Annotated in this window: 81 protein-coding genes and 1 pseudogene (1 of these 82 running past the window's edge); 52 read left to right on the top strand and 30 right to left on the bottom strand. The window is 43.8% G+C overall.

Going from position 1 to position 115,343, the window contains the following annotated elements; translation table 11 throughout:
• Both AAE250_RS00005 and AAE250_RS00010 read right to left on the bottom strand, forming a co-directional pair.
• Nucleotides 1–108: PD-(D/E)XK nuclease family transposase (locus AAE250_RS00005; protein ID WP_342288708.1), on the bottom strand; the 108-nt coding region annotated here is incomplete at its 3' end.
• A gap of 91 nt (nucleotides 109–199) precedes the next feature.
• Nucleotides 200–2,122, bottom strand: a complete 1,923-nt coding sequence (locus tag AAE250_RS00010; RefSeq protein WP_342288573.1) for a tetratricopeptide repeat protein — start codon at nucleotides 2,120–2,122, stop codon at nucleotides 200–202.
• A gap of 298 nt (nucleotides 2,123–2,420) precedes the next feature.
• Here AAE250_RS00010 and AAE250_RS00015 point away from each other — a divergent pair, with 298 nt between their 5' ends.
• The 10 genes from AAE250_RS00015 to AAE250_RS00060 all read left to right on the top strand — a co-directional run bounded on the left by AAE250_RS00015 (nucleotide 2,421) and on the right by AAE250_RS00060 (nucleotide 20,204).
• Nucleotides 2,421–2,993, top strand: coding sequence for a DUF3575 domain-containing protein (locus AAE250_RS00015; protein ID WP_342288574.1), 573 nt, complete (start codon nucleotides 2,421–2,423; stop codon nucleotides 2,991–2,993).
• Nucleotides 2,994–3,005: 12 nt separating this feature from the next.
• Complete coding sequence (locus AAE250_RS00020) at nucleotides 3,006–4,055, top strand: DUF3868 domain-containing protein (protein WP_342288575.1); 1,050 nt, start codon at nucleotides 3,006–3,008, stop codon at nucleotides 4,053–4,055.
• 17 nt (nucleotides 4,056–4,072) lie between these two features.
• Nucleotides 4,073–4,954 (top strand): FimB/Mfa2 family fimbrial subunit, encoded by an 882-nt coding sequence (locus AAE250_RS00025; RefSeq protein ID WP_342288576.1) that lies wholly within the window; start codon nucleotides 4,073–4,075, stop codon nucleotides 4,952–4,954.
• A gap of 43 nt (nucleotides 4,955–4,997) precedes the next feature.
• Nucleotides 4,998–8,099 carry a fimbrillin family protein gene (locus AAE250_RS00030; protein WP_342288577.1) on the top strand — a complete coding sequence of 1,034 codons (3,102 nt, stop codon included), beginning with the start codon at nucleotides 4,998–5,000 and terminating at the stop codon, nucleotides 8,097–8,099.
• A 21-nt stretch (nucleotides 8,100–8,120) separates the two neighbouring features.
• The gene (locus AAE250_RS00035; protein ID WP_342288578.1) at nucleotides 8,121–9,179 is read left to right on the top strand and encodes a fimbrillin family protein; all 1,059 of its coding nucleotides are present in this window, start codon (nucleotides 8,121–8,123) and stop codon (nucleotides 9,177–9,179) included.
• A gap of 18 nt (nucleotides 9,180–9,197) precedes the next feature.
• A complete protein-coding gene (locus AAE250_RS00040) occupies nucleotides 9,198–11,324 on the top strand; it encodes a fimbrillin family protein (RefSeq protein ID WP_342288579.1) in 2,127 nt (708 codons plus the stop codon).
• Nucleotides 11,325–11,355: 31 nt separating this feature from the next.
• Complete coding sequence (locus AAE250_RS00045) at nucleotides 11,356–13,440, top strand: fimbrillin family protein (protein ID WP_342288580.1); 2,085 nt, start codon at nucleotides 11,356–11,358, stop codon at nucleotides 13,438–13,440.
• Between the two features lie 16 nt (nucleotides 13,441–13,456).
• Nucleotides 13,457–14,386, top strand: coding sequence for a hypothetical protein (locus AAE250_RS00050; protein ID WP_342288581.1), 930 nt, complete (start codon nucleotides 13,457–13,459; stop codon nucleotides 14,384–14,386).
• Nucleotides 14,387–14,398: 12 nt separating this feature from the next.
• Complete coding sequence (locus AAE250_RS00055; RefSeq protein WP_342288582.1) at nucleotides 14,399–15,643, top strand: hypothetical protein; 1,245 nt, start codon at nucleotides 14,399–14,401, stop codon at nucleotides 15,641–15,643.
• 1,531 nt (nucleotides 15,644–17,174) lie between these two features.
• Nucleotides 17,175–20,204 (top strand): response regulator, encoded by a 3,030-nt coding sequence (locus tag AAE250_RS00060; RefSeq protein WP_342288709.1) that lies wholly within the window; start codon nucleotides 17,175–17,177, stop codon nucleotides 20,202–20,204.
• Between the two features lie 107 nt (nucleotides 20,205–20,311).
• Here the strand turns inward: AAE250_RS00060 and rbr are convergent, their stop codons facing one another.
• Entirely contained in the window at nucleotides 20,312–20,890 is a 579-nt protein-coding gene (rbr, locus tag AAE250_RS00065; RefSeq protein ID WP_342288583.1) for a rubrerythrin, read from the bottom strand.
• 263 nt (nucleotides 20,891–21,153) lie between these two features.
• Between rbr and AAE250_RS00070 the strand changes: the two genes are divergently transcribed.
• The 3 genes from AAE250_RS00070 (at nucleotide 21,154) to AAE250_RS00080 (ending at nucleotide 24,091) form a co-directional block, all read left to right on the top strand.
• Entirely contained in the window at nucleotides 21,154–21,453 is a 300-nt protein-coding gene (locus AAE250_RS00070) for a DUF4884 domain-containing protein (protein WP_342288584.1), read from the top strand.
• Between the two features lie 92 nt (nucleotides 21,454–21,545).
• Nucleotides 21,546–23,231, top strand: coding sequence for a SulP family inorganic anion transporter (locus tag AAE250_RS00075; RefSeq protein ID WP_342288585.1), 1,686 nt, complete (start codon nucleotides 21,546–21,548; stop codon nucleotides 23,229–23,231).
• Between the two features lie 11 nt (nucleotides 23,232–23,242).
• A complete protein-coding gene (locus AAE250_RS00080) occupies nucleotides 23,243–24,091 on the top strand; it encodes a DNA/RNA non-specific endonuclease (protein ID WP_342288586.1) in 849 nt (282 codons plus the stop codon).
• 4 nt (nucleotides 24,092–24,095) lie between these two features.
• Here AAE250_RS00080 and AAE250_RS00085 read toward each other — a convergent pair whose 3' ends face one another.
• The gene (locus tag AAE250_RS00085) at nucleotides 24,096–24,608 is read right to left on the bottom strand and encodes a flavin reductase family protein (RefSeq protein ID WP_342288710.1); all 513 of its coding nucleotides are present in this window, start codon (nucleotides 24,606–24,608) and stop codon (nucleotides 24,096–24,098) included.
• A gap of 42 nt (nucleotides 24,609–24,650) precedes the next feature.
• Nucleotides 24,651–25,424, bottom strand: coding sequence for a radical SAM protein (locus AAE250_RS00090; protein WP_342288587.1), 774 nt, complete (start codon nucleotides 25,422–25,424; stop codon nucleotides 24,651–24,653).
• 223 nt (nucleotides 25,425–25,647) lie between these two features.
• On the opposite strand from AAE250_RS00090, the gene AAE250_RS00095 reads away from it, so the two are divergent.
• Complete coding sequence (locus AAE250_RS00095; RefSeq protein WP_342288588.1) at nucleotides 25,648–26,091, top strand: hypothetical protein; 444 nt, start codon at nucleotides 25,648–25,650, stop codon at nucleotides 26,089–26,091.
• Complete coding sequence (locus AAE250_RS00100) at nucleotides 26,084–26,296, top strand: helix-turn-helix transcriptional regulator (protein WP_342288589.1); 213 nt, start codon at nucleotides 26,084–26,086, stop codon at nucleotides 26,294–26,296. Before AAE250_RS00095 ends, AAE250_RS00100 begins: the two co-directional genes overlap by 8 nt.
• Here the strand turns inward: AAE250_RS00100 and AAE250_RS00105 are convergent.
• Nucleotides 26,286–28,334 (bottom strand): helix-hairpin-helix domain-containing protein, encoded by a 2,049-nt coding sequence (locus AAE250_RS00105; protein ID WP_342288590.1) that lies wholly within the window; start codon nucleotides 28,332–28,334, stop codon nucleotides 26,286–26,288. The genes AAE250_RS00100 and AAE250_RS00105 overlap by 11 nt on opposite strands.
• A gap of 431 nt (nucleotides 28,335–28,765) precedes the next feature.
• Here AAE250_RS00105 and AAE250_RS00110 point away from each other — a divergent pair, with 431 nt between their 5' ends.
• Entirely contained in the window at nucleotides 28,766–29,401 is a 636-nt protein-coding gene (locus AAE250_RS00110; RefSeq protein WP_342288591.1) for a DUF4294 domain-containing protein, read from the top strand.
• Here the strand turns inward: AAE250_RS00110 and AAE250_RS00115 are convergent.
• From AAE250_RS00115 to AAE250_RS00125, 3 genes are all read right to left on the bottom strand, one after another.
• Nucleotides 29,398–30,567 carry an ATP-binding protein gene (locus AAE250_RS00115; protein WP_342288592.1) on the bottom strand — a complete coding sequence of 390 codons (1,170 nt, stop codon included), beginning with the start codon at nucleotides 30,565–30,567 and terminating at the stop codon, nucleotides 29,398–29,400. The genes AAE250_RS00110 and AAE250_RS00115 overlap by 4 nt on opposite strands.
• Before the next feature lie 96 nt (nucleotides 30,568–30,663).
• Nucleotides 30,664–31,401 carry a DUF5131 family protein gene (locus AAE250_RS00120; protein WP_342288593.1) on the bottom strand — a complete coding sequence of 246 codons (738 nt, stop codon included), beginning with the start codon at nucleotides 31,399–31,401 and terminating at the stop codon, nucleotides 30,664–30,666.
• Between the two features lie 123 nt (nucleotides 31,402–31,524).
• Nucleotides 31,525–32,058: an RNA methyltransferase gene (locus AAE250_RS00125; protein ID WP_342288594.1), complete on the bottom strand. Its 534-nt coding sequence runs from the start codon at nucleotides 32,056–32,058 to the stop codon at nucleotides 31,525–31,527.
• Between the two features lie 519 nt (nucleotides 32,059–32,577).
• Here AAE250_RS00125 and nadA point away from each other — a divergent pair.
• Nucleotides 32,578–33,615 carry a quinolinate synthase NadA gene (gene nadA, locus AAE250_RS00130; protein ID WP_342288711.1) on the top strand — a complete coding sequence of 346 codons (1,038 nt, stop codon included), beginning with the start codon at nucleotides 32,578–32,580 and terminating at the stop codon, nucleotides 33,613–33,615.
• 54 nt (nucleotides 33,616–33,669) lie between these two features.
• On the opposite strand, the gene AAE250_RS00135 is transcribed toward nadA, so the two are convergent.
• The 4 genes from AAE250_RS00135 to leuS all read right to left on the bottom strand — a co-directional run bounded on the left by AAE250_RS00135 (nucleotide 33,670) and on the right by leuS (nucleotide 38,592).
• The gene (locus tag AAE250_RS00135; protein WP_342288595.1) at nucleotides 33,670–34,107 is read right to left on the bottom strand and encodes an endonuclease domain-containing protein; all 438 of its coding nucleotides are present in this window, start codon (nucleotides 34,105–34,107) and stop codon (nucleotides 33,670–33,672) included.
• 114 nt (nucleotides 34,108–34,221) lie between these two features.
• Nucleotides 34,222–34,800, bottom strand: coding sequence for a non-canonical purine NTP diphosphatase (locus AAE250_RS00140; protein WP_342288596.1), 579 nt, complete (start codon nucleotides 34,798–34,800; stop codon nucleotides 34,222–34,224).
• A gap of 46 nt (nucleotides 34,801–34,846) precedes the next feature.
• Entirely contained in the window at nucleotides 34,847–35,749 is a 903-nt protein-coding gene (locus AAE250_RS00145; RefSeq protein WP_342288597.1) for a YitT family protein, read from the bottom strand.
• A 5-nt stretch (nucleotides 35,750–35,754) separates the two neighbouring features.
• Nucleotides 35,755–38,592, bottom strand: coding sequence for a leucine--tRNA ligase (gene leuS, locus AAE250_RS00150; RefSeq protein ID WP_342288598.1), 2,838 nt, complete (start codon nucleotides 38,590–38,592; stop codon nucleotides 35,755–35,757).
• 523 nt (nucleotides 38,593–39,115) lie between these two features.
• Here leuS and AAE250_RS00155 point away from each other — a divergent pair.
• Nucleotides 39,116–39,994, top strand: a complete 879-nt coding sequence (locus AAE250_RS00155) for a DMT family transporter (RefSeq protein ID WP_342288599.1) — start codon at nucleotides 39,116–39,118, stop codon at nucleotides 39,992–39,994.
• Nucleotides 39,995–40,000: 6 nt separating this feature from the next.
• On the opposite strand, the gene AAE250_RS00160 is transcribed toward AAE250_RS00155, so the two are convergent.
• The 11 genes from AAE250_RS00160 to AAE250_RS00210 form a co-directional block, all read right to left on the bottom strand.
• The gene (locus tag AAE250_RS00160) at nucleotides 40,001–41,506 is read right to left on the bottom strand and encodes a DUF2961 domain-containing protein (protein ID WP_342288600.1); all 1,506 of its coding nucleotides are present in this window, start codon (nucleotides 41,504–41,506) and stop codon (nucleotides 40,001–40,003) included.
• A 58-nt stretch (nucleotides 41,507–41,564) separates the two neighbouring features.
• Nucleotides 41,565–42,719, bottom strand: coding sequence for a glycoside hydrolase family 172 protein (locus AAE250_RS00165; RefSeq protein ID WP_342288601.1), 1,155 nt, complete (start codon nucleotides 42,717–42,719; stop codon nucleotides 41,565–41,567).
• Nucleotides 42,720–42,795: 76 nt separating this feature from the next.
• Nucleotides 42,796–44,514, bottom strand: coding sequence for a RagB/SusD family nutrient uptake outer membrane protein (locus AAE250_RS00170; protein WP_342288602.1), 1,719 nt, complete (start codon nucleotides 44,512–44,514; stop codon nucleotides 42,796–42,798).
• 14 nt (nucleotides 44,515–44,528) lie between these two features.
• Nucleotides 44,529–47,690 (bottom strand): SusC/RagA family TonB-linked outer membrane protein, encoded by a 3,162-nt coding sequence (locus AAE250_RS00175; protein WP_342288603.1) that lies wholly within the window; start codon nucleotides 47,688–47,690, stop codon nucleotides 44,529–44,531.
• A gap of 109 nt (nucleotides 47,691–47,799) precedes the next feature.
• Entirely contained in the window at nucleotides 47,800–50,901 is a 3,102-nt protein-coding gene (locus AAE250_RS00180; protein WP_342288604.1) for a GH116 family glycosyl hydrolase, read from the bottom strand.
• 76 nt (nucleotides 50,902–50,977) lie between these two features.
• The gene (locus tag AAE250_RS00185) at nucleotides 50,978–53,530 is read right to left on the bottom strand and encodes a GH116 family glycosyl hydrolase (protein ID WP_342288605.1); all 2,553 of its coding nucleotides are present in this window, start codon (nucleotides 53,528–53,530) and stop codon (nucleotides 50,978–50,980) included.
• Nucleotides 53,531–53,565: 35 nt separating this feature from the next.
• The gene (locus tag AAE250_RS00190; RefSeq protein ID WP_342288606.1) at nucleotides 53,566–55,197 is read right to left on the bottom strand and encodes a ribulokinase; all 1,632 of its coding nucleotides are present in this window, start codon (nucleotides 55,195–55,197) and stop codon (nucleotides 53,566–53,568) included.
• An 11-nt stretch (nucleotides 55,198–55,208) separates the two neighbouring features.
• Nucleotides 55,209–56,639 (bottom strand): L-fucose:H+ symporter permease, encoded by a 1,431-nt coding sequence (gene fucP, locus AAE250_RS00195; RefSeq protein ID WP_342288608.1) that lies wholly within the window; start codon nucleotides 56,637–56,639, stop codon nucleotides 55,209–55,211.
• Nucleotides 56,640–56,666: 27 nt separating this feature from the next.
• Nucleotides 56,667–57,890, bottom strand: a complete 1,224-nt coding sequence (locus AAE250_RS00200) for a DUF6786 family protein (RefSeq protein ID WP_342288609.1) — start codon at nucleotides 57,888–57,890, stop codon at nucleotides 56,667–56,669.
• A 14-nt stretch (nucleotides 57,891–57,904) separates the two neighbouring features.
• Entirely contained in the window at nucleotides 57,905–59,692 is a 1,788-nt protein-coding gene (locus AAE250_RS00205; RefSeq protein WP_342288610.1) for an L-fucose isomerase, read from the bottom strand.
• Nucleotides 59,693–59,770: 78 nt separating this feature from the next.
• Nucleotides 59,771–60,775: a LacI family DNA-binding transcriptional regulator gene (locus AAE250_RS00210; protein ID WP_342288611.1), complete on the bottom strand. Its 1,005-nt coding sequence runs from the start codon at nucleotides 60,773–60,775 to the stop codon at nucleotides 59,771–59,773.
• A 230-nt stretch (nucleotides 60,776–61,005) separates the two neighbouring features.
• Here AAE250_RS00210 and AAE250_RS00215 point away from each other — a divergent pair, with 230 nt between their 5' ends.
• From AAE250_RS00215 to AAE250_RS00300, 18 genes are all read left to right on the top strand, one after another.
• On the top strand, nucleotides 61,006–62,070 hold the full coding sequence (locus AAE250_RS00215) for a hypothetical protein (protein WP_342288612.1): 1,065 nt from the start codon (nucleotides 61,006–61,008) through the stop codon (nucleotides 62,068–62,070).
• A 411-nt stretch (nucleotides 62,071–62,481) separates the two neighbouring features.
• Nucleotides 62,482–63,432, top strand: coding sequence for an FGGY-family carbohydrate kinase (locus AAE250_RS00220; protein WP_342288613.1), 951 nt, complete (start codon nucleotides 62,482–62,484; stop codon nucleotides 63,430–63,432).
• Nucleotides 63,433–63,444: 12 nt separating this feature from the next.
• Nucleotides 63,445–64,626 (top strand): glycoside hydrolase family 172 protein, encoded by a 1,182-nt coding sequence (locus tag AAE250_RS00225; RefSeq protein ID WP_294599612.1) that lies wholly within the window; start codon nucleotides 63,445–63,447, stop codon nucleotides 64,624–64,626.
• Nucleotides 64,627–64,688: 62 nt separating this feature from the next.
• The gene (locus AAE250_RS00230) at nucleotides 64,689–67,871 is read left to right on the top strand and encodes a SusC/RagA family TonB-linked outer membrane protein (RefSeq protein ID WP_342288614.1); all 3,183 of its coding nucleotides are present in this window, start codon (nucleotides 64,689–64,691) and stop codon (nucleotides 67,869–67,871) included.
• 13 nt (nucleotides 67,872–67,884) lie between these two features.
• The gene (locus AAE250_RS00235; RefSeq protein ID WP_294599607.1) at nucleotides 67,885–69,693 is read left to right on the top strand and encodes a RagB/SusD family nutrient uptake outer membrane protein; all 1,809 of its coding nucleotides are present in this window, start codon (nucleotides 67,885–67,887) and stop codon (nucleotides 69,691–69,693) included.
• Between the two features lie 24 nt (nucleotides 69,694–69,717).
• Entirely contained in the window at nucleotides 69,718–70,131 is a 414-nt protein-coding gene (locus tag AAE250_RS00240; RefSeq protein ID WP_294599604.1) for a DUF4945 domain-containing protein, read from the top strand.
• Between the two features lie 113 nt (nucleotides 70,132–70,244).
• On the top strand, nucleotides 70,245–71,657 hold the full coding sequence (locus AAE250_RS00245) for a DUF4185 domain-containing protein (RefSeq protein WP_294599601.1): 1,413 nt from the start codon (nucleotides 70,245–70,247) through the stop codon (nucleotides 71,655–71,657).
• 23 nt (nucleotides 71,658–71,680) lie between these two features.
• Nucleotides 71,681–74,668, top strand: coding sequence for a GH116 family glycosyl hydrolase (locus AAE250_RS00250; protein WP_294599600.1), 2,988 nt, complete (start codon nucleotides 71,681–71,683; stop codon nucleotides 74,666–74,668).
• 3 nt (nucleotides 74,669–74,671) lie between these two features.
• Nucleotides 74,672–76,651 (top strand): glycoside hydrolase family 97 protein, encoded by a 1,980-nt coding sequence (locus tag AAE250_RS00255; RefSeq protein ID WP_294599598.1) that lies wholly within the window; start codon nucleotides 74,672–74,674, stop codon nucleotides 76,649–76,651.
• 64 nt (nucleotides 76,652–76,715) lie between these two features.
• Nucleotides 76,716–77,909: a glycoside hydrolase family 172 protein gene (locus AAE250_RS00260; protein WP_294599595.1), complete on the top strand. Its 1,194-nt coding sequence runs from the start codon at nucleotides 76,716–76,718 to the stop codon at nucleotides 77,907–77,909.
• 325 nt (nucleotides 77,910–78,234) lie between these two features.
• Nucleotides 78,235–81,327 carry a SusC/RagA family TonB-linked outer membrane protein gene (locus tag AAE250_RS00265; protein ID WP_294599593.1) on the top strand — a complete coding sequence of 1,031 codons (3,093 nt, stop codon included), beginning with the start codon at nucleotides 78,235–78,237 and terminating at the stop codon, nucleotides 81,325–81,327.
• 13 nt (nucleotides 81,328–81,340) lie between these two features.
• Nucleotides 81,341–83,266, top strand: coding sequence for a RagB/SusD family nutrient uptake outer membrane protein (locus AAE250_RS00270; protein ID WP_294599590.1), 1,926 nt, complete (start codon nucleotides 81,341–81,343; stop codon nucleotides 83,264–83,266).
• A gap of 16 nt (nucleotides 83,267–83,282) precedes the next feature.
• Entirely contained in the window at nucleotides 83,283–84,947 is a 1,665-nt protein-coding gene (locus tag AAE250_RS00275; protein ID WP_294599587.1) for a DUF4886 domain-containing protein, read from the top strand.
• A 132-nt stretch (nucleotides 84,948–85,079) separates the two neighbouring features.
• Nucleotides 85,080–87,023: a glycoside hydrolase family 172 protein gene (locus tag AAE250_RS00280; RefSeq protein ID WP_446715711.1), complete on the top strand. Its 1,944-nt coding sequence runs from the start codon at nucleotides 85,080–85,082 to the stop codon at nucleotides 87,021–87,023.
• A gap of 26 nt (nucleotides 87,024–87,049) precedes the next feature.
• A complete protein-coding gene (locus tag AAE250_RS00285) occupies nucleotides 87,050–88,180 on the top strand; it encodes a DUF4185 domain-containing protein (RefSeq protein ID WP_294599581.1) in 1,131 nt (376 codons plus the stop codon).
• A gap of 58 nt (nucleotides 88,181–88,238) precedes the next feature.
• Nucleotides 88,239–91,850 (top strand): glycoside hydrolase family 38 N-terminal domain-containing protein, encoded by a 3,612-nt coding sequence (locus tag AAE250_RS00290; protein WP_294599578.1) that lies wholly within the window; start codon nucleotides 88,239–88,241, stop codon nucleotides 91,848–91,850.
• Nucleotides 91,851–91,879: 29 nt separating this feature from the next.
• Nucleotides 91,880–93,961 (top strand): glycoside hydrolase family 172 protein, encoded by a 2,082-nt coding sequence (locus AAE250_RS00295; RefSeq protein WP_294599576.1) that lies wholly within the window; start codon nucleotides 91,880–91,882, stop codon nucleotides 93,959–93,961.
• A gap of 140 nt (nucleotides 93,962–94,101) precedes the next feature.
• The gene (locus AAE250_RS00300; protein WP_294599573.1) at nucleotides 94,102–96,351 is read left to right on the top strand and encodes a sensor histidine kinase; all 2,250 of its coding nucleotides are present in this window, start codon (nucleotides 94,102–94,104) and stop codon (nucleotides 96,349–96,351) included.
• A 3-nt stretch (nucleotides 96,352–96,354) separates the two neighbouring features.
• Here the strand turns inward: AAE250_RS00300 and AAE250_RS00305 are convergent, their stop codons facing one another.
• Both AAE250_RS00305 and AAE250_RS00310 read right to left on the bottom strand, forming a co-directional pair.
• Nucleotides 96,355–96,897, bottom strand: coding sequence for a metalloprotease family protein (locus AAE250_RS00305; protein ID WP_294599570.1), 543 nt, complete (start codon nucleotides 96,895–96,897; stop codon nucleotides 96,355–96,357).
• A gap of 116 nt (nucleotides 96,898–97,013) precedes the next feature.
• A complete protein-coding gene (locus AAE250_RS00310) occupies nucleotides 97,014–97,496 on the bottom strand; it encodes a DUF3836 domain-containing protein (RefSeq protein WP_294599567.1) in 483 nt (160 codons plus the stop codon).
• A 231-nt stretch (nucleotides 97,497–97,727) separates the two neighbouring features.
• On the opposite strand from AAE250_RS00310, the gene AAE250_RS00315 reads away from it, so the two are divergent.
• Together AAE250_RS00315 and AAE250_RS00320 are read left to right on the top strand one after the other, a co-directional pair.
• Nucleotides 97,728–98,426, top strand: coding sequence for a response regulator transcription factor (locus AAE250_RS00315; RefSeq protein ID WP_294599564.1), 699 nt, complete (start codon nucleotides 97,728–97,730; stop codon nucleotides 98,424–98,426).
• Between the two features lie 14 nt (nucleotides 98,427–98,440).
• A complete protein-coding gene (locus AAE250_RS00320; protein WP_294599561.1) occupies nucleotides 98,441–99,304 on the top strand; it encodes a hypothetical protein in 864 nt (287 codons plus the stop codon).
• A gap of 157 nt (nucleotides 99,305–99,461) precedes the next feature.
• Here AAE250_RS00320 and AAE250_RS00325 read toward each other — a convergent pair.
• A pseudogene (locus tag AAE250_RS00325) lies at nucleotides 99,462–100,607 on the bottom strand (ATP-binding protein); the annotation flags it as partial.
• 288 nt (nucleotides 100,608–100,895) lie between these two features.
• On the opposite strand from AAE250_RS00325, the gene AAE250_RS00330 reads away from it, so the two are divergent.
• The 10 genes from AAE250_RS00330 to AAE250_RS00375 all read left to right on the top strand — a co-directional run bounded on the left by AAE250_RS00330 (nucleotide 100,896) and on the right by AAE250_RS00375 (nucleotide 108,398).
• The gene (locus AAE250_RS00330; RefSeq protein WP_294599560.1) at nucleotides 100,896–101,321 is read left to right on the top strand and encodes a DUF3836 domain-containing protein; all 426 of its coding nucleotides are present in this window, start codon (nucleotides 100,896–100,898) and stop codon (nucleotides 101,319–101,321) included.
• Between the two features lie 148 nt (nucleotides 101,322–101,469).
• Nucleotides 101,470–102,009, top strand: a complete 540-nt coding sequence (locus tag AAE250_RS00335; protein ID WP_294599557.1) for a flavodoxin — start codon at nucleotides 101,470–101,472, stop codon at nucleotides 102,007–102,009.
• Between the two features lie 244 nt (nucleotides 102,010–102,253).
• A complete protein-coding gene (locus tag AAE250_RS00340; protein ID WP_294599554.1) occupies nucleotides 102,254–102,682 on the top strand; it encodes a DUF3836 domain-containing protein in 429 nt (142 codons plus the stop codon).
• A gap of 384 nt (nucleotides 102,683–103,066) precedes the next feature.
• Nucleotides 103,067–103,480 (top strand): hypothetical protein, encoded by a 414-nt coding sequence (locus AAE250_RS00345; RefSeq protein ID WP_342288615.1) that lies wholly within the window; start codon nucleotides 103,067–103,069, stop codon nucleotides 103,478–103,480.
• Between the two features lie 228 nt (nucleotides 103,481–103,708).
• Nucleotides 103,709–104,134, top strand: a complete 426-nt coding sequence (locus tag AAE250_RS00350; protein WP_342288616.1) for a DUF3836 domain-containing protein — start codon at nucleotides 103,709–103,711, stop codon at nucleotides 104,132–104,134.
• Between the two features lie 680 nt (nucleotides 104,135–104,814).
• Complete coding sequence (locus tag AAE250_RS00355; protein ID WP_294599546.1) at nucleotides 104,815–105,321, top strand: HU family DNA-binding protein; 507 nt, start codon at nucleotides 104,815–104,817, stop codon at nucleotides 105,319–105,321.
• 258 nt (nucleotides 105,322–105,579) lie between these two features.
• Nucleotides 105,580–106,005, top strand: a complete 426-nt coding sequence (locus tag AAE250_RS00360; protein WP_294599542.1) for a DUF3836 domain-containing protein — start codon at nucleotides 105,580–105,582, stop codon at nucleotides 106,003–106,005.
• 193 nt (nucleotides 106,006–106,198) lie between these two features.
• Nucleotides 106,199–107,041: an AraC family transcriptional regulator gene (locus AAE250_RS00365; RefSeq protein ID WP_294599540.1), complete on the top strand. Its 843-nt coding sequence runs from the start codon at nucleotides 106,199–106,201 to the stop codon at nucleotides 107,039–107,041.
• A 7-nt stretch (nucleotides 107,042–107,048) separates the two neighbouring features.
• Nucleotides 107,049–107,813, top strand: coding sequence for an N-acetyltransferase (locus AAE250_RS00370; RefSeq protein ID WP_294599537.1), 765 nt, complete (start codon nucleotides 107,049–107,051; stop codon nucleotides 107,811–107,813).
• Between the two features lie 45 nt (nucleotides 107,814–107,858).
• The gene (locus tag AAE250_RS00375) at nucleotides 107,859–108,398 is read left to right on the top strand and encodes a methylated-DNA--[protein]-cysteine S-methyltransferase (protein WP_294599534.1); all 540 of its coding nucleotides are present in this window, start codon (nucleotides 107,859–107,861) and stop codon (nucleotides 108,396–108,398) included.
• On the opposite strand, the gene AAE250_RS00380 is transcribed toward AAE250_RS00375, so the two are convergent.
• Nucleotides 108,368–109,042: a YczE/YyaS/YitT family protein gene (locus AAE250_RS00380; RefSeq protein WP_294599531.1), complete on the bottom strand. Its 675-nt coding sequence runs from the start codon at nucleotides 109,040–109,042 to the stop codon at nucleotides 108,368–108,370. The two genes, AAE250_RS00375 and AAE250_RS00380, sit on opposite strands and share 31 nt — an antisense overlap.
• A gap of 149 nt (nucleotides 109,043–109,191) precedes the next feature.
• Between AAE250_RS00380 and AAE250_RS00385 the strand changes: the two genes are divergently transcribed.
• The gene (locus AAE250_RS00385; RefSeq protein ID WP_294599528.1) at nucleotides 109,192–110,085 is read left to right on the top strand and encodes an AraC family transcriptional regulator; all 894 of its coding nucleotides are present in this window, start codon (nucleotides 109,192–109,194) and stop codon (nucleotides 110,083–110,085) included.
• 11 nt (nucleotides 110,086–110,096) lie between these two features.
• Here AAE250_RS00385 and AAE250_RS00390 read toward each other — a convergent pair whose 3' ends face one another.
• The gene (locus AAE250_RS00390; RefSeq protein ID WP_294599616.1) at nucleotides 110,097–110,480 is read right to left on the bottom strand and encodes a VOC family protein; all 384 of its coding nucleotides are present in this window, start codon (nucleotides 110,478–110,480) and stop codon (nucleotides 110,097–110,099) included.
• A gap of 14 nt (nucleotides 110,481–110,494) precedes the next feature.
• Complete coding sequence (locus AAE250_RS00395) at nucleotides 110,495–111,664, bottom strand: acyltransferase family protein (RefSeq protein ID WP_294599525.1); 1,170 nt, start codon at nucleotides 111,662–111,664, stop codon at nucleotides 110,495–110,497.
• Nucleotides 111,665–111,816: 152 nt separating this feature from the next.
• On the opposite strand from AAE250_RS00395, the gene AAE250_RS00400 reads away from it, so the two are divergent.
• The 3 genes from AAE250_RS00400 to mutS form a co-directional block, all read left to right on the top strand.
• On the top strand, nucleotides 111,817–112,647 hold the full coding sequence (locus AAE250_RS00400) for an AraC family transcriptional regulator (protein ID WP_294599523.1): 831 nt from the start codon (nucleotides 111,817–111,819) through the stop codon (nucleotides 112,645–112,647).
• Nucleotides 112,648–112,834: 187 nt separating this feature from the next.
• On the top strand, nucleotides 112,835–113,260 hold the full coding sequence (locus tag AAE250_RS00405; RefSeq protein ID WP_294599521.1) for a DUF3836 domain-containing protein: 426 nt from the start codon (nucleotides 112,835–112,837) through the stop codon (nucleotides 113,258–113,260).
• Between the two features lie 825 nt (nucleotides 113,261–114,085).
• Nucleotides 114,086–115,343 carry the beginning of a DNA mismatch repair protein MutS gene (gene mutS / locus AAE250_RS00410; RefSeq protein WP_294599518.1) on the top strand. It continues 1,358 nt past the right edge of the window, so only the first 1,258 of its 2,616 coding nucleotides appear in the window; the start codon lies at nucleotides 114,086–114,088; the stop codon falls past the right edge of the window.

The raw sequence follows: 115,343 nt of genomic DNA on the forward strand, positions 1-115,343 counted from the left end.
CCCTTCCAACAGGTCGTTCAGAAAATCAATCAGCAGGTTCTTTGTGATAGACTGCCCGAATATTTTTTTAAATCCTATATCGGTAAAGGGATTGATAAATTTACTCATGCCTTTGTCGGCTTTATTTGTTACCTGGCACAAATATAGAGCTTTATTTTGTATTATAGACTTTGCCTCTTTGATTTTTAGACAACGAACTTCAGCTTCGGCACAACCCCTTCAATATATCATCCAAAGAATCTTCTTTCGACAGCTTCATTTTCTTCCTCATCCGCGAACGGACCACATTGACACTACTCCGGTTGATGCCCATAATCAGAGCAATCTCGTCCGTGCTCTGATTCATGCAGATAAGCATGGCAAGCAGTTCTTCGTTACGCGTCAGGTTGGGATAATCCGCCCTCAGATTGGGGAGATAGGAAGGATGCAGCGCGGCAAACGACTTTCTGAACATGTTTTCATCGTCCTTACTAAGCAAACTCTGACCGGTAAGTCGGCGTATAGTCGTCAGATTATGGTCGATCTCGACTTGCTCTATCTGCTCGGCCAACAGTGCATTGCGCCGGTCCAGTTCCTGCCTACTGGTCATAAGCCGGCGGACTTCTCTTTCACTGTGTTCTACAAGCAATCGGATCGTCTTTCTCTTATATATAAGGTAACCGATGGAACCGGCAAGCAGTATCAGCAGACTCAAGGAGATGCAAATGTTATGGAATAACTGCTGCTGCTGTATCTTTATCCGGGTAGAAAGCAATTCATTTTCCTTTTCTTTCTTTCCGGTATTAAAACGAATATTGGCTGCTGCAATGGCACGAAGTTTCTTATCGGCACGGAGCGAATCGACAAACACCTGGTTACGGTTATAGTAATGCATGAAAGCATCGTTCATATTCATCTGCTGAAAATACTTCATCAATATCCGGTTGGCAGCCTCCTCGTTTTCTACCATATTCATGGAAGCAAAACCGGCAGCGGCCTTTTCTATCAAAGCAATGCCACGTTGTGTCTGTCCGGTTCGCTGCATCACCTGCCCCAAATAGAATTCCAACTGATATTGAGCCCATTTAGGCATGTGCACGGTATCGGGACAAATGCTCAATCCAAGTTGCAACGCCTTTTGCAGCGAATCCGGGTAATCCAGATAGGCCTTGACCATTTCAACCTTGTTCACAAGGACTCCTCTGAAACTTCCTATATGTGCAGATACCTGCCCGCCCAGACTCAAGTAATGAAAGACCGAATCTCCTTTCTTCATCAAACTGAATATTTCCGAACGATACCGATAGAGGTCACCCAGTCCGAAACTGTCTTTCAACAACGAGTAATGCAGGGCTGTCGAATTCTGCTCCAAAGCCTGTTCATATAGTCCTAACTCTGTATATAGATTGGCCTGTTCTCCATAAGCCATCACAACATCCTGAGGTGGAATGCTGTCATTATAGCTATCGATAACCTCTTGGTTGGCAGCTATTGCCTTATCATATTCTCCCATCATATGATAATAAATGCCCAGACGGGATATAATACGGAGAATATGGGGGTACTTACCCCCGTTCCGATAAACCTCTACTGCCTTTTCAAGTATCCGAACCGCTTTGTCCACATCATTGCTGCAATAAACATAGACCCCGCTTATCGCTTCGGAACATGAAATAAAGCGCTCCGCATCCGTACATTCGGGAAGTGCCAGATATGTATCGGCCCATTGAATTGCCTCCTGATTATTTCCTGTCCACTGGCAGAGCTTTGCTTTATTCACCGGGAGCTCATACCGGCAGCTCTCTTGCCAGAAAGGAATCCTCTCAAGACTATCCAGACAAGCAAGTGCGATGGTAAACTGCCTGCTGTTTGAGTAAGCGTCAAAAAGAAGTCCGAATAATCGGCGGGCATATTCAGCCTGTGTTTCATCAATAGATATCTGTGCAGCGCTCTCCTGCAAATTATACATCTTCTGCAATACTTTACCGATTACCTCGTGCTCTTTCCGTTCTTTTAACAAAATCTCTATCTGATCAAGATTCTCCCGGCTCTCCGTACTTTTTCCATTATCCTGCGAATTCGTGCTTCCTGTACACGCCACCAATAGTGGGAAAAACAATACTATAAAGAGTTTATAATTCATGTTCTAATTGCTATTCTGTTATTTTAGGCAAAAATACAATTAGCATTTAAAAGTGTAATGCAATGAAGCAAGTTTTTCTACCCCCTTTAATTACTGATTATCAGTAACATAATCTTTTGTATATCATATTGTATATTACAGAAAAGCAACTATCATTGGTATTTTATACAATTTTGCAAGTAGAAAAACCAAAATGCAAAAGCACAAAGGGACTTCTATTTTAAAGAAAAAAGCAGAGAATTAAATTCATCATCAGCTAATAAAGAGCTTTAATAAAAGCAAACAAACATCTAAAGTTATGATCAGAAGAAAAGGAATTATTGCCTTGATGGGCGTATTATGTTCCTTCAGCTTGTACGGACAAAACGTAGCCTTGAAAACCAATGTGGTTGCAGATGCTACTTCGACCATCAATCTTGCTGCGGAAATAGGTATCAAGCCCAAAACTACATTAGACATCTACGCTAACTACAATCCCTGGTCTCTGGGAGGTAACAAACAATTCAAGCATCTGCTTCTGCAACCGGAATACCGGTTCTGGTTCTGCGAACGTTTCAACGGGTCTTTCTGGGGCATTCACGCGCATGCGGGAATCTTTAATGTGGGAGGCGTAAGTATGCCTTTCGGCATGTGGTCTAAACTGAAAGACTACCGCTACGAAGGAGAATTCATCGGCGCCGGTCTCTCTTACGGCTACCAATGGGTAGTAAACCGCCACTGGAACGTGGAAGCCAACATCGGAGCCGGCTATGCTTATATCCACTACGACAAGTACAAATGCAAGAATTGCGGCAAATTGCTGGAAAAGGACAAGCATAAGCATTACGTAGGTCCCACCAAGGCGGCAATCAGCCTCATCTATTTATTCTAAAACCACATCGACATGAAGAAATTGCTCATCATAAGTGCCATACTCCTCAGCGGAATGCTGAAGGGGCAGGAACTCTCTGCACAAGCAGTACGCACAGAAAATGTAGGGGTAGAAGTCCGGTCGGACAACAACCTGCACATTGATATGAACATCATCCTCCCGGCGGACCTGAAGGTAGGGTCCAACCGCATGATGATTTTTACTCCGGTAGTACGCAACGCCGATAAGGAAACTGCCTTAACCCCCGTCTACGTATACGGCCGCAAGCGCAAGATTGTAAACGAGCGCAAGAATATCCGTCCGCTGGAAGGCAGCCAGACGGTGCTGCGCAAAAACCGTGAGGAACAAGTGATATCGTATAATGTCACCATTCCTTATTCATCCTGGATGAAAGGTGCCGACATCGTACTGGAAGAAGACCTCTGCGGCTGTAGCAACGAGGTGACAGACAACAACAAGTTGCAACTGGCACAAGTCATCTTGCCCGAACCGCCCGTGAAGAGCGAACCGGTAGTTGTTGTACCGCCGCCGGTAAAGAGAGAGCCCCAGTTCCTGATGCTGGAAGGCAAGGCATTCATTGACTTCCCGGTCAATAAAGCAACGATCAACCCGCAATACCGGAAAAATCCGACGGAACTGGCAAGCATAGACAATGCAATCCAGAGCATCGGCATACAGAACATCCGCCGCATCTACCTCCACGGATATGCTTCGCCCGAAAGCGCGTACGCCCATAACGCCAGTCTGGCACAAGAACGTACGCAGGCATTGAAGAAATACATCCTCGACAAGTATCACCTGGACGACTCCATTTTCGTCACAGACTATACTCCCGAAGACTGGGAAGGCCTCATCCGACTGGCCGAAGTATGCGACTGGAAAGAGAAAGCACGTATCCTCGAAATAGCCCGCAGCAGTGCAGACCCGGATGAGAAAGAGAGACAACTGAAAAGCCTCACCGGAGCTTATCCGCGAATGGTTCAGCAGTGGTTCCCGGCATTGCGCCACACCGACTACCGGATAGAATACGTCGTGAAGAAAGACACCCCGAATCAACAATAAACGGAAACTCAAAAGAAATGATGAAGAATAGCTATAAAATAGTGCTGCTGGCCTTGCTCTCACTCGCTGCAACGGCCTGCATCAAAGACGGATTCGACTCCGACAACTGTCCCGGCGAGTTTGTTATCACCGTTGATTATCCCGATGGAACAGAACCCGGTACTAATGTAAATACCGTCATCACCTACCCCGACGGCACCCAAAAGCCTGTTGAAATCGGAAAAGACAACCCGCTGGACCTGGACGAAGGAAGCTATACCGTAACCTCCACCACAGGAACCACCGGTAATGCCATTGTAGAAGGAAGCAAAGTAACCGTGGAAACCAACCCGGACGGCACTGCCAAAGACCCCGATGACTTCTTCGGCGGTTCTACAGAGATCACCGTAGGCCCGAATGCCGACGACGGCGACAAGTCCTACAAAATCCCCGTCATTCAGCAGACGCGCCCGCTCATCATCAAGGTGAAGTTCGTCGGAAACAACGTCTCATTGGTAGAAGCAGTAAGCGGAACGGTAGACGGCATCGCCCTTTCACGCGACCTGAGCAACGGTTTCCCCCCTGCCGACGGCAAGCCGAGACACTCCGTCTACCAATCGGGCAGCATAGCCTACAGTTTCAGCAAGACCGGTACCGGACAAGAGTTCCTGTCCGAGACACACCGTCTGCTGGGTATTGACGGAGACGCCGAACAGCATCTCAAACTGAGCATCCTCTTCAGCGGCCAGGCCAGTAAGGAGTACGATTTCAACATCGCCCGTGCCATGGATGAATTCCACATCACAGAAGTCACCAAACCATGGACCATCGAAATCACCATCTACCTGGGAGCCGACTTCAGCGCCACCATCGAAGACTGGAAGGCAGGTCCCGACATCTGGATGGACGCCCAACATTAATACCGATTCAAGTAACAGAAATAAATAATACACATATTGAGATATGAAAACAATTTTCAATAGAAACGTTCTTTATGGGGCATTGATAGCCCTCGCCGCCGCTTCGTGCTCGGACGACAAGACAGATTCCAACGACAACAGAGTAGCCATCCGCGTCTCTGCCGTAGCGCAGACACAGACCAAAGCTGTGAACAACGTATGGAATGAAGGTGACGTGATCGGCATCAGCATGATTGACCCGCAAAACGGAGCAATCATCTCGCCGTATGCCAATTACGACTATGTGACCAATGGCGACGGAAACTTCTCTCCCGCCCAAGCCTCCAAAATCATCTATTTCCCCGTAGACGGCAAAGGCGTTTCCTTCAAAGCCTACTATCCTTATAAAGCCACTACCCCCGAAAGCCAGGTATTGCCGGTATCGGTGAAAGACCAAACCTCGCAAGCCGACATCGACCTTATGACGGCCGAGCACCTGTCGGGTACTTCCATCGACGATCCTAACGTGAAGCTTCACTTCTACCATCGCCTTGCCAAAGTCTTCGTCGACCTCACCACAGACGAAACCGGCTTGATAGACCTGAAAGGCTGCAAGCTCACCGTCAACGGACTGAAGACAACCGCCTCCTACGACCTGCTGAACGAAAAGCTCATTGCCGACGAGGCTTCTACAGCCGCCGTCAACATACCGATACACGACGGCCAGGGCGAAGCCATCTGGTTGCCCCGTGCAGCCGGCGAAGGCGTCACCTTCGAAGTGACCACCGCCGACGGCGGAACGTACACCGCCCGCATGGATGCCGACCTGGAACTGAAAGCCGGCTACAAGCATACCTTCCATATCCGCCTCAAGAGCACCCCGATCACGGTAAGCGCCACCATCGAAGAATGGGTGGAAGGCCCGGAACGCAAGACGGACGTCATCCGCCTCGTAACCGGACTGAATGACAGCAAAGGCTTCGAACCCAACGACACCCTGCGCCTCTATCTGAAAGACGGCAGCCAGAGCGACTTCGGTTACACCTCTACCTACACTTACGGTGCAGACGGCAGTTGGAGCACCCCCGTCCCGACATACTGGGAAAGCATCGTTTCCGACCCCGCCCCCTTCCGCGGAGCTACCGTCATGGCCAAGAAGCTGAACGAGACACAGATGGACGATATCCTGGTTTCCAAAGATGTGGACGTAGCACAATACACCGGCATCAACCTCGAAATGCAGCATGCCGGCTCCAGAGTCATCATCGAACTGCAATCTACCGACGGTACTTTCAGTGCCGACGACCTCAAGAATGCCACCGTTGTACTGCCCGATTATCTGAACACCGCCTCTCTGAACCTTGAGAACGGTGCATTTGTTCCCGGCAGCACCAAAGCAGACATCACACCCGAAGGCGGCATCGCCATCTTCCCCCCGCAAACCATTGCCAACGGCGGCTTGATAGCCCAAATCACCATCAACGGACGTACCTACGACGTGAAGGCCGACGAACCCGACGGATTTGAGTTCAAGGCAGGCGTATCCAACAAACTGACCATGGATATGCACAAATCGGAAATAAAGATGAGTGCCGTCATCACCGACTGGAGCGAAGAAACACACGAATTCCAAGACGTACGTATCGACACCGCCATCCTTAAAGATAACGGCGGAGACCTGAAGGATGGCGATGAACTCATCATCTTCTCCGGCAATGAAACCAGCCGCACACAGAAGGGCGACCACTTCACCTACAATGCAGGTACCAACCAATGGACATACAGCGACGCCCAGCACCCGCTTTACTGGGAAGACATCCCCGTGACCGATGATATTTATGGATTCATCGAGCGTCCGGCTGTTTCCAATACTCCGGGCAGCAACCAGTCCGCCGACTACATCATCACTCCCAATCCCGTAGAAAACGGTGGCGGAGTAACCAATACCGCCTTGCACCTTGAAATGCAACATGCAGTGGCAAAAGTGATAGTCATCCTCAAGTCAAAGACTTACTCATTGAGCGACCTGAAAGGAGCTTCCGTTGTACTGCCCCAATACATCACCGGCGGTAGCATGGACAAGGGAGTGTATGTGCCGGGCAACACGAAGGCCGACATCACGCTGGACAAACTGGCAGAAGTAGTTGCAAAAGGCTATGTAGTAGACTCTACCTATCTGCAAGCACAAGACATCGCAGCAAACAGCACCGTAGTCAAGCTCGACATCAACGGCAGAGTTTATGAAGCCAAGAAAAACGAAGTGATAAAGTATGAAGCCGGAAAAGCTACAACGCTGATTCTGAATATAGAAAAGACAGGCATTGCAGTAAGTGCATCGGTTAATCCCTGGGATGTGAAACCGGCCGTTGAGTGGAATGATGCATTGTTCTTTACCGTAAAAGATCCTACATCAAGCGGATTCGAAGATGGAGACGACCTCAAGGTCTATAAGGTAAACAGCTCTTCCAACGTAACAGAAGGCAACACCTATTCTTACGAAAGTGGAAAAATCACATCTACCACTCCATGGTACAGAGACGACTTCTCTAACGGCGATAAGATAAGCGCCGTATTCCCGAATGCTCCGGAGGTTGCAAATGGCAGTAACACCATGCCTTGGACTACCGCAGGCAACAACGACCACAGCCAGGACGTATTGGTTGCAACCGATGGAATCATCAAGGACAATGATACCGAAGTAGCGCTGACCTTCAAGCATGTATTGAGTAAAGTAACGGTGAATATCATTGCCGGAGAAGGATTCTCTACAACCGAACTGGAAGGGTGCACAGTTTCATTGAATGACCTCATCATAAACGGTACCATCAATGTAGCTACCGGTCTGGCTGCCGCAACCGCAGGAGGAACCAAGGGCAACGTCAGCACAACAAAACTGGCTACTCCCAATACAGTTGCCGGTAAAGACGTAGCCGCCAGTTACGAAACCTTTATCCTGCCTCAGACCGTAGAAGTAGTTGGTAAGAAGACTTTGATTACCGTGGAACTGAACGGGAAGACCTACGAAGCAGAGATAGAGACAACGCAGGAATTCGAAGGCGGACAGCATTATGTCTACCACATCACCCTCTCCAAGACCGGATTAGAGCTCCACGCAACCGTAGCCGGTTGGGGCAACGGCGATGAAGGTGAGATTACCATTGAATAACCTATAAACCATCTTAGAACAATGATGAAAAAGTATAGTATATACATAATGGGTATAGGAGCGCTTCTCCTTTCCGGTTGCAGCAACGACACGCTGCAACCGGAAACGGACGGAGAACGTTCCCCTATCACTTTCAAAGCCTCGGGCGTCAACGTTTCTATAGAAGAACAGACGCAGACGAGAACAATAGGTGACAATTTTCCTTATAGCGGAGAAATTGCGATTGTAGCTGCAAATGCCACTGCTGCAACCGCTGATTGGAGCAACTTATATATGGACCATAAGCATGCTACTGCCGCCGCAGAAGATGCAAATGGGAAACACACCGTTGTCACTGAAGGCAGCGATGTCTATTATTGGCCTTTCAACCCAGAAGAATACCTTAGCTTCACGGCATATAGCCCGCGCGAAGGAGGAACGTTGGCCATCGAAAGCAGTAGCAGAACCCAATTAAGGGTTTCCCCAAATTCAAACACCACTTCTTCCGATCCTTATATCGACCTGCTCTGCACACCGGTGTTAGGGAGATTCAATAAAACACAGAAAAGTGTAGAACTGCCTTTCAGCCATGCCATGGCTCAGGTAGAAATTAATGTGATAGCCATCGATAAGGAAGGTCACGAAGTAAATGTTCCTAATCCTCCAATAGCTGTTGAGAAGCTTACATTAAGTACCAAAATAGAGGAAGGTGTTTTCGACCTTGCAGTTAATGAATGGAAATTCGATGCTCCACTTGCCGCCCCCAATGAAATCTGCACACTTATCGAGAATAAAAGCATTCCACTGGCAAATAAAGTTTCTTGCCTGCTGTTTCCAAGTACCAATGATACAGATATGACCGAAAACGTACAAGTCAATATCACACTGAAAGATGCTTCGGGATCTGTTAGTTACTCCTACCCTATCAGTGCTTTCCAAACAACGGGCAATGTTCCTGTAACCCTCAAAAGAGGCAAGAAAACAGCTCTTACCATCAAGGTGAGACTGAAAGACATTTCTACCGGAAACAATACCATCACTCTGCAAGGAAATTTGGAGCCGTGGGATTACAAAGGAGAAAGTAAAGTAACCATCGAATAAAACAAAAAGAAAATGGATATGCTGAAACATATATATAAAGGAGTATTCGGTGTCTTGCTGATAGGCTTTGCCGCCTGCACCACCGAACAACTGGAAGATGACCTCACTCCGGGCACTACTCCCATTCAATTAAGGGGAGCAGTGACACGAGCCGGCGGACCAAATGGCAACTTGAATGGATATTCAAACCTTTATCTATCTGCCACAACGGGCAGTGGAGGAACTACGGACTTCTTCAATAACATTGCAATTACAGGAATCACAACCAATACTACAGACAATACAAAGTCTGATTTGGAAACCGGCGTGTATTATCCTTTAAATGAAGATACGGAGATTAATCTCTATGGCCACACCGGAGCAGTTACGGGTGGGAAGATGAACTTAACATCTGGAACAGACATTACAACCAATGATGTACTTATCAGTAATGGTGCGGATGGAAAGGGAACATCAGGTTCGGCCAAAGATCCGGTTGAGTTGCTTACTTTTCGGCATGTGATGACGAAGCTGGAGATAGCGATAGATGTCACTGATGACGATCTGCAAGAGGCTAAACCTACCGGTATTAAAATCCAATTCGGAACCAAAGTAGCCTCGAAAGGTAAGTACGCCCTGACGACCAAAGCCGGAGATGCAAATGATAAATCGACCGACAACAGCGGAACGTATGAATTGAGTACAGGCATCCATTATTTAGTTCCTACCGGAGCGAACTTGACGGGACAAAACATCATCACATCCCTCCAGATTGACGATTATGAAGCCACTCCTGAAGATTGTGCTGCAATAACAGTCCCACAAGCCGATAACGGCGGTGTACAATCCGACCTCATCCTAAGCCCCGGCTTATCCTACAAACTTACATTTGTAATCAAACGACTGAAAGTAGTAGGCATCAAAGTAACCATGAATCCTTGGAACATAACAACCTCCGGAGACAAAGAGTGGGGATATGAACCACAGATGGTCAAAATGGACGTGACCGAAGGTTATGAGAACAAGGGTGCCAAACTGATTAACAAGATTGTACTCCATTATAAACCTGGCAACGGCAGCACTTACCAATATATCGGCAGTTGCGAAACAGTAGACGATGTTGTAAAAGCCAAGTTCCTGACATTGCCGGCAGATCTTACAAGCGGAACAATGACGGCAGACTTATATACCGAGAACGGACTGCTGATAGAGGGGCACACTATTACTTATGATAATAGTGACGACGCCTTCAAGATCGCATTGAACGCCAACGGAATGACAAAGGCCTCGGACGACTATTACGAAGTCGCCACCCCATTGCAGTTCTACAACCTGATGTCTGCTCCGGGAACAGACAATGCCGGTGATAAGTACAGACTGACCAAGAACATCGATATCAGCAGTTTGTCACTCGACATTCCAACGGACAACGACTTCCCTACCGGTGGAATCTTTGATGGAGACGGATTCAGCATCCTGCACCTCTACCTGAAAGGGAATGGACTGTTCAAGGAGAATAGAGGAACACTGAAAGGCATTCATCTCGCTTTCAGTACCATTAATACCACTAGTGGTGATTATGTAGGCAGTCTCTGCTCCATCAACAACGGAACCATTGAAGGTTGCATCAATGAAGCGGATATCACAGCTACAGGCACACAAGTAGTAGGCGGCATCTGCGGACAGAATAACGGAACCATCCTCGCCTGTCTCAACACCGGAAACATTCCTGCAGGGAAAGAAATCGGCGGTATCTGTGGAGAGAATGCAAACGGCACAGCCGATGCAATCAAAGCCTGTATCAGTGTAGGTATGCTGCACGAAAGCAGTAACCACGGCACAGATACAGAGAATGTAGGAGGTATATGCGGACTGCAAACTACTACAAAGAACAGTAGCGCAGTTATCACTTACTGTCACTGGCTGACCGGTTCGGCAAGGCCTGTGCAGGGAAGCAGTGAAGAAAAAGCGATTGGAGGTTTTGCATCAACGATAACAAATAGAGACAATTATTGCACCGAAACCTGCAACATGACGGAGACATTGCTGCGCAACGAAGCTCCGGACAAGTTGAATACTGTACTTACCGAATGGAAGTTTGAATGGACAAATAATGGCGGTGGTACTTACAATACCGTATGGCCCATCCCTGTAAAACAGCCTTAACCATTAATAAAACAATAATATGAACGGAACAATGAAATATATAATGTATATCGGGGTGACGATACTACTCACCCTCTGCTTCTGCGGATGTTCGGACGACGCCATAGTCGATACTCCGAAAGGAGACGGTGCACTGCTGAATATGTACGTCAGTATGAAGCCAACTACGCGACTGGCGGAATTGGGAAGCATCGACGATATGTTTAAAGACGATTATAACAAAGGGAAACAGGATGTCGGCCTCTACATCTATTACGAAGATGATTACAACGGTAACCCCGATGATACTAAAGGCGACTTGAGCAAACCTTATATCCGCAATCTGAGATGCACGTACACGAACGGTAAGCTCACTCCTGTAAACGGAGAACCCATTTACATCTACGACCGCATGACCATCGTAGCTTTCTACCCATACAACGAAGAGATGAGTAAAGAAGAGAACTACTTTGCGAAACCGATTGATGAGAAAGCCTACCCCATCACCGAAAGCGATTACTCAAAGCAGCACTATATCCCCTATCGTGCCACCACCACCGTGAACCCTACCAACGCTTATATGATAGAACTTGACTTCAAGCCTCAACAGACTTGCAAGATAGAAGTGGTGCTGGTATCGGATGATCCGGCTAAGTTCCCTCAAAGCAAAAATAATACTAACGGAGACATAAAGCTGGTGCCGGAGATAGACAGATACGAAGGCCCTTATGATAGCTCTGACCCCGCCAAAGGCGACCTCCGCGAAAACTGGCTGGATGCCATCACGGACTTCCCCGAATCGGGTACACCCGTCGGTGGAAAGTACGCCCGCCGCTACACTGCCTACGTATGGAAAAGTAGTGAAACCAATCCACATCACGACGGCTATACACACCACAATAACATCATCGAGAAAAGAGACGTCATCTTTGAAAGTGACAAGCTGATACTGAGAGCCTCCAACCGAGTAGACCTCAGCGAAGAAACCGTATACCGCTATGGCTATAACCTGGAGACGGGTGAAGTATTTATCCCCACTTCGGACAGGCTGGTATACGACGCCCCAAGCCTGCAAGCCGTGAATTTCGACGAATACCGCGCCTACCAGGTGTGCGATGTTGACCTTAGTAAATTAGCCACAACTTGGACACCCAAAACAGCCTTTAAAGGCACGTATGATGGAGGAGGACATAAAATAGAGAACCTGAGCATCACTGCCACTACCACGGAAGAATCCCCCTCAGTCGGTCTTTTTAGCAATATCGCTAGTACATCTACGCTGATGAACATCGACTTGGTGAACCCGACAATCACAGTGACCTGCAGCAACGATACAAAAGTCGTCAGTTACATCGGCGCATTGTGCGGCATCGTCAATCCGGAACTGACCGAAGAACAGAAACGGAAGATGATTGAGGATAGCCTGCCCAAAGAACTGTCCGGTCCTGTTAAAGAGGCACTGGTACAAGAAAGGCTGAAAGATTTCGGCAATACCACTTGCTACGTACGCGGATGCAAAGTAACCGATCCTGTTATCACCGTGAAAGGCGAGAACGCACGCGTAGGAGGTCTTTGCGGTGGCGCAGGAGGCACGGAACAGAAGGTGCAAATCAAGGACTCGTATGTATGGCAAAGCAGGACAGATGAGCTTTATACCGGCATTGCCGTCAATGCGGCAACAGAAGAGGATAAGGAGAAGTACACCGCCGCCTATGTTGCCGGATTCTGCGGCACACTGGCCCATGGAGAAATCAAGAACTGCTACAGTACGATGGAGGAAGTACATGCCTATATAAAAGGAACCGGTACGGACGATGGAGACCCCGCTTCGGAAGACGTTGCACAAGGTTTCTACAACCCGGCTCCTGCCAAAGAAGCAGGCAGCACGCTTTCCGTAGTCGGATGTTACACCCGAAAAGAAGATACCAATGCAAGTGTAGAGAACTTTGCAACCGGATGGCCCACCAACTGGCCGCTCTTCAAGGATGATGGAGACAGGACAAACCATGGAGACACCGGGTATAACTCGGAAGCATACCCTGTCTATAAATGGACAGACTCCTGGTATGACATGGGTGTCCAAGGTAGCACCTATCCTACCTTAGTGTGGGAACATCCGCTTACTATAGAACTCTAACAGACAACAGACTGATATGAAAAGACATAATATTACCACCTATCTGATGGCAGCGATACTGGGCAGCATGATCTGCACCGCCTGCCAGGACGAAGATACCTTCGATAGAAAAGGAGAAGCGGAACTTTCGTTTGCTCCCGACGTACAGAGAATAGACAACCAGGAGACGATAACGCGTGCCATCACCGACGGCGGATTCTTCAAAGAAAACGACAAGATAACCGTAGAGATCTCCACGAACCACAGCAGCCAAGCAGAAACGCTGGACTATACGCTGAACGATAAAGGCATCTTCACCGGAAGTTTCCGCTTCAGCCTGGACAACACCTACATCACAAGCCTCAAAGCCAAATGGCCGAGTGAAGCCGTATGGAAGCAAGGCGTCAAGCTCGACCAGCGGAAGTTGGAAGACTATAAGCAAGCCGACCGCCTGGTGACCCCCGAGGATATGGATGACTTGAAGAACATCATGCCTACCGCCGAACCCGTTCCCCTCAAGTTCGAACATGAACTGAGCCGGTTCAGCTTCCGCATGGCAGGACAGAATGCCAACGGACTGGACATCCAGTCCCTCATCCTGGAACTGCAATACGACGACCCCGACGATGGTAAAGACACAAAGCTCCCCGGTGCCTTCTGGGCCTATTGCGATCCTAATACGGGCAATGCAAGCCTGATACTGGTGCCGGGCATCGAAATCAAAGGAAATGGCGCCGGATTCACAATTGTGGACGGCCGCTACATGATAGGTATGGCAACCGTAGGTAAGGGTAAGGATCAATACACCGGAGGAATCTGGCTGAAACAGGATGTCGCCGTCACTCTGAAACGAAACACCGATTACCTCGTCACCCTTACCCCCGAAGGCTACGACCTGATGGCTACCATCGAGATACACGGCTTCGGACAAGGTGAAGGATTTATAGGAGTACCCGAAAAACCATAAAATAGAATGATTATGAAACAGATTCAACAGATAGCAACCCTCGCCCTTGCCTCCCTCCTCGCCCTCAACCTGAGCGGATGCAGCGAAAAGGACGAACCGGCTGCAACAGATACAGAAAAAGGTATTGCCATAGAAAGCATTAACGCCGTAATGGAGGGCATGGAAAGCAACAACGGAGGAACTGTAACACGGGCTACGACACTAACCGGGTTTTCTGTGAATACAAATGCAGACCCTACTATAGCAAAACCGGAAGAGCGTACCGATTGGAAGATGGACTTCACCATGTACAACAACAATCCCAGCAGCAATAATCCCTATGCAGACGGCAGCTTCACTACCACCTACAATAGTAGTGAGAATAAGTGGAAAGCACCCGAAGGCAAGTATTTCCCCAATTACTATAAGCCGCAAGCAAAAGCCATCATCTATCCTCAGGGCTGGACGGACGCAACAGAAATTGAAAAAGAGCAGAGCACTACCACCGCACTGCTGAAACAAGACATCCTAATAAAGGGTAAAGGGCCGATAGATGTAGCACACAATTTCACTATTACAGTCAGTCATAAGCACAGCATGCTGGACTTTGTGATAGCGGATGTAGTGGCTGAGGATATAGACGAAGTAACAGTTTGGATAGGGGATAAAGAGTACGCCCCCTATAAAGTCCCCTCAGTTCAGGAATATATGCTTATCCTTCCGGAAGGTACAAAAGAAACAAAAAACAATCCCGTAGTACAGATAAAGACTAAGGCTAATGACGATACCGGTTCCTCCGCTATCACCTACAAGCAGACCATCAAGATTCTGCAAAATGAAACCGCTACTTTGGGCAGCAACAACTGTTACTGCTTCACCCTGCAAGGCACCGACCTGAAGATCTCCCCCGTCACCATCCTCAACTGGGCCACCGGAGAATCTCTGCCGGGCGAGTACATTGCCGTCACCGCCTATCCTACTTTCAAAGCAGAAGGCTATGCCGGTAAAACATATTACTTCTACTACGACAACAAACTGACCGTAGGTGGTAAACCCAAACTGCAGGAGATAACCTTCAATGAAAATGCGGAGTGTACCATCAAGCCGGACGGACGCGTCCTGACGCATATCTATGCCAAGGACCAAGTAGATGACATAGCGGGAAGCGAATACAAGACACCGAAAGAAAGTACCACCCCCTTATTCGATGGTACTATCATTCTAAATGAAATGGTAATTGACTTAGTGACCCGCAATGCCCTGCCCCAAAACCCATAGTCCTCAACCCGTTTCTTTATAATAGAGGCTGCCTCGGATAGAATAGTATTCTATTTTGAGGCAGCCTCATCTATAAGCGTCGGAGAACAAGGCATTATCTGTACAAAATGCTATCAAAATGCACGTTCTGCTGACAAGTGATGTCTCGCAGAAGAGGCAAAATAGAGAAACCAAATGCAGAACATCGGATGAATATGTGATTTTACTGCATAAACAACTCCTATTATACCGGATTTATGCAAAAAAAGTTCTCCTTGACGGGACAAACACAAGACTCTATCGCAACAAACACCAGCCTTTGTTGAGTCAAACACTAGTCTCCGTCGTGCTAAACACCAGTCTCCGTCACATCAAACACCAGTCTCCTATGAGAAGAAGCCTTTTCCTTACTATATACAAAGCCATTTTCCAATTATTAGAGTTGTACGTATTTCGCTATCCACCATTCATTCAACAAGATACAGCTTTTCGTTCTCGAAATTCCGTCCTCTTCTGCCATGGCCCGGAAATAAGCCATTCTCGCAACGCAGAAAATACAATTTGTCACTCTGTCCCTTGACAATAACGGTATGCTCAAGAACATGTATTTCAAGCAATTAATATTACAACAGAATCATTACCTTTGGAAAATTTTAGAACAAAAAGATAAGGCACAACTTCGTCCTATAGAGGAGTTTAAAAAGAATAAAGGGCGGGAACTGGCAAACAACCTTAATAATCGTATAGTATGAAAAGCAGCAAACTAAAACAAACTACTTTATTGCCCGATGATATGGCAGACCTGTATGAGTCTATCCTCAAATCATTGCCGCTTACCACCTTTCTATGCGACAGGGAAAAACGGATCATCGACCTTATCAATCCTACCTCCCTGTCACCCACAGACTACCACCTCGAACAGTACATCGGCAGCAATATCACAGAACTGCTCCAACAGCCCGATTTTCCCCTGCACGACATCCTGCTGAAATTTGATGAAGCCTGCGACGAAACGGTGCAAACCGGAAAAAGCGTAAAATTTGAATATACATTCAAGGATGAATGCTTCAGCACAGAAAGCGCCTTGCTCGGCGAGAAATACATCGTCTTCCATATCCGGAATATCACCACCGCACTGAAGGAGCAGATGAACAGCCGCAACAAGCTCATCAAGCAAAACGAGCTGATAATGAACAACGCCAACTGCGGATTCATCTACATCACCCCCGACTACAGGGTGGCCTGGGAGAATACCACCAAAGCATTGCCACCGGAATTTGCGGATGGAAGCTACTTCTATGAGGTGGGAGAACTGTGCTACAAGAATGAATACCGGATGAAGAATTCGCACACCCGCCTGTTCGTGGAAAAAGCGTTCAAGGAGAAGGTTGTGCAACGGGTTGAGAAATGGATAGAGTCGCAGATATGGATTGAGATGACCGCCACCCCCGTCATTGCTCCCGATGGGGCGGTGGAAGGAGTGGTGCTTAGAATAGAGGATATCTCCGAACGCATCAATCTCCGCAAAGAATCGGAAAGTCTGAACAACCAGATGAAGACCATCGTCAACACGCTGCCCGTCGGCGTGGAAATCTATTCGCCCGACGGACAGCTTGTCTTTGTGAATGACATCGAATACGAGATTTTCGGGGCAGACAAGGAGACAATGGACATCAGCAAAGTGACCATTCAGAACAATCCGAACTTCTCCGACCGGCTGAAAGAGGATGTAGCCAAAGGGCGGGAAACTTATGAACTGCTCCCTTACAACTTCGGAGCGGTAAAGGAATCGAAGTTCTACGACACCACGCAAAACGGCACCAGCTATCTGGAATACAAAGGCAGACCCGTGATAGGCGCTTCCGGAAAGATGGAGAATTACGTCTTCATTGTCCGCGACGTGACACGCGAAAAGGAGATTAATGACGAACTCCGCCAAAGCAAGCATAAGACGGAACTGGCCATGAAAGCGGCGGACATCATGCTGTGGGAATTCGACACGCACACACGGTCGTTCACCTGCGAGAATGAACCGCTGAACGGATACAATCATGCCAATCCGCTTTCCAACGATGACTATACGGCCGCACGTCATCCGGACAATCAGGAACAAGTGGACGAAGTATTCCGCCGGATGTGCGCCGGCGAAGACTGGTCTTTTACATTCGAATCCCGCGTCATGCTCCCCGGCTACGACGAGTGGCAATTCTGCACCATCAATGGTTCGCCTTACGAGAAAGACGCCGACGGCAAAGTGACAAAATACATCGGGACGCGCAAGAATACCACCGAACTGCAAAAGAAGAAGCAGTTGCAGGAAAATATCCTCAACAGCATCCCCGTCTCCATCCACATAAAGGATGTGGCCGACAACTTCCGCTATGTATTCTGCAATGACGAAAGCAAGCGCCTCTTCGGTACGGACGAGGAGAAAACCACTTACGACGTGATGGATGCGGACAAAGTGGCCCGCATCGAAAAGACGGACAAGGAGGTCTTCGCAACCGGCAAACCTTACTTCGGGCTGGAACATATTGAATTGAGGGACGGCCGCGCCTACGACACACTGGTACGCAAAAGCCTCATCTACGACAATAACAAACCCCTGCTGCTCAATGTCCGTTGGGACCAAAGCCTGCAGAACGACTTGGAACGCCGCGCCAAAGTGCTCGACATCTCCATGGAGGCCATGAACGCCTATAGCTGGTTTTACGAACCGGATAAAGACAAGATAAGCTTCGGCGAAGGTTCCGACAAGATAGGTCCGGATTCTTCACAATACGACACGTTGGACAAATTCATACACCTCGTCCATCCGGACGAAAAGCAGCTCTTCCGGGATTCCATCGACAGCCTGCTGAACCACGAAACCAACCAGTGGAACGTGGAATACCGGGCGGACCTGAACCAAGACGGCATCTACGAGTGGTGGCACACCCGCGGCATGATGGAGACAACGGTGCGCGACGAAATCCCCTATACCTACCTGTTCGGCATGACGGTGAACATCGACCGGCATAAACTGGCCGAACTGACACTGCTGAAGAACCGGGAAGAGTTGAACCAGCTTGTCATGCAAAACGAGATGATTCTGAACAATACCAACTCGGGACTGGCCTACATCACCACGGATTACAAAGTGCAATGGGAGAATATTTCCGTCTGTTCCGCCAGCCTCTCGCACGAGGCTTACAAGAAAGGCGAACTCTGCTACCGAAGCGTACACGGACGCAGCAAGCCGTGCGAAAACTGCGTGATGAGCCGTGCGCTGCAATCCCACCAGATGGAACAGATGAAGCTCACCTTCGATAACGGCAACACGGTAGAGATATTTGCCACTCCGGTATTCAGGGAAGACTTGTCGATGGACGGCATCGTGATCCGCGTAGACGACGTGACCGAACGGGAACGGATGATTAAAGAATTGCAGAATGCGAAGGCCCTGGCCGAACAGTCCGATAAACTGAAATCGGCGTTTCTTGCCAACATGAGCCACGAAATCCGCACTCCCCTCAACGCGATTGTCGGGTTCTCGGGCCTGCTGGCCGACACCGTTTCGGAGGAGGAGAAAGACGAATATCTCCAAATAATCAACGTCAACACCGACTTGCTGCTGAAACTGATCAACGATATCCTGGACCTGTCCAAGATAGAGGCCGGAACCGTTGAACTGAAATACGAGGATTTCGACCTTTCCAGGTATTTCGATGATATGGCAGCTGCGATGAAACAACGGGTCACCAGTCCGAACGTGCGTCTGATAACGGACAATCCTCATCCGTATTGCAAAGTAAGGCTGGACAAAAACCGCATCGCGCAGATTATGACCAATTATGTCACCAATTCCATCAAATATACTCCGAAAGGCTTTATCGAAATGGGATATAAACCGGTGGACGAAGGCATTCTGCTCTATGTGAAGGATAGCGGAATCGGCATTCCGGATGAGAAAAAGAATAAAGTATTCCATCGTTTTGAGAAGCTGGACGAGTTTGCACAAGGAACCGGTCTCGGACTTTCCATCTGCAAGGCAATAGCCGAATCGATGGGGGGCAGAGTGGGATTTGAATCGCAATATGGCGAGGGTTCGTGTTTCTGGGCTATCCTGCCTTGCTTTGTCAAAACAGAGAATGAAAGGAAGACGGAGAAGTATGCTTCACAAAAGACGGAGGCAGGAACAAATACAACTGCCCCGAGCGAAGTGTTATCTCCTTCCGTCAAAAAAAAGATTCTGGTAGCAGAAGATATCCAGAGCAATTTCCTGCTCATTTCGGCATTGCTGAAGAAGCACTTCGACTTGGTAAATGTGGTAAACGGACGTGAAGCGGTAGAGGCTGTCAGAAACAGGCCTTTCGATCTGGTTCTGATGGATATGAAGATGCCGGTGATGGATGGTCTGACAGCTACAGCCGAAATACGAAAGTTCAACGCCGACCTCCCTATCATCGCCCTTACCGCCCATGCCTTCGATACCGACCAGCAGGCGGCACTTGAGGCGGGATGTAATGAATATCTTGTGAAACCCGTCGACAAATCTAAACTGATAGCGGTTCTGAAGAGGTATTGTTGCAGGAAAGGATGACAAAAACAGAAATGAGGCTGTGTTGTTGAACAACACAGCCTCATTTACTATAATTCATCTGCTATAATATTGAGGCAACCTCTTTATATTACTTCAATATACTGTTTTTACCAGTTTTTCTTCATCACCTCGAAGTAAGCCTGCGGATGCAAGCAAGCCGGGCAAACCTGGGGAGCTTCCTTACCGGTGTAGATGAAGCCACAGTTGCGGCATTGCCATACCACTTCGCCTTCCTTGGCAAATACGCTGGCCGTTTCGATGTTCTGGATGAAAGCGCGGTAGCGTTCTTCGTGTCCCTTTTCAGCGATAGCGATGTTGCGATACATCAAAGCGATTTCGGGGAAACCTTCTTCATCGGCAACGTCGGCAAAACCGGGATAATCCAATGACCATTCTTCGTGCTCGCCGGCAGCAGCTTCCTGAAGATTTTGCAGTGTGGTACCGATGATACCTGCCGGATAACTGGCAGTAATTTCTACCATGCCACCTTCCAACCATTTGAACATACGCTTTGCGTGTTCCTTTTCCTGATCGGCTGTTTCTGTGAAGATAGCAGCGATTTGTTCGTAACCTTCTTTCTTAGCTGCACTTGCAAAGTAAGTGTAGCGCATTCTTGCTTGTGATTCACCGGCGAATGAAGTCAGCAGATTTTTCTCTGTCTGAGTTCCTTTAACACTTTTAGCCATAGTTTCTTTTTTTATTAGTTAATGTAATTACGTATAAATGTCGTTCGTATTGTCTTTTAACATCACAAAATTACGAATTAAGTTTCAAACAAACGTAATTTTACTTCATCGGATTTATCTATCGGACGATAAGAATTTTCTATTACCCCCTCTATAAGCAAACCCAAAGAAGATGCCTTAACACATTTTATCCCATACAGGTTACTACTTACAACAAAAAACAATAACTTTGTGTTCAAAGTATTCACTAAAAAAAATCGACTATGAAGAAGCTCGTCAAACTTTCGGCTTTACTACTTGTATTATCAGCCTGCTTCAGTTCGTGCTTCACGGAACGCTCTGTTGCCATAGACCAACCCCGAAACAACAAAGACTACACCGTACACTATCTTTTTGAACACGACGGGTGTAAAGTTTACCGTTTCTATGATTCATGGTCGAACAGCTATGTCTACTTCACCACACAAGGTGGTACTACAAGTATCCGAAGAGACTCAACCCATCGCAGAACTTCCACGTATAGCATACTGAACGACACACTCAGAGTAAAAAGAGCAGAATAATTGCAACCATTTGCATTATTTTACCTAATTTTGCAACTTCCTTTTCAAGAGGACAAGTCACAATAGGTAAAATAAAGATTTTCTGATTACAAATGAAAGCGTTCGAATTCAAACCGAAGCTATACACAGCTTTAAAAAACTACTCGAAAGAACTATTTATGGCCGACCTGATGGCCGGTATCATCGTCGGTATCGTTGCCCTGCCGCTTGCCATCGCATTCGGTATCGCTTCCGGCGTATCGCCCGAGAAAGGTATCATTACGGCTATCATCGCCGGATTCATCATTTCAATGCTGGGCGGAAGCAAAGTACAGATTGGCGGGCCTACGGGTGCGTTCATCGTCATCGTCTACGGCATCATCCAGCAATATGGAGAGTCGGGACTGATTGTTGCCACGCTGATGGCAGGCATTATCCTTATTCTGCTGGGTGTATTCAAGCTGGGGGCAGTCATCAAGTTCATCCCCTATCCTATTATTGTAGGATTCACAAGCGGCATCGCCGTCACCATCTTCACCACACAGATTGCCGATATCTTCGGGCTGACGTTCGGAGGAGAAAAAGTTCCCGGTGACTTTATCGGGAAATGGATCGTTTATTTGCAACATTTCGATACGGTGAACTGGTGGAACACGGTGGTAAGCATCGCCAGCATCTTTATTATTGCCATCACACCCCGCTTCTCGAAGAAGATACCCGGCTCGCTCATTGCCATCATCGTGGTAACCGTAGCGGTGTATCTGATGAAACAATACGGAGGTATCAACTGCATCGACACCATCGGCGACCGCTTCAGCATCAAGGCTGAATTGCCGGATGCCGTGATGCCCACCCTGGACTGGGAAGCGGTGAAGAATCTGTTTCCCGTTGCCATCACCATTGCCGTACTGGGAGCTATCGAGTCTTTGCTCTCCGCTACCGTGGCCGACGGTGTGATTGGCGACAAGCACGACTCCAATACGGAACTGATAGCGCAGGGAGCAGCCAATCTGGTTACGCCGCTATTTGGCGGTATTCCGGCTACCGGAGCCATTGCCCGTACTATGGCGAACATCAATAACGGAGGAAAATCGCCTGTAGCCGGTATGGTGCATGCGGTGGTACTGCTGCTTATACTGCTGTTCCTGATGCCACTGGCACAATATATCCCGATGGCTTGCCTGGCAGGGGTACTGGTAGTGGTATCTTATAATATGAGTGGCTGGCGCGTATTCAAGGGATTGCTGAAGAATCCGAAATCGGATGTTACCGTACTGCTCATTACCTTCTTCCTGACGGTGATTTTCGACCTGACGATTGCCATTGAAACAGGATTGGTCATTGCCTGCGTACTCTTTATGCGCCGTGTGATGGAGACTACCGAAATATCAGTCATCAAAGACGAAATAGACCCGAATGCAGAGTCGGACGTTGCCCTTCACGAAGAGCATCTGATGATCCCCGAAGGCGTGGAAGTGTACGAAATAAACGGCCCTTACTTCTTCGGCATCGCCACCAAATTTGAGGAGGTGATGGCACAGTTGGGCGACCGTCCCAAGGTACGTATCATCCGCATGCGCCAGGTGCCTTTCATTGACTCTACAGGTATTCATAACCTCACCAGCCTCTGCGAGATGTCACAGAAGGAAAAGATAACCATCGTCCTCTCCGGTGTCAACGAAAATGTGCACAAGGTATTGGAGAAATCGGGCTTCTACACGCTGCTGGGCAAGGAGAATATCTGCTCGAATATTAATGTGGCACTAGATCGGGCTAAGGAAATAGTAGAAAGTGTGTAAAGACTTGAATCATGGCAAGAAGAAAAAAGAAACAATCACAAGGCGTCTATTATCTGATACTGTTTATCTGCATCGTTTGCCTGGCCTACGAACCCGTTGCAAAGGTTCTGTCGGGCGACAAACAGACGGTGGAGGCTCCTGCAAAGATAGACCTTCCGGCCGATACCCGCCTCGAAATACCGGCAAAGCTGAAGAACACTTCCGAACTGATTCTGCAACGGAAAGGATATACCGTATCTTATAATAAGGACTTGAAGATACCGAACTGGGTGGCTTGGGAACTCACCCCCGAAAAACTGGTGGAACGCGAAAGCCGTACGGACAAGTTCCTGCCCGATCCCGACCTGCCGGAAAGTGAAGCCGTGACCACCGACGACTACAAAGGAGCCGGTATGGACCGCGGCCACATGTGTCCCGCAGGCGACAACCGCTGGCACTGGAAAGCCATGCAAGAGAGTTTCTACATGACCAACATCTGCCCGCAAAACCACAACCTGAACCGTGGAGACTGGAAAGAACTGGAAGAAGCCTGTCGTCGTTGGGCAGAAAAAGAAGGAAAGATATACATCGTCTGCGGTCCCATCCTCTACGACCAGAAGCATCGAACCATCGGCAAACGGCACAAAATCACCGTGCCCGAAGCCTTCTTCAAGGTAATACTGTGCACTGAAAGTAATCCGCCACGGGCCATCGGCTTCATTTATAAGAATGCTTCGGGCAATCATCCACTGGACAGTTACGTCAATACAGTGGATGAAGTGGAACGGATTACGGGCATCGACTTCTTCCCCGCCCTGCCGGATGAGGTGGAGGACAAAGTAGAAGCGACGTATGACCTGAGTCTGTGGAAGAAAAACTAATTCCTTATTCCTTTATCCATGCTCCGGTAATCTCTGCCACATACATGTGGTGAAATCCGCCGTGAGCACCGCCGTACCATTGTTTGCAGGTTTCGGGATGGATGAAACACTCTTCTTTAATCGTATCGGTATAGAGTTTGCGACATTCCAGGCTCAGTCGTCCTTGCTCGAAGAAGATATTTCCTTTCTCGGTGACGACGGGCTTCAGTCCCGTTTCCTTTACCTTGTCCACTTCCCTACCCGACTTACTGCCGCATATCTTATGAACGGCTCTGTTCTCTTCGCCCAGGAAAGAAAGCGTGAAGTACTCACTCTTTTCGGCAAATTCGAAAGTATAACGCTCCGGACGAATAAAGACAAATACTACCGGCTTGTTCCAAAGGAAACCGATGCCGCCCCAACTGGCAGTCATGGTATTGAAATGCTCTTGATTACCGGCTGTTATCAGCATCCACTCTTTGCCTATGGCTTCGAAGAAGTTTTCGTTCAGTTCTTTAATTGCAATTGGTTTCATAATAATGTATGTCATAATTTGATGTTACTCTGTCATTAGCTTCGCTCAATACGAAACGCTGACCGGTATGCCTGCCGCTTCTACCAGTGCCGCTATGCGGTCCAGTTCTTCGCGGGTAGCTTTCTGCAAGTCATGGTCGGGCGTTTCGCGGTCGATGGTATAAATCATCACCTGGCGGGGAGCAATCTCTTTAACAGCTTCCAGCCAGGGAAGGACGTATTTGTCGGAAGTATTATCTACATCCCGGCCTTCGTAACCACCTTTCATGAACATAGTTTGTATGATGCAGTTTCCCTTGAAGGACTTCATACCGTCGATGATGGAAGCAATGGAATATTGTCCCGTGGGACGGTCCACTTCACGGATATATGCTTCATCTACCGTATCCAGCTTGAGGATATTGTTATCGATCTTATTCAAAGCCTCGAATACGGCAGGGCGATGGATAAACGTAGAATTGCTCAGTACACTGACTTTAGCTTTCGGAAAGTATGTATCGCGCAAAGCAAGCGTATCTTCTATGATTTCGGGAAAATGGGGATGCGCCGTCGGCTCTCCGTTACCGGCAAAGGTCAGCACGTCGGGCGTAGGGCCATTCTGCTGCATATCCTGCAAGCGGGCTTCGAGTGCTGCGCGCACTTCCTCGCGTGTGGGCAACGCCTGCTTGGGCCGATGGTCTTTATTGAAACCGCATTCGCAATAGATGCAGTCGAAGGTACATACCTTACCGTCTGCCGGCAATAAGTTAATCCCCAAAGATACTCCCAAACGGCGGGAATGGACAGGACCGAAGATGGGAGACGGATAAATGACAGTCATATTATTTACGATTTAACAGTTGAATCAATGACAAAGTTAACTGAAAACTATTGTATTCAACAATATTCGGCCTTCAAAGTTTATAAAGAAGACGGGATATTACTCCTGCAAAGGACTTGCTTTATACTAAATAATGTAAAGTATACATTACTTTTTATCCAATATACTTGTTTATATGTAAAGTATACATTACTTTTGTAGACAACATTAAATACATAGTATTATGAAGAAGAACTATTTATTTCCAACCACTTTCAGAAAGATAGGTTGGTGTTTGTTTGTTCCGTTTGCTATTGCAAGTCTGCTTTGTCTTTTCGATGGCTGGAACGATAACTGGTCTGTGGTTAGTGTATTCTCACTTATCCCCTGGGGTATCATCAAGAATTCCATTATTGATGAAATAAGCATGATAGGACTTACAATATCGCTTCTGTTCATAGCCTTTTCAAAAGAGAAGGACGAGGACGAATGCATAGCCAATATCCGTTCAAGTTCTCTTGTCTGGGCTGTTGTGACAGGCTATCTCTTGCTGATAGTATGTACTATGTTTATCTATGATATACAATATCTTAACTTTGTATTCATAGACTTGTTCATGATACTGATCCTATTCATCATAAAGTACAATATTGAACTTTATAAATTCAAGAGGAGCAACAATGACTAATACATTAAGAGTGGAAAGGGCCATCAAGCACATCACCCAACAGCAGTTGGCCGAAGCCATAGGGGTGAGCCGACAGACCATAAACGCCATAGAATCGGGAAAATATGTTCCTTCTACGCTGCTGGCATTGAAGATATCGGAAGTCTTCGGAAAGACGGTGAACGAAATATTCACTTTAGAGGAAAGCGATAAAGCTAAAACTTGATACGCAATTGCATCTGCAAGTCCCCTTTTTTATTTCCTTCTATCAGGTCATTGCCCGATCCGATGGCATCGCGGTCTTGGTAAACCGTCTGCCCGAACTTGACGAGAAGCATAAAGGCTTTACTCAAGTCATAGCGAAGATGTGTGGAATAACGAAAGCCGCGACCATAGAAGGAAGGTGTATAAAAGGTATATAAAAGTCCCTTCTCGGAGGTGTAGACACGAGAATCGTAATCGTCTGTATGGAAATAGGTGCCTTGCAAAGAGATGGATAAAGGAAAGGAAGAAAAAGCGTAAGCACAAGATTGTGTGCACTGCCAGCCCTGCCGACGGTCGAACCGATACTTCCCTACATCCTGCTGACGGAAATGATTGTAATCTACCGTAGTACGGAATATGAAACCTCCGGGCATATAAGTCATCCGATAGCGGAGCCGGTGATGATAGACCGGGGATATGGCTTCACCACTTGTCCCCGTTACGTCTCTTTCTTTCTGCTTATAGCGGTAATTGAGATACATGGACAGATTGCGCCGCGGAGAATAAGCCGCCTGAAACATGCCGTCCACTCCTTGCGAAGGCTTACTGATGCGATACTTCCACCAGGGAAAACTGAACATATCCAGCGAAGCAAACAACTTCCAACGGGCAAAAGGAGTGGCCTCTACTGCCAGATACCAGCCATTCTCGTTCTGTGGCGTACTGCTCTCGCCAAAAGAACGGGCAAACATGGACCAGTAATCGGAAGAATAATAACGATGGATAAGTAGCAAACGGTAGTCGGAAGACAAGTTATACCTTAACTGATTCAGCAAGGCATAACCTTGTTTTCCGATAGCCACCTCTCCTACCCATGCGAAACGTCCCAAACGGTATTTATAGTCAACGCCTGCATTATAGAAATTATTCCCATGCAGGTTGTACTTTGCATACTTATTCAACTTAGGTTCATAAGGATGATTAAAGAAGTAATAGATGCCGGTCAGCCCTACCTTCAGTGCATTCTTTTCGTAAGTCACATTGCCGCCCATCAACTGAAGGGTAAAGATATCCATCTTATCGGCTTCTTTCTGCGTACGGTGCAAGCCGGTTTTATAGATAGAGGTGATCTCTCCGTCCTTTATCACTCCATCCATCGACCGATGGGAATAGAAAGCGGAAAATTCCAAGGAAGGGAGCACTGCCACCGTTGCCGCCGCACCGCGGAAATAATTGTATTCATCGGTAGAGCTGTGCTTCTTGATACCTCCGATACGGTATTCCGAGGTAGACATGGAGAATGTTTTGCCTAACCGGAAGTCTGTACTCAACACTAATCCCTGCCCGAAACTCAACCGGTAATTGCCCAGTGCCAAAGTTTTCAGTCTGCCCAGGTTCTTAATGAGGAAATAAAAAGAATAGTAATCATATCCCTTCTTGTCGTGCAAGGCAAAGAAAGGCTCTCCCGCATCCTTTTCTCCCGTTATTCCTATCTGAAGATAATCGCTATAATGAAAATTATAACGCAGAGAGTGGTAGAGAGAAGGCCCCAAGTAATTCTTCTCATATCCTTTGCGGGTATAAAGAGGAACATCCAGCCGGGTAAGCACTTCGTTCTTTCCATATTTCAGGATGGACTTCAAAGCAGGATATCCCCTACTCCCTTCCACCACTTGTACACAGATAAAAGGAAGCAGCATCTCGATGGTGCGCTTATCCATCTCCTCCACCAGTTGCAGTTCATAAACGGTCTGCATCTGTCCATGAATATAGACATAAGCCAGGAGGTTTTCTATCTGAATATCCGTGAGGAAAGGAAATTGCTCTAACTGGCGCTTTGTGGCCGTATTGATGTTGACGGGTTCTTGCAGATGTCGGGACAGTTCTTCCAATTCATCTTCCCAATTATACTCTTCTTCACTCTCCATGGAGAGTTGTTCCAGGTTCTCTTCGAGAAGAAGCAGAGACGGCTCCTTCCGAGGTTCAGGTGTGTTTTGAGCTTCAAGTATAGGAGTCATTAGCAACATACCCACAAAGACTCCTATCTTGACGATTCTCATTCGATATAGCCGTTTCGTTGTTATTTATGATTGTTTCAGCGGACGAAAGTACAGTAATAAAATAATAACAAGAAATATTTCAGCCTAAAAACAACAAGAACTTAAACGAAAATACGATTCACCTATTTCAATATTTATAATTTTTCCTGTGATACCTATAACGCCTAATTCCGGCCTGCAACCACTCGGGAGATATCTCTGACGCCATTTTCATAAGGCTACACCCTTTCTCCCGGATGGCTACACCCTTTAGTGGTGATGGCTACACCATCTGCAGGAAAGGGTGTAGCCCTGCAAGAAGGACGGTTTGCTGCAATCAACAAGAAGAAATATATAAAGAAACAATCATTAAAAACGTCACTTGCATAAATCACCTTAAATAAGTTAATTGATTAAGGAAAAAACACTCAAATACAACAACATTCCGCAGAATGATGTACTTTTGCAGCATGAACACAAGGCTTAACATAGTAATACTCATCATGTTTCTATTCATCGGAAGCCTGAAATGTCTTGCGCAGCAGCAGTCCCCGCAAACTGGTGCGCAAAAGAGTATCTATCTTACCCCGATGTGCGTTTACGAAGGTGATACCATTCCATACGTTAAACTGCCCACTGTTTACATCTTCAAGCCGCTTAAATTCAAGAACAAGCGGGATATGAACAATTACTATAAACTTATCCGTGATGTGAAGAAAGTGCTTCCCATCTCCAAAGAAGTGAACCGCGCCATCATCGAAACCTACGAATACATGATGACCCTGCCCAACGAAAAGGCACGCCAGAAACACATGAAAGCAGTGGAAAAAAGCATGAAAGAGCAATACACCCCACGTATGAAGAAACTTACCTTCGCCCAGGGCAAACTACTGATAAAACTGGTAGACCGACAGACCAACTCCACCGGATATGAATTGGTAAAAGCCTTTATGGGACCTTTCAAAGCAGGTTTTTACCAAACATTTGCCGCCCTGTTCGGCGCCAGCCTGAAGAAACAATACGACCCGACGGGAGATGATGCACTCACCGAACGGGTAATACTGATGGTGGAGAGCGGACAACTCTAATAGTTCAACCCAAAGCACCAAAGAGGAATTACATTGGCATAACCCGATTCAATATCATCTTTTACTATATATCCTTCCTGTGCCTCGGATATTTGTTTCTGTCCCTTCCCTTTTCCTCCTACTTCAAAAGTCCGTTCTCCTATTTTGAAATCTGCCAGTCGGGAAGAAGTTATTTCTTGCTTTACTCTCAGCTGATTGTAAAAGAAAGTTTCACGAACATTACCCACATTCGATTCCATCTTCCCTAAAGCATAAATAAGATTCGTATTGTCCAGATACACCTTTTCTACTTTTCCTAAACTGCGGATTCCTCCGGTTTCGTCACGCAATTGGGATATCATTCCGCAACGTTCCATATATAGCAGATAATCACTTATATAGTTTCGCCCGGCTCCCGTCAGGTCTGCCAATTTCTGCATAACCGGCTTAAAAGGAACACTCTTGGCAATAACCATCAGCAGTTGCTTCAATTTACGCCCAGTAGATACATTCATATTGGCATATTGCGGAATATCAATTTCCATAGTCTGATTGATAACTTGCTCCAACTCTACGTCGAAGTCGGCATCACGACTGAAAGGATAATATCCCTTTCTCAGATAGTCGGCAAACATAGGCAAGGGATGATTTACTCCAGGAATCTCTGCTTTCTGTTCCAATATATCTTCGAGTGTATAGACAGGAACAGAAAGATTGTGAAATAAACGCAGATACTCCCGAAAAGACAATCCTTGCATTTCGTAGATAGGTGCCCTCCTGCTCAAGTCTGCCATCCCTTTATAAATGTCCAGAATAGACGAACCGGTGAAGAGAATCTGCATATCGGTATAAGTGTCATACAGTTGTTTCAATTCACGCGACCAGTCCGGATACTTATGAATTTCGTCAATAAACAGATGCTTGCCACCTTGCTTGCTGAATTTATCAGCCAAGTCAATCAATGTATTAGTCACAAAGTACATATTGTCTGCCGATACATACAACGTATCTTTAGCTGACAGGTTCTTTTTGATGTATTGCAGAAACATAGTTGTCTTTCCTACACCACGTGGTCCTACTAATCCAAGCATACGGCTCTCCCACTTGATTTCATCGTATTTATAACGGATAAAACCAGTATCTGTTTCTTTCAGAAGTTTGTTGAAGCTTTCGTATAATCTATCCATAAATCGATCTATTTATGGACAAAGATAGTAAAATTGCACCATGATGGTGCATAAAACACGTACTTTCTGCACCATCATGGTGCAATTTCAGTTCTATTATTTGAAGTTTATTTCCGCCTTGCGTGCTTGTGAATGTTGAAACTGACGCTTTACATTGTACAGTTTTCCATCTCTGATAAACTTTGAACCGGTCTGTTTAAACCAGAATGAAACATTGTTTTCTATGCAGACGCTGCGAAGTTCCATTATCCAGTCAAAGTCGCAGGGACGGGCTTCATATCCCGATTCTCCACCTGCAACGACTTGTTCAATCCATTCCGATATGCAATAAGAAGTCAAATCAATCTTCTCTAACAATGGTTCGCAAATGATTATTTTGTGCTTTATGGGAGCGGCTTTATAAATGGGCAGACGATAATCGGCACACTCCTGATTCTCTACCGTGCAGCAGATAGTTACATTCTCATATCCATCCCCCCAATTTCCGGGCAAACAATCGGCAAAACGGTCTATACGCTTGGTTATCATCAGAAAATGAAGATCACTACGCTGATACATCATATCCCACGCTTCGGCACGCCACTTATCGGCATCTTCTACAAAGAAATCGGAGGTAAAGCAAGTATAAACCAAGGTTCCCGACGGTATTTTAAACTCTCCGCTCCGCTTCTTTCGCAGGGGCAAATCGAAGTTTTTTGTCTGTGTTACTATCGAACTGTCCACATCTCTCTTAGCATCGCCACGATAAACATAGCAATGTCTGCATCCTGTACTCAGTTTATGGCAACCGTGCCACAAATTCCACATCATTGATTTTGCTGCAATACCATTCATTTGAACAATAATTCACAGAGTTAATATTATGTTGATAACGCGGTTAGCAACGAGAACATACAAAGAGATAAAACAATGATTTTCAATCTACTTATCTTGTTAATAAGCCAAATATATAATTGTTCATTCAGCTCTCAGTTTCTTGAATAAATCCCAGATAACAATGCCTGCCGTTACAGATACGTTCAAAGAATGCTTCGTGCCGTATTGAGGTATTTCAATGCATCCGTCGGAATGGTCGATTACTTCTTGTTGAACACCCTTCACTTCATTTCCCATCACCACGGCGTACTTCCCGGACTTGTCTAAAGTCAACTCATCCAACATGATACTTCCTTCTGCCTGCTCCACGGAATAAACAGTATATCCCTCGGATTTGAGGTTATCAACAGCTTCAACCGCGTTATTAACATACTTCCAATCTACGGTGAATTCTGCTCCTAAAGCCGTTTTATGCATCTCGGGATGCGGTGGAGTGGCCGTAATGCCACAAAGATAGATACATTCAATCCGGAAAGCATCCGAAGTGCGAAACACAGAACCTATGTTATGAAGACTGCGGATATTATCCAATACCACCACCAAAGGCAGCTTTTCAGCCTCTTTAAACTCTTCTGCACTGATACGGTTCAACTCTGTTATCTTCAGTTTTCGCATAACGACTTGTTGATTTAATACATTGATTTATAATAGTTTGATAGACACTGGCGTTTGTCCTGACAGACACCAGTGTTCAACATGACAGACACTGGTGTTTGACGTGACAAACACTGGCCTCTGTCACAACAGACTCCAGTGTCTGACAAACGCTCTGTTTTTCCTTGTGCAAAGATACTCCTTTCCGTTTATATCCCGGTTAATAACCGTTGAAAACGTGTCAATAGCATAGGGAAACATTTTTAAAAGTAATCCTTGCATTATTCAAAGGTTCGCATATTACAATGCCGTAACGAACAAACCAAAAAAGTTAAGAGAAACTTTCAAGGGCTATTTAAACACATTTTTAAGCACTATTCCATCGGTTTATAACTGTAAAGTTATTAACTTTGCGGTTCATCAACAACGTGTTAATGAAGTAAGATGATAGAACAATAGAGTGCTTATAATCAGAAGTTACGCTTTCATAGCTCCGGTTAATAAGATATGGACAAAGTTTTACCCCGTACTAATAACTTTGTGGGCAAGAAAAATCGTACTTATTTATCCACACTATTAACAGGCTATCATCACTATCAAAGGATTTTTAAAGAAGAAAGAGAAATAAAGAATATAATTATGGATAATCTTATAGAAGCTATCAAGCAACTGAAAAAGGAGAAGAATGCAATCATCCTGGGACACTACTACCAGAAAGGTGAAATACAAGATATAGCCGACTACGTAGGCGACAGTCTTGCCTTGGCACAATGGGCGGCACGGACGGAAGCGGACATCATTGTGATGTGCGGCGTTCACTTCATGGGCGAAACGGCAAAGGTACTCTGTCCCGACAAGAAGGTGTTGGTGCCCGATATGGCGGCAGGCTGTTCGTTGGCCGACAGCTGCCCGGCTGATGAGTTCGGTCAGTTTGTCAAAGAGCACCCCGGATATACGGTGATATCCTACGTCAACACAACGGCTGCCGTGAAGGCGGTTACCGATGTGGTGGTGACTTCTACCAATGCCAAGCAGATCGTAGAAAGCTTCCCCAAAGATGAGAAAATAATCTTCGGGCCGGATAGAAACCTGGGGAATTATATCAACTCCATCACCGGAAGGAATATGTTACTATGGGATGGCGCTTGCCATGTACACGAACAATTCTCGGTTGAAAAGATTGTTGAAATGAAGACGAAATATCCCGATGCAGTGGTGTTGGCTCATCCCGAATGCAAGAGTACGGTACTGAAATTGGCGGATGTGGTAGGTTCTACGGCTGCATTGCTGAAGTATGCGGTGACTCATCCCGAGAAGAGTTATATTGTAGCTACCGAATCGGGTATCCTGCACGAGATGCAGAAGAAGTGTCCGCAGACAACGTTTATTCCGGCTCCTCCCAATGATAGTACTTGTGCCTGCAATGAGTGTAGCTTCATGCGGTTGAATACACTGGAAAAGCTCTACGATTGTCTGAAGAATGAGTCTCCCGAAATAAAGGTGGATGTTGAAATTGCAGAAAAGGCGGTAAAACCGATTAAGAGGATGCTGGAGATATCGGCAAAATTGGGATTGTAATCTTGTTAGTAACTCAATTCCCTTCCTCCCAAGAGCTACTCTTTATACACATCTTTAAGGTGTATAGGAAAGAGTAACTTCATTCCCCTCCTCCTGGGAGGAGGGGTGCCCAGCGGGCGGGGTGGTAGAGAGCACATAACTCTGTGCATATTCCTCTATCTCCTTCAGTATTTGCTCTGCATTTTCAAACACCGTTCTATTTTCAAACCTCAGCACTTTGATATTCTTTATCTCAGTGAGGAATGATGTGCGTTTTTCATCATAGTCTTGTTGCCTATTATGAACTTCACCGTCCAGTTCTATTGCCAACTTTAATTTAGGACAATAAAAATCAAGAACGTATGGTCCTACACTATGCTGTCTTCTAAATTTGAGTTTAGCTATCTGATTATTTTTTAATAAGTTCCAAAGAGTAGCTTCTGCGGAGGTAGAATGATTTCGTAATTCTTTTCGTAAATCAGTAAACTCTGATTTATTCATGAGGGTTTGCATAGGGATATATTTTTGCATTTAAGGTTATGTGTTCTCTACCACCCCGCCCGCTGGGCACCCCTCCTCCCAAGAGGAGGGGAATTGAGTTACTACTGCTAAATTATGGTTGAGTGGTTATTTCATTAGGAACTTGCAAAGCTTATTAGTAGCCAGTGCCCGATGACTGATCTTATTCTTTAATTCGTTTCCCATCTCAGCATACGTCTGTGTATATCCTTCGGGAATAAATATAGGATCGTACCCGAAACCTGACATGCCGCGTCTGGTTTTTGTTATTTCTCCTTTCACGATTCCTTCAAACAGATGTTCTTTTCCGTCTATGATAAGAGCAAAAACAGTACGAAACTGTGCTTTACGATTCTCCATACCTTCCATATCCTGCAACAGCTTCTTCATATTTGCTTCCGAGTTGTGCGCATCACCGGCATAGCGTGCCGAATATACTCCGGGAGCTCCGTTCAATGCTTCCACTTCCAGGCCGGTATCATCGGCAAAGCAGTCCAGTTGATAATTATCAAAGATATATCTTGCTTTCAGCAAAGCATTTCCTTCAAGCGTGTCTGCTGTTTCGGGAATGTCGGTGTAGCAATTGATATCCTTCATGCTGAGAAGTTCTACCTTTTCTCCCAAGATAGCAGTAACCTCCTCCAACTTATGTGCATTGTTGGTGGCAAATACAAATTTCTTTCTCATACTATAATCTCCTATATATTCGTGGCTTGTAATGCAAGTTACTTACTTATTTCACTTTGATACGGTCGAATCCTTCTCCGTATACACCGATAACGGAGCTTTGAGAAATGAAAGCATTCGGATCGATATCTTTCACCATTCGGAAGATTTCGACAGATTGGCGCTTATAGGCAAGCACCACCAATACTTTTACGTTTCGCTTGCTGTACCAGCCTATACCGTCGAGCACCGTCACGCCGCGGTGGGTTTCTTTGGTGATGCGGTCGGCAATCTTCTCGTACTCTTTAGAGAAGATGAAGAACTGCACAGACTGTCGTGCACTGTTTACGATGTAATCCAGTACAAATCCGATGACAAACAGTGTTACAAAACCAAATATCACCCGTCTCCAGTCGTTGAAGATGAAGTAGCAGGAACTGATGATAACAACATCACAAGCCATTATCATACGTCCCAAAGTGACGTCGTGGTATTTGTTGATAATGGCAGCAATGATATCCGTACCTCCGGTACTTCCGTTACAGTTGAATACCACGCCGAGACCGATACCGCACATCGTAGCACCTATCAGACAAGCCATAAAATCTTGTCCCGGTCCCAGGATTTGCGGTGGAACACCATCCGGCCCATTCACCAGCCATTGGAAGAACCATAGAAAGAAAGTCAATCCGAAGATGGCAAACGTAGTCTTGATACTGAACTTCGGTCCCAGTATCTTGATGGCAAACGTCATCAAAACGGCATTGATAATGAAATACGACCATTGGATGGGAAAGCCAGTGGCGTAATAAATAATAGCACCGATACCGGTAGTACCTCCAGTCGTAATCTGGTAGGGGATGAGAAACGCTGCCCATCCCATGGCATAGCTGATGAGTCCGAAAGTGATGAAGACGTAGTCTCTCAACTCCCTCATCACTTCCGCTTTGGTTGGTTTTGTAATTTGCATATCTATTATTTAACAACGATGTTTACGATCTTCTTCGGCACTACGATTACCTTGGCGATAGTTTTACCTTCTATCCACTTCGCAGAACGTTCGTCGGCCAATACGGCAGTCTGAATGGCATCTGATGCTGCATCAGCAGGGAACTCCATGTTGAAGCGTGCTTTTCCGTTGAAGGAAACAGTATAGTTAATCGTATCTTCTATCAGGTATTCTTCGTTGTATTTAGGCCACTGGGCATCGCATACGGAGCCTGTATTGCCCAATTTTTCCCACAGCTCTTCGCATACATGTGGCGCAAAAGGAGCCAGTACAATGACAAACTGGTTGAGTATTTCCTTCTTGCTGCATTTCATTCCGAACAGTTCGTTCACGCAAATCATGAAGGCACTGATGCTGGTGTTATAAGAGAATTGCTCGATGTCTCCTGTAACTTTCTTGATAAGTTTGTGCAGCGATTTCAGTTCTTCCTTGGTAGCCGGTTCGTCCGTCACCAGATAGTTGTCGTTGCGGTCGTAGAACAGTGACCAGAACTTCTTGATGAAGCGGTGTACACCGTCTATACCGTTTGTATCCCAAGGTTTGGATTGTTCTACCGGACCGAGGAACATTTCGTACATACGAAGTGTATCTGCACCGTATTTCTCGACAATCATATCGGGATTGACGACGTTGAACATGGATTTACTCATCTTTTCTACTGCCCATCCGCAGATGTACTTGCCATCTTCGAGAATGAACTCTGCCGTTTCGTATTCGGGACGCCATGCTTTGAAGGCTTCGAGATCCAGGATATCATTGGATACGATGTTTACATCTACGTGGAGTGGGGTAGTATCATACTGGTCTTTCAGGTTCAGAGATACGAACTTGTTGCTGTCTTTGATGCGATAAACAAAGTTGCTTCGACCTTGAATCATACCTTGGTTCACTAACTTTTGGAATGGTTCTTCTACTGCAGAGACACCAACGTCGTGCAGGAATTTGTTCCAGAAACGGGAGTATATCAAGTGGCCGGTGGCATGTTCGGTACCACCTACGTAGAGGTCTACGTTGCGCCAGTATTCGTCTACCTTCTTGTCAACGAGTGCAGTATGGTTATGCGGATCCATATAGCGCAGGTAGTAAGCGCTTGAACCTGCAAAACCGGGCATAGTGTTGAGTTCCAACGGGAAAATGGTGACATTGTCTATCTTTTCGTTTTCTACCACACACTTGTTTACAGTGTCCCAAGCCCATTTAGTGGCATGTCCCAATGGAGGTTCACCTGTCTCGGTAGGCAAGAATTTGTCTACTTCGGGAAGTTCAAGGGGCAGACAGCTTTCGTCAATCATATAAGGCATTCCGTCCTTGTAGTAAACCGGGAACGGTTCACCCCAGTAGCGTTGACGGGAGAAGATGGCATCGCGCAGGCGGAAGTTTACCTTCACACGTCCCAGATTATGCTCTTTTACATATTTCTTGGTAGCTTCAATGGCTTCTTTGATGGTCAGTCCGTTCAGTGAAAGGTCACAGTAAGGAGTAACGCCTTCACGTGGAGAATTGCAAACAATACCTTCTTTGGCGTCGAAGCTTTCCTCACTAACGTCGCAACCTTCTACCAATGGACGAATTTCCAGTCCGAAGTGTTTTGCAAAAGCATAGTCGCGGCTATCGTGTGCAGGTACAGCCATGATAGCACCTGTTCCATATCCGGCAAGTACATAGTCACTGATCCAGATGGGCACTGCTTCTCCGGTGAACGGATTGACGGCATAGCTTCCGGAGAACACACCGGTAACGCTGCGGTCGGCAATGCGTTCACGTTCGGTACGTTTCTTGGTACGTTCCAGGTAAGCATCTACTTCTTCTTTCTGTTCCGGGGTAGTGAGCTGTGGTACCAGTTCACTTTCGGGAGCTAATACCATAAAGGTAACGCCGAACATGGTGTCTGCACGGGTAGTAAAGATGGTAAATTCCAAATCGCTATCCTTCACTTTGAATTGTACCTCGGCACCTTCGCTGCGGCCTATCCAGTTCTTTTGAGTTTCTTTCAGAGATTCGGTCCAGTCGATGGTATCCAGTCCATCCAATAAACGTTGTGCATAGGCAGATACACGCAGGCACCATTGGCGCATCTTCTTCTGAACTACGGGGAAACCACCGCGCTCTGATACACCGTCTATCACTTCATCATTGGCAAGTACGGTTCCCAGTTGGGGACACCAGTTTACCATTGTTTCGCCCAGGTAGGCAATGCGATAGTTCATCAGGATTTCCTGCTGCTCCTTTTCGCTCTTGGCATTCCATTCTTCGGCAGTGAAGCTGAGTTCTTCACTGCAAGCGGCATTCAAGCCTTCGTTGCCATATATGGCAAATGCATCAATCAATTCCTGAATGGGGCGTGCCTGCTTTTCATCATTGCAGTAGTAGCTATTGAACATCTTCTGGAATGCCCATTGAGTCCAATGATAATATTCCGGTTCACAAGTACGGATTTCGCGGTCCCAGTCGAAAGAGAAACCTATCTTATCCAATTGCTCGCGGTAACGGTTGATATTGTTGACGGTGGTAATTGCAGGGTGCTGTCCCGTTTGTATGGCGTATTGCTCAGCGGGAAGCCCGTAAGCATCATATCCCATGGGATTCAGGACATTGAAACCTTGCAGTCGTTTGTAGCGGGCGTAAATATCAGAAGCAATGTATCCCAGTGGATGACCTACGTGCAATCCCGCACCGGAGGGGTAGGGGAACATGTTCAGCACATAGTATTTCTGCTTCGTTTCGTCTTCTGTCACTTGGTAGGTTTTGTTTTCCACCCACCGTTTCTGCCATTTCTTTTCAATCTCCCTGAAATTGTATTCCATAATGGTATTTGTTAGTATATTGTTGAAAACACTGTTAATTCTACAGTTAAAACCGGTTAGTATCCGGTTAATATCGGTGCAAAGTTACGGGTTTATTTTCAGATTTGTAGCTAAGTAGTATAAAAAACAATAGCAAACGCTTGATAATTCATTTTTTATTACCTACTTTTGTGATGTGCTTTTAAAACTAATTTTTTGTTTGTAATACAAGTAATAGCTAAATTAGTTCAATAGGATTTTACAGAAAAAGATTTTTAGGATATTCCAAGGGATGAAGTCTGAGAAGATTGCATCCCTTTTTATTTTCTTGTTTATCGTAATAGTTATCCTGCTCCTGATGCACTGTGAGGGGGGCAAGTAATTTTTAGTAAAAACCCAGTAGAAATTTAGTAAATTTTCCTCTGATTTTTAGTAAATTTCCTTCGGCTTTTTACTAAAAATTCTGGGGCGTTTATTCAGGATTGATTTTGCGGTATGGAAAGAAATGCTGTATATTTGTCCAAACTTACAGGCGGACGAACTTATGAATTCGAAAAAAAACTACACTTACCATCTGATTGCTATTTGTACGGTAGCAATATGGGGTCTGACATTTATCTCTACGAAAGTATTAATTGAATATGGACTTTCTCCTCAGGAGATATTTCTGCTCCGTTTTCTGATTGCTTATGTAGGTATCTGGTTCATTTCTCCCCGTAAGCTTTTTGCCGATAACTGGAAAGATGAACTTTGGTTACTTTTGGGAGGTATCACAGGTGGTTCATTTTATTTTCTGACTGAGAATACGGCGTTGGGTATTACGCTAGCAACAAATGTGGCATTCATTGTTTGTACCACGCCGTTGCTTACTACTATTCTTTCTTTATTGATTTATAAGAAGGAGAGGGCTACCCGTGGTTTGATAGGCGGTTCTTTGTTGGCATTGGTAGGGGTAGCACTGGTTGTTTACAATGGCAGTTTCGTATTGAAAATTTCTCCATTAGGTGATTTTCTTACATTGCTTGCTGCCTTTTCCTGGGCGTTTTATAGTTTGATAATGAGGAAAATGGCCGATCGCTATAGTACTACTTTCATTACTCGTAAAATATTCTTTTATGGAGTATTGACCATTCTTCCTGCATTTCTAGTTCGTCCCTGGCAGTTTGATATAGAAAAACTTCTGGAACCTGCTGTTTTGTTCAACCTTCTGTTTTTAGGTGTGCTTGCTTCTTTAATCTGTTTTGCAGTTTGGAATGTGGTGTTGAAACAGTTGGGTACGGTAAGAGCTTCTAACTATATTTATCTCAATCCGCTCTTTACTTTGGTTGGTTCTGCTTTTCTGCTGAACGAACATCTTACAATAATGGCACTTTTGGGGGCGGTGTGTATATTGGGAGGAGTGTATTGTGCAGGGAGGAAATAGACCATATCATAGCTTATCTAAATAGTAAAAGGCAACTGAAGAATAGTCGACAGGATGTGTATTTCCTACCATGCCGTGTTCTATTCCCATATAGAATTCTTTTTCAAAAGATAGTTTGTCTGTTGTATAAAAGCGAAATCCTCCGGTACGTGCTGCTTGTAAATGATAATCCAAGCAACCGTGAAGCGGCAAGCTTTTGGCACAATTCCATTTTCCCGGCAGATCATACCACCCTCCATTATAATAATCTTCGGAACCAGTGCCATGAATGCGCATCTTTCCATCTACATAAGTAGAGTCGTCTCCTTCGAAAAATACCATATTATTGGGATACAGTCCTTGTGCATTATGGATTGTACCTATATAATGCCCTTTTCCTTTAACTGAAAGAAAATCATAGTATTCTCCTTGCTTGGGATTGATTTCACGATGCCAAAAAGCATATAATTTACCTTCTTTTATTTTATCTCTTGCTTCAGTATTATAGTATACTTTTGTGGTGATAGAAAGGTTTTCTCCTTCACCTGTACGATACTGTAGTTTCATTTCAGCTGTACTGTCAAACGGACAAGGTAGAAAACTGTAATGTCTGCCCGATTCACTACCTATCATCATTCCGTTCATCGATGGTTTTCCGGCAGAATATCCAAAAAAGTTTTGCAATGGAATATTTATGGCCGGAATTTCCTCTTTGTCCCAAACAGCATTGAGTGATATATTCTTATGTAAGGATTGTCCGCTGCTTATTTCGAAGCCAAGTATACGTCCGGGTACGTTTGTGTGAAAAAAAACTTTTTCTTCACCTGGAGCTAAAGAGAAAGAAAGTTCTTCTACTTGATAGGTTTTGGATTTCCCCATTGCAAAGGCTTCAATATCAGGAGTTGTAGAAGTTTGCCAAATATGGCAAACTTCCTTCAATGTTTTCTTTGCTTCCGGAGATAAGTCAGTAGAAAAACTTTCAATCTCATATTCAGGCATGTTTCGATATTGGATCTGATAAAATTTCATCAAAGGTCCATTTAATACTATCTTGCATGATTTTCTGTACGGTATGGGGAGGTAACAATAAAAACCTCCGACTCCTTCTCCACAAATTGGTTCTATAAACGGATATTGCTTATTGGAAAACAAGTCTTGAAAACACATTTTCAGACTGGCATTTTTTTCTCCGTCAAAATAAAACTCTAAAGTATCGTTGGTAGGGGTAGGAGTCCATATTCTGTTGATGATACCCGGTCCTTTTAAATCTGCAATCACCAACTTGCCATTTTCCTTTCGGATATAAGAGTAAGTACCATTAAAACCGTCGTCATTTCCTCCGGTTCTGTCATAACTGGATATTTGTTCTACTATACAGTTGGAACGGAATGCAGGCAATAAATCCAAGCGAAAGAGTGCTTCTAATTCAGATGAATAGCTGAAACTTTTTTTTGTAACAGGAGTACAAGAAAGAAATATGCACATAATTATTCCTATCCAGACTATAAAATGGCTATTTAATGATTTTAGCATAACTGAGTTTTATGAAGTCAGTAAATAATTAATTAATAAATAGAATTCTGTAATATGATTATTCGTCTCCCCAAGCATCATTGTCCTTGACTTTTTTCCAAGCTTGACGCATTTGGTGGATATGCCAGAAATTAATCAAAGGTTTCAACTTACGTTCAGCTTTATTGGGGATGGCAGGTATGGGACAGGCTTTGTCCTGATACCAATAGGCAACGGTTGCAATATCTAAATCCATATCATTGGATGTTCCATGCTCAATGGTTGCTTTTAGAGACTTCTCGAAAAAGATGGGATCAGTGATGAAGAAACGATATATATGAGTACGTCCCAACCATCCGGTTTCACCGTTTACGCGAGGATAACCGAAGAAAGGACTTTGGAAAGGTTCTTTAGGACACCAAGAAGTATTGAAAAAATCTTCAGTTCCAGTACCTACCATTGATGGAATTTCTTCTCCGTCAATAAACCACATATCATCACCTTCTCCATACCAGGCTGTTGAAGGATTTTGTACATAATAGTTTAATCCTATAAAGTGTCCTTTTCCTTTTATATCAGCAAATATATAATTCTCTTTCCCGTCAATATTTGCCACTTCTCCTCCAGTCTTGGGATCTTTTATTGGATTAGTTATTTCACGATTATACCATGCGTGAAAACGTCCTACATCTTTGGATAATTTGTCTACTTCATAATAATCTACATAAAAAAAGATGTTATCAATTACATTATCAGCTTGATTTTCAATTTCGATGCGAGCACCTTTTTCGAAAGGCATCATAAAGTAGGTAGACATGCCTGTTCCATTGGCAGGGCCGGTAGATAATGCATAAGAGGTAAAATTATAACTTTCATCCCATCCTTGTCCAAAGAAAGGACCTATTGGAGATTCTACCGAAGGATAGTCATTTCCATCCCAATATATTCGTAAAATGATATCATTGCGATTAACTAAGTGAGGAGGAGGAGCTATAGTAAACCATATATGATTAATGATTCCGGCTCCTTGGATATCACAGATTACAACCTTTTCATTCGGTTTAATTCCCACAATCCGATCACCATTATAGCCATTTTTATCGTAGCTACTTACTCGTTTTGAACGGTAGCCACTTTTAGTTTTCGTTAGATTATATAATTCTCCGTTAATTTGCTGAGAGGAGACAGATAAAAAGGGAATGCACAATAGTAATAATAGTAGGCTATGCTTCATATTCTATTTTTTTTGTTTTTTGAGTTCCTGACTTTCATGTAAAAGACAGGAACTCAAAAATAAGTGAGTAATTAGATTATTTCCATCCGGGATTTTGTTCCAACTGCGGATTCAACAATATTTGTCGAGTAGGCAATGGGAATAAATAGTGTTTGTTAGGATCGAACTTTCTGTCTGATGCCTTTTCTAAAATTATAACTCCTTCTTCATCTATTTCATAACCGATATTATTCCAACGACCATCCGTTTCATACTCAGTTCCTTTATACTTAATACCTCTTAATGGTTGGTTGAGTTCTATTTCAGCTGTTTTCCAGCGTCGCAAATCATCTAAACGATAACCTTCCAGGCTTAGTTCAACTGTTCTTTCACGGCGAATTTCTTCCAGCATGTTCAATCCATTGGTAGTGACAAAAGTATTAGTGAGATGAGGCATTCCGACTCTATCTCTTAATTTGTTAATGCTAATGTCCAGATCTGCGTCTGAAATATTTCCATTCTTTTCAAATGATGCTTCAGCATAAATCAGCAGTACTTCTGTGTAGCGAATAATTGGCCAGTCACATCCTAATGGGAAACTAACTTCTGCTTCCAGTTTTACATTTCTATAACCTGTTTGAGTCCAAAACCCAAAATCTACATTATATACAATGCCTCTGTTCGGATCATCAGGATTGTTCCAATCTGGATTGTACATAGGTTGTGAGAATAACCAGAAACGTTCACCTGGTTTTACGAAGAATATATCCATACGAGGGTCGCGATCTTCATATTCAGATGTAATCTTTTGATAGCCTTTAAACACAGAATTTGAATGAGTAATAGGTAATCCGTTTTTATCCAGGTACATATCTGCCAGTTTTTTTGTCGGACATAGTGTACCCGAATGCTCATAACGTGGCGATTCTCTGAGATCTTCGTCATAGCGTTGCGCTAAAATCGTTTCTTTGTTATCAGCTTTTGTTAAACCTGCCGGATTAGATTTGATTTTGGAAAGTGTAAAGAAGTACTTATAAGACCAATCTCCCAATTCAGCTCTATGATCCCATAACTCATATTCATTGCTGTTGATTACATTCCTGGCAGCTGAAATTGCATCATCTAAAAATGCATCTGCTCCTTGTAGTCCATGATATTTTCTCCATGTTCCTTCGAAGAGTGAGAATCTGGCTTTCATGGCTTCGGCAGCTCCCTTTGATATACGACCTTTATCATCTGCGGCTATTTCTGATTCAAGTGGTAAGTTGGGAATGGCTTCATCAAAATTCTTTTTAATAAAAGTTGCAATGGTTTCCCTGGTATCACGTGGTCCGTACAATAATTCTTTATCCTCCAGTGTGAGCGTTTTTTCAATCAAAGGAACACCGCCAAAACGTTTTAGCAGATTGAAATATTGATAAGCTCTGAAAAATTTCATTTCAGCTTCATAGACTTTAATATCATTCTTTAACTCTTCTGGAGCATTTGCGCATCTTTCGAGACCATAGTTTATATATCTTATGGCAGAATAAGCCCCATCCCAGGTTCCATCAGTAGTTCCGGCTATATATGAGCTGTTGCTTACATTATTGAACCCTGTAGGTTTAGTTATGTCAGACATATCATCGTCTGCGTTGAAAGAAGGCAAACCATAATAAAACTGATTTGCATAACGTTTAAAATCTTCTGCACTTGCAAAATATACTGGTTCAGAAATAACGTCTTGTGAGTATAAGTCCAAACCTTTTTCACATGAGACTGTAGTACCTAATAGAAGTAAACAGCATCCTGCCAGTATGTATTTATGTGTCTTCATATTATCTGTCTTTTTTAAAATTGTACATTTACACCTATAGAATAAGTTCTGGAGAAAGGTATTAAATTCTCATTATAGGGAGCTTCCGGGTCAAATCCATCCGGTAAATTATCCCATTCGAACAGGTTCATTCCAGTTGCGTAGATTCTTAGTTTTTCAACACCGAATTTTTTTGTAAGTGTTGTTGGTAATGTATAGCCAACTTGCACTTCTTTTAGACGTAAATATCTGTTGTTGAAAAGTTTATATGGAGCATCAGACCATTGGTAATTATATCCCTGAATACCTCCATCTTGAGTCAGGCGAGGATATTCTGCATTCGGACGATCAGGACTCCAAGTATTATGATAAAAGTATTTGGATGATTGTTTCCAAACTTCGCCACCTCCGGCATAAGTTCCGTTGATGCAATCCCATTTACCTACTCCTTGCAGGAATGCACTGAAGTCGATTCCTTTCCAGTCAAGTCCTAAGTTAATGCCATATAAGAATCTTTGGTTGTTAGTACCTTTATATACGATGTCACCGGAATTGGGATCACCTTTTTTATATAATGTTGGTTCCAGTATTCCGTCTCCATCTTTATCTACATATTTGGCATCGCCCACTCTTAGGTTGGTAGGTACTCCACCTTTCATTTTGGATTTATAGTCTGCAAGGTCTGCTTCGTCTTTAATGAAACCATCAAATTCGTAAATAAAGAATGCATTGGTTGGGTAACCTTCTACAAATCCCATCAATCCATGACCTGGATTCCGGGAATCACTCAAAGAGATAACTTCTGTTTTGTTGTCACTTAAGTTAAATCCAACTCTATATCCTACTTTGCCTATTTTATCTTTCCAATTCAATGTAAGTTCCCAACCATTAGTTCTGACATGAGCTCCGTTAATTGAAGGGGCACCTGTACCCAATATGCTGGGGAATTCTTCTGCATAAAACATGTTTTTATTATTTTTGACAAAGTAATCAAAGGTACCATTCAAACGGTTGTTCAGCGTGGCAAAATCGATCCCAACATTATAAGTTTCAATTGTTTCCCACGTTCTGTCTACTGCAGGCATGGCTCCCAAAGAAGCATTCGGTACTTTTAATGGATTGTTAGAATTACCAAATGGATATGTTCCGCCAATATTGATATATTGATAGTGGTCGTACAATCCGATGCCAGCTTGGTTACCCAACTGTCCCCAGGAAAGTCTAACTTTCAAATGGTTCAGATAATCTCTGACCGGAGTAAAGAAGTTTTCGTTAGAGATAATCCATGAGCCTGATGCTCCCCAGAAATCTTCCCATTTATGTCCTTTGGCAAATTTAGAAGAACCGTCATTACGGTAGGTTGCTTCTACAAAAACACGATTATCCCAATTATAGCTTAAACGGCCAAAAATAGATGTAATAGCCCATCCATTACCATATTCACCATTATACTGTTGTTCTGAATCTCCTAAGCCTAATACGGGCAATTCGTCAGTTATCAAGTCATAACGATAAGCATTAAACCCTCTGCCGTCAAATTCTTCGTGAGAAGCACCGAACATGGCATTGAACATGTGTTGATCTTTGATTTTGAAATCATAGTTTGCATGCAAAGATGTAACGATATGTTCATTTCTGTTGTAGAGAGATTCTGTTTTTGTCTTTCCACTATACCAATAATCAATAACATCATAGTTCAAAGAACCATCCCAGTGATAGGTTTGGTGTCTTTTGCGATAATATTTTTCATCGCTGATGTCATAGTTCAATGACATATCGCCTGTGATAGTCAAGTTTTTGATTGGTGTAATGTCAAAACCTAACTGAGTGTAGTAAGAATAGTAAGTCTTCCATTTGTTACCGGTATGTTCTGCAAAGGCAATGGGATTACCGAAACCACCTGAGCCATAATATTGTCCCTGAGGATTAAAAGTAGGCTGACAGTTCCAAGTCCAGTATGTCAACCATGCTAATTGATTAATATCGTAAGGCTCTGTTACTTTTTTACGACCCACATATACATTAGAGCGCAATTTAATGTACTTATTCAAGTTATATTCGTATTTAAAGCGTCCCCAATATTTTTTATTGTTGTGCTCTCCATAATTGAACATAGATCCCTGATCCAAATAACCGATAGAAGCATAGTAATTCGACTTTGCCGAACTGCCTGAAATTGACAAGTTATGGGATTGATCAAAAGCTGTTCCATACATTTCATTCCACCAGTCGTGCCAGCCTAATACTAAGTCGGGTGTATCACCAAACGGTCCTTTAACAACTTCCGGATTCTTGGAGTAGATGTCTGCAGTATCTACATAAGGAAGCAGATGGGTGAAAAAGTGATTTGATATACCATCATTAGCATACAATTCACCCATCATTTCAATATGTTGCAATACGTTTACTTTTTGAGGAACACTGGCAGGAGCGTTGAAATTAAAGTTACCGGTATAACTAATAGTTGGCTTCTCTGTTTTACCTTTTTTGGTAGTAACCAATAAAACGCCACCAGCTGCACGTGCACCATAGATTGCTGCTTGTGCATCCTTTAAGATGGTAATATTCTCAATATCTTGCGGATTAATCTTATTCAGTGCATCGGCATTGTTATCACTGTATGGAATACCATCTACAACTACTAAAATACCTGGATCTGAACGGGATGTTACCCCTCTAAGCCGGATATCATAACCTTCTTCGCCAACTTTGCCTTGATTTGTTCTTCTGATTTCCATACCAGGAACAACACCTTGCAAAAGTTCGGCTGTATTGGTCAATGGCTTGTTCGTAAGTTTATCAGAGTTAACCAAATCAACCGCACCGGTTGTGGTGGCTCTGGTTTTTGTACCATATCCAATTGCTACCACTTCCTGAAGCATTACGGCATCTTCTTTCAATTTAATGTTCAGAACTGATTTTCCTCCTACTTCTACTTTTTCCGATTTCATTCCAATAAAGGAGAATACTAACTTTTTCCCAGTTGGGACAGTAATTTCATATTTACCGTCCACATCTGAGATTGTTCCAGTAGTTGTTCCTTCTACCATCACTGAAACACCAGGCATAGGATTACCTTCAAAATCCTCAACTATGCCATGTACTACTTTTTGTTGTGCCCATAGTGGTGTTGCCACTATCAAGCAGATTGCAAGCAAAATTGCTGCTAAGCATCTGTTTTTACATGCTGATTTCATAATTAGTTGATTTAATGTAACAAAAAAATATATTGTATTTATTTAGGCAGTGTACTCCCAAATGGCATCTCTGCTAAATTTTTAAGATGCCATTTGAGGAATATATGCTTTATTCAAAAATTATTTGTAGTTTATCTCCTAGACGCATTTGTAAGCCATTCAATAAAACTTCAGTATAACCATCTGTATTTGTTTTACTGGCAGGAATTGTCTGCCCATTCAAAGAAGCTTTTATGTTATTGGCATTCATACCATCGGATAAGGAGACTTGTAGTTTATCAAGATATAAACGACCGTATTTTACCTCTATGCTGTTAATCTGTTTTCCGTTTTTCCGAATTTGTGAGATATTTCCCCAGCTTTCGGCGGCATTGAAGAATCCGGTTATGTTATTCTTCTCAATTTTGGGATCAAATCCCATAATTCCCTTCGGACCATCATACCAATACCCTTGTACAGCCTGTAGTACTCCATAAGATGCCATAGCGCGTGCATAGTGGTCACCACATTCTATTTCATTCCATGGGTTATGTTTTTTGCCATCATAGCGTGAGTGGATACCTTTTACGATGGCCAGACCTTCGTCAATCATATTACGCTCAATCATTTCAGTGGCAACTTGATATTCAATACCTGTCCACACCTCATCACGATATCTTACACCGTCCTCACCCGGATGCTTGCTGTACGGCCAGGTGCAGATAAATAATCCGGGTTCTCCGGCATGTGCGTAGTATCTTTCGGGAAGATGAGCTTCACTTTGGGCTTTTACATCATTGGTCCAGTTGAACTTCCAGATGGATTGTAGTGCCTTGTTGATAGCATCCGTCGGATAAATATCGCCCAGGCGATAGAGGGAAGCCCATGTTTGTCCAAAGAGTTGGTCGCTCAGGCAACCTTTTCCATATTGGTATTTGGGATATTCTTTCTCATCTACATCTTGGAAGAAATATTCGCCATTCCATAAACGATCCATAGTGTTTTTGCTACCTGCTGTATATATCTTTTTATAATAATTGGCAGCTGTAGTGTCTTTCATGATATAAGCCATCTTTTCGCCCGCTCTCAAGGCTGCCAGATAAAGTCCACCTACGTATGTATTGGCACCGTTAAACGAGATGTCATAAGTATTTGGCTGTGTTTTAACAATCAGACCGTCTTCATTTCCGTCTTCCCGGATTATATATTGGATGGAACGTTTGATCTTATCCCAATTTCTTGCTAAGAAGAAATTATCTTTGGACATCAAATGTTCACGATACATACGTAAAATAACACTTGCATGACCGTCAATCAGAATACCGTGTTCTCCGTTGCGTGATAAAATACCTCCATCTTCTTGGAGAGATACACTGTAGTCGGTTCTTTCGCGCAGATTACGTTCCAATTCCGGGAATAGAGCTGCCATTGCTTGTGCATAGCCCCAGACGTGTGTACAAGTTCCCTCGCAAGAACCGACGCCTTCCCATGCCCAGAATTTATCAGTGGCCCACCATTGACAAGTCTCAGTTGCCAATGTAGAGATAGGCATCATGATGCGTTGTATAAGCCAGTATGGTAAAGTTGTCTGATTGTAATATGTATCGTGAAAATCATGTGTCTTTTGGGATAACTCAGTATAGTTTTTATGTAGTTGATCTGCTACATCCAAGGAGGAGTTATACCAGTTGGCATACATATTGCCGATAGCCGGGCTGTTAGGAGGCAATGGTTTATTCCATTCAGATCCCTTATAGCTCAAAGGACGGTTGGGGAAATACCAAGAAAGTACGAAAATAACTTCTTTGGATTCTCCTGGTTGCAGAGTCATGGATGAAGTTAATGCTCCATTTAATTTTTTACCGAGTTCTGCTTCTGCATATTCTAAACCATTTTTCGAATCATCTGCTGTTCCGGTTGCATTATTGTCAAAAACAGATAAAGCCAAGTTACCGAAGTAAGCATGTGACTTGTCTATAGTGATGGTAGGGGCATCTACCGGAGAGTTGGAAAACTCTATATTATCCACACTGATATGTCCCCAATCTCCGTCAACGGCATCTATAATTTCTAAATATGCCTTTTTTCCTTTGTATTCGGATACGTCCCAGTTGCGTGGAAGGAAATCTTCATTATTGTTGCCGGTTGCAGACATTACTATCTTTCCGTCAACGACCAAGTTTATACAAGTCTTTCCCGGATGAGCACCACCTGCAATATTGAACGAGATATATTTGTTTTTAATTGTAAACGCTTTGGAAGTCAGTTTACCGGTAGGTTTGTCGTAATTTGTATAAGAATTTGCAAGGAAACTACCATAGTTGCCACCAAAGTTATTTTGGTTACATTGTTCGCCGGGAGCAGGTTTTCTGCCAAAAGCATTCCCTTCTACCTTCCAACGATTGTAATTTCCGGACTCAAAGTTATCAAATACTTCATATTTACGGTTTTTGCCAGCAGTTTTCACAGGAAGATTGTTCACTCTCATATCCATGTAGACAGATTTCCAGCCATTATTGTCAATTACCTTGTTCTGTAGCATTCCATCTGCGCGCCCCTTTAGGTCTATGCACACCAGATTCTGCATCCAGCCTTCCAAATTGGCAGTAACTTTTTTGTTTGATGTATTTTTTACGGTATATTTCATTATTGTGGCTGGAGTAGCAGACTTCTTGGCATCCAGTGGAATGAATGGTGAATAGAATTCTGCAGAAACCTTAACGGGTAACTCCTGTTTCTTCTGAGCATATTCAACAAAAGCAATTGGATATTCGCCAATGAAGGAAATATCATCAAAATCTTTTTTATTTAGTTCTTTTGTTATCGTTTTATCACCGTCATTTACTGTAATTTTAAATCCTTGGTCGATGTAGCTCATAGGTTCAAACGTTTGATAGCAAACTTTCCAAGGTCCTAATGGTGTATCGAAATTTAATAACCAATCAATGCCATACCCCGTATTATAAGCATTGTTTGCAATCCACCAGTTTGCCAATGTACCGTCGCCACGGACATATAGTTGTCCGGCACAAATACCACCCACAGGCATACCAATTGTAGTGAGTTCATCACCTTTGTATACCTTTCTTTCACCTTTACTTTCTTTATTCCCTACGAATGACAGTATATCGCCTTTATCCAAAGATACTTTGTGATCTGATGAATATTGGGCAAAAGAGGGTAGAGAAAAAGACATTAAACACGAAATAGTTAGCAATTTAATTCGTTTCATAAAATCTGTTTTTTGTAGTTTAGAAATAGCTGAAAACAATCTTTATTATCTTAAAATTTAGATATTGATGATCTGCTTAGTCCTGATATTCAAAATTTGTTTGATTACCGGAAACAATGCAAGATTTTAAATCGATATTACCATATGCAACGCTGATAATAGGTTTCCCTTTTTGCATTTCGATCGTACCGAATCCAGTATTTGTAGACAGGAATGTTTTAAAGTCATCGCCAATCTTAGAGTCTATGAATAGAGTTTTGTCTACTGCATCGTAGCGTACCCCGGTTAATGCTTGAAGCAAGCTGTAACTTGACAAAGCACGTGCATACCAACCTCCACATTCATATTCATTGAAAGGATTCCGCACTTTACCGTCGTAACGTTTACGTACGGTACGAACAATATCCAAACCTTTTTCTACTTCACCTTCGAATATTAGGTGGGCAGCTACTTGATATTCAATGCCTGTCCATACTTCATCACTATATACGAAAGGAAGACTTAGCTTGCCACCTTTGGGCCAAGTGCATAGTAGTACTCCACCATCTTTACCCAGTCCGTAGGTAGGTCGCTGTGGATTGGCATGATCGCTTAAATCTTTTCGTAAATTGTATTTGTAGATAGAGTTCAAATGACTTTTTACTTTCGCTTTATCAATAGGTTCTTTCATTCCTGCAACTAAAGACATCCAGCAACCTATGATACCGTCGGAAAGACATCCCTTACCATATTGGTATTTAGGACCTTCTTTCAAAAGAATGGCACGTGCTTCTTCTGAATAGTCACTGTTCCAATTCTTTTCTGCTATAGCTATCGGATCTGGTGATTGCAGACCTTGCCATTGGATGTTTTGAATGAAGTATTCGCCATCATATAACTTGTTTTCCATATAATCTTTACTTTTTGTCAACAGAGATTCGTATTGGGAAATGTTTTCATTTAAGGCTTTACCCATTTGCACGATACTTTGCAAAGCAGCTGCATAAAAACTGGTACACATACCATCTGCACCCCAGAATTCTATATCATAGGTGTTATGATGTGGTTCTTCCAAAGCACCTGCATGACGCGGATCCCAAGTGCTGATACAATAATCAAGGCTTTGTTTTACTTGAGGATACATCATGCGTAACCAGTTTGTATCTCCACTAATTCTCCAATCACGATAAATTTTGATAATACCTCCCAATTGACCGTCTGCTGCTGCATGGAAATCATGTTTTACGGCACGGATAGGAATATTTGTTCTGAACATTTGATGCCCTTCTTTATTTTGGCTTATAAAGAATTCGCTTTCACGTAATGTTCTTTCCATTGCAGGGAATAGATGAGGAATAGCTTGTGCATAGTTCCATACATGTGTGCATGAACCGTGGCATGAACCCCAGGTATCTCCACATCCTTCATAGTTCCATAGGCGACCGTCGTGCTGGCGCATGACAGTTGGTGATTTTAGAATAGAAAGGTTGGAACTAACGGCATCAATGACTTCTGCCGGTAAAGTTGTATTATAGAAACTATTTGTGAACAATTCGGTTTCACTTCTGAGTTTATCATACTGTGTTGACCAATATTCTGCTACTTCGTCAATATTGGCGAAGCGAGTACTATACCAAGGACGATAATAATATGGAGTTTCCATCTGAGGTACGGTAGGACATTCTGTCGATTTTTCATTTTCAGCAACTGCATCATTACCAATGCGAATGTTTGAATCGGGAACATACCAAGCCATGTGTAGGCGAATAGAGTATGTATCACCAGCTTTTATTTTGAAAGGTACATATAGAGATGCTCCCGGAGCTTCCCCTTGTATAGGGGTATTTTCTACTATATTGCCGTCAGCTATAGCATTCCAGGCCATTGTTAGAGGATCCCACCATCCGCCACGGAACCAACAATGATTTACTTTTGTATCATCTATATCTGTATAGATTGCAAAATCACCTTTCAGATGTTTTTCTTTCTCTGAAGCTGCTTGCGATAAAGTAAAGCCGTTCTTTATTGCCCGAATAGATTGGGGGGCTCCATGCATAGCCATAAAGTTACGTGTGTTATAAGAAAAAATAGCCTCTATATCTTGGTCTGATGTATTAGTAAAGGTATATTCGAGAGCTCCTACCGGCAAACTGGAATTATCCTGGTCAGTTGGAATGAATGGACTCCATCCTTTTAATTCAACGTTCAGAGGAATATCTTTGTCTGCTAAGCGAATAGTTGCAAAGGGAAAACGAGAACTGAAACTTGCATTTTCAAAACGAGGCAATCCCCAAGAGGTGAGAGGCCCACCTAAAGCAGATTCTGGACCGCCAAACTTTTTACGGTCAGGTACAGGACCTTCCAATACTTTAGAGCCATTTTGGTAGCCTTTTACATGTATAGCGGCAAACATACAAGGTTCATTAAAAATATTGGGTTGGTGTCTGATTGACATATTTGATATAGCACCAGTTCCTTCCAAGCAAAACATGCCGGCACCCATTCCACCGATAGGGAATGCTATACGATTTAGGTCATCTCCTTTATACTCTTTGCTATATTCACTTTTTTGTGCTTTGTTGGCTTCTTGATTTTGACAAGAATTCAATAAGAGTAGGGTGATAACTCCTAAAGTTAGGATCTTCTTCATATTAGATGTTTTTTGGATTAAATTTGAAAACATTTTTATTTTGTGAAATCAGTTAGTTCAAGATATTTCTTGTAGAGTTTCTCGTAAACGAGGGAACGTTTCTTATCCGGTTGATATTCAGCTTCTATATCCGAGCCCATGTGTTTCGTAGCCTCACTGATATCCGGATATATCCCCGCAGCAACAGCCGCAAACATGGCTGCCCCCAGAGCGCAGGTCTGTTCCGAACGGACTACACGGATAGGCATATCCAGCACATCTGCCAGTGTCTGCATCACGAAAGGAGCTTTCTTGCTGATGCCTCCGATGGCATTGACGGAGTCGATACGCAATCCCTGTCTTTTCATGTGTTCAACGATACGGCGGGAACCGAAAGCAGTAGCTTCAACCAGTGCCCGGAAAACTTCCGGTGCGGTGCTGCCCAGAGTAAGGCCTGCAATGGCTCCTTTCACATTCTGGTCGGCATCAGGAGTACGTCGGCCGTTCATCCAGTCCAAAGCGACAACACTGTCTTCCGAGGGTTCCACAGCCTGGGCTTCACGGGTCAGTTCGACCAGCATGCCATCCAATACTTTCTGCTTCTCCTCACCGTCAGGGATGTTTTTCAGCGGCCATGCCAGCATTTTCTTGAACCAGGCGTAGATGTCTCCAAAAGCCGACTGCCCGGCTTCGAAGCCGATGAATCCCGGCAGTACCGATCCATCCACCTGGCCGCAGATTCCCTTGATACAACGGCCTGCGATCTCAGTTTTCTCCGCCACCATGATGTCGCAGGTAGAAGTCCCGATGATACGCGTCAATACCCCTGGTGCTACCGAAGCCCCTACGGCACCCATATGTGCGTCCAGTGCTCCTACGGCTACAGCAATACCTTCGGGCAGTCCGAGCTTCCCTGCCCATTCAGCAGTAAGTGTACCCGCTACGGTATCGCTGGTATGCGTCTGCGTGAAGAGATGCGGCAGCATTTCGGCAAGTGACGGATTAAGTTCCGAGAGAACTTCAGCGCAAGGAAGCCCCCAGCTTTCATGCCACATTGCTTTATGGCCAGCGGCACAACGGCTACGGAAAATTTGTTCAGGCTTAGTATTACCCGTAACCAGCCCCGTCATCCAATCACAGTGTTCCACCCAGGCATAAGCAGCATTCTTTATTGCGACGTTCGTATTGATGACATGCAATATTTTCGACCACACCCATTCTGAAGAATAAGTGCCTCCTTCGTAAAGCAAATAATTGAGATTACGCTCTTTGATCAGTGCATTGATCTGTTCAGCCTCACGAACTGCCGTATGGTCTTTCCAAAGAATGAACATGGCATCCGGTTCTTCAGAGAATTCAGGCTGCAGCGCTAATGGCATTCCCTCAGAATCGGTCAGAGCAGGAGTACTGCCGGTAGTATCAAAGCATAGTCCGCATACTGAAGCCACTTCTCCATCTGCCAAATTGGATAAAGCTACATGCACAGCCTCTGTCATAGATTCAATATAATCCAATGGATGCTGACGATAGCGGTTACTGTGTGCATCACAATAAAGCCCGGCTTTCCAACGGGGGTAAAAACTTACCCCCGTAGCCATTTCATGACCATTGCGCACATCCACTACCAGTGCACGGCAAGAATCTGTACCAAAATCAAGACCGATAACGTATTTCTTATTTGATTCCATAGTCCAAATCTTTATTCGATAGTCATCTCTTGTTTCCTTGCAATGAAATATCCATAGTAGGCAATTACCGCAAAAGCAATAGCCGGAACAACATAAGCCGCCATAATACTACCCGTCTGGTCGGAAACAATACCTTGAATCTGAGTCAGAACAGCAGCGCCTGCAATAGCCATTACCATAAATGAACCGCCAATCTTAGTATCCTCACCAAGCCCGGTAAGTCCGAAACCATAAATAGTCGGGAACATCAACGACATACAACCGGAAATACCCATCAGGCAATAGACTCCGAAACTACCTTTACCAAACATTGCGCCCAAACAGCACATTACGGCAAGAATGGCAAGACCTATCAGAAGCTTATAAGCCTTCACATACTTCATCATTCCCGTACATGCAAATCTCATGAATACAAAAAGAATGAGTGACATGATGTAATAAGTAGCAGCAGCTTGCTCGGCAGTACGCGGCAATAAATCATTCAATCCCAGCCATTCACAGCAATTATAGAATGCAGCAGCCACCGGTTCTACATTGCGCAATGCATTGACAACGGCATCTGCAGAAGCAGAATTTCCTAAAGAAGCCAATACACCGTCAAAGTTTAATTGTTGCATAGCATAGCGAATGACAAAAGACCATACAGCAATCTGAGCACCGACATAGAAGAATTGTGCAACTACACCCCACACATAATTTTTGTTTTTCACAAGCCGGCGAAGCGTAGCACCAAACTCAATCTTTTCTCCACTTTCACGGAGATTTGGCATTTTAGTCAGTCTGATGGCAAGCAACAGAACCACCATCACCAAGCCAAGTATGACATAAGCAGTAGTAACAGCACTCAGTTCTTGCCCTTGAATGGCAGCCAGTTCTCCTACCGGAAGTTGGGCACGTTCTGCTGCCGTCATTCCATTCAGTTGTGAGAGAATAAAAATCTGACTGATTACCACTCCCGTGATTGCTCCAAACGGATTGAATGCCTGCGACAAGTTCAAACGGCGTGTAGCAGAACTTTCAGGACCGATTGCCAGTACATAGGAATTAGTAGATGTCTCCAAAACCGAGAGTCCGGCAAAAAGAACAAAGATTGCCAGCAGATACATAAAGAAGCTAAATTCAACATTCACCTCCGAACTAAGCATTGCCGGATAGAACAACAAAGCTCCAAATGCATATAGCCCAAGTCCCAGCATTACACCCGATTTGTAAGTGTACCTTTTGATGAATAAGGCACCGGGAACAGCACAACATCCATATCCCAACAAATAGCACACAACTTGTATCCAGGCTGTCTTCGAATCACTCATGCTCATGATGCGTTTGAATGCAGCAAGCATCGTATCCGTCAGATTATTCGGCACAGCCCAGGCAAAGAACAGTGTGGTGAGCAGAATGAATGGGAAGAGTATTCCTTTTGGTATTATTTTATTCGATTCCATATGAATTCTCTTAATTATATAGTTACCCTATTGAAATTTTGTTTTGATTACATTCAAATCTGCTCCGAACAATTCCTGTACTATAGGAGCCAGTTGCTCGTCTTTGCCTTGTATATGGATTACCTTTTGTGAGTGAACCAATGATGCACCGGGAGCAAGCTCCGCACCGGGAGAAGATGTTTCTATTTCGTAGAAAGGCCCCATTATCGAACCGTCTTCTACCGGACCGTCGTTATAAGAGTTGATTACATCACCGGCAAATGGATCTTCCTGAGGTCCCCATTGCCCGTTCACGTAAGTCGAAGGAGTCTTGGGAAGATTGCACCACAAGATGGTCAGCACGCCTTTCGAAGAATCATAACTTCCGCATAAATCCGTAGCACGCGAAGCCGGCAATCCTAGTTTAGAACGGTAAAGTCCATCAATTTTAAAGTAGATAATTCCATCTTCTTTAATCAATCTGTCGGCAGGAATTTTGCCGAAATACTCATCGTTCACAATTGTACCTTCCGCATCTTGCTTATAAGGGATGAATACCGTAGTAGTCGGGGTAGGATTGAAACAACCAAGCATCCATACAGATACAAGACCTCCCTCCTTTGTCCATGTCTGATCACCCGTATTGGTAATCTTATTCTCACTCTTATAAGCTACGATCTTCATATCCTCTGAAAGTCGGATGCCAAAGTCTGAAGCTACTTCATCAGCATCCATCAAGGATACAGTACGGTCGATGTTCATGTCAAAAGTTGTACCGGAAGCATTTGCCAAACGAGTGTCTTTTGCAAAACGGATACTGCTCTTATTTTGCGACTTGATTTCAAAAGCTTCCGTATCGAGTACTGCAGGAACTACCCAATTATCATAAACTTGTTCCTGTCCTTCCTTGAAGTAGAGCGAGAACGGACCACCCTCAGGACCAAGCCAGAAGCGTTCCTCACCCCCTACCGGATTAAATTGAGAACTGACTTTACCCTCTTTTATGAAACGGTAATTAATCCAGCCATAGCTGTCGCCTTCATCGCCGGAAGCAGAAGTAGTCATAACACGACCCTGCCATGCCGGAATAATCATCACTTTAGAGTTTCCATCAGCAGATACCAGTTCGGTATATTCAATGCCATTGTCGTTCAAGAACTTGGCATCATAAGCATAACTTCCCATTTTTATTTCTTTTTGTCCGCCGCATGATACAAGTATTGTAGTTGCACCTACCAGCAGAGTGTTTTTCAGTTTGGTTGATTTCAACATAAGGCTTGTGTATTTTATTTATAGAGAGGTCCATAATTATTGCAAGCTCTGTAGTCACTGCCTTCCATGTCTTCACCGAAAGCAGACCATGCGCTGGGGCGGAAAATATTCTCCTCAGGAACATTGTGCATGCATACCGGAATACGGAGCATAGAAGCCAGAGTAATCAAATCGGCACCCGTATGACCATAACCGATGGCACCATGGTTGGCACCCCAATTATTCATAACGGTATATACATCACGGAAATACCCCTTACCCGTCAGGCGCGGAGCAAAGAAAGTAGAAGGCCATGTGCGGTCGGTACGCTCATTGATTGCCTTGAACACATCTTCATCCAAGTTTACTGTCCAACCTTCGGCAATCTGCAATACCGGTCCCTGACCTTTTACAAGATTTAAACGGCACATTGTTACAGGCATTTCACCACGAGTCAGGAACTGAGAAGAATAACCGCCACCACGCATATATTCGCGGCTGGCCGGATGCCATTTAGTAACTGCCAAACAAGCTTCTGCTTCTTCTTCCGTAATTTCCCAGAAAGGTTTCATAACCGGTTTGCCGTCACGTGTCTGGCAGCCCGTACCATCCAGTGTACAAGAACCTGAGTTGATAAGATGAATGAAACCGTTTGCTGCTTTGCCTTCCAATTTTTTGCCCGTCACACGTTCCACTGCATTCGGACTCCAGTAAGTGCGTACATCTGCAAAGATCTGTGCCGTATTTGTCAGCAGATGGCCAAACAACATAGAGGTACAGTTCAATGTATCATTCTCTGTAGCAAAAGTAAATGCTTCGCGGATGCCATTCCAGTCGAAAGAAGTATTCAGAATAGCTTCTGAGAAGTCACCATCCGGCTTATAGTCCGTCCATTGGCGTTGTCCCTGGAAACCTGCAGCAATTGCATTGTGTCCCATTGCTTCTTCCTTAAAGCCCATTTCGGCCAGTTTAGGATTGCCAATCATCATATCACGGAAAATCAGGGTCATTTTTACCACATATTCCCAGCGTGCATCTTTCTCTTCACGAGAATACACCAGGTGTTCGGGGTTAAAATCGGCGCCTTCATTGCTCTTGCAATACTTTTCCGTCCATGCCATGGCACGTTCAAACTCTTCATGGTCATAGATGCCCAACTGAACGCGACGTTCAATCTCACTGGCGTCTACATACTCATTACGCATACCCAGATATTCCTGAAAGAAATCCGGATTAGGAATAGAACCTGCAATACCCATAGACACGCTACCGATTGAAAGATAAGATTTGCCTTTCATTGTAGCCACTGCTATACCGGCACGGGCAAAGCGCAACAGTTTTTCTTTTACGTCCTCAGGAATTTCCATATTGGTCACTTCCTGTACATCCCTTCCGTAAATGCCAAAAGTAGGCAGCCCTTTTTGAGTATGACCAGCCAACGCAGAAGCCAGATAAACAGCTCCCGGACGTTCTGTGCCGTTAAAGCCCCAAATAGCTTTCGGCATCTCTCCATCCATGTCGATAGTCTCGAATCCATAACACCAGCAAGGAGTTACAGAGAGCACTACACCGACTCCACTATTACGGAATTTCTCAGCTGCCATAGCAGCTTCAGCTACTCCACCAATGGTTGTATCTGCAATAACACACTCCACGGGAGTACCGTCACTGTGACGCAAAACTGAGGAATAAAGCTCTGCTACTTTATGAGCCATGGTCATTGTCATCTCTTCCAATGATTCACGGATACCTCCTCTACGACCATCAATAATAGGTCTGATACCAATTTTCGGCTTTCCACCGATCAATCTTGAGTTTTTCATGGTTTAAACTGATTTATTTGGATTAATACTATAAATTAACTAAATCGATTAAGCAATTATATAAAAAAAATGACTCTCCTAAGGAGCCATTTCAATAAATTCTCCTTCAGCAAGTACTGACTGCACAGTATTGCCATTGGCTATATTATCTATCAGAATTGCAAGTGCTTTTTGCACTAAAACATCTATAGGTTGCTGAATATAGGATATAGGTATACTAAGAAAATCGAAAACCGGATTGCCGTCAAAACCAGCCAAGCCAATTTTACTGATAACTTCTTCTCCCATATCTTTTATGGTGTACAAGCAAGCCAACGAAATCATATTGGTTCCAAAGAGGAAGGCATCCACACCGGCATCAATCATCTTAGGAAGCAAGCGATCCGCCGATTTCCTGGGAGTATCCTGCTTCAGGAAAGCTACATTAATCAGATTCTTCTTACCGGCATTCTCCATCGCTTTCTTATAACCGCGAATACGCTCCTTCATGTGAATAAGGTTAATATCATAGGCTACCATGCAAGGAGCATTATAACCGGCATCCAAAAGATATTTGGTTGAAATATAAGCAGCATTAAAGTTATTCAAGGCTACATAACTGACATTAATTTCGGGAAAGTAACGGTCGAATAAAACAATAGGGATATTATTGTTTACGAGTGAAGCAATAGACTTTTCAGAGTTTTCACAAGGCACAATCATCAATCCGTCTACACCTTTATTAATAAGGTTACTCACAACGCGGTTCATCTTATCCGTATCCTCATCCGAACTGCCGAAGAGCACGGTGTAGCCACGCTTGGTAGCTTCATCTTCCAATACGCGGGCCAGTTGAGAAAAGAACGGGTTGGATATATCGGAAACTACCAAACCTATTGTTTTCGTTTTACCGCTGCGGAGACTCTTAGCGGCAAGATTAGGCTGGTAATTCATCTCATTGGCAATTTTCATTATCCGTTGGGCAGTTTCCTCTCCTACGCGATATTCCTTCTTCTTGCCATTCAAGACAAATGAAACCAATGCCGTTGAAACTCCTGCAGCCTCAGCGATATCCTTTAGCGATATTTTTTTTAATGATGACATATGTTTGGTATAACGTTTTTGCTATATAATAGTATCATACTTTCAGGTTACGTCTTGAAATTGTAGCACTTATCGTATTATCACGATGCAAATATAAACATAAAAATTAAATCTGCAAATTATTTTGCTAATTCGTTATAACATTTTTATATTTGCAGCATGAAATCATGCTGAGAGCAGTATGAACTACCATAAATGATAGAAAAAAACAATTTTAAAATCTTAAAACCATGAAAACCAAGATTCTATTTACACTTTTATTTTTTGCATGTACAATGCATTACTGCTATGGACAGACGAATTTGCAAATCGCCCCGGAAAGTTTAGCAACTCCGGAGAAAAATGGAATATGGCTACAGCCTGCCCAAAACACGAAAGCACAACCCGTCTGGGGATTTGTGGATGGCATCCGGATAGGAATTGCACCACTTGGCGGTCCACGAGGGCTTATCCGTATTTATACACCTTATTTAAAACACGATGAATTCGTTGTAACCAATTTCATCGCTTTTGAACCGGTAGACAAAGCGAAAAACAACAGAGGATTATCAGAATTGGAATGGAGTAAGCTGGATGATGTTCGCGGAAAACGCTTTTGGAGTGGAAATACTGCAGAAGCGCCTTCATTTCCAGACCAGTACTATCCGGCACGTGGAGTAGTGGCCAGTGAGAATGGAGTCGAAACATTGACCGTCTATTTCTTTTGCGAAACGTTTGATAATGGCGCAGATGTCTATGTTCGGATCAGATTCACCGCAGGGAAGCCTTACGAATTTGAGTTGACTACATATAGTACAGAAGAGTCTGATGAGCTAAATCGTTTTATACTCACAGCCACTATGGGGAATAAAGCGCGACTCAGGACATTGCATCTTGCAAACGGTAAAACTAAAGAAGCCGGTCAGCTATGGCCAAACTACAAAGATTCTAATTTTACGGAACATGACCATACCTCCCTATCCGAAATGATAAAAGATAAGAATGGCGGTGCATGGTTTATAGCTTCTCCTGACGAAAAGGCCCCAACGAAAGCCGTTTACTCGGAAGACACAGATACACATTGGAAATATACCGGTAAAAAGGCAACGCAGTATTGGTATTGTCCTAAGCCGAGCAATGAGTTGGAAGGAGTTGTGAACGGACGTTATACATATTGGGCAAGCAAATCTCCGATACCCGGTGGCATTGCCTATGAGAACTTTGAATTGACTGAGCCCTTCCGTTCCGGCCAAAGTTTCATCTTCGGTATCACACCTCTTTCACCGGAGGAGTTAATAAACAAGATAACCCGATAAAACCGGTATGTAAAACGGTTCACCTTTTGGTCTAAAACTCTTCTAACTCTTACCTGCTCCCTGTTTTCTTCTTGTTTATAGAGAGGGAAAATACAAGAACCAGGTAAGAGTCGGGTAAGAACCGGGTAGGTAGGAGGTAAGAACCGGATAGAATTGTTCTATTTATCGGATTTTGTATACTTCATTTTATTGTTTGACGGATAAATTAGCCCCGGGCAAATAAAAATAGATAAGCAGTGGAAATAGATACCTTATTTCTACTGCTTGTTTTTTATGCATTTTCTCTTTGAATTATCTTCTTCTACTGCTTCTGGGCTAACCTTTCATAGCAGTATCACTACGAATTATAAAGCAAATTTAAGGCTTCTTTGTACTAGAGTTCTCTCGGAACTTAATCCGTCTCTTGCCGAAATGCTGCCGCATCTCTTCACGCAGACGCATACCAGCGATACCGTAGCGGGTACACTTACTGCTGAATGGGCAGAGAAGCTCGGACTGCCCGAAGGTATTGCCGTAGCCGTAGGAGCACTGGACGCACATATGGGTGCCGTAGGGGCTTCGGTAGCACCAGGGGTATTGACGCGCATCATCGGGACTTCTACCTGCGACATCATGGTAGCGGAGAAAACTGAGATCGGCAACCGTTGTATCAAGGGAATCTGCGGCCAGGTGGATGGATCGGTACTGCCGGGATTCATCGGCTTTGAAGCCGGGCAGTCAGCTTTCGGAGATATCTACGCCTGGTTCAAGAAAATGCTGGCATGGCCGCTGAAAAACATCCCTGACGGTGAGGAGAAGCAGAAAGTATTGGATGGCATGTTGGTCGAACTGACCCGTGAAGCCCAGGCTGTGGAACCCTCGGAAGACAGTGTTGTCGCTTTGGACTGGATGAACGGCCGACGTACTCCTGATGCCGACCAGAATGTGAAAGGAGCCATTGCAGGCCTTACTCTGGGCAGCACCGCACCGGAAGTTTTCCGGGCACTGGTTGAAGCTACTGCTTTCGGTTCCCGCCGTATCGTTGAACACATGAAAGGACAGGGGTTGCGTATCGACTCCGTCAATGCCATCGGAGGCATCAGCAAGAAAGCTCCTTTCGTGATGCAGACACTGGCAGATGTGCTGGATATGCCTATCCGTGTAGTCCGTTCGGAACAGACCTGCGCTCTGGGGGCAGCCATGTTTGCGGCTGTTGCTGCGGGGATATATCCGGATATCAGTGAGGCTACGAAACACATGGGCTCGGATATAGAAGCTGAATATCAGCCGGATAAGAAACGTTCCCTCGTTTACGAGAAACTCTACAAGAAATATCTTGAACTGGCAAAGTTTGCTGAAATTATTAATTATACAAACCATTAATCTATTCAAATCATGAAAATCAAATCTTTTATTTTGGTGGCCTTATGCATGGTCACCGTGGGTGTTTATGCTCAAAAAAACTACTCATTCAACGGATTGGATATGGGTATGGGCAATCTGTCGAGACTGTCCAATGCAAAGACACGCTCCATCAGTCCTGAGAACTTTACGGGTGAAAAGGGCAAAGGCGGCATGGCAGATCCGGTCAGAGACAAGGATCAACGGAATGTGGCAAATGCTCATCATGCGGCCAAGGACTTAGGTAAAGGTTGGAAGGTAAATCCGTTTATCATTGTAAAACCCGGAGAAACAATCACGATTGCAGAAATTGAAGGTCCTGGAGCTATCCAGCAAATCTGGATGACACCGACTGGAAACTGGCGCTTTTCCATTATCAGGATGTATTGGGATGATGAAAAAGAACCATCCGTTGAATGTCCGGTAGGGGACTTCTTCTGTAGTGCCTATAATGAATATGCGCAATTGAGTTCATTGGCTGTTTGCGTAAATCCGGGTAGTGCTTTCAATTGCTACTGGCAAATGCCTTTCCGCAAAAAAGCACGTATTACATTGGAAAATATAAACTCCAGTGAAGAAATGCGTTTGTACTACCAGATTAATTATACGTTGACTGATATTCCTGAGGATGAAGCATATTTCCATGCACAGTTCCGTCGTTCTAATCCGACTCAGGGTTCGCTGCATACTCTGATTGATGGCGTAAAAGGTAAAGGCCAGTATGTTGGTACTTATCTGGCTTGGCGTGTGAATGATAATTGCTGGTGGGGAGAAGGTGAAATCAAGTTCTATATGGATGGTGATAAGGAATACCCGACAATCTGCGGAACCGGAGCGGAAGATTATTTCTGTGGGTCTTATAACTTTGAAAATCAGAAGACTCATCAATATCAGGAATTTACTACTCCTTATGCCGGTATGCATCAAGTGCTTCGTCCGGACGGGTTGTACCGTGCAGTTACTTCTTTCGGTTTGTACCGTTGGCATATTTTGGATCCGGTGCGCTTTGACAAAGATTTGAAAGTTACTATACAAGATTTGGGATGGCGTCATGACGGTCGTTATAATAATCAAAAGTCGGATATTTCATCCACTGTTTTCTGGTATCAGGCCGAGCCGCATGCAAAATTCCCTGCTCTGCCAAGTAAAGATGACTTAGAAATTCCAAGATGGTAAGTAGAGTATACTCATCATTTTAAACCACGATGAATTATTATTAACTATTAAATCAAAGTATTATGAGAATTTTCTGTAAAAGGAATGGTTTCATAGCATTGGCATCAATGCTATCGTTAGCAGTATATGCGGGGGATAATCTTCCTCCGGTAACTGCTGTACCGGGAGTGAATGAATCGGTTCAACAAGAAAGAATCATACAGGGAACCGTTTTAGAAGAAGGCACCAGGGAGCCTCTTATTGGGGTTAATGTTGTAGTTAAAGGAACCACTATAGGTACAACTACTGATGTAGAGGGAAAATATTCTATAAGGATACCTTCTGATAATGCAGTATTGGTATTCTCTTATATCGGGCAGAGGACAGAGGAGCATTCTGTTAAGGGTTTAAGATCTTTGGATGTTGTCATGAAGAGCGATGCTACAATGCTTTCCGAGGTTGTAGTGTATACAGGATATATGACGCAAAGAAAAGCAGACTTGACTGGTTCTGTTGCAATGGCTGGTTCGGATGATCTGAAGAAAAATGCATCTGCCAATGCTATGAAGTCATTACAGGGTAAACTTGCCGGTGTACATATCACGACCAATGGCGGTAATCCTGCAGAAGGGACCACTATTCAGATCAGAGGATTATCTTCTCTGTCCGGAGGAGTCAAACCTTTGATTGTTTTGGACGGTATGCCTACCGAGAATCTTAATTTTCGGGATATAAATGCCAGTGATATTGAGTCTATCCAAGTTTTGAAAGATGCTGCTTCAGCCAGTATTTATGGAGCAAGAGCTTCCGGTGGTGTAATCCTGGTTCTAACGAAGAAAGGAAAAGAGGGAAAAACAAGTATTGAGTACAATGGTAGTGTTTCAATCAATACTGTCTTGAATAAACCCCAATTGATGAATGCCGAACAATATGGTAGAGCTGCTTTCCAGGCACAGGCATACGATGAAAGAGTTTACGGTTCGGCGATGGCATTGCCTCCGGCTTATGAATATACATGGCATAGAGATAACAATGGAATGGCTGTATTGGATGGGCTGAAAACAGCAGAATTCCTCAATGCTGATAAAACAGTAAGAGGAGCCGACACGGATTGGATGAAGGAAATCTATCAGACAGCGATTTCAACCAATCATCAGTTAACGATTTCCAATGGAACGGAAAAGTCTAAGAGTTTGTTCTCATTAGGATATTATGATAATCAGGGAACACAGAAATATACATTCTTCAGACAGTATTCAATACGTGCCAATACGGAATATAGCTTGATAAAGAATCATTTGAAAGTTGGTGAGAATCTGGCTGTGTCTTATTTGCAATACAGAGATCAGAATGAAACGCGCTGGGCAATGGTTAATCCTCCTGCTGCTCCCGTTTATGATGAGAATGGCGGATGGGCCGGAGCTGCCGGATTCGATGATTTCAGTAATCCGGTACGTCTGTTGACGATGAACAAGGATAATGTGAATAATTATGTCAAGATTATCGGTAATATTTTCCTTGACTTGAATATCTGGAAAGGAATATCGGCAAGAACTCAGTTTGGTGTAGATTATGGTAATGCTTATAATCGTGCTGTAGATGGTGTTTGGTCTGAAACAGGAGGTAGAAATAGTAATGGAGAGAATTATGTAGGTAGTTACCAGTCACATCCGCTGAGCTATGTATGGACTAATACTTTGTCGTACACGCTGAGCACCGGCAAGCATAGCCTGGATGTTGTATTGGGTACTGAAGCAACAAGATATGTTCAAGAAGGTTTCTCTGCGAGAAGAGAAGGAATCTATCTGGAAGATAGAGACTTTGCTCACCTTGGTGTAACTACCGGAACAAAATACCAACTTGGCAGTTCGGCAGATGAATATACTTATTTCTCTTTGTTTGGTAAAGCCAACTATGTTTATAACGGGAAGTATCTGTTTTCTGCTACTGTACGTCGTGATGGTTCTTCTTTGTTTGGTGCAAATAACCGTTATGCTACATTCCCGGCTTTCTCTGCCGGCTGGAGAATCAAGGATGAGGCTTTCATGGAAGATATCAGCTTCTTGTCCGATCTTAAATTACGTGCCAGCTGGGGATCAAACGGAAGTGTGCAAGGCTTGCCAAGAGGATATACTACTACTCCGTTTACAACAGACTATTTCGGTACTTCCTATCCTATTCAGGGTAATGAAACGGGACCTTTGTACTCTGGTTACAGCAGAACTTGGATTGGAAATCCTGACCTGAAGTGGGAAACTACTACACAGACTGATCTGGCTGTTGACTTTGGTTTCCTGAACCAGCGTATTACCGGTTCTTTGGGTTATTATTATAAGAAAACAAAGGATATCCTTGTTCAGACTCCCTATATTGCAGTTATGGGAGAAGGTGGTGAGCCTTGGATCAATGGTGCAAGTATGAATAATCAGGGAATTGAATTTGAAGTTAGCCTTAGAAATGCTCCGGGTGCTGCATTCCAGTACACGATTTCAGCAAATATCGGAACTTACAAGACTAAGTTGGTTGAACTTCCTACAAACGTAATTAATAAGTATCCGGGTGATGGTATACGTGACTTTGTAATAGGCAGATCGCCCAATGTCTTCTACGGTCTTGTAGCAGATGGTATATTCAAGACACAGGAAGAAGTGGACAGACATGCAGAGCAACCGGGAAAGGCAATAGGCCGAATCCGTTACAAGGATTTGGATGGTGATGGAGTAGTCAATGAACTGACTGACAGAACATACATTGGTACGACAGATCCTGACTTCTTCGGAGGACTTACTTTTGATTTCAAATACCGCAATTTTGATTTGAATCTGTTCTTCCAAGGTGTCTTCGGGAATCAGGTAAACAACATCTGGAAACAAGAAAGCGACTTCTGGAGTATATCAGGTTCCGTTCCCTCAGGAAAGAACCATTCAACCAGATTGCTGAAGGCTTGGTCATTTGATAATCCGAATTCCGATATTCCGGCTATGACGAATACGACTGTCAATAACGAACAGAGATTGTCTACCTATTACATAGAAGATGGTTCTTACTTGAAGTTGAGAAATATAGAATTAGGTTATACTTTCCCAAGCAAAATCACAGATAAGATGATGATGAAGAATTTAAGAGTATATGCTTCAGCAAGAAATGTATTTACTCTGAAGAAATTCTGGGGAGCCGACCAATATACCAGTTTCGATCCGGAAATGCCTGACTATGGATATTTAACTCCGTTTACAATGACTTTCGGACTTAATGTTACATTTTAATTAGAAAAACACAATGAAGAAGTTTATATCGTTATTATTGGTTTTAACCGCTATATTGGGGTTAAACAGTTGTGATGACTTTTTGGAAGTAAATCCTAAACAAGTTTTAGATGAAAATCTGCTGAGCAAACCAAGTGATATGGAAGGTTTCGTGACGGCAGCTTATGCAAGAATGACGGATATCCCGACTTGGGATTCACCATTTGCGTTCTGGTGGTCTGGTTCATTACGTTCTGACGACTCTTACAAGGCAGGTGGAGGAACTTGGGACGGTGGTGACGGTTGGGGATATATGGAGACTTTTGTCAACTTGACTCCTAACGGATGGCCGCTTGATTATCCATGGTATGTTTCTTATCAGGTTATACAGAGATGTAACACTGCCATACAAAAGATGGAGCCGATATCTGAAGCTGATTTTCCTGTGAAGAATAGTAGAATGGGAGAAGTGTTGTTTATCCGTACATTCACTCATTTCAGACTTAAGCAGTTCTTTAAATATATACCCTATATTGATGAAAAGGTGGTAGGAACTTCAGCTGATTTTGAGGCTATACCGAACAGAGACAAGAATTATCCGAACGACCAATACTTGTGGGAAAGAATTCTTCAGGATTTTAAAACTGCAGAGTCTCTTCTTCCTGAAGTACAGATGGATAAGGGAAGAATTAATAAGAATGCCGCAACGGCAATGGTTGCAAGAACTTTGATGTTCATGGCTTACGAGCAGGATGACAGGCATCAGGTTATCAACGTCAATAAAGAAAGACTGACTGAGGCGTTGACTTATCTGAATAAATTGACCGACCAGGAAGGTAATGCACTGGATTTGTGCAGTGACTTTGGCGAGAATTTTGTGATTGAATCCGACAATAAAACCAAAGAATCTATTTGGGAAATTCAGTATTCCATAAATGATGGCAGCTCAACGGGAGGTAAGATCAACAGAAGTGAAGGTTTGAACCATCCTTGGGAATGGGGAGGATTCCATTGCTGTGATTATCACCACGTAAGCTATACGATGGGTAATGCATTCAAGACTGGTGCCGACGGGTTGCCATTGTTCGATTCGTACAATGATGATTGCTATGGTGAGTATATTAAGAACCCTGATGGTTCGGATAATATTCCGGCTATAGAGGCGGGTAATAAGGCTTATTTTGACCGTTATAATTTTGACCCTCGTTTCAGCCATACGGTATGTGCACCCGGTCAGCCTTGGAAATACGATCCTTACTTGATATTTGAGAGCAGAGGTATCCGTAATGGTATGGAATATGGTTATCTGAAATCTGTAAAAGAGTTGCCGCATCCCGATTGTGAATGTCTGTTATATGACGGTTGGGAATTCAATTCTATGAATAAGCGACTGATCAGATACGATGAAGTGGTATTGTGGAAGGCAGAAGTCCTTATCCAGTTAGACAGATGGGATGAGGCCTTGCCTTTAATCAACAAAATTCGTCAACGGGCGGCAAATAGTACCGGAAGGCTGAAAATGGCAGATGACAAACCAATCATGAATTATAAATGTGAACTGTATAAGCCTGGTGTGAACTGTACTTGGACCAAAGATTTTGCATGGAAAGCTCTGGAATGGGAGAATCGTCTTGAATTTGCTTGCGAAGGACGCCGTTTCTTTGACCTGCAACGTTGGGGTACTTTGGAAAAGACCATGAATGCATATTTTGCGATAGAAAGAAACAGATTCGAGTGGATGAACATTGCGCGCTTTACTGCAGGTAGAGATGAGTTCTTCCCTATCCATACAAACCAGATGGTATACGCAAAAGGCAATTATACACAGAATCCGGGATATTAATATTGAACTCTTAAAATTGTAATTATGAAAAATATAGTAAAAATATTCATGGTAGTGCTTACTTGTTTACTGGCTACCAGTTGTTACGATAGAGATGTTATTGATAGCAAAGGAACTCATTATGTTTTGCCTAAGGTGGAAAACCTTGATTATTCAAAGCAAGGAAATGCAGTTAAACTGACCTGGCAAATCCCCGGTAATGTACCTGCAGAGTTTTTAAGACCCTTGGAAGTGAGTATCCAGAAAGTGGAGAATGATATTTATACAGATGTGATTACGATTCCCAGTGAAGGAACCTCTGCTGAAGGCATTGCAATCGATGCAGACAGCAAGTATAGATTCATTGTAAAATTGGTGGGAACGTTGACGGATGAAGCAACAGAACCCGGAATATCCAATAGGATCTATTCTGAAGGTCAGGTTATTGAAATCCAATAATTCGCTTTTAATTTTTTATAGAGAGTGTGCGGGCACACTCTCTATAAATTTTTCTTTTTTGTGCCTTTGAACCAACTTCTATACAATACACAATTAAAAATTAGGTGAATAACATGAAAAACATACTCTTTATAGTTCTTTCTTCCTTTATATCTTTGTTTTCCTCTTGTTCTGACGAGCAAGAGAATGAACCTTATATACCGGTTGACGAGATTATATCTTCGGAAACCTATTTGGTCCCGGATAAGGATACAAAGGCTGTATCAACTACCTTGAACTTTAAGAATCTTGATGACATAGACTATTTGATAGTTAAAAAGAGCGGAGGGGATAACTATTCGGTCAAGATAAATCAGAGCGAACTTTCTTCAAATTATAAATTCAACTATACAATTCAGAAAACGGACCCGGAGAGCTTTAGATTGGTGTTGATAGCCTTCTATAAAGATGGGAATATGTCGAACGAGCTTTCGCTGGACATAGACAACCGTTGGGGATTTTTTATTCGTAAGGTTTCCCGGATAGCCCGCGTTACAGGAAGTGCGATGCCTGAAGAAACTTTTCCCAGCCCGAATAATACAGCTGTGAAATGGAATGTCGGTGGAACTGACCTTGGTATTATATGGGAGATGCAACCCGGGAAATATGGAATCTTTTTTGGAGATACTTTTGGACGCGATTTTAAGCCTGATCAGTCTAACCCTGGCCCGAATGGCGGTAGCTGGCGTAGTAATGTATTGGCCTTTTCAGAAGATGACGACCTGGAAGACGGACTGTCTTTCAGTGGCATGGCTGTAAATGAGAAAGGGGATGCACGGGAGATTGTATTTGGTGGAAAAGATACATCGGGCAATGGTGACTGGACATCTATCCCTACAGCGGCTATTCATGCCAATGGAGCAGAGTATGTGCACTATTTTAATATGAAAAACTGGACCGGATGGATTACAAATTATTCCGGTATGTATAAATCAACCGATGCAGGTACTACTTGGAGCAAATGCGAGGGTGTATCTTTCTCATCTTACAGTAATTTTGGGCAAGTAGGTTATTTCAAGAAAGACGGGTATGTTTATATGATCGGTACCCAGACAGGAAGGGATAGTAGTGCCCGCTTGGCACGGTTTCTGGAAGCTGATATAGAGAATCAGAATAATTATGAGTATTGGGAAGAATCGACCGGTCAATGGGTAAAAGGTGATGAAAGCAAAGCAACGGTTATTATAAACGATAAAGTGGGAGAGTTGTCCTTTATATATAATGAGAAACATAAGAAGTGGATAATCGCTTACTTTAATTCCGACAGATACAACATAACGATGCGTACAGCAGAAAATATAACGGGTCCATGGAGTGATCCTTACGAACTGGCCAATGGCAAAGATTATGCCCAGCTCTATGGCTCTTTCTTCCATCCATTGTCTGTAAAAGGCGATAATTTGTATTTTACAATGTCAATGTGGCTGCCATACAATGCTTTTCTTATGAAGGTTGAGTTGGCTGATATGGGTAATTTTTCAGATTGAATTAATAAAACAATTATTTTATTATGGTAAAAATGACTTTGACTTTATTAGCCTTGTTGAATATGGCTATACTGTTCCCGAGCAGAACAATGGCTCAGAACAGCAGATCTTTTCCTGCTGAATCAGGAAGAGAGTTTAATGGCGAATATCAAAAAGAATATTTGGACCGGGTTGCATTCCCTATTGGCGGTATTGGTGCCGGTATGTTTTGTTTGGAGGGAACCGGTGCTATCTCACATGTATCGCTTAAAAATCATCCGGATGTAATGAACGAACCTTATGCTTTTGCAGCTATATACGTAAAAGGCTCGGGAGCAAAAGTACTGGAAGGCCAGGTACCGACCTGGAAGTTATTTGGTCCCGTTCAGAGTGGTTTGGGTAGGGGAGATAAGACGTATGGTTTGCCCCGCTTTGAAGAAGCGGCTTTCCGGGCACGTTTCCCTTTTGCAACCATAGATTTAAAAGATAAGGATTTGCCTTTGGAAGTAAAGATAGTGGGTTGGAGTCCTTTTATCCCGACAGACGCCGATAATTCCAGCTTGCCGGCAGGAGTGTTGGAGTATCAGTTTACGAATATTTCAGATAAGAATGTCGAAACAATCTTTTCTTATAATGCAAAGAACTTTATCGACGGTCAGGGAAATATCCAAAAAGTAAAGAACGGATTTGCCTTGAAACCTGCACAGGACAATGATAAGAACGGATTGGCTGTTTATGTCGATAATGATAAGGCGGTAGTAGATTATTGCTGGTTCCGTGGTGGTTGGTTCGATTCTCAGACAGTGGTTTGGGATAACATTCGTCATGGGAGAATAGTCGATAATCAACCGGTTAAGGGAGTTTCCCCCGGAGCATCTGTTTATGTGCCGATAGAGTTGCAGCCGGGAGAAACGAAAACCATTCAAGTAAACTTCTGCTGGTATTTGCCCGATTCAGATCTTTCTATCGGTATTGCAAGGAAAACAGGTAGTGCATTTGTGGGTGGTCTTTCCAAAGGAACAGCCCCTGCACAGCAGACTGTAAGTGGATTTATAGGCAAGCAACTATTGAATTCATTCGATCACGGAGGCGACGGATTAATGGGCATTATCCAGTCTCCTGAATTTAATATCGGGAAAAGATATTTGAAATTCTTAGTCGGTGGGGGTAATCAGGCCGATTGTACCTCTGTGAATCTGGTTGTAGATGGGAAGATTGTGCTGACGGCAGTTGGCAATCAGTCGGAGATACTGAATGAAGCTATATGGGATTTAAAACCTTTCCAAGGGAAAAAAGCCTCAATAAAAATCATTGATTTGGATGCTCAACCATGGGGACATGTCTTGGCTGACCAATTCGTACTTACAAACGATCAGAATGAAGATTTGCATAATCCGTCTTCTTCGGCAATAGTATTCGAAGACTTTGAAGGTGATGACTGGGGAGACTGGCAGATTTTGGATTCTTCTGTGGAGGAGAAGCAATTCGTTGCAAACGTAGATGAAACTGAAGCCACATACAGACCTTGGTATTCTGAACGGTTCAAGAATTTGAATGACGTCATTCAATATTGGAACACAAATAGTTCAATGTTAAAGGATAACAGTAAGCTGTTCAGTAATGCATTCTACGATTCCACTCTGCCAGCAGAAGTGCTGGAGGCTGTTGCTGCTAATTTGACTATATTGAAATCTCCTACAGTATTGCGCCAGTGGGACGGAAGGTTCTGGGCTTGGGAAGGATGCGAAGATTATAGAGGTTCTTGTCATGGAAGTTGTACCCACGTATGGAACTATGCCCAAGCTTTGCCTCATCTTTTCCCGTCTTTGGAAAGAACGTTGCGTGAAACTGAGTTTAAAGTAAGTCAGAATGCTGAGGGGCATCAGAACTTTAGATCAAACATGCCTATCTCTACGCCACCCCATAATTTCCATGCTGCTGCCGACGGACAGTTGGGCGGAATTATGAAAGTTTATCGTGAATGGCGTATCAGCGGAGACACGCAGTGGATAAAAAAACTTTTCCCTGCAGTGAAGAAAAGCCTAGACTACTGTATCCGTACATGGGATCCTTTGCATAAGGGCTATCTTGAAGAACCGCACCATAATACTTACGATATTGAATTCTGGGGACCGGACGGCATGTGTACCAGTTTCTATTTAGGAGCTTTGACTGCTTTTATAGAGATGGGAAAAGAGCTGAAGCAGCCCGTTAAAGAATATGCAGCCTTGCTGGCGAAAGGTAAAAAGTACATGGAGAATACTCTTTTTGATGGAGAGTACTTCATACAGAAGATTCAATGGGAAGGACTTCAGGCGCCCAATCCGGTGAATGTAATGTCTTTCGGAGGGAGTTATTCAGAAGAAGCGCTGAAATTACTCAAGGAGGAAGGACCTAAATACCAGTATGGCACAGGTTGTTTGTCCGATGGTATTTTGGGCATGTGGATGGCTTCTGTATGTGGGTTGGATGAAGTGCTTGATAACGAGAAAGTCAAAAGCCATTTGCTGTCTGTACATAAGTACAATTTGAGGAATAATCTGATAGACCATTTCAATCCTCAAAGACCGGCTTATGCTTGTGGTAAAGAAGGCGGGTTACTGCTTTGTACATGGCCGAAGGGTGGTGCGCTGTCATTGCCTTTTGTATATAGCAACGAAGTATGGACAGGCATCGAATATCAGGTTGCCAGTCATTTGATGATGAAGGGCGAAGTAGAGAAGGGGTTGGATATTGTTCGCGAGTGTCGGGAGCGTTATGATGGAAGAGTAAGGAATCCATTCGACGAAATAGAATGCGGGCATTGGTATGCACGGGCTATGGCAAGTTATGGCATGTTGCAGGGACTTACCGGAGTAAGATATGATGCCGTTGACAAGACCATGTATATTGATTCTAAGATTGGCGACTTTAAAAGTTTTATCAGTACTGATACTGGTTTTGGCACCATTGAATGGAAAGATGGAAAGCCTTCTCTGAATGTGGTTTATGGTACCATTGATGTGAAACACTATAATATCAATACCCATTAAAAAATGACCGTGAAAAAGATTCTTATTTTATGTACCGTTATGCTTTGCTGTGCAGTTGTTTCTGCGCAGCAAAAGCTGTCGGTATCTTCTCCAGACGGAAAACTGAAGTTTACATTGAATGTTACTGCTGAAACTGCGTCTTATGCCATAGCTTTTCAGAAGCAGGTTTTAGTGGGTAATTCTTTGCTGGGCTTTAGTTTCAATAGTGGAGAATTCGGCAGTAATTTGAAGGTGGGCAAGGTACAACGTAGGAAAATTGATGAGACCTATGACCTGGTGGTAGGAAAGGTCAGCCAAGCACGCAACCACTGCAACGAGATGGTAGTACCGTTGCAAGAGAAGTCCGGACCGGAAAGGTTGATAAACCTGGTGGTAAGGGCGTTCAACGACGGTATAGCATTCCGTTATGAATTCCCCCAACAGAAAGGATGGAACTCTTATGTGATGTATGATGAGAAAACACAGTTCAATCTGGAAGGAAACCCGATGGCACTGCTGATGTATCTGCCGGGATATGTAAATACACACGAAGGAGTTTATAATCATGTAAGATACAATGAGGTTGCAAAGAAACGCCTGATTGAGATGCCGGCTACCTTTGAATTCGATAATAACATCTTTATGTCCATTACAGAAGCTGCCATACGCGATTATGCAGGAATGTATCTGGTGAAGGAAAAGGATAAACTGGTAGGAAAGTTATCCCCGAAGTTGGGACAGGAGAAGGTTAAGGTTGAAATTAATGAATTCCCACATCGTACCCCATGGCGTGTTGTTTCCATAGCCGACCGTGTAGGAGGGCTTCTTGAGACCAATATCCTCACCAGTCTGAATGAGCCCTGCAAAATGGAAGACACCTCATGGATAAAGCCTTGCAGAACCACATTCACCTGGTGGAACGGAAACGTAGTGCCCGACAGTACATTCTCTCCGGGGAATAACTTTGAGACTAATAAATACTATATTGACTTTGCAGCCCGGAATGGCTTGGATGCACATGGCATCTATGGTTATGCGGAAACACCGTGGTACTATGACGATAATTTCAATTTTGGATGGGCTGGCCCCAATGCAGACATCACAAAGCCGATACCCTGCCTGAACATGCCACGTATCGCAGAGTATGCAAAAAGTAAAGGCGTAGGAATACATCTCTGGGTGCATTGGAGACCTTTGTATGACAAATTGGAGGAAGCCTTTGCATTGTATGAAACGTGGGGCGTGAAGGGACTGATGGTAGACTTCATGGACCGAAATGACCAGGAGATGATACGGATTCAGGAAGATATCTTGAAGTGTGCCGCCAGGCATCGTCTGTTTATCCAGTTCCACGGTTCCAGCAAGCCTTCGGGATTGGTACGTACTTATCCCAATGAGTTTACCCGGGAAGGTACGCTCAATTATGAAGTCTGCAAATGGGATACGTTGGTGAATGCAGACCATGACATCTCCATACCGTTTACCCGTATGCTTGCAGGTGCTACTGACTATCATTTGGGAGGCTTTCGTGCTTTGCCACGTTCAAAGTTCAAGATACAGTATGTCAATCCGTATGTGATGAGTACCCGTTGCCACATGCTGGCTATGTATGTAGTTCTGGAGAATCATCTCACTTCCTTGTGCGACAAGCCTGAGGCCTATGAAGGGCAGCCCGGATTTGAAGTGTTGCAGACCGTACCCGGTACCTGGGATGAAATCCATGTACCGTTGGCAAAGATAAACGAATACGTCACGGTAGCCCGCCGCAGTGGTTCGGATTGGTGGGTAGGTACACTGAACAACGGTACTGCCCGCAATCTGCAGTTGAAACTTGATTTCCTGGGTGAGGGAGACTATCAGGCTACCATCTACACCGATGCAAAGGATGTGAACGAGAATGCCAACCATCTGGACAAGGAAGTACGTAAGGTTACGAAGAAAGATGTGGTAGAGTTGCCATTGGCTTCAGATGGGGGGACTGTAGTACATATAATCAAGTTATAATTTTGATAGATAGAAGAATGTGTTTACCAATCATTTAATCACTTATAAAACAAAGACAATGAAAATGAGAAAGATTACAAAAGTTAGTTTATTACTATCCCTCGTATTGGGATTGTATTTGCCTACTGTTTTCGCACAGACGAACATGACCAATGAGATGTTTGACCTGGCAAAGCTAAAGTCAGGAGTAAAAAACAAGCGGATTTCCAGTACGGACCCGACTGGTGGTAACAGGGATCACTTAGAACCTTTTAAGCCGGGTGAGAAGCGGATTATCGCGGACATCAAGGGAGCGGGAGCCATCAATCACATTTGGGTGACCATTGCGCCTCCTCCTCCCACTTTGAGCAGAAACGATATTATTATCCGCATGTACTGGGATGGAAACGACTACCCTTCTGTGGAGTCTCCTATCGGACCTTTCTTCGGTCAGGGTTGGGACGAAAGATACAACTATGCATCCCTTCCTCTTTCGGCAGGTCCTGAAAATGGTACCGGTATGTCATGCTATTTCACTATGCCTTTTGAAAAAGGTGCACGCATTGAAATCGAGAATCAGAGTGACAGGAACATTGATGCTTTCTATTTCTATGTGGACTATCTGGAAATGGATAAACTTCCCAAAGATATGGGCAGATTCCATGCATGGTATAACCATAGTCTGACAGAGGCACTTCCTGAAGGTGAAACCGAATGGGGCGCTGTGGGCCCGCAAAAACCGAACAAAGACGGCAAAGACAATTACGTGTTTATCGAAACAGCAGGTAAGGGTCATTTTGTAGGCATTAACTACTATGTACACTGTCCTTCTCCTATGTGGTATGGCGAAGGTGACGACATGTGGTTCATCGACGGAGAAAAGATGCCTTCGTTGGTAGGTACGGGTACAGAAGACTTTTTCAATACATCGTGGTGTCCTAAACAGCCTTTCTCACATCCGTATTTCGGTTATCCTCGAGTAAACAATGACGTAGGTTGGCTGGGGCGTACACATGTTTATCGTTTCTTTATTGCAGATCCTATTTTCTTTGAAAAGAGTTTGAAGGGAGCCATTGAACACGGACATGGCAATAACCTGACATTGGATCTGGCCAGTGTAGCTTATTGGTACCAAGATTCGGCAACGGCTCTTCCTGCTGCTCCTACAAAGGCTGAACGTGCTCTGAAGCCGTTTATTAATCCTACAGATATACATCGGTGGAGAGATGCTTGGCGTAAGTCTAAAGGCAATAAGTCGACTCTTTGGGGGAACGAATAAATATCTTCTTTTTGTTTACGGCTTCTTTATGCAGTGAAAGGGGGATTTTCATCTGTTACAACAGGGAATTTATACCCGGAAAGTCCTGTTTATTTCTCGTTTGACCTAGGTCTTACGAAAGAATGACCATGGTCATGTAAAAATATGACCATGGTCAGACGAAAAGATAACCTAGGTTGAACGAGATAGAATCCCTGACTTTATACATTAAATATAGGACTCAGGCAGATAAAAGACAGGAAGGCGGGAACTAAAAACAATACTTTCCGCATTTCCTTAATCCCGAATTCACGTATAATTAATAAATCACCAATAATCGTTTAATATGAAAAACATTTTTCCAAAACAACCAATAAAATTCTTTCTGATATTTTTAATATGTATCGGAAATATGCATTATATATTTGCCCAGTCGCCAAGGAAGGTTACCGGACGTGTGATGGATGCACAGGGCGAGTTACTCATCGGAGTAAATGTAACGGAAGTCAATAATCCTTCCAATGGCGTGGTTACTGATATCAATGGTACTTATACTATAGTATTAAGTAATGACAAGTCTTCTTTGAAATTTTCCTATATCGGTTTTAAAGATAAAGTCTTGGCAGTTGGTTCGAAGGGTATAATCGACGTATCTATGGAAGAAGATGTAGCTGCCCTTGATGAAGTGGTAGTAGTGGGATTCGGTACGCAGAAAAAGGCTTCTGTTGTTGGATCTATTACCAATATTGAACCTGCTAAACTTGCCGCATCTTCCAGCCGTTCTTTAAGTAATAATTTGGCTGGTATGCTTCCCGGTGTCATTGCAGTTCAAAGAAGCGGTGACCCTTGGTTCAATAACTCAGATTTTTGGATTCGTGGTATCAGTAGTTTTACCGGAAACACCAATCCTCTGGTATTGGTGGATGGTATAGAAAGATCATTGCACGATATTGACCCTGAAGAAATAGCTTCTTTCTCTGTGTTGAAAGATGCTGCGGCAAGTGCTGTTTATGGAGTGCGCGGTGCCAATGGCGTTGTAATGATTGAAACTAAGCGGGGTAAGATTGGAAAGCCTCAGGTCGATGTACGTTTTGAACATTCCTTTACACAACCTATTAAAATACCCGATTATATTGGTAGTGTGAAGTATTTGGAATTAATTAACGAGATGTATACTGAGCAGGGAAGATCTCCGTTTGTGAGTGATGCTACTTTGCTAAACTATAAAAATCAGACTGACCCTGAATTGTATCCGGATGTAGATTGGTGGGATGTTGTGTCGAAAGACCATGCAGATAATACTAAAGCAAATGTCAGCGTCAATGGTGGTACGGATATTCTCCGTTATTCGTTGGTAGTAGGATATTACAATGAAAACGGTATCATTGAGCGTGACAAGAACCAGGAATGGGACTCCTCCTTGAAAGTGAGCCGTTATACAGTACGTTCTAACGTAGATGTTAATCTTACTCCTACCACTTTATTCCGGGCTAATGTAGGGGTATTTTTGCAAACTAGAAATGCCCCTCCGGGAAGTAATGAAACAAATGCTGGTATTTTCTACCAAGCGATGCGCGTTCCCCCTTATGTGCATCCGGCTATTTATGCAGATGGACGTATTCCTCGTGTAAAATTCAAAGAGAATCCTTGGGCTTGGGCCACGCAACGCGGGTATGAGAAGATGAATCACAATAAGATAGAGTCATTGACCTCTCTTGAACAAGACCTGAAGTTCATTACACCGGGATTGAAAGCAAAAGTGACTTTCTCTTTTGATAAATTTTCAGCCAATTCGGTAACTCGTTCTAAAACCCCTTATTATTATAATCCGGCAACATCACGTGATGAAAACGGTGAAATTGTTACAGACGTACAAGAAAATGGTCAGGAATTCCTGGGTTATAGTAAAGGAGCTGAATGGGGAGACCAAAGTATATATTTAGAAGGAATGCTTTCATATAACCGTGTTTTCGGGGGTATACATGATATAAATGCCATGTTCTTGTATAATCAAAAGGACTATGATAAAGGGGAAACCCTTCCTTACCGTAGTCAAGGTATAGCTGGAAGATTTTCTTATACTTATGATAGCCGTTATATTGGCGAATTTAATTTTGGTTACAATGGTTCCGAAAACTTTGCACGTGGCAAGCGGTTTGGTTTCTTTCCGGCTGTGGCTGTAGGTTGGATTGTGTCATCGGAAAAGTTTATGAAACCTCTTTCTGGTATTATATCTAATTTGAAATTGAGAGCTACTTGGGGTAAGGCTGGTAATAGCAATATTGGGGGTGACAGACGTTTTGCTTATATTTCTACAATTGTGGATACTGGTTCATATACTTGGGGAACAGACGCAAACGTATACCGTTTGGGACGTTCAGAAGGTGAGATTGGTGTAAACAATTTGACGTGGGAAACCGTGACCAAAATGAATGCAGGTCTGGATTTGAGCCTTTGGAGTAATAGCGTAAATTTTGTGGTAGATGTGTTTAAGGAAAAGAGAGAAGACATCTTCATGCAGCGTAAGAATGTGCCGGGTTCAGCCGGATTCAACCGTAACATTTGGGCTAATTTCGGTAAAGTGGAAAATAGGGGATTTGACATGTCATTGAATATCAATCACCAATTCAATAAAGATTGGGCTGTTTCTGCTATGGCTAATTATACGTACGCACATAATAAAATAGTGGAAATAGATGAGCCGGCTGCTGTTCTTGGTACTTATCGTTCGGGTACTGGTAAGCCGGTAGGGCAGTTGTTTGGTCTGATAGCTGAAAGACTTTTTACAGAAGATGATTTTGATGAGAATGGAAGACTAAAAGAAGGTATTCCTGCACAGAATTTTAGTGATGCGAGTAATTTGCGTCCCGGGGATATCAAATACAAAGATTTGAATGGTGATGGTGAGGTAACAGCAGTAGACGAGACAGCTATTGGTGGTACACGTATTCCCGAGGTCGTTTACGGCTTTGGAGCAACAGTCAGATACAAGGCATTCGATTTTGGAGTATTCTTCCAAGGCACTGGCAAAACTTATCAGTTGTTGGGAGGTGAAACCTGGTTACCGGGTTCTTCATTGGGAGCAGGTAATATTTTCTCGAATATTGATGACCGCTGGACACCGGAAAACCCAAGGCAAGATGTATTTTGGCCGCGTATGGGCGATAAAGCTGTGGCAAACAACTCTCGGGCTTCTACTTGGTGGTTACGTGATATGAGTTTCATGCGATTGAAGAATCTGGAACTGGGCTATACGCTTCCACAACGGTGGACTAGCAAAATAGGAGTCCGTGATTGCCGTTTGTTTGCAAGAGGAACCAACCTACTGACATTCTCTGATTTCAAACTTTGGGATCCTGAACTGGAAACTACTGATGGATTGAGATATCCACAAATGAAGTCTGTATCGATAGGATTCAGTATTAATTTCAATAATTAATAAGATACGAAATATGAAAAAATATAAATCTATAGTAACAGCTATTTTGTTGTTGTGTTCCATGGTCTTGGCAACAAGTTGTAACGATTTTCTAGATAAGGCTCCTGATGATCAATTGACCATGGAAATGGTTTTCTCAGATAAAATAAGAACTGAAGATTGGTTGGCCGGTGTTTATTCCTCTATACCCAGTCCTATGTGGGGATATTTTAAAGATCAGGGCTATAATATTATGGGTGATGACATTACTATTCCTCAGGACTGGTCACCGTTTGGATGGGCCAACGTGTATGCTTATACTACGGGAAATTGGAGTCCCATTTCGGCTTGGAATCCATATTATTGGGTAGAACTTAATAAAAGAATACGTGCCGGACTTATTTTTCTGGAACAGGTAAAAGTTATTCCTGAAAAAGATCTCACTGAAGCTTATGTACATCAGATGAAGTATGAAGTTCGTTTTTTGATAGCTTACTACTACTCTTTGATGATTGAATTATACGGACCTATTCCATTTACGCCTGGAGTAATTTTTCCGGTTGATGCGCCTGAATCCGAGTTAATGACTTCTCAAAGACCTTATAACGAGATTGTAGCTTGGATTGATAATGAATTGTTGGAGGTATCACAGAACCTGCCTGCTGTCTATCCGAATAATACCGATTGGGGTAGAGCGACTTCTGTCATGGCTTTGGCCATCCGGGCAAAAACATTACTCTACGCAGCAAGTCCTTTATTCAATGGAAATCCTGATCTTAAGGATTGGCAGAACGCAGAGGGAGAGTATTTATTTGATGCAGAAGAAAAACCGGAAAAATGGGCAAAAGCGGCAGCTGCTCATCTGGATTTGATCAATGCTGCTGAATCTGCCGGATATAAATTGTATTATGAGTATAATTCGGATGGTACTATTGATCCTTTCATGTCCTACTATAACATGTCGCTGAAACGTTTTTCTGAAGGCAACAGGGAGATTATTTTTGGACGTCCTGAAAATGTAGACCTCTATTACTGGCAGGACCATCATCTGCCGAAAGGTATTGGTGGAAATGCAGCAATGGGTGTTACTCAGGAATTGGTGGACGCGTTCTATATGAAAAATGGTGAAGTGCCTATTCTGGGATATAATGAAGACGGTTCCCCCATCATCAATCCGGAATCAGGTTATGTGGAAAAAGGGTTCTCTGCCGAAACAGAATTTAGAACCACAAGATGGCCGGGAGGAGGACCTTCTAACTTGGGCAATAAAGAAACGAATATGAGTCCGGTGACAGAGGAAGGTACTTTCAATATGTATTGTAACCGTGAACCTCGTTTTTATGTTTCTGTGATTTATAACGGTGCATGGTTGGGAGTGGACAACCGCCATGTGGAGTTTTTGCAAGGCGGCAGAGATACTGATATGACTTTCGACTCTCCGCAGAATGGCTATAATGTCAGAAAAAGAATCTCCTTGGATGTATTCCCGCGTGAGAGAAAGTATGTATATCAGCCGGGAATCTTGTATAGAATGGCCGATGCCTATTTGGGCTATGCCGAAGCACTGAACGAATCTTCATCAGCCCCTACCGCCGATGTGTACAAGTACGTGAATCTGATTAGAGAAAGAGCCGGAATTCCTGCCCTGAAAGAAGGATTGAGTAAGGAGGAAATGCGTGCTGCCATTCAGCAGGAACGCCGTGTAGAATTTAACTGTGAAGGAATTCGTTTTCATGATGTGCGCCGTTGGAAGCTTGGTGAAAAGTATTTAGGCGGTAAATTGTATGGAATGAACCATGATGGTTCTGAAAAGAGTGATGATATGAATAATCCGAAAGCTTTTTATAAAAGAACCTATTACAAGAGCCGTACTTTTAATAAGAGAATGTATCTATGGCCTGTTCCCCAGGCTCAGATTGATATAAATCCTAAATTGAAACAAGCTCCCGGATATCAATAAATAATAGAGTATGACTATGAAATCAATAAAATTCATTTTTTGTATACTGGTGTTGGCAGTTATTGCATTGGCATCCTGCTCGGATAATAACGATGTGGATTTGTCCAACCGTAAATTTGTACGTATCGACCAATCGTCAGTCTACTTGACGGTTGGAGAGAAAATTAAAGTCACTGCAACTGTAGATGAGATAGCAGGCGATTCGTATAAGCTTTTATGGAGCGTACTTGACTCTAATGTAGCTACAGCTGAGAACTTGGATGGTAATGCGAGTGCTATTACAGCAATTACTGCAGGAAAGACCGTTATAAAAGTAGAAACAGTTGACAAAAAGTTAATGTATTTTGCCGATCTTACGGTTACTGAAGGAGAAAAGGCTGTTAAGGTATTGACCATTGGCAGTGGAATGGCTAATGATGCTACTTCGAATTACTTGCATGATATTGCGAAGAATGCCGGTATTTCTTTGGTTATAGGTAATATGTATATTGAAGGTGCTTCTTTGGAAGACCATGTGAAGAATATAACAGATAATCAAGCGGTGTATCAGTATAACCGTATTGCGGTAGATGGTAGTTCAAATACTCAAAGTGGGCAGTCCCTGAAAAGCGTGATTAAAAGTGAAAACTGGGATTATATTGCTTTTGAAGAGTCGTTGGCCCTGGCTGGTAGACAAGAAGGTTATCAAACCAATCTGCCTCAATTGGTAGAGCTTGTGAACAGTTGGGCAACCAATCCCGATGTAAAGTATCTGTTGCATCAGCCCTGGGCTTATGCGAAATCGGCTGTTGAGGATGGTTTTGCCAACTATGGTAGAGATCAGCTTAAAATGTATAATGCTATTGTAGAAGCAGTATGGGCAGCTAAAGAATCGGTGCAGGCAGATGTAGTTCCATCCGGAACAGCCATTCAGAATGGCCGTACAAGCTATATTGGTGAAGAGATGCTGCAAGATGCCTCTCATCTGAATGCAAATACTGCTAAATTTGCTGCGGCATGTACGTGGTTTGAAGCATTGTTCGGACAGAATGAAGTATCTTATAGTCCTGATAACTTGATTAACTATGATGCAAAACTGGCGAAAGCGGCTGCACACAATGCTATTGTTGATAGTAGAACTGTGACCGAACTGGTCGAATATAAAGAGTCTCCCGCTCGTGTTTACATTGACTTTGGTCCTATAGAATCTCCTGCTCCGTTTAATAATTACCGGTTCCCGGGTGATCCTGCACTTGAAAACTTGAAAGATGATAAGGGAAACACTACACCATTCTGTCTACAAGTGGAGAAAGGGTTTACTGGTACTCTGGAGCGCGGTTTGGAGAATACATTAGGATTCCCGAAATCAGCCTCTGAAGATATGTTCTTCAGTGATGGTATAGCCATTCCTGTCAGTAGCTTCAGGATGTCTGGTTTGACCAAAGGAGAGAAATATACATTTACCTTTTATGGTCATATAAATGACAATAATACACAGACAGAGTATCGTGTTATAGGTGCCAATGAAGGGTCGGCTTATCTGGTAAATGACTTCAACCCGGACAGAGTAGCAGCCGTAAAGGGTATTGAACCTGCTGAGGATGGAACTATCTGTATCGAACTACAACCGGGTCCTGACAATACCCAGTGGGCTAAATTCTTTGGTATAAATGTTATGGTGGTAATGCCTGAAGGGAATTGATTGGAGTTTCATGGATAACAGCTTTTATTATTAATCTTTTCACTAAAGAGGAAAAAGCGGCAAGGAGGGGTGTCGAAGAAAGGGCATCCCCTCCTGCCGCTTTTCGATTAGTAAATTTATAAATCAAACATAATGAACATCAACAACAGATTTTTTTTAGTGTTCTTGTCTGCTTTCCTATTGATAGGGTCGCACGTTATGGCCCAAAATCCGTACAGATGGACAAATGAATTGGAGTTATTGAAAAGGATAGATAAACTGCCCGAGTATCGTACCGGCTCTTACGTGGAGCAATTTTCGAGCTACGACAGAACCGGAGGCAACGATGACGGCTTTGCCGGAACCTATTCCTTCCTCCGTAAGGAAGGAGATAAACTGGTCATTGCAGAAATGGAAGGTCCCGGAGTCATTAATCGTATTTGGACGCCTACTCCGACAGACAATATGCTCTATTTTTACTTCGATGGGCAAAAGGAACCCGGCCTGAAAATAAAGTTCTCGGACTTGTTTTCCGGCAAGGTTTATCCGTTTACTAAGCCCGTTTGTGGTAATGAAATCGGTGGTTTTTATTGCTACCTGCCTATTACTTACGAGAAGTCTTGCAAGATTATTTTCGACGGACCGAAGTTGGAGTTCATCCAAATACAATACCGCAGTTTACCGGGAAAGAAGGTGGAAACCTATACCGGTAAATTCTCGCAACAGGATAAGGATTTGTTGGCTGAGGTGAATAGAATGTGGGCAGACTTGTCTCCTGCTGTAACCAACTATACATTTGGAAAGTCAGCCGGCATACAGACTGCAGAAAAGGTATTCACGCTCAGTCCGGGAGAAGAAGCTTCTTTCTTCGAAATGGAAGAGCCGGGCCGTATCGTAGGTATGTCGATTGATGGCGGAACATCTTTCGAAGGTTTGTATAAGGATGTCATCCTTTCTGCCAAGTGGGATAACGAAAAGGTGGAGGCCATCTATGCTCCCGTTGCCGATTTCTTTGGATATGCTTATGGAAAAGGAGCTATGCGAAGCATCCTGATGGGTAAGCAAGGCACTTCCAACTACTGCTATTTGCCGATGCCTTTTGACAAGTCGGCTTCCATGAAGATGATTTATAAGAAGAGGGAAGGCGTTCAGCAATCTCCGATTTCTGTTAATGTGAAGGTATATTATAATGGCAATAAGCGCAATGCAAAGGAAGAAGGTAAGTTCTATTCCGTATGGCGCAGGGAAAGGACTCCTCTCGGAACATTCCATAAGTTTGCTGCACAAAAGGGTAAGGGACATTATGTGGGAACCATTCATCAGGCACAAGGACTGCGCCCGGGGATGACCTTGTTCTTCGAAGGTGATGACACAACCTACGTGGATAAGAAGATGCGCCTGCACGGCACCGGTTCCGAAGATTATTACAACGGTGGCTGGTATGCTTTGCTGGATCGTTGGGACAGAGGAAACAGTCTTCCCATCCATGGTTGCCTGGACTATTCGCTTCCGATGGCAAGAACCGGTGGCTACCGCTTTTTCCTTGCCGACAAGATGTCCTATGAAAAGGAAATATATCACGGAATGGAACATGGTGAAGTAAGAAACAACTTCCCGGTAGATTATACATCCGTGGCGTTCTTCTATGCAGCCCAGCCATTGCAAGGCAGAGAAGAGCCTACCGATGAATTACGCACCGTATATCAGCCTACGGAACATGTCTATTTCCCCCAATTGATGCAGCTGAGCCTTGGTGGAGGTGTTCAGGTGGTGCATGATCGGGGAATCCGTATGACTACCCAACATGGAGGGGTAGTTCGTATTATGTTGAATGATATTCCCGAAGGAAAATATAAAGTATTGATAAACTACTTCGAGAAACCGAATGGTGCCGATTTCCAGATCTGGCAGCGCCAGAAGCAACTCTCCGGATGGATATCTACCAAGAAGGACAAGGAGGCGTCTAAAGACAGAGTACATGTAGGAGATATTAATTTGACGGAGCAAACCAATTCAATCACTTTCCATGTGCGAAATAGCAACGGTGGGGACCAGTTTGAGTTGGGGTTGATTATTCTGGAAAGAATAGAAGAGTAAATACTTGAAATATAAAGTTGATAAGAATGAGAACCAAACGAATATTACTGTATGGCTTTGCTGCTTGTAGTCTGATGGCTAATATGGCTTGTAAAGATGCCGATGGTGAAAAAACGCTGTGCATCGGCAATGTACGTATGATAGCCCGTGTTACGGGTGAGCCCTTACCAGGAGATACTTTATTGAGCCCCAATAATACCGGACCTGATTTTGATGTATATGGAACAGATTTAGGGCTGATGTGGCACATGGATGGGAACCGCGTAGGCATGTTCTTCGGAGATACCAGTGGAGAAGGATTTGTAGTCAACAAAAACGGTGGCAATGGTTCCAATTGGCGCTCCAATGTACTGGCTTTTTCATCGGATACAGATCTTGCGGACGGTCTTAAAATAGACTCTATGTTGCTGGATGCCGATGGTAAGGCACTTGAAGTGTGTGCAGGCGGTAAAACGAATCCAGAGGTCTATCAGACCTCCATTCCCACGAGTGCCATTCGTGCCGGAAAAACGGATTGTGTCCATATCATGAATATCTATGACTGGGGTGCGCCTCATGGACGTTGGCTTACCAATTTTTCTTCAATTTATACTTCCAATGATGACGGCCGTACATGGGCGAGGCATGAAGAAGTGACTTTCTCGCCCGACAGTCACTTCTCGCAAGTGGCCTATGCCAAGCGTGACGGATGGGTGTATATGCTTGGAACACAAGCCGGGCGTGGTGATGCTGCATATTTGGCGCGTTTCCTTGAGAAAGACCTTCTGGACATGAAGGCTTATGAATATTGGAACGGTGAAAGTAAAGAGTGGATACGTGGAAATGAGGCTGCCGCTACTCCGATATTGAGGGGGCCCGTAGGTGAAGCGTCGTTGATATGGCATAAAAAGTTTGAGCGTTGGATTCTGACTTATAATTATGACCCGAATTACGACGAGACTCCTTTGACTAAAAGGCATGCCATTCTTTACTGTACATCGAAGGACCTTATCCAATGGAGTGAGCCGAAAGTGCTGGCAGAAGCAGACAGGTATCCCGCTTTGTACTGTGCCTATATACATCCGTTGAAGGACAATGATGACCAGCTTTGGTTCGTTATGTCTATGTGGGGACCGTACAATGCTTTCCTGATGTGTGCCGACCTGAAACTGGAATAAAGCATGTATGATTCTTCTTATGAAGTATAAACACAAGAAACAATTAATAAACAGAAAAATGAAAAAACAGATTGCAGTATTAGCCTCTGCCTTGCTATTAGGAGGCGGTGTTTATGCCCAAGATGCATCCCAATCACAAAAGCCCAAGGCTTATATGGTAGCTGATGCGCATTTGGACACACAGTGGAACTGGGATATCCAGACCACAATAAAGGACTATGTATGGAATACAATCAGTCAGAACCTGTTTCTGCTGAAACAATATCCGGAATACATCTTCAATTTTGAAGGAGGAGTGAAGTATGCCTGGATGAAGGAATATTATCCGGCGCAATACGAAGAATTGAAGAAATTCATAAAAAGCGGGCGTTGGCATATCAGCGGGTCCAGCTGGGATGCCACAGATACGTTGGTTCCCTCCATCGAGTCTGCCATCCGCAACATCATGCTTGGACAGGACTTTTACCGGAAAGAATTCGGTGTGGAAAGCACCGATATCTTCTTGCCGGACTGTTTCGGCTTCGGCTGGACGCTTCCCGCCATTGCTTCTCATTGCGGACTTATCGGCTTCTCCTCTCAGAAGTTACAGTGGCGCAACAAACCGTTCTATGGCAATGACAAGTATCCTTTTACCATCGGGCTGTGGCAGGGTATAGATGGTTCTACCATCATGATGGCTCATGGGTATGATTACAACCAGCGTTGGGAAGACAAAGACTTGTCGGAGAATAAGAATTTGCTGGAACTGACTACCCATTCTCCGCTTAATATGGTTTACCGCTATTACGGTACGGGAGATATAGGCGGCTCACCTACACTGGAATCAGTGCGTGCCGTAGAAAAAGGCCTGAAAGGTAACGGTCCGTTGCAGATTGTCAGTGCTACAAGCGACCGGATATATAAGGACTTCCAGCCGTATGAGAATCATCCGGAATTGCCCCGGTTCAACGGTGAACTGCTGATGGATGTTCACGGAACGGGATGTTATACCTCACAGGCTGCCATGAAGCTGTACAATCGCCAGAATGAACTTCTGGGAGATGCAGCGGAGCGCTCGTCTGTTGTTGCCGAATGGTTGAACCAGGCTGCCTACCCCGGAGCTGCACTTACCGAAAACTGGCAGCGTTTTATTTTCCATCAGTTTCATGATGACCTTACGGGAACAAGTATACCGCGGGCTTATGAATTTTCGTGGAACGACGAATTGATTACGCTCAAGCAGTTCTCCGGTATTCTGACTTCATCCATAGACGCAGTGGCAAGAAAGCTGGATACCAAAGTAAAAGGGATTCCGGTGATACTCTACAACGCGCTTGGATTCCAGGTTAGCGATATGGCAGAGGTGGAACTGACTCTACCCAAGGAGCCGAAGGGAGTTACCGTATATGATATGAATGGTCGGAAAGTGGCTGCCCAACTGCTGTATTATGCCGATGGTAAAGCCAAGCTTCTGATGGAGGCTGTTGTGCCTGCTACCGGCTATGCAGTCTATGATGTCCGTACATCCGGTTCGTCCGCTGATGCTCCAGTATCTGTAGATGTCAACACGTTGGAGAATTCTGTTTATAAGATAACGCTGGACAAGAAGGGAGACATCGTTTCGTTGTTCGATAAGAAGAACAACAGGGAACTGGTGAAATCGGGCAAATCCATCCGTTTGGCACTCTTCACGCAGAATAAGTCGTATGTATGGCCTGCTTGGGAGATATTGAAAGAGACGATAGACTGTGAACCGGTTTCTATTGCGGACGACGTGAAGATGACACTGGTGGAGGATGGCAGCTTGCGCAAGTCACTCTGCATTGAGAAGCGTCATGGAGAGTCGCTCTTCAAACAATATATCCGTTTGTACGAAGGCAGCCGTGCCGACCGTATCGATTTCTACAACGAGGTGGATTGGCAGTCGACCAATGCGCTGTTGAAGGCTGAATTTCCCTTGAATATAGCAAATTCAGAAGGCACTTACGACTTGGGACTTGGAAGCGTGAAGCGGGGTAACAATACAGAAACAGCCTATGAAGTCTATGCACAATACTGGGCCGACTTGACCGACCGCAGCGGAAATTATGGTGTATCTATCATGAACGACAGCAAATACGGTTGGGACAAACCAAACGATAACACCCTTCGTCTGACGCTGCTACATACCCCTGAAACAAACAAGGATTATGCTTATCAGAACCGCCAGGATTTCGGACATCACTGCTTTACATACAGTCTTGTCGGTCATGCAGGCGGGTTGGATAAAGCAACTACTATCGAAAAGGCGGAAATCCTGAACCAGAAGTTGAAAGCTTTCTGCACAGACAAGCATAAAGGTACGCTGGGCAAAGAATTCTCTTTTGTCTCTTCCGATAACCGTAACGTTGTTATCAAGGCGCTGAAGAAAGCGGAGAATTCGGATGAGTATGTGGTACGTATTTATGAGATGGGCGGTGAGAAGATGCAGAATGCAACTCTTTCCTTTGCCGGTGAAATTGTGAGTGCTTGTGAAGCGGATGGTACGGAAAAGACTATCGGTTCAGCCAAATTCAGCGGAAACGGCTTATCTGTAAGCATAAAGCCTTATTCCATAAAGACGTTCAAAGTGCGTTTGAAGCCTTCGGGAGAAGATACTTATCAATTGCAATATGCTGCTTTGCCGTTGCCTTACAACTATAAATGCTCATCATTCAACGAGTTCCGTGGAGAGGCAGATTTTGAGTCGGGTTATTCGTTTGCGGCAGAATTGTTGCCCGAGTCCTTGACTGTGAATCAGATTCCTTTCCGGCTTGGAGAAAAGGACGCAGCCAACGGGGTGACGTGCAAAGGAGATACGATTGTGCTACCGGCAGGAAAGAAATACAATCGTCTGTATTTCCTGGCAGCTGCCACCGATGGGGACTATGCTGCTACTTTCCAATGCGGGCGGAATAAGAGTGAGGTTATTATACCTTCCTACACCGGATTTGTCGGACAATGGGGACATACCGGACATACTAAAGGCTATCTGAAGGATGTCGAAGTGGCTTACGTCGGAACCCATCGTCATTCTCCTACAGACGACGAGGCTTATGAGTTTACTTATATGTTTAAGTTCGGATTGGATATTCCCGAAGGCGCTACCAGTCTTATTCTTCCAAAGAATGAAAAGATTGTCCTTTTTGCCGCTACGTTGGTAGAGGAGACTCAGAAGCCTGTTCAGGTTGCTACTGCTCTGTTCAATGCGGCTATTCAACAGAATGAGATGGAGTTGGGTAATGTGGAAGCAGAGAAAGAGAATCTGTTGAAGGGTGCAAGGATCATTGGTTATTCCGGTTGTTTCAATGACCGTGAGACACCCGAACGTATGATTGATGGGGATGTCGATACCAAATGGTGCGAAGTGGGAAGTGCATTGAGCTATGTGGACTTTGATTTGGGGGAGACAAAGGCTGTAAGCGGTTGGAAATTGGTGAATGCAGGTCGTGAAGACAAGGGATTCATTACTTCCGCCTGCTTCCTGCAAGGCAAAAACAGTCTGGGAGAAGAGTGGAAAACACTCGATAACATAGATGGAAACCGGCTGAATGTTGTGTCACGCACGATTGATACTCCGGCGCAAGTACGCTACGTGCGCCTGATGATAACCCGTCCTATGCAGAATGCAGGAGGAAAGGTGCTGCGTATTAATGAGATGGAGCTTTACTAATTGTCATTCAGATAAAACGATTGGTTATTATGAAGAAATTGTTTCTTGTAATTCAGTTTGTATTTCTCTTGAGTAGTTTGGCTATGGCCGAGCCGATCATCTCTCTTAAAACATTGTTGCAGGAGATGACAGACCGTTCCGTGTTGGCCCGCTGGCCTGAATATGCCTATACGTGCAAGCAGTTCAGCAGTTACGACCGTAGTTCGAATAACATGACAGATAAGCGTGCCTGGTTCGGGAATTTTGATCAGGGGCAGTTTATCCGTCAGGAAGAAAATGAAGGGAGAACAGAGTATGTGATGATGGATGCCGAGGGTCCCGGTGCCATTGTCCGTTTCTGGATGACTTTCTCCGGTATAAACCGCGGACAAGGGACTTTGCGCATTTACATAGACGGTGATGTCAAACCGGCAGTCGAAGGTAATGTACGCGATATATTGAGTGGACAGATACTTTGCGGGGCACCTCTTTCCGCTTCAGTACCCGATGAAGCTCCGTTGGAAGAAAGAGGGCATAATCTGTACTTACCCATACCTTACGCCAAGCGATGTAAAGTAACTATTGAATCACCGGATTTGAAGATTACCCCCGACGGTCGGATTGAAAGTAAGACGATTGTGTATTATGGCATAAACTATAGAACCTATACGTCTCCCGTCAAAGTAGTTTCTTTTTCTGCCGGTGAATTGAAGAAGAATGTCCGGCTGATAGCCGCTACCAATAAGAAGTTGTCAGAAGGAGCGCCTAAAGCCGATTCTCCACTTGCAAGAGGTGATGGTTCGCTTGATCTGGCTGTTTCGCTGTCTCCGGGAGAAAGTCGGAACTTTACAATCAATGGTTCCCGGGCCATTAATCGTGTTTCGATGAGGCTTGATGCGGCTGATCGCCAGCAGGCACTTCGTTCCACTGTTCTGTCTATTACCTTTGATGGTGAACAGACCGTTTGGGCTCCGATTGGTGATTTTTTTGGTGTCGGTTATCGTCCTGTTGCAACTGGAACATGGTACACGCAAGCTGTTTTGAATGATGTAATGAGTGCAAGCTGGGTTATGCCTTTCGGGCAGAACTGTACCATCACATTGACCAATTATGGAGAGCAGTCGGTTGAGATATCCAAAGCAGTGGCAGTTCATGGGAAATGGCAGTGGGATGAGCGTTCTATGCATTTTGGTACTACGTGGCAGCAATATGCGCGTATTTTTGCCCAAGGTGATGAAAATGCCCAAGATCTGACGTTTGCCAAGCTTAAAGGTAGAGGCGTGTACGTGGGAGATGCGGTTACTGTCTATAACCCCAATTTAGGTTGGTGGGGAGAAGGAGATGAAAAGGTTTATGTCGATGGAGAAACCTTCCCATCCCATTTCGGAACGGGTACAGAAGATTATTATGGCTATGCGTGGGGGCGTTATGAGACTTGGACAAATCATCCTTTTGTTGCCCAGCCTATAGGTGATGGTTGCTATGCCCATATCGGTTTGGCACAGAACACACGTGTACGCAGCCTTGATGCAATCCCTTTTACCAAAAGTCTCCAATTTGACATGGAACTTTTTGATTGGTCAAACATATATCTTAATTATGCTCCGATTACATTTTGGTACATGCTTCCCGGGGGTGAAAAACAGCCGGAACCGTTTGTGAGTGATGTACGCGAACGAGTTGCTAACCAGCCTGCAGATATTTTGGGTTCAGGAATGAGTCTTATAGTCGAAGGGGAGGCCATGTTGCCTAACTCCGGTTATGCGGGTTCTATCGAATTGCAGACAAACTTCTATTATATATGGAGCGAAGGAATGCAACTCTATTGGAGTAAGTTTAAGCCGGGGGATAGTCTTTTATTGTCTTTCGACAGTGAGGTGGAAGGGGCTTATTATGCGAAAGTGCAGTTTACAGTAGCACCTGATTATGGTACGTTTATACTTCGCATGAACGACAAAGTGATTACTCCTGAAATAAATCTGACCAAAGACCAAGTATCTGTAGTTTCAGTTAATCTTGGTCAGGTCAATTTGAAAAAAGGGAAGAACGAATTGCTGATAGAATCGATAGCATTGGCTCCGGGAATGGATGAGGGTTTCTTTGGAATTGATAAATTGACGTTTCATAGATAGATTTACTGGTAGGAGAAACCATATCACAGAGACCGTACTTGTATTGATAACCTCGGACAAACTAAAAGTCCGGGGTTATCTTTTTTATTACTTCTTTTTCCGTGATAAAGTGTTATCTTTGTCCCCAAAATAACAACAAAATGAAACTACGCTCACTCTATATCCTTTCTATTGTAGGATTGCTGCTGGTAATTATTGTACAGATTAAAGGCATGGCCTACGCTTATGACAATACCAAAAGAGAGGCGGAGCGTGCACTGAACGAATGTTTCCGGCTGGCTTTTATTGAGACGGTAGATAATGAGATAAACAAGCTGCCTTTCCCTGACTATACTGTTCCTTTCTATTCTTATATCCCTAAAGACAGTGTGCAATCCTACGAAGACAGAATCTTTTTGGAATATCAACAAGCGGCTTCTTTCTTAGAAGATGTGTACCATGTAACCATTCCGTTGGACGAAATGGCAAGGCTGGTAGAGAAAAAGCTCAAGTGGAAGAACATAGACAGAACAGTCAATATACGGCCTGCATCAGACCGAAGCAAGCGTTCTGCCTATGTACGTTTCAAATCGGTTCTTTCTGATACAGCTTGGTTGAATGAGAAGAAAGAGGAAAAGATTGAAGCTGCTATATTTTCCCCTTTTATGCCGATTGTCAAGGATATACTGTTTTTATTTATGCCTACCCTCATTCTGATAGCCTTCCTGGTTTATAGTTGGGCAAAGCAGATGGATTCCATCCTTCGTCAGCAAGGCGATATTGAGAAGCAACGCTCCGTGTTCTATGTATTGGCAGAGAAGATGAGGCTTCCGATAAGCGAGGTACATAAGCAGATACCGGAGAATAAATGGGAAGATATCGAAGCGTCGGGGAAGAAACTGCTGGATATGACGGAACATACACTGGCCGGAGCCAAGGAGAATGAACGGAAGAGGCAGGCACGCAAGCAGCATTCCTTTAAGGTGTTTTCCGTAATCGGTTCGGTGGCTTGCTGTCTTTTGCTGGTGGTGTGGTTTGTCTATCTTTATCGGGCTGCTTTGCGCGAAACGGCCTATCAGGTGAACGATTGCTTTGAAGCGTCGTTCTACGACGAAGTGCTTCAGCATCGCCTTTCGCTATACTACTTGCAGGTTCAGAAGGAAGAGACTGATAATGATTCTATTAAGATTGTGGAGTCTCCCTTTGCTGTTGTAGAATCTCCCTTTGCTAAGGAGCAGAAAGAATTCCTGAAAGGGGAGCAGTCGAAGTATCTTGTTGGTAAGATGTACGTGGTACACATCTATAATTCCATCGACCAGAATTACCGTCTCCGTTCCGCTTTGATTATGCAAAGTGACATCAATGAGAGCGGATTGAGCATTCCTTTATCCATGCAATACCTCGATTCGGCTTTCTCTTCACGACTGGCGGAGAAGGGACTGAAGGCTCGCAGTGGCATTCGGCAGTATCGCTATCCTTCGGACAGTACGGTGTTGCAAGCCGGTTATTCTTCTGCAGGCCGTTCGGATATCTCTTCGCAATTTATTCCTTTGAGGAAAGACAGCACACTTTGTGTGCAAGGAATCGTGGAAAACCCTTATCGCTATGTGATACATTCCGTGTGGTATCTTTTCCTGCCCCTCTTGCTAATGTTCCTGGTGATGCTCGATTGCATCTTTGGACAGATGAAAGTACTGCGGATGCAACGCCGACTGGAGCAGTTTCAGAAAGACTTTACGTACGCCATGATACACGATATGAAGTCTCCGCTCAGTTCTATCTTGATGGGAGCACATATCTTGAGTAGCGGTAAACTGTCCGACAAGCCCGATAAAGAAGAGAAATACAAATTGACGATGGAGGAAGAGTGCGAACATCTGTTGACGCTTTCCAATCGGGTATTGGTGCTGACTCAGCTCGACGAAGGGGAATTGCAGTTGCATAAAGAAGAGGTTCCTTTGCGTCCGTTGCTGGACGATTTGATTGCCAAGATATCTCTGAAAGCCGGCAAGAAGGTAGAATTCAATACCATCTTCCATCGCTGCGAGGCGGTATATGCCGATGCCTTCTGCTTGAGGGAGGTGCTGGGAAACCTGCTTGATAATGCCATCAAATATTCCCGAGAAGAAGTGAAGATCGATATTATCTGCGAGTCGGAGAAAGGCTTCTGTAAGATAAAGGTATGTGATAATGGCTTGGGCATTCCACTGAAGGACCAGGCGCTTGTCTTCAACCGTTTTGAGCGTTCGGCAGCTGCTGCCCGCAGTGGTAAGGGGGGCGCTACGGGATTTGGTTTGGGACTGAACTATGTGCAGCAAGTGATGCTGGCACACGAGGGTAGGGTAGAGGTGGAAAGCGAAGAGGGAAGCTTCAGCGAATTTACACTCTATTTTCCTGTCAAAACAATCTGATCTTTACCATACATGGAAGTTCAGCTCTTCTGAACGGTCACTGATGAACGAGTCTTTGCTGAACGAACGCAATTTCCAAAGGATATAAATATCGTCGAAACTGATGGCACACAAAAGGGTACCGAACTTTGCAAATCCGTAGTTTCCACTTATCATGCCATACAAAAGCGGGAGACCTCCCAGTAAAAGGAACGGCAGGAAACATGCCGTGCGGTATTGCCACATCCGTATCGGTTCGTTGCAATGGCAAGTACGAATGTGGCCCCGATGTTTGATATAAGAAATAGAACGGAAACCATTGGGGGAAAAGATTCCGAAGAACAACTTGTGCAGCAATAAACTCGCCATAGCGCCTGCAAAGACAGTTAAGAAAAGGGTGACTAACGGTATATGGCTTGTCTCCGTTCCATGTAACCATTGGAATAGAATCAGCATGAGGCTTATAAACAGTATGGCGGCAATAATGCCGTACTTATTGATTTTCTTGCTCGAAAGGATGATTTCCGTTCCTTTCTTGCTTTTGGTGATTGAAATATCTGCTTTCATTGTCTTGTTGGGTATGTTAGAATACAGAGTCATGAAGACACAGAGGTTTTTGATAATTGTGGTATTTGTTATTCAAGTAAGAAAAACCTCCGTGTCTCTATGTTTAAATACTGTTGTTATTTGTTTGCCAGCAGCGCATCGCTCCAATAGATGGCATCATGCTCCATTGTCAAGTTCCAGTTGTTTTCTTTTTCGTTCCAATCATAGCCCAGATAGCGCATTGTGCCCTCATTAATCTGATAAACGGCTTTTTCTTTGATGCTGGAGTAAGCACTGTCTTTCTCGTTCCATGCGGCGTATTCTACGGTTACTTCGTTGCCATAGAAGAAGTTCAGACTGTGATGCTTTTCAAAGCGTTGTGTGTTCTCGTTCCATTTCAGCACTTCTTTCTGAGAGATGCGACCCGAGTTGTCGTAGATGTAATTGTACTTCAGGTGGTTGTGCAAGAACTTGTTGTTCTCTACTTTGAATACGGTCTGCGTCTGTACGCGTCCTTCATTCGTTTCGGTGTTGTAGGCAAATTGGTTTGCACGGTTACCGGCTACTGCGTTTACTACTGATGTCATTGCAATGATTACTGAAATTACTAAAGTCTTCATAATTGTTTATTTTTTAAGTTATACATTTTGTTTCTTGTTTTACGGGGTTTTGTTCCCTTTTGACATTGCAAAGATAGGGTGGGGCAAAAATCTTTTATGTTAGCGCTACGTTAATGTTAGGTTAATAAGCGCCTCGATGATTTGTTCAGAATATTTTTCCTTAATCGCTATAGCAATGATTCACAAAGAATTTGCTATTTTTGTAGCATGTAGTAGTAAATACGGAATATTATGATAAAGTTATTGTTGGTAGAAGACGATGCCAGCCTAAGATACATTATCCAAGGTGGCCTGGAAGATATGATAGGCGGTTATGAAGTGGTTACCGCTGCCAATGGCGAAGAAGGCTTGCAGCAGTGGAAGGAACATCATCCCGACGTGATAGTGTCCGATATCGAAATGCCCGTTATGAATGGCTACGAGATGGTGAAGCGCATTCGTGAGACGGATGGCGAGACACCTATCTTGTTCTCTTCGGCCCTGGTGTCTCCTAAGGATGTGGTGAAAGGCTATGAGATTGGTGCCAATAACTATATCAAGAAGCCGTTTATTCCCGAAGAGCTGGATGCGCATGTACATGCTTTGTTGAAGCTCTCCAAAGGCGAGAAATCGAAAGATGAAAGCCAGTGCTACAAGATTGGTAAGGCGTACATGCTGGATGCCACGCATGCCACCTTGAAGCATTCTTCGGGGGTGAACAAGACGCTGACTGTGCGCGAGGCAGGCTTGTTGCAGATGCTTTGCGAGAAACGTGGCGATGTGATCCGTCGGGAGGCTATTCTGGACAAGTTTTGGAATACTGAGGATGATTATTTTGCTTCCCGCAGCCTTGATGTGTTTGTGACGAAACTGCGGAAACTGCTTGCTGAAGATGATTCGGTCACTATCAAGACGGTGAAAGGCGTAGGGTTGATGCTGATAGAAACTTAAAGATATGAGGAGGGATGCGTATGAAACGAGAAGTGAATATCGCTTATTTCGGAGTCCGTTTAGGGTTGTTCTTGCTGTTGGCTTTGGCTTCGCAGTTGCTTTCTGCGCAGGAAGACAGTACGCGCTTTGCCCGTGACAGTGTACGGATAAAGCCGGAATTCAACGAACCTTTGTTCAATCCGTTTGAGCTCTCTCCCGAGAAACTTCTCCCTTCTCCTTCGTTACCGTCGATGCCTTCCTATTCCTTACCCGACTTCTCGCTGAAAGAGTCGCTCTATCTGCCTTATCAGACGAATCCTTCCTTGCTCTTCCGGGGCGATTATAGTACGAGTGGCGTACTGAAACAGTTCCCTCGCGGAGTGATATACGGTTCTGGCGGGCAGACAAGCGTACCGGGCATCGGGCGCTTCAACGATGCTTCGTTGATGTACCAGCATGTGCTTAACCAGCAACTGTCGTTCCAGCTTGGCGTGGATGCCATGAAGATAAATATGATTCATGCTACCGGACAGGCATTCAGTACATCGGGAGCATTACTGTATCGTCCTTCCGAGCGTGTCGCTTTCAAGGTTTTCGGCTCGTATGCCATTGGGAATACGTATGGGATGGATACTCATCGCTATGGAGTTACCATGTCGCTGGATATGTCGGAACGTTTTGGGGTAGAGGTAGGTGTGCAGCGCTACTACGACTCCATGCGGGGGCGGTGGGAGACGGTTCCTATTGTGATTCCTTATTATAACTTCGATAAGTTCAAGCTGGGACTTGATGTAGGCGGACTGTTGTATGAAATCCTTCGTGATGCTGTCTTTGACCATAGAGGAGGCGGTGGCCCGACGATTGGACCACCTCGTTTCCAGATGCCGCCATTAAAATGAGAATGCAATCTTCTTAAAGTAAGCTCTGTTTCATTGCACCAATAAGTTCAGAAAACATTGCAGCAATGATTTCAGAAGTCATTACTGCAATGATTTCAGAAATCATTGTTTTGGCTATATACGTCAAATAACCGGCTTTTCTATTTTGTCACTTCTTGGCTGCCAATATGGAAAGGAATCCTTCGCGAACTTCATTGTTAGGGAAATCGAGCAGGTAAGTTCCCATTCTTCGATTGTACTCCTTGATAGTGAGGTAGCCACTTTGGTAAATCATCGGCAAAGGTTTCTCTACATCGGCTTTATAGTCCACAAACATGGCAGGTTCGTAGTATTTTCCCACTAACTCGTTCATTTGTTCGTGACTGTGTTGCAACAAACGTACCAGATAAGTAGGTGTACCTGTAGAGAACCAGTAATCCCGAATATCCATCTTGCTGAATGCGTTGAGAAGACTGAATGGATTGTATATGTCTTTCATGGCATTCCCGAAGTGATAGCCGTCGTACTGCTGCTTCAGGCGTGCTTTCATTTCTTCTACGGTGTATTGCTCCACTTTTGCCAGTTCTGCAATCGGTTGTGCGAAGTAGTTTTCCAGTTCTTCTTGTGTGATGCCGCATAAGGACTCGTACCGTTCGTCCATGCTGATGTCATTCGGCTGGTTGAATCCGCTGAATACGCTTACTTGCGAGAACTTCGTCACTCCTGTCAGCAGTACGAATTTCAGGTATTCGTCGGCACCCTTGAAGGTGGAATAAAAAGATTTCAGGATTTCCCGGTGGTGATCTTCCAGCAGTAGTTTCTCTCCATTACTGTCGAACTTATAGGCTCCGGTGTCAAGAACATCCAAAATAGGTTTGTCATATTCATCAATCAGCACTACGGCACGTTGCCCGGTCTGCTCGTAAGCCCTACGAAGTACTCCTTTGAAACGCTCGCCCGTAGTGGTTTCCAAAGCATCTTTCCCGTATTCTACTTCCCATCTGGCAATATAGCCTTCAATGGTTGCCGCCAGCTCCCCTGATTCGGTGTAGTTGCCTCCGTTGAAGTCGATACGGAAGATGGGGTACTGCTTCCACTCCTTTTCGAGTTCGGCAATGGCCAGTCCGTCGAAAAGTTCTTTTCGTCCCTGGAAGTAGCAGGCGAGAGTGCTTATCAGCAAGCTTTTACCGAAACGACGGGGACGGCTCAGGAAATAGATCTTTCCATTCTTTACGAGGCTGTAAACCAAGTCCGTCTTATCCACATAGACAAACCCGTCTTCACGAATGTGGTCGAAACTCTGTATTCCAATGGGGTATTTCATCTTCTTGTATGGCTTTTAATGAATGACAAGGCGAAGATACTGATTTTTTGCCTTTGGTAGAATGAAATAAAGGAGAAATCGAGGCATGGAGTATTACTTATTATATCTTGTTTGTCCGCTTCTGTGCGGACAGTTGTCCGAAATTGAACATCGCTTGATTTTAAATAGTTGCTGATTATCAGTGATTTATTGTTTTGGCACGCGAATTGACTATATATAAGCGAAGGCGGTTACGAAAAGAAAGCCTCCTTAAAGTCAAGAAGTAATAACAATAAAAAAATAACGATTATGAAAGCAACAGTATTTTCAAAAGCAGTGGTAATGGTAGTAGTAGTAATGGCAAGTGTAATGAACTTCTCTGCAAGTGCAGTCAATCCTACTCAGTATGTAACCAACGATGAGATGACCGGTGAGTTAATGACCGCCAAGACCATCTTCCGTAATGAGGACGGACACTTATTCCGCCACCTCCGCTACACTTATACTTACGATAATGAAAATCGTGTAGTAAGCAAAGAAGCCTCTAAGTGGGACAGCACGAAAGCAACCTGGGTTCCTTATTTCAAACTGGATGTTGAGTATACCGATACTGAAGTTGAACTGAGCTATGCCCGTTGGAACTCCCGCAGCAATGCTTACGACAGCAAAGTAGAAAAGAGCGTTTACGCAGTGAATGATGACAATGCAGCGATGATGTTGGCAAGTACGAAATAGAGCGATAAAGAAATAGAAAAAGCCGGTTATTTGAGTTTTATGTATCTCAAATAACCGGCTTTTTTTATAACTTTGCCTATTGAGTATGAATGCTTTATTCTTTCAGTACTCTTTGTTACTTTCAAGAAACAATAAAAAATTAGCAATTATGAAACGTTTGATTATGATTTTGATGTGTGCGCTTCCACTCCTTTCTCTGGGTGCGCAAGAGAAGAAAGTGTTAGTAGCCTATTTCTCGTGTACGGGAAATACCGAATCGGTTGCCAAGGCAATTGCTACAGAAGTTAAAGGTGACCTATACCGCATTGCACCGGAGAAGGCCTATACCAATGCCGACCTTGACTGGCGGAACAAACAAAGCCGCAGCAGTGTAGAGATGGGTGATGAAGCCTCTCGTCCTCCTTTGGCAGATAAAAAAGCAGCAGTAGAGAAATATGATGTCATCTTCATCGGTTTTCCTATTTGGTGGAATACATATCCGCGAATCGTCAATACGTTCCTGGAAAGTTATAACTTCAAGGGGAAGATTGTTATACCGTTTGCCACATCGGGCAGCAGTTCTATTGCAAATAGCGAGAAAATGCTTCGCGAGCATTATGGCAATGGCGTCACATTGAAGCCGGGCAGACTATGCAATGACGGTGCGGATGCAAGCAAGAAGTGGGCAAGACAGACCCTATCGGATTAAAATAGAGTGAAAAGTATATAGGTTGCGAGCCTCTTTCCTGTATAGTCAGGTATGGAGGCTCGCTTCTCTTTGTCCGCTTCTGTGCGGACAGTTGTCCGAAAGCGAACATTGCTTGATTTTGAATAATTGCTGATTATCAGTGTTTTATTGTTTTGGCACGCGAATTGACTATATATAAGCGAAGGCGGTTACGAAAAGAAAACCTCCTTAAACCAAGAGTAATAACAATAAAAAAATAACGATTATGAAAGCAACAGTATTTTCAAAAGCAGTGGTAATGGTAGTAGTAGTAATGGCAAGTGTAATGAACTTCTCTGCAAGTGCAGTCAATCCTACCCAGTATGTAACCAACGATGAGATGACCGGTGAGTTAATGACCGCCAAGACCATCTTCCGTAATGAGGACGGACACTTATTCCGTCACCTCCGCTACACTTATACTTACGATAATGAAAACCGTGTAGTAAGCAAAGAAGCCTCTAAGTGGGACAGCACGAAAGCAACCTGGGTTCCTTATTTCAAACTGGATGTTGAGTATACCGATACTGAAGTTGAATTGAGCTATGCCCGTTGGAACTCCCGCAGCAATGCTTACGACAGCAAAGTAGAAAAGAGGGTTTACGCAATGAATGATGACAGTGCAACTTCTTTGATGCTGGCAAGTACTAAATAAGGTAATAAAGGATAATACTAAAGCCGATTATTTGAGAAATCACAACTCAAATAATCGGTTTTTCTAATTTATATCGTACATTTGCATTGCATTCCATATTTCGCATCGGTAGGGAAACCTGCCTTTTTGACGTGGCAGGCATTTTTATGCCTGCTTGCGTGCATTCTATATGGGCGGTTTCGTACCCCCATGTAGAGTGTTAATGCACCTACTGCCGATGTGTTGGTGGAATGCAATGGGACAGGCGAAACCGCTTCTTTTATTTCCATAAATCTACCTTTCCGTTCTTCCCATTGAACCTTATTCATTCACCTTTCAAATTTAATGTTTATGGAAGCTATTTCGAACAATGAGCAAGTTCGTCCGGGGGACGCAACTCAGTTTATGCACGCTGTCTTTACCTCCGAAGAGGAGATGATGAATTTCTATCTGATACTCAACCGATTTGTAAATCCTACCACCTACTTCGTGCAGCGGACTGATGTGGAGCGATTGGAAAACCTGCGTAAAACACTCGGTCTGTTTCAACGCTTTACAAGTCTTTTCAGTACCTACCAGTCTATGGGAATAAAACCGCTTGTCGAAGGTTTTGGTCTGTATATGATGCAGCAGACAGTTTCTAACAAAGAGCGCAGACTTGCTGCTGAGCATGTGGCCTATCAGACAAGGTTTCTGCTGGATATTACTAAGGACATTGATCAGGCGAAGGCGCTCTCTCATGTCCTTGCTTCACATATACAAAACGTGAAGTACTTGTTGGAGAAGTTAGAAGGAAAAGATGGTTCATTCGGGGAATGAGCAGATAAATGATAATTTAGGGATGCTTGCCCTTAAATTATCATTTTATTCTTTTGTCCGCTTCTGTGCGGACAGTTGTCCGAAAGCGAACATTGTCTTATTTTGATTAATTACTGATTATCAGTGTTTTATTGTTTTGGCACGCGAATTGACTATATATAAGCGAAGGCGGTTACGAAAAGAAAACCTCCTTAAACCAAGAGTAATAACAATAAAAAAATAACGATTATGAAAGCAACAGTATTTTCAAAAGCAGTGGTAATGGTAGCAGTAGTAATGGCAAGTGTAATGAACTTCTCTGCAAGTGCAGTCAATCCTACTCAGTATGTAACCAACGACGAGATGACTGGTGAGTTGATGACCGCCAAGACCATCTTCCGTAATGAGGACGGACACTTATTCCGTCACCTTCGCTACACTTACACTTACGACAATGAAAACCGTGTAGTAAGCAAAGAAGCCTCTAAGTGGGACAGCACGAAAGCAGCCTGGGTTCCTTATTTCAAACTGGATGTTGAGTATACCGATACCGAAGTTGAACTGAGCTATGCCCGCTGGAACTCCCGCAGCAATGCTTACGATAGCAAAGTAGAAAAGAGTGTTTACGCCGTGAATGATGACAATGCAACCTTAATGTTGGCAAGTACCAAATAGAGTAATAAAGAATAGTATTAAAGCCGGTTATTTGAGTTTCCATATCTCAAATAATCGGCTTTGTCGTTTTGGTATAATTCCTTGATGATTTATTCACATTTTGGTAAATGGCGCAACTCCTCATTTTCTTCGATGCCGGGGAGGATGATGTTCCTCGGTGTCGGAGGTAGTGTTCCCCGGTGCCGAACCCCTTGCTACCCGGTGCCGGGGAAATATCCCATTGAAAGGTTATTGTAGACGGGATGAAAGGATGATGAAACCTGATTGATTAAATATTTACGAATAGTCTTCTACCCTTCTTTGCGTATCTATGTATTCAACGTATGTCCGGAAATCTTGGATCAGGAATGTTGTTGCTTCAAGTGTTGCTTTTTATTATGTATCAATATGTTATGTGCTATCTCATTTTTACGGAACGTTTTTACATTGATTTTTAGACTACGAAACACTATTTAACTTTCTTCTCCTTAATCCTTTGATAATCAACATTCAAAATTCTGCAATATTTACAAAAATACCTCTAAAACCGCCTGTTTATGGAAAAGTGGGAAAAAAGATTGTTTTTTTGTTATATCTTTGCATCGTGATCACAAAACGAAAACTATTCTTGCTGACTGACGAGCCTGTAAGAACACAAGAGAACACGAATCTATTTTATTAATTTTAAAAACTAAAACATTATGGCAGTATTATTTCGCAAACACTATCGTTTAAGCAATTTGGCAGATAAGAATTCTGCAAAGAAGGTATATCCTACTATTACTTATAAGTACAGTAACCCGGCAAAGCTGAAAGAAGTAGCACAAGCAATCAGCGCCATGTCCGGTGTGAGTGAGGGTAATTCTTATAGCGTATTGAAAGACTTCCGTACATATCTGAAGAAAACGTTGTTGGCCGGTCGTATCGTAAACATCGACGGGCTGGGATATTTCTTTCTCGCTGCTCAAAGTAAGGGTGCCGATAAGGCAGAAGACTTCACCAGTAGTGACATTACGGCGTTGCGTATCTGTTTCCGTGCAAACAGTGACATCCGTATTGTGGCATCTGGTACCACACGCTCGGATGGACTTGTGTTGAAGGATGTAGACCGTATCAACAATACTGATGACGGCGGTTCCGGTGACGGTGGAAGTGATGGTGGTGATTCCGGCAGTGACGGTGACCAAGGTGAAAATCCATTGGGCTAAAAACAGTGTGATATATGTATAGGTTGCGAGCCTCTCTCCTGCACGATATGCAGAGGGGAAGGCTCGCTTCTGTTTCTATTCTTTTGTCCGCTTCTGTGCGGACAGTTGTCCGAAAGTGAACATCATTTGATTTTTATTATCTGTTGATTATCAGTGTTTTATTGTTTTGGCACGCGAATTGACAATATATAAGCGAAGGCGGTTACAAAAAACAGACCTCCTTAAACCAAGAGTAATAACAATAAAAAAATAACGATTATGAAAGCAACAGTATTTTCAAAAGCAGTGGTAATGATAGCAGTAGTAATGGCAAGCGTAATGAACTTCTCTGCAAGTGCAGTCAATCCTGCCAAGTATGTAACCAACGACGAGATGATCGGTGAGTTAATGACCGCCAAGACCATCTTCCGTAATGAGGACGGACACCTTTTCCGCCACCTTCGCTACACTTATACTTACGACAATGAAAACCGTGTAGTAAGCAAAGAAGCCTCTAAGTGGGACAGCACGAAAGCAGCCTGGGTTCCTTATTTCAAACTGGATGTTGAGTATACCGATACCGAAGTTGAATTGAGCTATGCCCGCTGGAATTCCCGCAGCAATGCTTATGACAGCAAAGTAGAAAAGAGTGTTTACGCAGTGAATGATGACAGTGCAACCTTGATGCTTGCAAGCACAAAATGAGGCAATAAAGAATAGTAGTAAAAACCGGTTATTTGAGGAATCACAACTCAGATAGCCGGTTTTTATTTTTATAAACTTACCTTTCCGTTCTTAACTATTTCTTATCTTGGAGAGATAAAATATTAAATTGGCGAGATTGGACAATGCTTAATCATAGGGAATTGTGTAGTTTTGCTGTAAAAGAGCATGGAATATGCATAATAGTACGGAAAATATATATAAGCAGAAAGCAAATCAAGTTCTTGATTATATCAGTGCAAACCTACATTCCCCTTTGCACTTGGATGTAATTGCCGATAGGATAAATGTATCTCAGCGCCAGTTACTTCGTATTATGAGTGCTATTCTGAATGAACCACTGTATGCTTATGTAGCACGACAACGCATTGAACGGGCGGTGCTGTATATGCAAACAGAGGAAATGAACTTGTCTAAATTGGCTGCAATGGTAGGATACGATAATCCACAATCTTTCTCAAAAGCATTCAAGAAACAGTTTGGTATATCCCCCAAAGCATATATAAATGAGTTGCAAACTCGATTAGAGGGGTATGTACAAAGCAGTGGAAACAGAAGTAGTCTGCCATCTGAAATATGCAATTTTGAGGGATTAGAATTAGTTTATATTCGTATTTTGGGTAAATATGGGGAAGAAGAACCTTATGAAACAGCATGGAGTAAATTGATATGCTTTCTGAAAGATAATCAGGCATTAACACCTGATGCACGCTTTATAGGATTGAGTTTTGATGACCCCAATGTAACGAACGATAATCTATGCCGCTTCTATGCCTGTGCATCGGTACAAAAAAAGATTATACCGACCGGAGAGTTTGGTACAATCCGGTTGCAACAAGGTAAATATGCTGTCTATACTTTAAAGGGAAGTTGCACTGGTTTACAGGATTTATATAATAATATCTGTGTAAATTTTGAATATACTATCCGTCACGGGATGGCTTTTGAGGAGTACATAAGTTATTCAAGAGAGGATAGCAAAGAAGATATAATAAAAATATACATACCAATAAAATAAGAAACTCATGGAAACAAAGTACATCACCCTGACAAAAGAAAATATAGATGCGGAACACATCTGCTGTGCATTCTCCGATAAAAAGTGTTCGGAAGGTTATGAGCTGAAAAAAGCATGGTTAAAAAAAGAGTTTGACAACGGATATGTTTTCAGACGATTGGATGCAAGGGCAAAAGTCTTCATGGAGTATGTTCCTGCCGAAAAAGCATGGATTCCGGTTGATGCGCCAGGCTACCTGATGATAAATTGCTTTTGGGTATCGGGGCAATATAAAGGCAACGGACATGCTAAAGCTTTGCTTAAAGCTGCTATGGATGATGCGGTGGCACAAGGTAAAAGCGGTTTGGCTACGGTGGTTGGTACAAAGAAGTTCCATTTTATGAGCGATACCAAATGGTTACTCAGACAAGGATTTGAGACTATTGAAACACTGCCCAATGGATTTTCGCTATTGGTTTTGAAGATCGATGCTGCTGCACAGAATCCGTCTTTTAAAGAGTGTGTGAAGAGTGGGGAATGTGAAGAGAAAGAAGGACTGGTGGTTTACTATACCAACCGTTGTCCGTTTACGGATTATTATGTGAACGGGTCTTTATGGCTATTGGCGCAAGAGAATAATATTCCCCTAAAAATAATAAAGTTGGAAACTATGGAACAAGCGCAAGCATCTCCCAGTCCTGCAACTATATTCTCCGTCTTTTATAATGGCAAATTTGTAACTACGGATATGAGTATCTGCGTAAAGTCTCGGTTTACGAAGATTTTTTTATAACTTTGCCTATTGATTATTAATATCTTAACAGAGGGAACTGAATACATGGAAAAGACAGATAAAGTAATCCGGATACAGTATTACCAATCACCGTGCGGAGAATTGATTCTCGGTTCTTTCGGGGACAAACTTTGTTTGTGCGATTGGGTGAACGAGGAGCGGAGGAAGACAATTGACGGTAGAATACAAAAGATGCTGCAAGCACGGTATGAAACCGGCATATCCGAAACGATAGCAACTGCCATCACCCAATTGGACGAATACTTTGCTCAAAAGAGGACTGCATTCGATGTTCCTTTGCTCCTCCTCGGTACAGACTTTCAAAAAGCCGTCTGGAACGAGCTGTTGAAGGTACCTTATGGAATGACGAAATCATACGCCGGACTTTCCTCACAATTGGGTAATCCGAAAGCAGTGCGTGCCGTAGCTGCCGCCAACGGAGCAAATGCGATCTCCATATTCATTCCCTGTCATCGCATCATCGGCAGCAATCAGAAGCTGACCGGATATGCCGGAGGGCTTTCAGCAAAGAAGATTCTGTTAGAATTAGAGTCTTATGACTTCAAGACAGGCACCAGCTTGTGAAGCGTCTTTCGGGTCATTATCTTGTGATTCAGAAAACTGACGATATAACCCGTTATGCAGGCGGCGATGAGCGAACCTTCGCGTACCCCTTCAATGCTTTGTGTAAATGCCAGTGAAAGCAGTACTGCCAACGTTACCAACGTTACGTCGAAATAAACTTTGAACTGCCCAAATTCCTTGTTGCAGCGGCGTGATGCGTACTTCACGAATGCCTCAGCACTCATCATTGCCACCCCTGGCTTCAGTTCGAGCACTACGCCGACAGACTGAACGATGCACCCTATAAGCAGCAATGCCATAGCAGCACCATAGCCGGAAGGATGCAAATCATTTGCCAGCATCATATTGAAATCTATGAACGCCGAAAATATAAAGGAAAACGGAACCTGAAGCAGAATCTCGACTATATCCTGTCGGCTTCTATTGCCCTGTACCAGCCAGAACTGTCCCGCTATCAGCACCATGTTAATGATAAACGTGCAAGTGCCCAGTGTAAGCGGAGTGTTGAGACTCAATACATAGTTCACGCTCGATATGGGTGTAGTGCCCAGCGTGGAGTGCACAATCAGCACAATGCCTGCCGAGAGAAAATACAGTCCTAATACAAAAACCAGATACCTCTTCAAAACATTTTTCAATTCCATCTTTAAAAACTCCTTTATCTCTTTTTACTTTCTTCTGAATCGGTTGCAAAGTTCCCACTTTTTCAAGAGAAACAGATAAGCCAATCCCGTACAGTTTTTGTCTTTTACGAAACAAATCCTAACTTTGTGGTAGAAAAGGAGAAGTATAAATGGTAAAATCTCGCATATTCGATAATACGCAACTATTGAAGGAGCATCCCGGAGTGCCCCATTACAAAGAAGATGTAGTCTGCTTTAAAAGTGACTACAAGGACAGAAGCTATCCCGCAGACGAGCAATACTTCAACCGTGAACTCTATATGATCCTCGTCCTCGAAGGCCGTTCCGAGATTCTGCTGAATGGAGAGTTTATCGCCTTGGAAGCTAATACCATGCTTATCCACGGAGCCAATTATCTGACCAGCCATCTGTTTTCGAGCCAGGATATCAGGTTCATTACCCTCTCCATTTCTGAATCTATGCAGACAACGGATTCTTACCTCACCCAAGTAATAGCCATCTTGCTTGCTACAATGCGGCAGAATAAGCAATACACCATCCATCTGACAGATGACGAAGCAGCAGTCATCCGAAAAGAACTGGAAGACCTGATGTGTTTGTTGAACTCCGGTCATAGCTTTCTTTTCCGCAGAGTACAGGCTGCATGCAATGCCTTGTTTCTGGACATTGCCGATTTCCTTTCCCGCAAAACGGTCATAAAGAAACGTATCAGTCCCAAAGACCATGTACTGCAAGAGTTCCATGCACTCGTCACCCGACACTTCAGGGAAGAGCACTTCGTAGGCTTCTATGCCGACAAATTGGCTATCAGCGAACAATACCTTTCGCGCATTGTACGCAGTGCTACGGGCAGGAGTGTAAGCACCATAATCAATGAGCTGCTTACAATGGAAGCTCAGATGCTGTTAGGTTCAAGAAAGCTTACAGTCAACGAAATAGCGGCACAACTTTGCTTCAGTGACGCTTCTGCGTTCTGCAAGTTCTTCAAGCGGAATACCGGCGAAACTCCCCTGAGCTTCCGCAAGGAATTATGGCAAAGATAACCGTTGTTTTCTTATTCCGTAATTTCAACTTGAATGCCTTCCGGTCCCGATATGCAGCTTTCGTAATATCCGTCGCCCGTGGTGCGGGGACCGCTTAGTATCTGGAATCCTTCGCTACTCAGTGTCTGCGTCAATTTGTCTACATTTTCCTTTCCGCCTGCACTGAAGGCCAGATGAGTATAACCTGCCTCATAAAGAGACTTTTCGGAAGAGTGTACCTCCGGACGGTTCATGATTTCCAGTCGGGTACCTTCACCGAAAGTAAGGAAATAGCTGCGAAGTCCCGTTCTGGGATTGTGATACATCTGGTTGGATTGTGCGCTGAAGAAGCGGACGAAGAAATCTTTTGTTGCTTCCAGGTTGTGCACATACAAGGCTGTGTGATCTATTTTAATCATTCTCTTGAGATTTATTTGTTTTTAGGATTTTTCATCAGGAAGTGATGTTTCAACCATTCGCGCACCGGTTCATCGTACAACTTGAGGCAGGCATAAGCAATGGCAATGGCAAACAAGAAGATAGCTACGGCAACGCAAATATGCGTACCGAGTGGTGCATCCTGGTGGCGTGCAGCCCAATTCATCTGTACGTATATCAGTGGGTAGTGGGTGATGTAAAGCGGATAGGAGATTGCACCCAGGAACTTGCAGATTGCTACGGATCTGTTGCCCGTTACACTGCTGCCTGCACCCATTGTTACGATGAGCGGGAACAAGAAAAGAATAGCGATGGCATTGTATGCACCATCTATCCATAGATGTTCTTCGCCTCCAATATGTGGTATCACCAAGATGGCAGCAATCAGCAGTGAGCACCACCAGAAACCGGCTTTTACCTTAATCAGTTTGCCTATGCGCGAAATCAGCAAGCCGGCAAAGAACGGATAAAGCAGGCGTGAGATACCGATGTACAGTTGGTCGGGGGAGAGGCCGAAGCCACCGATGACGGTATATTTGGCCCAGCTGCGTGCTTCCAGCAGTCCGAAGGTATCAATATTAAAAGCAATGTCGATGGTAAGCAATGCCGAGAGGGCAACGAAGATGCCTAGCATCAGTTTAGAGAAACGACGGACAAAGAGTGCATAAAGTATATTGGCTATGTACTCCCACATCAGCGACCAGCTTGCCCCATTCAGCGAGTTTATTTCCGACCATCCGCGGATGTCCATTGACGGAGGAGTAGGGAGCATCAGGCATCCCAGTAAGGCTATCAGCAGCATCTTCCACCAGGCGGTCTGCATCACTAACCCGAACATGGGGGCATCGCTGAAGTAGAACAATCCGGCTCCAATCAGCGTACCTGCTATAATCATGGGATGTAAGCGTACTAACCGGCGTTTGAAGAAACCCCAAACCGTCATCCGGTCCCAGCGGTCATCGTAAGCATATCCGATGACAAAACCGGAGAGTACGAAAAAGAAATCGACTGCCAGATAGCCGTGGTTCAATATCTGGTGGGTTGGCCCTGCAGAATAAGTTTCGAATAAGTGGAAGGCCACCACAATCATTGCAGCTACGCCACGAAGCCCGTCGAGTATTTCATAGCGTGGCTTGGATGCTAAATAAGTAGTTGTTTTCATTAAATATGTTTGTTGTTACTATTTCTATTTGGCGGACAAAGTTACCGCGTAATTAGTTAGTACATTTATCTTATTGTTTATTAGATTTGCCTTATATTTGCATTTCTTCTTCGGAAGAGAGAAAACAAACAGAATTCTTAAACGATTGTGTAATGCCTCAGTTGGAAAATCACTCTTTTACATTTGATAGCGTTCATCTTGCTCCGGGCGAGCAAATAGGTCTGCATCAACAGTCTTCTTGGGAATTGTCTTACATTATTGTAGGCTCGGGAATGAGGTTGATAGGTGATACGACAGATTCTTTTCAGAGCAGGGAAGTGGTGATGATCCCTCCCGAAATACCTCATTGCTGGTATTTCAATGATAATGTAACAGATACGCGTGGTAGGATTGCTAATATTACCGTGACGTTCTATGACGATTTTCTGGATAATTGCTCTGCTACTTTTCCTGAATTGCGGGTGTATATAGATAAACTGAAGAAGAAACGGGATGCTGTGAAGTTCGATAAAGAGAAGTCTGATGCCATTATTGCCATTCTCGAAGAGATGTGCGACCGTGATGGAGCGCATCGTATCGTCCCTATGATAAATCTCCTTCTTGTCATCGCAAGTGATAATAAGGAATATGTTATCGGCAACTACCAGAAGGTTGATAAAGAGAAGAACCGCTTGACTCAGATACATACATACGTCATCTGCAATGCAAAGCGGGATATTACGCTCGATGATATTGCCCGTCATGTGGGTATGAACCGTGTTTCTTTCTGTGTTTTCTTCAAGAAAGCTACCGGAACGACATTCATTAATTACCTCAATGAATATCGGGTAGAAACTGCTTGCCAGCTTTTAGAGCAGAAGAAGGGGATGGCTGTTTCTGAAATCTGCTATCATGTAGGCTTTAACAATGTCCCTTATTTCAACCGAGTGTTCAAGAGGTTGAAAGGTGTTTCGCCTACCGAATACAATGGTTCTTTGCTCTGATTCTTATTCTTTTGTCCGCTTCTGTGCGGACAGTTGTCCGAAATTGAACATCGCTTGGTTTTGAATAATTGCTGATTATCAGTGCTTTATTGTTTTGGCACGCGAATTGACTATATATAGTCGAAGGCGGTTACGAAAACAAAACCTCCTTAATCCAAGAAGTAATAACAATAAAAAAATAACGATTATGAAAGCAACAGTATTTTCAAAAGCAGTGGTAATGATAGCAGTAGTAATGGCAAGTGTAATGAATTTCTCTGCAAGTGCAAGCAATCCTACTCAGTATGTAACCAATGACGAAATGACGGGCGAGTTAATGACTGCCAAGACTATCTTCCGTAATGAGGACGGACATCTTTTCCGCCACCTCCGCTACACTTATACTTACGATAATGAAAACCGTGTAGCAAGTAAGGAAGCCTCCAAGTGGGACAGTGAGAAAGCAGCCTGGGTTCCTTATTTCAAACTGGATGTTGAGTATACCGATACTGAAGTTGAATTGAGCTATGCCCGCTGGAACTCCCGCAGCAATGCTTACGACAACAACGTACAAAAGAGCGTTTACGCAGTGAACGATGACAATGCAACTTTGATGTTGGCAAGTGCAAAATAAGATAATAGAATTATGATAAACAAGCCGGTTATTTGAGGCATATCTCAATAACCGGCTTTTATTGTATGTTAACGTGAGTTCGAGATAAGGTAATGCGGAACGGTATAAGACTTTATGCCTCAACTGAAAAGTCAAAATCGGCTTCTTTTGCCGGAAATGTAGGGCTTTTTACCTTCCGGACAGGGAACTTTATACTCGTAAAGTATCGTTTTTATTTCGTTAGATATATGTCTAACGAAAAGTTAACCAAAGTCAGGCGAAAAGTTAACCATGGTCTAATGAAAAGTAAACTAACGTCTAACGAAATAGAAATAGAGCTTTACGGGGTTAAAAGTAGGGAGAATGGAGGATAAAAACAGGGGGGTACGCATTTACTTATCCCGTACTCACGGTATATAGGTTTGGGTAATAAGGTTTATGTGCACGACGGGCAGCCGCTGCTTCAAAGATAAATATAACGTTAGTCCTCAAGTTTATAGAAGAGGCGAGAAAACCGTGGACCGGGAGGGCGATGTAGACGTATAGGCATAAAAAAAGGAGTACCGCTGTACTCCAACCTTTGTTAACCTTAAATCTAATACTATGAAAAACACATTGCAAAGGTACGGACTTTTGGGGAATCTCCAAATAAAACAAATAAAAAAGTGTGTTTAATAACATGTTTTAGTAAAAGTGTCGTCTTTGTTAAGGCTTGCTAAGTATTTGAATCCTCTCCGCGGCTGTTTTCTAAAAAAGGCTTATCTTTGCATGCCTTACGAAGATAGGTTGTACTTATCTTTACCTTATTAACTAACTTGATATACTAACTCTAAAAGAGATACCACCGTGAACGAAGATATTGTCCTCACCCCGATGATGAAGCAGTTCCTTGATTTGAAGGCGAAGCACCCGGATGCCGTCATGCTGTTTCGTTGCGGCGACTTCTACGAAACCTATTCTACCGATGCTGTGGTTGCAGCAGAAATCCTGGGAATCACGCTGACCAAACGCGCCAATGGTAAAGGAAAGACTGTCGAGATGGCGGGTTTTCCACATCATGCACTCGATACGTATCTGCCCAAGTTGATACGTGCAGGCAAGCGTGTAGCTATCTGCGACCAACTGGAAGATCCTAAGCTGACGAAGAAGTTGGTGAAGCGTGGTATCACGGAATTGGTTACGCCGGGTGTATCTATCAATGACAATATATTGAATTATCGGGAGAATAACTTCCTGGCTGCCGTTCACTTTGGTAAAGCTGCTTGTGGTGTGGCTTTCCTGGATATATCTACGGGAGAGTTCCTTACGGCCGAAGGTCCCTTCGACTATGTGGACAAGCTGCTGAATAACTTTGCCCCGAAAGAGGTGCTTTTCGAGCGTGGCAGACGTGGTATGTTCGAGGGGAACTTCGGAAGCAAATTCTTCACTTTCGAATTGGACGATTGGGTATTTACCGAAACTACCGCTCGCGAGAAGCTACTGAAACATTTTGAAGTGAAGAACCTGAAAGGTTTCGGCGTGGAGCATCTTAAGAACGGTATCATTGCTTCGGGTGCTATCCTGCAATATCTCATTATGACGCAGCACACGCAGATAGGGCATATCACTTCGCTGGCCCGCATTGAAGAGGATAAATATGTTCGTCTGGATAAGTTTACGGTGCGCAGCCTGGAGCTGATGGGCAGCATGAACGACGGCGGAAGCAGCTTGCTGAATGTGATAGATAAGACCATCAGTCCGATGGGTGCCCGCCTGCTGAAGCGCTGGTTGGTATTTCCGTTGAAGGATGTGCAGCCTATCAACGAACGCCTGAATGTGGTGGAGTATTTCTTCCGCCAACCCGATTTCAAGGAACTGATTGAGGAACAGTTGCACCTGATAGGTGACCTGGAACGAATTATTTCCAAAGTAGCTGTAGGTCGCGTTTCTCCGCGTGAAGTGGTAGCGCTGAAGGTTGCTCTGCAAGCCATAGAGCCCATCAAGGAGGCTTGTATGGATGCTGACAATGCGAGTCTGAACCATATCGGAGAGCAGTTGAATATCTGTCAGTCCATCCGTGACCGTATTGATAAGGAGATTGATAACGACCCGCCGTTGCTGATAA

Source organism: Bacteroides sp. GD17 (assembly GCF_038448625.1).
GTDB lineage: Bacteria > Bacteroidota > Bacteroidia > Bacteroidales > Bacteroidaceae > Bacteroides.

Excerpts from the sequence above, each read along its gene's own strand:
- AAE250_RS00220 (WP_342288613.1), top strand. The coding sequence starts at position 62,482 with ATGCTGCCGCATCTCTTCACGCAGACGCATACCAGCGATACCGTAGCG.
- AAE250_RS00375 (WP_294599534.1), top strand. The coding sequence starts at position 107,859 with ATGGAAAAGACAGATAAAGTAATCCGGATACAGTATTACCAATCACCG.
- AAE250_RS00175 (WP_342288603.1), bottom strand. The coding sequence starts at position 47,690 with ATGAAATCAGCATGTAAAAACAGATGCTTAGCAGCAATTTTGCTTGCA.
- AAE250_RS00120 (WP_342288593.1), bottom strand. The coding sequence starts at position 31,401 with ATGAATGGTATTGCAGCAAAATCAATGATGTGGAATTTGTGGCACGGT.
- AAE250_RS00230 (WP_342288614.1), top strand. The coding sequence starts at position 64,689 with ATGAGAATTTTCTGTAAAAGGAATGGTTTCATAGCATTGGCATCAATG.
- AAE250_RS00035 (WP_342288578.1), top strand. The coding sequence starts at position 8,121 with ATGATGAAAAAGTATAGTATATACATAATGGGTATAGGAGCGCTTCTC.
- AAE250_RS00340 (WP_294599554.1), top strand. The coding sequence starts at position 102,254 with ATGAAAGCAACAGTATTTTCAAAAGCAGTGGTAATGGTAGTAGTAGTA.
- AAE250_RS00260 (WP_294599595.1), top strand. The coding sequence starts at position 76,716 with ATGAGAAAGATTACAAAAGTTAGTTTATTACTATCCCTCGTATTGGGA.
- AAE250_RS00370 (WP_294599537.1), top strand. The coding sequence starts at position 107,049 with ATGGAAACAAAGTACATCACCCTGACAAAAGAAAATATAGATGCGGAA.
- AAE250_RS00030 (WP_342288577.1), top strand. The coding sequence starts at position 4,998 with ATGAAAACAATTTTCAATAGAAACGTTCTTTATGGGGCATTGATAGCC.
- AAE250_RS00245 (WP_294599601.1), top strand. The coding sequence starts at position 70,245 with ATGAAAAACATACTCTTTATAGTTCTTTCTTCCTTTATATCTTTGTTT.
- AAE250_RS00020 (WP_342288575.1), top strand. The coding sequence starts at position 3,006 with ATGAAGAAATTGCTCATCATAAGTGCCATACTCCTCAGCGGAATGCTG.
- AAE250_RS00395 (WP_294599525.1), bottom strand. The coding sequence starts at position 111,664 with ATGAAAACAACTACTTATTTAGCATCCAAGCCACGCTATGAAATACTC.
- AAE250_RS00285 (WP_294599581.1), top strand. The coding sequence starts at position 87,050 with ATGAGAACCAAACGAATATTACTGTATGGCTTTGCTGCTTGTAGTCTG.
- AAE250_RS00210 (WP_342288611.1), bottom strand. The coding sequence starts at position 60,775 with ATGTCATCATTAAAAAAAATATCGCTAAAGGATATCGCTGAGGCTGCA.
- AAE250_RS00320 (WP_294599561.1), top strand. The coding sequence starts at position 98,441 with ATGCGTATGAAACGAGAAGTGAATATCGCTTATTTCGGAGTCCGTTTA.
- leuS (WP_342288598.1), bottom strand. The coding sequence starts at position 38,592 with ATGGAATACAATTTCAGGGAGATTGAAAAGAAATGGCAGAAACGGTGG.
- AAE250_RS00165 (WP_342288601.1), bottom strand. The coding sequence starts at position 42,719 with ATGAAGCATAGCCTACTATTATTACTATTGTGCATTCCCTTTTTATCT.
- AAE250_RS00385 (WP_294599528.1), top strand. The coding sequence starts at position 109,192 with ATGGTAAAATCTCGCATATTCGATAATACGCAACTATTGAAGGAGCAT.
- AAE250_RS00055 (WP_342288582.1), top strand. The coding sequence starts at position 14,399 with ATGAAACAGATTCAACAGATAGCAACCCTCGCCCTTGCCTCCCTCCTC.
- AAE250_RS00365 (WP_294599540.1), top strand. The coding sequence starts at position 106,199 with ATGCATAATAGTACGGAAAATATATATAAGCAGAAAGCAAATCAAGTT.
- AAE250_RS00305 (WP_294599570.1), bottom strand. The coding sequence starts at position 96,897 with ATGAAAGCAGATATTTCAATCACCAAAAGCAAGAAAGGAACGGAAATC.
- AAE250_RS00400 (WP_294599523.1), top strand. The coding sequence starts at position 111,817 with ATGCCTCAGTTGGAAAATCACTCTTTTACATTTGATAGCGTTCATCTT.
- AAE250_RS00185 (WP_342288605.1), bottom strand. The coding sequence starts at position 53,530 with ATGAAGAAGATCCTAACTTTAGGAGTTATCACCCTACTCTTATTGAAT.
- AAE250_RS00240 (WP_294599604.1), top strand. The coding sequence starts at position 69,718 with ATGAAAAATATAGTAAAAATATTCATGGTAGTGCTTACTTGTTTACTG.
- AAE250_RS00025 (WP_342288576.1), top strand. The coding sequence starts at position 4,073 with ATGATGAAGAATAGCTATAAAATAGTGCTGCTGGCCTTGCTCTCACTC.
- AAE250_RS00335 (WP_294599557.1), top strand. The coding sequence starts at position 101,470 with ATGAAACGTTTGATTATGATTTTGATGTGTGCGCTTCCACTCCTTTCT.
- AAE250_RS00295 (WP_294599576.1), top strand. The coding sequence starts at position 91,880 with ATGAAGAAATTGTTTCTTGTAATTCAGTTTGTATTTCTCTTGAGTAGT.
- AAE250_RS00110 (WP_342288591.1), top strand. The coding sequence starts at position 28,766 with ATGATGTACTTTTGCAGCATGAACACAAGGCTTAACATAGTAATACTC.
- AAE250_RS00310 (WP_294599567.1), bottom strand. The coding sequence starts at position 97,496 with ATGAAGACTTTAGTAATTTCAGTAATCATTGCAATGACATCAGTAGTA.
- AAE250_RS00095 (WP_342288588.1), top strand. The coding sequence starts at position 25,648 with ATGAAGAAGAACTATTTATTTCCAACCACTTTCAGAAAGATAGGTTGG.
- AAE250_RS00200 (WP_342288609.1), bottom strand. The coding sequence starts at position 57,890 with ATGTTGAAATCAACCAAACTGAAAAACACTCTGCTGGTAGGTGCAACT.
- AAE250_RS00170 (WP_342288602.1), bottom strand. The coding sequence starts at position 44,514 with ATGAAGACACATAAATACATACTGGCAGGATGCTGTTTACTTCTATTA.
- AAE250_RS00270 (WP_294599590.1), top strand. The coding sequence starts at position 81,341 with ATGAAAAAATATAAATCTATAGTAACAGCTATTTTGTTGTTGTGTTCC.
- AAE250_RS00315 (WP_294599564.1), top strand. The coding sequence starts at position 97,728 with ATGATAAAGTTATTGTTGGTAGAAGACGATGCCAGCCTAAGATACATT.
- AAE250_RS00380 (WP_294599531.1), bottom strand. The coding sequence starts at position 109,042 with ATGGAATTGAAAAATGTTTTGAAGAGGTATCTGGTTTTTGTATTAGGA.
- AAE250_RS00080 (WP_342288586.1), top strand. The coding sequence starts at position 23,243 with ATGGCAAGAAGAAAAAAGAAACAATCACAAGGCGTCTATTATCTGATA.
- AAE250_RS00350 (WP_342288616.1), top strand. The coding sequence starts at position 103,709 with ATGAAAGCAACAGTATTTTCAAAAGCAGTGGTAATGGTAGCAGTAGTA.
- AAE250_RS00235 (WP_294599607.1), top strand. The coding sequence starts at position 67,885 with ATGAAGAAGTTTATATCGTTATTATTGGTTTTAACCGCTATATTGGGG.
- AAE250_RS00100 (WP_342288589.1), top strand. The coding sequence starts at position 26,084 with ATGACTAATACATTAAGAGTGGAAAGGGCCATCAAGCACATCACCCAA.
- AAE250_RS00010 (WP_342288573.1), bottom strand. The coding sequence starts at position 2,122 with ATGAATTATAAACTCTTTATAGTATTGTTTTTCCCACTATTGGTGGCG.
- AAE250_RS00070 (WP_342288584.1), top strand. The coding sequence starts at position 21,154 with ATGAAGAAGCTCGTCAAACTTTCGGCTTTACTACTTGTATTATCAGCC.
- AAE250_RS00290 (WP_294599578.1), top strand. The coding sequence starts at position 88,239 with ATGAAAAAACAGATTGCAGTATTAGCCTCTGCCTTGCTATTAGGAGGC.
- AAE250_RS00105 (WP_342288590.1), bottom strand. The coding sequence starts at position 28,334 with ATGAGAATCGTCAAGATAGGAGTCTTTGTGGGTATGTTGCTAATGACT.
- AAE250_RS00225 (WP_294599612.1), top strand. The coding sequence starts at position 63,445 with ATGAAAATCAAATCTTTTATTTTGGTGGCCTTATGCATGGTCACCGTG.
- AAE250_RS00040 (WP_342288579.1), top strand. The coding sequence starts at position 9,198 with ATGCTGAAACATATATATAAAGGAGTATTCGGTGTCTTGCTGATAGGC.
- AAE250_RS00140 (WP_342288596.1), bottom strand. The coding sequence starts at position 34,800 with ATGAGAAAGAAATTTGTATTTGCCACCAACAATGCACATAAGTTGGAG.
- AAE250_RS00050 (WP_342288581.1), top strand. The coding sequence starts at position 13,457 with ATGAAAAGACATAATATTACCACCTATCTGATGGCAGCGATACTGGGC.
- AAE250_RS00255 (WP_294599598.1), top strand. The coding sequence starts at position 74,672 with ATGACCGTGAAAAAGATTCTTATTTTATGTACCGTTATGCTTTGCTGT.
- AAE250_RS00155 (WP_342288599.1), top strand. The coding sequence starts at position 39,116 with ATGAATTCGAAAAAAAACTACACTTACCATCTGATTGCTATTTGTACG.
- fucP (WP_342288608.1), bottom strand. The coding sequence starts at position 56,639 with ATGGAATCGAATAAAATAATACCAAAAGGAATACTCTTCCCATTCATT.
- AAE250_RS00090 (WP_342288587.1), bottom strand. The coding sequence starts at position 25,424 with ATGACTGTCATTTATCCGTCTCCCATCTTCGGTCCTGTCCATTCCCGC.
- AAE250_RS00300 (WP_294599573.1), top strand. The coding sequence starts at position 94,102 with ATGAAACTACGCTCACTCTATATCCTTTCTATTGTAGGATTGCTGCTG.
- AAE250_RS00145 (WP_342288597.1), bottom strand. The coding sequence starts at position 35,749 with ATGCAAATTACAAAACCAACCAAAGCGGAAGTGATGAGGGAGTTGAGA.
- AAE250_RS00280 (WP_446715711.1), top strand. The coding sequence starts at position 85,080 with ATGAACATCAACAACAGATTTTTTTTAGTGTTCTTGTCTGCTTTCCTA.
- AAE250_RS00160 (WP_342288600.1), bottom strand. The coding sequence starts at position 41,506 with ATGCTAAAATCATTAAATAGCCATTTTATAGTCTGGATAGGAATAATT.
- AAE250_RS00265 (WP_294599593.1), top strand. The coding sequence starts at position 78,235 with ATGAAAAACATTTTTCCAAAACAACCAATAAAATTCTTTCTGATATTT.
- AAE250_RS00355 (WP_294599546.1), top strand. The coding sequence starts at position 104,815 with ATGGCAGTATTATTTCGCAAACACTATCGTTTAAGCAATTTGGCAGAT.
- AAE250_RS00135 (WP_342288595.1), bottom strand. The coding sequence starts at position 34,107 with ATGCAAACCCTCATGAATAAATCAGAGTTTACTGATTTACGAAAAGAA.
- AAE250_RS00405 (WP_294599521.1), top strand. The coding sequence starts at position 112,835 with ATGAAAGCAACAGTATTTTCAAAAGCAGTGGTAATGATAGCAGTAGTA.
- AAE250_RS00275 (WP_294599587.1), top strand. The coding sequence starts at position 83,283 with ATGAAATCAATAAAATTCATTTTTTGTATACTGGTGTTGGCAGTTATT.
- AAE250_RS00330 (WP_294599560.1), top strand. The coding sequence starts at position 100,896 with ATGAAAGCAACAGTATTTTCAAAAGCAGTGGTAATGGTAGTAGTAGTA.
- AAE250_RS00115 (WP_342288592.1), bottom strand. The coding sequence starts at position 30,567 with ATGGATAGATTATACGAAAGCTTCAACAAACTTCTGAAAGAAACAGAT.
- AAE250_RS00060 (WP_342288709.1), top strand. The coding sequence starts at position 17,175 with ATGAAGACCATCGTCAACACGCTGCCCGTCGGCGTGGAAATCTATTCG.
- AAE250_RS00360 (WP_294599542.1), top strand. The coding sequence starts at position 105,580 with ATGAAAGCAACAGTATTTTCAAAAGCAGTGGTAATGATAGCAGTAGTA.
- AAE250_RS00015 (WP_342288574.1), top strand. The coding sequence starts at position 2,421 with ATGATCAGAAGAAAAGGAATTATTGCCTTGATGGGCGTATTATGTTCC.
- AAE250_RS00075 (WP_342288585.1), top strand. The coding sequence starts at position 21,546 with ATGAAAGCGTTCGAATTCAAACCGAAGCTATACACAGCTTTAAAAAAC.
- rbr (WP_342288583.1), bottom strand. The coding sequence starts at position 20,890 with ATGGCTAAAAGTGTTAAAGGAACTCAGACAGAGAAAAATCTGCTGACT.
- AAE250_RS00215 (WP_342288612.1), top strand. The coding sequence starts at position 61,006 with ATGAAAACCAAGATTCTATTTACACTTTTATTTTTTGCATGTACAATG.
- AAE250_RS00345 (WP_342288615.1), top strand. The coding sequence starts at position 103,067 with ATGCACGCTGTCTTTACCTCCGAAGAGGAGATGATGAATTTCTATCTG.
- AAE250_RS00125 (WP_342288594.1), bottom strand. The coding sequence starts at position 32,058 with ATGCGAAAACTGAAGATAACAGAGTTGAACCGTATCAGTGCAGAAGAG.
- AAE250_RS00045 (WP_342288580.1), top strand. The coding sequence starts at position 11,356 with ATGAAATATATAATGTATATCGGGGTGACGATACTACTCACCCTCTGC.
- AAE250_RS00190 (WP_342288606.1), bottom strand. The coding sequence starts at position 55,197 with ATGGAATCAAATAAGAAATACGTTATCGGTCTTGATTTTGGTACAGAT.
- AAE250_RS00250 (WP_294599600.1), top strand. The coding sequence starts at position 71,681 with ATGGTAAAAATGACTTTGACTTTATTAGCCTTGTTGAATATGGCTATA.
- AAE250_RS00180 (WP_342288604.1), bottom strand. The coding sequence starts at position 50,901 with ATGAAACGAATTAAATTGCTAACTATTTCGTGTTTAATGTCTTTTTCT.
- AAE250_RS00205 (WP_342288610.1), bottom strand. The coding sequence starts at position 59,692 with ATGAAAAACTCAAGATTGATCGGTGGAAAGCCGAAAATTGGTATCAGA.